This is a genomic window from Kluyvera ascorbata, assembly GCF_023195735.1.
Lineage (GTDB): Bacteria > Pseudomonadota > Gammaproteobacteria > Enterobacterales > Enterobacteriaceae > Kluyvera > Kluyvera ascorbata.
Window position 1 is genome coordinate 4,250,063 of sequence record NZ_CP096201.1, and the last position, 115,343, is coordinate 4,365,405.

At 53.3% G+C, this 115,343-nt stretch carries 105 protein-coding genes, 3 tRNA genes, 3 pseudogenes and 1 other annotated feature (2 of these 112 running past the window's edge); of the genes and pseudogenes, 52 read left to right on the forward strand and 59 right to left on the reverse strand.

All coding sequences use genetic code 11. The features are described from left to right. The 6 genes from citS to citB all read left to right on the forward strand — a co-directional run. Window positions 1–186, forward strand: partial view of a citrate/sodium symporter CitS gene (gene citS / locus MY052_RS20300; protein WP_248537735.1) — the 3' end only. Its footprint begins 1,155 nt before the window's first position; 186 of the gene's 1,341 nt are visible here — the last part of the coding sequence; the start codon falls outside the window, past its left edge; the stop codon is at window positions 184–186. 161 nt (window positions 187–347) lie between these two features. Continuing rightward, window positions 348–581: an oxaloacetate decarboxylase subunit gamma gene (locus MY052_RS20305; RefSeq protein ID WP_248537736.1), complete on the forward strand. Its 234-nt coding sequence runs from the start codon at window positions 348–350 to the stop codon at window positions 579–581. A 15-nt stretch (window positions 582–596) separates the two neighbouring features. Then, complete coding sequence (gene oadA / locus MY052_RS20310; protein WP_248537737.1) at window positions 597–2,357, forward strand: sodium-extruding oxaloacetate decarboxylase subunit alpha; 1,761 nt, start codon at window positions 597–599, stop codon at window positions 2,355–2,357. Between the two features lie 12 nt (window positions 2,358–2,369). Beyond that, window positions 2,370–3,671, forward strand: a complete 1,302-nt coding sequence (locus MY052_RS20315) for an oxalacetate decarboxylase subunit beta (protein ID WP_248537738.1) — start codon at window positions 2,370–2,372, stop codon at window positions 3,669–3,671. A 134-nt stretch (window positions 3,672–3,805) separates the two neighbouring features. Then, the gene (citA, locus tag MY052_RS20320; RefSeq protein ID WP_248538975.1) at window positions 3,806–5,434 is read left to right on the forward strand and encodes a citrate sensor histidine kinase CitA; all 1,629 of its coding nucleotides are present in this window, start codon (window positions 3,806–3,808) and stop codon (window positions 5,432–5,434) included. Continuing rightward, window positions 5,427–6,122, forward strand: a complete 696-nt coding sequence (gene citB / locus MY052_RS20325; RefSeq protein WP_248537739.1) for a citrate response regulator transcription factor CitB — start codon at window positions 5,427–5,429, stop codon at window positions 6,120–6,122. Before citA ends, citB begins: the two co-directional genes overlap by 8 nt. Here the strand turns inward: citB and MY052_RS20330 are convergent. Further along, window positions 6,117–6,749, reverse strand: coding sequence for an alanyl-tRNA editing protein (locus MY052_RS20330; RefSeq protein ID WP_248537740.1), 633 nt, complete (start codon window positions 6,747–6,749; stop codon window positions 6,117–6,119). The two genes, citB and MY052_RS20330, sit on opposite strands and share 6 nt — an antisense overlap. Window positions 6,750–6,841: 92 nt before the next feature. On the opposite strand from MY052_RS20330, the gene MY052_RS20335 reads away from it, so the two are divergent. After that, on the forward strand, window positions 6,842–7,750 hold the full coding sequence (locus MY052_RS20335; protein ID WP_248537741.1) for a LysR family transcriptional regulator: 909 nt from the start codon (window positions 6,842–6,844) through the stop codon (window positions 7,748–7,750). 6 nt (window positions 7,751–7,756) lie between these two features. Here MY052_RS20335 and rihC read toward each other — a convergent pair whose 3' ends face one another. The 6 genes from rihC to ribF form a co-directional block, all read right to left on the reverse strand. After that, window positions 7,757–8,671, reverse strand: a complete 915-nt coding sequence (gene rihC, locus MY052_RS20340; RefSeq protein WP_248537742.1) for a ribonucleoside hydrolase RihC — start codon at window positions 8,669–8,671, stop codon at window positions 7,757–7,759. 65 nt (window positions 8,672–8,736) lie between these two features. After that, window positions 8,737–9,687 (reverse strand): 4-hydroxy-3-methylbut-2-enyl diphosphate reductase, encoded by a 951-nt coding sequence (gene ispH, locus MY052_RS20345; protein WP_248537743.1) that lies wholly within the window; start codon window positions 9,685–9,687, stop codon window positions 8,737–8,739. 1 nt (window position 9,688) lies between these two features. After that, on the reverse strand, window positions 9,689–10,138 hold the full coding sequence (fkpB, locus tag MY052_RS20350) for an FKBP-type peptidyl-prolyl cis-trans isomerase (RefSeq protein WP_035894914.1): 450 nt from the start codon (window positions 10,136–10,138) through the stop codon (window positions 9,689–9,691). A gap of 117 nt (window positions 10,139–10,255) precedes the next feature. After that, the gene (gene lspA, locus MY052_RS20355) at window positions 10,256–10,744 is read right to left on the reverse strand and encodes a signal peptidase II (RefSeq protein ID WP_035894915.1); all 489 of its coding nucleotides are present in this window, start codon (window positions 10,742–10,744) and stop codon (window positions 10,256–10,258) included. Then, window positions 10,744–13,593 carry an isoleucine--tRNA ligase gene (gene ileS, locus MY052_RS20360; protein WP_248537744.1) on the reverse strand — a complete coding sequence of 950 codons (2,850 nt, stop codon included), beginning with the start codon at window positions 13,591–13,593 and terminating at the stop codon, window positions 10,744–10,746. Before ileS ends, lspA begins: the two co-directional genes overlap by 1 nt. 33 nt (window positions 13,594–13,626) lie before the next feature. Continuing rightward, the gene (gene ribF, locus MY052_RS20365) at window positions 13,627–14,565 is read right to left on the reverse strand and encodes a bifunctional riboflavin kinase/FAD synthetase (RefSeq protein WP_035894917.1); all 939 of its coding nucleotides are present in this window, start codon (window positions 14,563–14,565) and stop codon (window positions 13,627–13,629) included. Window positions 14,566–14,893: 328 nt separating this feature from the next. Between ribF and rpsT the strand changes: the two genes are divergently transcribed. After that, window positions 14,894–15,157: a 30S ribosomal protein S20 gene (rpsT, locus tag MY052_RS20375; protein ID WP_003018940.1), complete on the forward strand. Its 264-nt coding sequence runs from the start codon at window positions 14,894–14,896 to the stop codon at window positions 15,155–15,157. A gap of 285 nt (window positions 15,158–15,442) precedes the next feature. Here the strand turns inward: rpsT and MY052_RS20380 are convergent, their stop codons facing one another. The 8 genes and pseudogenes from MY052_RS20380 to MY052_RS20415 all read right to left on the reverse strand — a co-directional run bounded on the left by MY052_RS20380 (window position 15,443) and on the right by MY052_RS20415 (window position 27,693). Continuing rightward, the gene (locus tag MY052_RS20380) at window positions 15,443–16,429 is read right to left on the reverse strand and encodes a hypothetical protein (RefSeq protein WP_248537745.1); all 987 of its coding nucleotides are present in this window, start codon (window positions 16,427–16,429) and stop codon (window positions 15,443–15,445) included. Window positions 16,430–16,443: 14 nt separating this feature from the next. Continuing rightward, window positions 16,444–17,361, reverse strand: coding sequence for a hypothetical protein (locus MY052_RS20385; RefSeq protein WP_202216521.1), 918 nt, complete (start codon window positions 17,359–17,361; stop codon window positions 16,444–16,446). Between the two features lie 155 nt (window positions 17,362–17,516). Beyond that, window positions 17,517–22,379 carry an RHS repeat domain-containing protein gene (locus tag MY052_RS20390; RefSeq protein ID WP_248537746.1) on the reverse strand — a complete coding sequence of 1,621 codons (4,863 nt, stop codon included), beginning with the start codon at window positions 22,377–22,379 and terminating at the stop codon, window positions 17,517–17,519. A 138-nt stretch (window positions 22,380–22,517) separates the two neighbouring features. Next, window positions 22,518–22,628, reverse strand: a pseudogene (nhaR, locus tag MY052_RS20395) (transcriptional activator NhaR); the annotation flags it as partial. Window positions 22,629–22,634: 6 nt separating this feature from the next. After that, window positions 22,635–23,332 (reverse strand): IS1 family transposase gene (locus MY052_RS20400; protein ID WP_248537139.1). Its coding sequence is split into 2 segments (ribosomal slippage): window positions 22,635–23,083 and window positions 23,083–23,332, totalling 699 coding nucleotides; the frame shifts between segments, so codons are not numbered across the junction. A gap of 48 nt (window positions 23,333–23,380) precedes the next feature. Then, a pseudogene (gene nhaR / locus MY052_RS20405) lies at window positions 23,381–24,193 on the reverse strand (transcriptional activator NhaR); the annotation flags it as partial. 38 nt (window positions 24,194–24,231) lie between these two features. Next, a complete protein-coding gene (nhaA, locus tag MY052_RS20410) occupies window positions 24,232–25,401 on the reverse strand; it encodes a Na+/H+ antiporter NhaA (RefSeq protein ID WP_202216523.1) in 1,170 nt (389 codons plus the stop codon). Between the two features lie 216 nt (window positions 25,402–25,617). Next, window positions 25,618–27,693, reverse strand: coding sequence for a glycoside hydrolase family 18 protein (locus MY052_RS20415; protein WP_035894923.1), 2,076 nt, complete (start codon window positions 27,691–27,693; stop codon window positions 25,618–25,620). Window positions 27,694–28,084: 391 nt separating this feature from the next. Between MY052_RS20415 and MY052_RS20420 the strand changes: the two genes are divergently transcribed. Both MY052_RS20420 and MY052_RS20425 read left to right on the forward strand, forming a co-directional pair. Further along, a complete protein-coding gene (locus MY052_RS20420; protein WP_202216524.1) occupies window positions 28,085–28,501 on the forward strand; it encodes a winged helix-turn-helix domain-containing protein in 417 nt (138 codons plus the stop codon). A 30-nt stretch (window positions 28,502–28,531) separates the two neighbouring features. Then, window positions 28,532–29,065, forward strand: coding sequence for a glycoside hydrolase family 108 protein (locus MY052_RS20425; protein ID WP_202216525.1), 534 nt, complete (start codon window positions 28,532–28,534; stop codon window positions 29,063–29,065). 114 nt (window positions 29,066–29,179) lie between these two features. Here MY052_RS20425 and MY052_RS20430 read toward each other — a convergent pair whose 3' ends face one another. The 4 genes from MY052_RS20430 to dnaK form a co-directional block, all read right to left on the reverse strand. Beyond that, window positions 29,180–29,518 (reverse strand): phage holin family protein, encoded by a 339-nt coding sequence (locus MY052_RS20430; RefSeq protein ID WP_202209146.1) that lies wholly within the window; start codon window positions 29,516–29,518, stop codon window positions 29,180–29,182. Between the two features lie 113 nt (window positions 29,519–29,631). Continuing rightward, entirely contained in the window at window positions 29,632–30,564 is a 933-nt protein-coding gene (locus MY052_RS20435; RefSeq protein ID WP_248537747.1) for a LysR family transcriptional regulator, read from the reverse strand. A gap of 261 nt (window positions 30,565–30,825) precedes the next feature. Further along, entirely contained in the window at window positions 30,826–31,962 is a 1,137-nt protein-coding gene (dnaJ, locus tag MY052_RS20440; protein ID WP_115074844.1) for a molecular chaperone DnaJ, read from the reverse strand. 88 nt (window positions 31,963–32,050) lie between these two features. Beyond that, window positions 32,051–33,973, reverse strand: coding sequence for a molecular chaperone DnaK (gene dnaK, locus MY052_RS20445; protein ID WP_035896220.1), 1,923 nt, complete (start codon window positions 33,971–33,973; stop codon window positions 32,051–32,053). A 369-nt stretch (window positions 33,974–34,342) separates the two neighbouring features. Between dnaK and MY052_RS20450 the strand changes: the two genes are divergently transcribed. From MY052_RS20450 to MY052_RS20465, 4 genes are all read left to right on the forward strand, one after another. Then, the gene (locus MY052_RS20450) at window positions 34,343–34,747 is read left to right on the forward strand and encodes a DUF2541 family protein (protein WP_035896219.1); all 405 of its coding nucleotides are present in this window, start codon (window positions 34,343–34,345) and stop codon (window positions 34,745–34,747) included. A 26-nt stretch (window positions 34,748–34,773) separates the two neighbouring features. After that, window positions 34,774–35,499, forward strand: a complete 726-nt coding sequence (gene msyB, locus MY052_RS20455) for an acidic protein MsyB (protein WP_035896218.1) — start codon at window positions 34,774–34,776, stop codon at window positions 35,497–35,499. A gap of 132 nt (window positions 35,500–35,631) precedes the next feature. Beyond that, complete coding sequence (gene satP / locus MY052_RS20460; protein WP_248537748.1) at window positions 35,632–36,198, forward strand: acetate uptake transporter; 567 nt, start codon at window positions 35,632–35,634, stop codon at window positions 36,196–36,198. Between the two features lie 131 nt (window positions 36,199–36,329). Beyond that, the gene (locus tag MY052_RS20465) at window positions 36,330–37,766 is read left to right on the forward strand and encodes a hypothetical protein (protein ID WP_248537749.1); all 1,437 of its coding nucleotides are present in this window, start codon (window positions 36,330–36,332) and stop codon (window positions 37,764–37,766) included. Between the two features lie 44 nt (window positions 37,767–37,810). On the opposite strand, the gene MY052_RS20470 is transcribed toward MY052_RS20465, so the two are convergent. Beyond that, window positions 37,811–39,106 (reverse strand): MFS transporter, encoded by a 1,296-nt coding sequence (locus MY052_RS20470; RefSeq protein WP_123651512.1) that lies wholly within the window; start codon window positions 39,104–39,106, stop codon window positions 37,811–37,813. 125 nt (window positions 39,107–39,231) lie between these two features. Continuing rightward, on the reverse strand, window positions 39,232–39,819 hold the full coding sequence (gene mog / locus MY052_RS20475; protein ID WP_035896213.1) for a molybdopterin adenylyltransferase: 588 nt from the start codon (window positions 39,817–39,819) through the stop codon (window positions 39,232–39,234). A 78-nt stretch (window positions 39,820–39,897) separates the two neighbouring features. On the opposite strand from mog, the gene MY052_RS20480 reads away from it, so the two are divergent. Continuing rightward, a complete protein-coding gene (locus tag MY052_RS20480) occupies window positions 39,898–40,278 on the forward strand; it encodes an Rpn family recombination-promoting nuclease/putative transposase (RefSeq protein WP_248538976.1) in 381 nt (126 codons plus the stop codon). 58 nt (window positions 40,279–40,336) lie between these two features. On the opposite strand, the gene tal is transcribed toward MY052_RS20480, so the two are convergent. Next, complete coding sequence (gene tal / locus MY052_RS20485; RefSeq protein ID WP_035896212.1) at window positions 40,337–41,290, reverse strand: transaldolase; 954 nt, start codon at window positions 41,288–41,290, stop codon at window positions 40,337–40,339. 252 nt (window positions 41,291–41,542) lie between these two features. On the opposite strand from tal, the gene MY052_RS20490 reads away from it, so the two are divergent. Continuing rightward, window positions 41,543–42,973 (forward strand): alanine/glycine:cation symporter family protein, encoded by a 1,431-nt coding sequence (locus MY052_RS20490; RefSeq protein WP_202216529.1) that lies wholly within the window; start codon window positions 41,543–41,545, stop codon window positions 42,971–42,973. 66 nt (window positions 42,974–43,039) lie between these two features. Continuing rightward, window positions 43,040–43,813: a peroxide stress protein YaaA gene (gene yaaA, locus MY052_RS20495; RefSeq protein WP_202216530.1), complete on the forward strand. Its 774-nt coding sequence runs from the start codon at window positions 43,040–43,042 to the stop codon at window positions 43,811–43,813. 84 nt (window positions 43,814–43,897) lie between these two features. On the opposite strand, the gene MY052_RS20500 is transcribed toward yaaA, so the two are convergent. The 7 genes and pseudogenes from MY052_RS20500 to yjjY all read right to left on the reverse strand — a co-directional run bounded on the left by MY052_RS20500 (window position 43,898) and on the right by yjjY (window position 50,716). Continuing rightward, window positions 43,898–44,254, reverse strand: a complete 357-nt coding sequence (locus tag MY052_RS20500; RefSeq protein ID WP_035896208.1) for a DUF2502 domain-containing protein — start codon at window positions 44,252–44,254, stop codon at window positions 43,898–43,900. Between the two features lie 195 nt (window positions 44,255–44,449). After that, window positions 44,450–45,736, reverse strand: a complete 1,287-nt coding sequence (gene thrC, locus MY052_RS20505; protein WP_248537750.1) for a threonine synthase — start codon at window positions 45,734–45,736, stop codon at window positions 44,450–44,452. 3 nt (window positions 45,737–45,739) lie between these two features. Next, entirely contained in the window at window positions 45,740–46,669 is a 930-nt protein-coding gene (thrB, locus tag MY052_RS20510; RefSeq protein ID WP_035896205.1) for a homoserine kinase, read from the reverse strand. Window position 46,670: 1 nt separating this feature from the next. Further along, complete coding sequence (gene thrA / locus MY052_RS20515; RefSeq protein WP_035896203.1) at window positions 46,671–49,133, reverse strand: bifunctional aspartate kinase/homoserine dehydrogenase I; 2,463 nt, start codon at window positions 49,131–49,133, stop codon at window positions 46,671–46,673. 24 nt (window positions 49,134–49,157) lie between these two features. Beyond that, window positions 49,158–49,275, reverse strand: a sequence feature (Thr leader region). Continuing rightward, a complete protein-coding gene (gene thrL, locus MY052_RS24345) occupies window positions 49,214–49,345 on the reverse strand; it encodes a thr operon leader peptide (protein WP_072011395.1) in 132 nt (43 codons plus the stop codon). Its footprint overlaps the feature before it by 62 nt. A gap of 142 nt (window positions 49,346–49,487) precedes the next feature. Further along, entirely contained in the window at window positions 49,488–50,174 is a 687-nt protein-coding gene (locus tag MY052_RS20520) for a tRNA/rRNA methyltransferase (RefSeq protein WP_248537751.1), read from the reverse strand. A 400-nt stretch (window positions 50,175–50,574) separates the two neighbouring features. Next, window positions 50,575–50,716: pseudogene (gene yjjY, locus MY052_RS20525) on the reverse strand (YjjY family protein). 96 nt (window positions 50,717–50,812) lie between these two features. Here yjjY and arcA point away from each other — a divergent pair. Continuing rightward, window positions 50,813–51,529 (forward strand): two-component system response regulator ArcA, encoded by a 717-nt coding sequence (gene arcA, locus MY052_RS20530; protein ID WP_015966004.1) that lies wholly within the window; start codon window positions 50,813–50,815, stop codon window positions 51,527–51,529. Window positions 51,530–51,568: 39 nt separating this feature from the next. On the opposite strand, the gene creA is transcribed toward arcA, so the two are convergent. Continuing rightward, complete coding sequence (gene creA / locus MY052_RS20535) at window positions 51,569–52,060, reverse strand: protein CreA (RefSeq protein WP_035894578.1); 492 nt, start codon at window positions 52,058–52,060, stop codon at window positions 51,569–51,571. A gap of 212 nt (window positions 52,061–52,272) precedes the next feature. On the opposite strand from creA, the gene robA reads away from it, so the two are divergent. Beyond that, window positions 52,273–53,142, forward strand: a complete 870-nt coding sequence (gene robA / locus MY052_RS20540; RefSeq protein WP_035894577.1) for an MDR efflux pump AcrAB transcriptional activator RobA — start codon at window positions 52,273–52,275, stop codon at window positions 53,140–53,142. Here robA and gpmB read toward each other — a convergent pair. Continuing rightward, window positions 53,139–53,786 (reverse strand): 2,3-diphosphoglycerate-dependent phosphoglycerate mutase GpmB, encoded by a 648-nt coding sequence (gene gpmB / locus MY052_RS20545; RefSeq protein WP_035894576.1) that lies wholly within the window; start codon window positions 53,784–53,786, stop codon window positions 53,139–53,141. The genes robA and gpmB overlap by 4 nt on opposite strands. A gap of 53 nt (window positions 53,787–53,839) precedes the next feature. On the opposite strand from gpmB, the gene yjjX reads away from it, so the two are divergent. Continuing rightward, window positions 53,840–54,358, forward strand: coding sequence for an inosine/xanthosine triphosphatase (yjjX, locus tag MY052_RS20550; protein WP_248537752.1), 519 nt, complete (start codon window positions 53,840–53,842; stop codon window positions 54,356–54,358). 25 nt (window positions 54,359–54,383) lie between these two features. Here yjjX and trpR read toward each other — a convergent pair whose 3' ends face one another. Next, the gene (trpR, locus tag MY052_RS20555; protein WP_035894574.1) at window positions 54,384–54,707 is read right to left on the reverse strand and encodes a trp operon repressor; all 324 of its coding nucleotides are present in this window, start codon (window positions 54,705–54,707) and stop codon (window positions 54,384–54,386) included. A 63-nt stretch (window positions 54,708–54,770) separates the two neighbouring features. Continuing rightward, entirely contained in the window at window positions 54,771–56,708 is a 1,938-nt protein-coding gene (gene sltY / locus MY052_RS20560; protein ID WP_248537753.1) for a murein transglycosylase, read from the reverse strand. 220 nt (window positions 56,709–56,928) lie between these two features. Between sltY and ettA the strand changes: the two genes are divergently transcribed. Beyond that, on the forward strand, window positions 56,929–58,596 hold the full coding sequence (ettA, locus tag MY052_RS20565) for an energy-dependent translational throttle protein EttA (RefSeq protein ID WP_248537754.1): 1,668 nt from the start codon (window positions 56,929–56,931) through the stop codon (window positions 58,594–58,596). Between the two features lie 52 nt (window positions 58,597–58,648). Here the strand turns inward: ettA and nadR are convergent, their stop codons facing one another. The 3 genes from nadR to serB all read right to left on the reverse strand — a co-directional run bounded on the left by nadR (window position 58,649) and on the right by serB (window position 62,359). Continuing rightward, window positions 58,649–59,875 (reverse strand): multifunctional transcriptional regulator/nicotinamide-nucleotide adenylyltransferase/ribosylnicotinamide kinase NadR, encoded by a 1,227-nt coding sequence (gene nadR, locus MY052_RS20570; protein WP_248537755.1) that lies wholly within the window; start codon window positions 59,873–59,875, stop codon window positions 58,649–58,651. Window positions 59,876–59,994: 119 nt separating this feature from the next. Further along, a complete protein-coding gene (gene radA, locus MY052_RS20575; RefSeq protein WP_035894570.1) occupies window positions 59,995–61,377 on the reverse strand; it encodes a DNA repair protein RadA in 1,383 nt (460 codons plus the stop codon). Between the two features lie 10 nt (window positions 61,378–61,387). Then, window positions 61,388–62,359, reverse strand: a complete 972-nt coding sequence (gene serB / locus MY052_RS20580) for a phosphoserine phosphatase (protein WP_035894569.1) — start codon at window positions 62,357–62,359, stop codon at window positions 61,388–61,390. 106 nt (window positions 62,360–62,465) lie between these two features. Here serB and MY052_RS20585 point away from each other — a divergent pair, with 106 nt between their 5' ends. Together MY052_RS20585 and lplA are read left to right on the forward strand one after the other, a co-directional pair. Beyond that, window positions 62,466–63,098 carry a YtjB family periplasmic protein gene (locus MY052_RS20585; RefSeq protein WP_035894567.1) on the forward strand — a complete coding sequence of 211 codons (633 nt, stop codon included), beginning with the start codon at window positions 62,466–62,468 and terminating at the stop codon, window positions 63,096–63,098. Window positions 63,099–63,116: 18 nt separating this feature from the next. Then, on the forward strand, window positions 63,117–64,133 hold the full coding sequence (lplA, locus tag MY052_RS20590) for a lipoate--protein ligase (protein WP_248537756.1): 1,017 nt from the start codon (window positions 63,117–63,119) through the stop codon (window positions 64,131–64,133). Window positions 64,134–64,220: 87 nt separating this feature from the next. Here lplA and deoD read toward each other — a convergent pair whose 3' ends face one another. The 4 genes from deoD to deoC all read right to left on the reverse strand — a co-directional run bounded on the left by deoD (window position 64,221) and on the right by deoC (window position 68,513). Next, the gene (gene deoD, locus MY052_RS20595) at window positions 64,221–64,940 is read right to left on the reverse strand and encodes a purine-nucleoside phosphorylase (protein WP_035894565.1); all 720 of its coding nucleotides are present in this window, start codon (window positions 64,938–64,940) and stop codon (window positions 64,221–64,223) included. Between the two features lie 57 nt (window positions 64,941–64,997). After that, the gene (deoB, locus tag MY052_RS20600) at window positions 64,998–66,221 is read right to left on the reverse strand and encodes a phosphopentomutase (RefSeq protein ID WP_035894564.1); all 1,224 of its coding nucleotides are present in this window, start codon (window positions 66,219–66,221) and stop codon (window positions 64,998–65,000) included. Between the two features lie 52 nt (window positions 66,222–66,273). Beyond that, complete coding sequence (deoA, locus tag MY052_RS20605) at window positions 66,274–67,596, reverse strand: thymidine phosphorylase (protein ID WP_248537757.1); 1,323 nt, start codon at window positions 67,594–67,596, stop codon at window positions 66,274–66,276. A 137-nt stretch (window positions 67,597–67,733) separates the two neighbouring features. Then, window positions 67,734–68,513: a deoxyribose-phosphate aldolase gene (deoC, locus tag MY052_RS20610; RefSeq protein WP_035894562.1), complete on the reverse strand. Its 780-nt coding sequence runs from the start codon at window positions 68,511–68,513 to the stop codon at window positions 67,734–67,736. A 258-nt stretch (window positions 68,514–68,771) separates the two neighbouring features. On the opposite strand from deoC, the gene MY052_RS20615 reads away from it, so the two are divergent. Both MY052_RS20615 and MY052_RS20620 read left to right on the forward strand, forming a co-directional pair. Next, a complete protein-coding gene (locus MY052_RS20615) occupies window positions 68,772–70,322 on the forward strand; it encodes a YjjI family glycine radical enzyme (RefSeq protein ID WP_248537758.1) in 1,551 nt (516 codons plus the stop codon). Further along, entirely contained in the window at window positions 70,294–71,157 is an 864-nt protein-coding gene (locus MY052_RS20620; protein WP_248537759.1) for a YjjW family glycine radical enzyme activase, read from the forward strand. Before MY052_RS20615 ends, MY052_RS20620 begins: the two co-directional genes overlap by 29 nt. Here MY052_RS20620 and MY052_RS20625 read toward each other — a convergent pair. The 9 genes from MY052_RS20625 to MY052_RS20665 form a co-directional block, all read right to left on the reverse strand. Beyond that, window positions 71,152–72,429 (reverse strand): NupC/NupG family nucleoside CNT transporter, encoded by a 1,278-nt coding sequence (locus MY052_RS20625; protein ID WP_123651533.1) that lies wholly within the window; start codon window positions 72,427–72,429, stop codon window positions 71,152–71,154. The genes MY052_RS20620 and MY052_RS20625 overlap by 6 nt on opposite strands. Before the next feature lie 147 nt (window positions 72,430–72,576). After that, window positions 72,577–73,356 (reverse strand): metal-dependent hydrolase, encoded by a 780-nt coding sequence (locus tag MY052_RS20630; protein WP_202216555.1) that lies wholly within the window; start codon window positions 73,354–73,356, stop codon window positions 72,577–72,579. Then, a complete protein-coding gene (locus MY052_RS20635) occupies window positions 73,353–74,411 on the reverse strand; it encodes a patatin-like phospholipase family protein (protein ID WP_035894556.1) in 1,059 nt (352 codons plus the stop codon). Before MY052_RS20635 ends, MY052_RS20630 begins: the two co-directional genes overlap by 4 nt. Before the next feature lie 121 nt (window positions 74,412–74,532). After that, window positions 74,533–74,694 carry a DUF1328 domain-containing protein gene (locus MY052_RS20640; RefSeq protein WP_064547200.1) on the reverse strand — a complete coding sequence of 54 codons (162 nt, stop codon included), beginning with the start codon at window positions 74,692–74,694 and terminating at the stop codon, window positions 74,533–74,535. 128 nt (window positions 74,695–74,822) lie between these two features. After that, window positions 74,823–75,419 (reverse strand): molecular chaperone OsmY, encoded by a 597-nt coding sequence (osmY, locus tag MY052_RS20645; protein WP_202216556.1) that lies wholly within the window; start codon window positions 75,417–75,419, stop codon window positions 74,823–74,825. A gap of 403 nt (window positions 75,420–75,822) precedes the next feature. After that, window positions 75,823–77,412: a peptide chain release factor 3 gene (gene prfC, locus MY052_RS20650; RefSeq protein WP_035894554.1), complete on the reverse strand. Its 1,590-nt coding sequence runs from the start codon at window positions 77,410–77,412 to the stop codon at window positions 75,823–75,825. Window positions 77,413–77,505: 93 nt separating this feature from the next. Further along, window positions 77,506–78,186 (reverse strand): pyrimidine 5'-nucleotidase, encoded by a 681-nt coding sequence (gene yjjG, locus MY052_RS20655; protein ID WP_248537760.1) that lies wholly within the window; start codon window positions 78,184–78,186, stop codon window positions 77,506–77,508. 14 nt (window positions 78,187–78,200) lie between these two features. Then, the gene (gene rimI / locus MY052_RS20660; RefSeq protein ID WP_035894552.1) at window positions 78,201–78,647 is read right to left on the reverse strand and encodes a ribosomal protein S18-alanine N-acetyltransferase; all 447 of its coding nucleotides are present in this window, start codon (window positions 78,645–78,647) and stop codon (window positions 78,201–78,203) included. After that, a complete protein-coding gene (locus MY052_RS20665; protein ID WP_248537761.1) occupies window positions 78,616–79,029 on the reverse strand; it encodes a DNA polymerase III subunit psi in 414 nt (137 codons plus the stop codon). The genes rimI and MY052_RS20665 overlap by 32 nt, the downstream gene beginning before the upstream one ends. A gap of 102 nt (window positions 79,030–79,131) precedes the next feature. Here MY052_RS20665 and rsmC point away from each other — a divergent pair, with 102 nt between their 5' ends. The 4 genes from rsmC to MY052_RS20685 all read left to right on the forward strand — a co-directional run bounded on the left by rsmC (window position 79,132) and on the right by MY052_RS20685 (window position 80,708). Continuing rightward, complete coding sequence (rsmC, locus tag MY052_RS20670; RefSeq protein ID WP_248537762.1) at window positions 79,132–80,163, forward strand: 16S rRNA (guanine(1207)-N(2))-methyltransferase RsmC; 1,032 nt, start codon at window positions 79,132–79,134, stop codon at window positions 80,161–80,163. A gap of 224 nt (window positions 80,164–80,387) precedes the next feature. Next, window positions 80,388–80,473: transfer RNA gene (locus MY052_RS20675), tRNA-Leu, on the forward strand. 27 nt (window positions 80,474–80,500) lie between these two features. Then, window positions 80,501–80,586 (forward strand) — tRNA-Leu (locus MY052_RS20680). A gap of 36 nt (window positions 80,587–80,622) precedes the next feature. Next, a tRNA-Leu gene (locus MY052_RS20685) sits at window positions 80,623–80,708 on the forward strand. 38 nt (window positions 80,709–80,746) lie between these two features. Here the strand turns inward: MY052_RS20685 and MY052_RS20690 are convergent. Then, window positions 80,747–80,986, reverse strand: a complete 240-nt coding sequence (locus MY052_RS20690) for a DUF1435 domain-containing protein (RefSeq protein ID WP_202216559.1) — start codon at window positions 80,984–80,986, stop codon at window positions 80,747–80,749. 230 nt (window positions 80,987–81,216) lie between these two features. On the opposite strand from MY052_RS20690, the gene MY052_RS20695 reads away from it, so the two are divergent. Continuing rightward, window positions 81,217–82,281 (forward strand): GGDEF domain-containing protein, encoded by a 1,065-nt coding sequence (locus MY052_RS20695; protein ID WP_123651540.1) that lies wholly within the window; start codon window positions 81,217–81,219, stop codon window positions 82,279–82,281. Window positions 82,282–82,382: 101 nt separating this feature from the next. Beyond that, window positions 82,383–83,171, forward strand: coding sequence for a siderophore-iron reductase FhuF (gene fhuF / locus MY052_RS20700; RefSeq protein ID WP_035893335.1), 789 nt, complete (start codon window positions 82,383–82,385; stop codon window positions 83,169–83,171). 36 nt (window positions 83,172–83,207) lie between these two features. On the opposite strand, the gene MY052_RS20705 is transcribed toward fhuF, so the two are convergent. Next, a complete protein-coding gene (locus tag MY052_RS20705) occupies window positions 83,208–84,551 on the reverse strand; it encodes a PTS sugar transporter subunit IIC (protein ID WP_035893337.1) in 1,344 nt (447 codons plus the stop codon). A 340-nt stretch (window positions 84,552–84,891) separates the two neighbouring features. On the opposite strand from MY052_RS20705, the gene MY052_RS20710 reads away from it, so the two are divergent. After that, window positions 84,892–85,350, forward strand: a complete 459-nt coding sequence (locus MY052_RS20710; RefSeq protein WP_035893338.1) for a YbaK/EbsC family protein — start codon at window positions 84,892–84,894, stop codon at window positions 85,348–85,350. Here MY052_RS20710 and bglJ read toward each other — a convergent pair. The 4 genes from bglJ to pobA form a co-directional block, all read right to left on the reverse strand. Then, window positions 85,347–86,021, reverse strand: a complete 675-nt coding sequence (gene bglJ, locus MY052_RS20715) for a DNA-binding transcriptional activator BglJ (RefSeq protein WP_072011370.1) — start codon at window positions 86,019–86,021, stop codon at window positions 85,347–85,349. The two genes, MY052_RS20710 and bglJ, sit on opposite strands and share 4 nt — an antisense overlap. Further along, the gene (locus MY052_RS20720; RefSeq protein ID WP_202216562.1) at window positions 85,982–86,710 is read right to left on the reverse strand and encodes a helix-turn-helix transcriptional regulator; all 729 of its coding nucleotides are present in this window, start codon (window positions 86,708–86,710) and stop codon (window positions 85,982–85,984) included. Before MY052_RS20720 ends, bglJ begins: the two co-directional genes overlap by 40 nt. A 286-nt stretch (window positions 86,711–86,996) precedes the next feature. Next, window positions 86,997–87,896: a helix-turn-helix domain-containing protein gene (locus MY052_RS20725; RefSeq protein WP_051910736.1), complete on the reverse strand. Its 900-nt coding sequence runs from the start codon at window positions 87,894–87,896 to the stop codon at window positions 86,997–86,999. 3 nt (window positions 87,897–87,899) lie between these two features. Beyond that, window positions 87,900–89,084: a 4-hydroxybenzoate 3-monooxygenase gene (gene pobA, locus MY052_RS20730; protein ID WP_248537763.1), complete on the reverse strand. Its 1,185-nt coding sequence runs from the start codon at window positions 89,082–89,084 to the stop codon at window positions 87,900–87,902. Between the two features lie 278 nt (window positions 89,085–89,362). On the opposite strand from pobA, the gene MY052_RS20735 reads away from it, so the two are divergent. The 15 genes from MY052_RS20735 to MY052_RS20805 all read left to right on the forward strand — a co-directional run bounded on the left by MY052_RS20735 (window position 89,363) and on the right by MY052_RS20805 (window position 102,897). Next, the gene (locus MY052_RS20735) at window positions 89,363–90,139 is read left to right on the forward strand and encodes a threonine/serine exporter family protein (RefSeq protein ID WP_035893344.1); all 777 of its coding nucleotides are present in this window, start codon (window positions 89,363–89,365) and stop codon (window positions 90,137–90,139) included. Continuing rightward, on the forward strand, window positions 90,130–90,603 hold the full coding sequence (locus tag MY052_RS20740; RefSeq protein ID WP_035893345.1) for a threonine/serine exporter: 474 nt from the start codon (window positions 90,130–90,132) through the stop codon (window positions 90,601–90,603). The genes MY052_RS20735 and MY052_RS20740 overlap by 10 nt, the downstream gene beginning before the upstream one ends. Before the next feature lie 114 nt (window positions 90,604–90,717). After that, complete coding sequence (gene dnaT / locus MY052_RS20745) at window positions 90,718–91,257, forward strand: primosomal protein DnaT (protein WP_035893347.1); 540 nt, start codon at window positions 90,718–90,720, stop codon at window positions 91,255–91,257. Window positions 91,258–91,259: 2 nt separating this feature from the next. Beyond that, window positions 91,260–91,997 (forward strand): replicative helicase loader DnaC, encoded by a 738-nt coding sequence (gene dnaC / locus MY052_RS20750; RefSeq protein WP_035893348.1) that lies wholly within the window; start codon window positions 91,260–91,262, stop codon window positions 91,995–91,997. 68 nt (window positions 91,998–92,065) lie between these two features. Next, a complete protein-coding gene (locus MY052_RS20755) occupies window positions 92,066–92,557 on the forward strand; it encodes a YjjA family protein (RefSeq protein ID WP_035893349.1) in 492 nt (163 codons plus the stop codon). A gap of 185 nt (window positions 92,558–92,742) precedes the next feature. Further along, on the forward strand, window positions 92,743–95,037 hold the full coding sequence (gene opgB, locus MY052_RS20760; protein WP_248537764.1) for a phosphatidylglycerol--membrane-oligosaccharide glycerophosphotransferase: 2,295 nt from the start codon (window positions 92,743–92,745) through the stop codon (window positions 95,035–95,037). A gap of 181 nt (window positions 95,038–95,218) precedes the next feature. Next, window positions 95,219–95,860 (forward strand): EAL domain-containing protein, encoded by a 642-nt coding sequence (locus tag MY052_RS20765; RefSeq protein WP_248537765.1) that lies wholly within the window; start codon window positions 95,219–95,221, stop codon window positions 95,858–95,860. After that, the gene (locus MY052_RS20770; protein ID WP_035893355.1) at window positions 95,857–96,393 is read left to right on the forward strand and encodes a helix-turn-helix transcriptional regulator; all 537 of its coding nucleotides are present in this window, start codon (window positions 95,857–95,859) and stop codon (window positions 96,391–96,393) included. The genes MY052_RS20765 and MY052_RS20770 overlap by 4 nt, the downstream gene beginning before the upstream one ends. A gap of 228 nt (window positions 96,394–96,621) precedes the next feature. After that, window positions 96,622–97,116, forward strand: a complete 495-nt coding sequence (locus MY052_RS20775; protein WP_227675111.1) for a Csu type fimbrial protein — start codon at window positions 96,622–96,624, stop codon at window positions 97,114–97,116. A gap of 2 nt (window positions 97,117–97,118) precedes the next feature. Continuing rightward, window positions 97,119–97,874, forward strand: coding sequence for a fimbrial biogenesis chaperone (locus MY052_RS20780; RefSeq protein ID WP_202216566.1), 756 nt, complete (start codon window positions 97,119–97,121; stop codon window positions 97,872–97,874). Next, window positions 97,858–100,071, forward strand: coding sequence for a fimbria/pilus outer membrane usher protein (locus MY052_RS20785; RefSeq protein WP_248537766.1), 2,214 nt, complete (start codon window positions 97,858–97,860; stop codon window positions 100,069–100,071). The genes MY052_RS20780 and MY052_RS20785 overlap by 17 nt, the downstream gene beginning before the upstream one ends. Continuing rightward, a complete protein-coding gene (locus MY052_RS20790) occupies window positions 100,062–101,030 on the forward strand; it encodes a Csu type fimbrial protein (protein ID WP_248537767.1) in 969 nt (322 codons plus the stop codon). The genes MY052_RS20785 and MY052_RS20790 overlap by 10 nt, the downstream gene beginning before the upstream one ends. Window positions 101,031–101,137: 107 nt before the next feature. Beyond that, complete coding sequence (locus tag MY052_RS20795) at window positions 101,138–101,887, forward strand: winged helix-turn-helix domain-containing protein (protein WP_248537768.1); 750 nt, start codon at window positions 101,138–101,140, stop codon at window positions 101,885–101,887. Further along, on the forward strand, window positions 101,884–102,360 hold the full coding sequence (locus MY052_RS20800; protein ID WP_202216570.1) for a hypothetical protein: 477 nt from the start codon (window positions 101,884–101,886) through the stop codon (window positions 102,358–102,360). Before MY052_RS20795 ends, MY052_RS20800 begins: the two co-directional genes overlap by 4 nt. A gap of 21 nt (window positions 102,361–102,381) precedes the next feature. Continuing rightward, on the forward strand, window positions 102,382–102,897 hold the full coding sequence (locus MY052_RS20805) for a GNAT family N-acetyltransferase (protein ID WP_248537769.1): 516 nt from the start codon (window positions 102,382–102,384) through the stop codon (window positions 102,895–102,897). A 27-nt stretch (window positions 102,898–102,924) separates the two neighbouring features. On the opposite strand, the gene tsr is transcribed toward MY052_RS20805, so the two are convergent. After that, on the reverse strand, window positions 102,925–104,592 hold the full coding sequence (gene tsr / locus MY052_RS20810; protein ID WP_035893368.1) for a methyl-accepting chemotaxis protein: 1,668 nt from the start codon (window positions 104,590–104,592) through the stop codon (window positions 102,925–102,927). A gap of 195 nt (window positions 104,593–104,787) precedes the next feature. Beyond that, complete coding sequence (locus MY052_RS20815) at window positions 104,788–105,798, reverse strand: Ldh family oxidoreductase (RefSeq protein WP_248537770.1); 1,011 nt, start codon at window positions 105,796–105,798, stop codon at window positions 104,788–104,790. Window positions 105,799–106,095: 297 nt separating this feature from the next. On the opposite strand from MY052_RS20815, the gene btsT reads away from it, so the two are divergent. From btsT to MY052_RS20835, 4 genes are all read left to right on the forward strand, one after another. Beyond that, on the forward strand, window positions 106,096–108,246 hold the full coding sequence (btsT, locus tag MY052_RS20820) for a pyruvate/proton symporter BtsT (protein WP_035893371.1): 2,151 nt from the start codon (window positions 106,096–106,098) through the stop codon (window positions 108,244–108,246). Window positions 108,247–108,354: 108 nt separating this feature from the next. Beyond that, entirely contained in the window at window positions 108,355–108,558 is a 204-nt protein-coding gene (locus MY052_RS20825; protein WP_035893372.1) for a YbdD/YjiX family protein, read from the forward strand. A 10-nt stretch (window positions 108,559–108,568) separates the two neighbouring features. Continuing rightward, window positions 108,569–109,522 carry a GTPase gene (yjiA, locus tag MY052_RS20830; RefSeq protein WP_248537771.1) on the forward strand — a complete coding sequence of 318 codons (954 nt, stop codon included), beginning with the start codon at window positions 108,569–108,571 and terminating at the stop codon, window positions 109,520–109,522. 362 nt (window positions 109,523–109,884) lie between these two features. Further along, entirely contained in the window at window positions 109,885–110,430 is a 546-nt protein-coding gene (locus MY052_RS20835; RefSeq protein ID WP_248537772.1) for a YfaZ family outer membrane protein, read from the forward strand. Between the two features lie 55 nt (window positions 110,431–110,485). Here the strand turns inward: MY052_RS20835 and MY052_RS20840 are convergent, their stop codons facing one another. Further along, window positions 110,486–111,856, reverse strand: a complete 1,371-nt coding sequence (locus tag MY052_RS20840) for an NAD-dependent succinate-semialdehyde dehydrogenase (RefSeq protein WP_248537773.1) — start codon at window positions 111,854–111,856, stop codon at window positions 110,486–110,488. A 137-nt stretch (window positions 111,857–111,993) separates the two neighbouring features. Further along, complete coding sequence (locus MY052_RS20845; protein ID WP_248537774.1) at window positions 111,994–114,534, reverse strand: penicillin G acylase; 2,541 nt, start codon at window positions 114,532–114,534, stop codon at window positions 111,994–111,996. A 222-nt stretch (window positions 114,535–114,756) separates the two neighbouring features. Between MY052_RS20845 and MY052_RS20850 the strand changes: the two genes are divergently transcribed. Continuing rightward, a protein-coding gene (locus MY052_RS20850; protein ID WP_248537775.1) for a helix-turn-helix transcriptional regulator crosses the window boundary here: on the forward strand, window positions 114,757–115,343 show its 5' portion. Its footprint extends 157 nt past the window's final position; the window shows 587 of its 744 coding nt (coding positions 1–587); its start codon is at window positions 114,757–114,759; its stop codon lies off the right edge, out of view.

The window sequence follows — 115,343 nt, forward strand, 5'->3', positions numbered from 1 at the left end:
TTCTACCCAATTGAGTCGTCTATCACCGCGGGCCTGTGTATGGCGAACCGCGGTGGTTCCGGCGACCTGGAAGTCCTTTCCGCCTGTAACCGTATGAATCTTATCTCCTATGCACAAATCTCCTCCCGTCTGGGCGGCGGTATTGTGCTGGTCATCGCCAGCATCGTGTTCAGCATGATGGTGTAAGCAATACGCACGGCGGTGTCCGTGTTGCCAATGCTTAAAGTGAATGTAGAGGCCAGAGCCGGGGGCGGCCGAGGGAAATCCACTCTACAACTCCTTAGCCGGATTCACTGAGACATTGGTCAACACCAGCACCGCCGTGCTCCTGTTCTGGATAATCATTTATGACTGATGCCGTACTGCTGGGTGAAGGTTTCACCCTGATGTTTCTGGGGATGGGGTTCGTCCTGATGTTTCTGTTCCTGCTGATATTCGCGATTCGCGTGATGTCCGCCGCGATTAATCGCTTTTTCCCGGAGCCGGCTGCCGCGCCGCGCGCCGTTCCCGTCGTGGACGATTTCACCCGCTTAAAGCCGGTGATTGCCGCAGCCATTCACCACCACCGCCTTAACGCCTGATTCCCGGAGGGATCCATGACTATTGCTATTACCGATGTCGTCCTGCGCGACGCCCACCAGTCTCTGTTTGCCACCCGCCTGCGCCTTGATGACATGCTACCCATTGCCGCCGCGCTCGACGACGTTGGCTACGGCTCGCTGGAATGCTGGGGCGGTGCCACCTTTGACGCCTGTATCCGCTTTCTGGGTGAAGACCCGTGGGTTCGCCTGCGCGAGTTGAAAAAAGCGATGCCGAAAACCCCGCTACAGATGCTGCTGCGCGGGCAGAACCTGCTCGGCTACCGCCACTATGCCGACGATGTGGTGGAACGCTTTGTCGAGCGGGCGGTGAAAAACGGTATGGACGTGTTCCGCGTCTTTGATGCCATGAACGACCCGCGCAATATGCAAGCCGCCCTGCAGGCGGTGCGCAGCCACGGCGCCCATGCTCAAGGCACGCTCTCCTACACCACCAGCCCGGTGCACACCCTGCAAACCTGGCTGGATTTAACCGAACAGCTGCTGGAAACCGGCGTCGACTCCATCGCCATTAAAGATATGTCCGGCATCCTGACCCCGATGGCGGCGTATGAGCTGGTCAGCGAAATCAAAAAACGCTATGACGTGCGGCTGCACCTGCACTGCCACGCCACCACCGGGATGGCGGAGATGGCGCTGCTTAAAGCCATTGAAGCGGGCGTTGACGGCGTGGATACCGCCATCTCCTCAATGAGTGCTACCTACGGTCACCCGGCCACCGAGGCACTGGTGGCGACGCTCGCCGGTACCGCCCACGACACCGGCCTCGACATCAACAAGCTGGAAAATATCGCCGCCGATTTCCGTGAGGTGCGCAAAAAATACCACGCCTTTGAAGGCCAGTTGAAAGGCTATGACAGCCGCATACTGGTGGCACAAGTGCCAGGCGGCATGCTGACCAACCTGGAAAGCCAGCTGAAACAGCAGAACGCCGCCCATCGTCTCGACGAAGTGCTGGCAGAAATCCCCCGCGTGCGTGAAGACCTCGGTTTTATCCCGCTGGTGACGCCGACCTCGCAGATTGTCGGCACCCAGGCGGTGCTGAACGTACTGACCGGCGAGCGCTACAAAACCATCGCCAGAGAGACGTCAGGCATTCTGAAAGGCGAATACGGCCGCTCCCCGGCTCCGGTGAACGCCGCGCTGCAGGCGAAGGTGCTTGAGGGTGCACAGGCTATCACCTGCCGCCCGGCTGACCTGCTGAAGCCGGAGCTGGCGGCGCTGGAAGCCGACATCACGCGTCAGGCGCAGGAGAAAGGCATCCGGCTGGCGGATAACGCCATCGACGACGTACTGACCGTGGCGCTGTTCCCGCAGCCAGGCATGAAGTTCCTTGAGAACCGCCACAACCCTGCGGCGTTCGAACCGCTGCCGCAGATGAAAAGCGTGCAGCCTGCCCCGACGGCGGCAAAACCCGCCACCTCTGGCATCTACACCGTGGAAGTGGAAGGCAAAGCGTTTGTGGTGAAGGTCAGCGACGGCGGCGATATCAGCCAGGTGGCGACAACCACCTCTGCGCCGGTTGCGGCGGCTCCGGCTGGCGCGGGTACCCCGGTTGCTGCGCCGCTGGCGGGCAATATCTGGAAAGTTATCGCGACCGAAGGCCAGACCGTGGCGGAAGGTGACGTGCTGCTGATTCTGGAAGCGATGAAGATGGAAACCGAAATCCGTGCTGCGCAGGCCGGGACGGTACGCGGCATCGCGGTGAAAGCCGGAGATGCCGTCGCGGTGGGCGATACCCTGATGACGCTGGCGTAACGGAGAGGACGAATGGAAAGTCTGAACGCCCTGTTCCAGGGCATGGGGCTGATGCACCTTGGCGCGGGCCAGGCCATCATGCTGCTGGTCAGCCTGCTGCTGCTGTGGCTGGCGATTGCGAAAAAGTTTGAGCCGTTACTGCTGCTGCCGATTGGCTTCGGCGGCCTGCTCTCCAATATCCCGGAAGCAGGCATGGCGCTGACCGCGCTGGAAAGCCTGCTGGCGCATCACGATGCCGGGCAGCTGGCGGTGATTGCCGAGAAGCTCAACTGCGCGGCGGACGTGCACGCGATTAAAGAGGCGTTAGCGCTGGCGCTGCCGTCGGTGCAGAGCCAGATGGAGAATCTGGCGGTAGACATGGGCTACACGCCGGGCGTGCTGGCACTGTTCTACAAAGTGGCGATTGGCTCCGGCGTGGCGCCGCTGGTCATCTTTATGGGCGTCGGCGCGATGACCGACTTCGGCCCGCTGCTGGCGAACCCGCGCACCCTACTGCTCGGCGCGGCGGCGCAGTTCGGCATCTTTGCCACCGTGCTGGGGGCGCTGACGCTGAATTACTTTGGCGTCATCCCCTTCACCCTGCCGCAGGCGGCGGCGATTGGCATCATCGGCGGCGCGGATGGCCCGACAGCAATTTACCTCTCCAGCAAGCTGGCCCCGGAACTGCTAGGAGCGATTGCGGTGGCGGCCTATTCGTATATGGCGCTGGTGCCGCTGATTCAGCCGCCGATTATGAAGCTGCTCACCAGCGAGAAGGAGCGGAAAATCCGCATGGTGCAGCTACGTACGGTCAGTAAGCGGGAGAAAATCCTCTTCCCGGTGGTGCTGTTGCTGCTGGTAGCATTGCTGCTGCCAGACGCCGCGCCGCTGTTGGGGATGTTCTGCTTCGGTAACCTGATGCGCGAAAGCGGCGTGGTAGAGCGTCTGTCCGACACGGTGCAGAACGGGCTGATTAATATCGTGACGATATTCCTCGGGCTGTCGGTGGGTGCGAAGCTGGTGGCGGATAAGTTCCTGCAGCCGCAGACGCTGGGCATTCTGCTGCTGGGGGTAATTGCGTTTGGCATCGGGACGGCGGCTGGCGTGTTGATGGCGAAGCTAATGAACTTGTTTAGCGCGAACAAAATCAATCCGCTTATCGGTTCGGCGGGTGTCTCGGCGGTGCCGATGGCGGCGCGCGTATCGAACAAGGTAGGCCTGGAGTCGGACGCGCAGAACTTCCTGCTGATGCACGCCATGGGGCCGAACGTGGCAGGGGTGATTGGTTCAGCGATAGCCGCAGGCGTGATGTTGAAGTACGTGATGGCGATGTAATTTGCGATGGGATACGCGCGGCGTATCCCATTTTCATCCCAATGTAATCTGAAAAAAAAGCAAATATGAACTGGCTCAGGAACCACATTTCCCGAATGTCGGAATATCTCTTTTTTAAATATATTCGCTGCCCTATGTTTATCCGAAAAATGGTCCTGTGGTTTTCCCGATGCTCCTTTCAAAACCGCATCTTTCTATTGATCTTATTTACCTCCACGGTAGTGATGTTGGCGATGTCCTGGTACCTCACCAACATCACCAAGGACCGACTGCACTATCAGGTCGGTCAGCGTGCACTCATTCAGGCAATGCAGATCTCGGCAATGCCTGAACTGGTTGAAGCCGTGCAGCACCACGATCTTGCACGCATCAAGGCATTAATCGACCCGATGAGATCGTTTTCCGACGCCACCTACATCACGGTTGGAGACGAAAAAGGCCAGCGCCTGTACCACGTGAATCCAGATGAAATAGGTAAATATATGGAGGGAGGAGACAGCAGTGAAGCGCTGTTTAACGCAAGAAGCTACGTCTCTGTACGTGAAGGATCTTTAGGGTCATCGCTGCGCGGGAAATCGCCTATTCAGGATCATACCGGCAAGGTCATTGGCATCGTTTCTGTCGGCTATACCATCGATCAGCTGGAAAATTGGCTCAATCTGCAGATTGGATCGTTTCTGTTTCCCATGGCTGTCCTACTCGTCCTCCTCCTCTACTGCGCGCGGCGGTTTTCTCTGCACATTAAAAAGCAGATGCTGAATATGGAGCCACAGCAGCTTTCACAGCTGCTCATCCAGCAAAGCGTATTGTTTGAGTCGGTTTTTGAGGGACTTATAGCCATCGACTCGTTTCATCGCATTACCGCCATTAACCAAACGGCCCGGCGGATGCTTAACCTTAGCCATCCGGAGGCTGAGCTGATTGGGCAAGCAATAGATAGCGTGGTGACACCTGAATCCTTTTTCTATGATGTTCAACAAAAGAACAAAAAAGATGAGATAGTGACGTTTAATGATGTCAAAGTGATTGCCAGCCGTATGGCCGTTATCTTAGACAGCCAGCCGCAAGGATGGGTAATTAGCTTTCGCAGCAAGGATGATATCAACACCCTCAGCCTGCAGTTAAGCCAGATTCAGCAATACGCCGACAACCTGCGCGCCGTTCAGCACGAGCACCGCAACCTGATTTCCACCATCGCCGGGCTGCTTTTCCTGAAACGCTACGATAACGCTCTGTCGCTCATTCAACAGCAGTCTGAAAGCCACCAGAAGGTGCTCGATTTTATTGCCCACAACTTTAAAGATCATCACCTTGCCGGTTTGCTGATTGGTAAATATTACCGTGCGAAAGAGTTGGGTCTGGAGCTGGTTTTCGATCCTGCCTGTTATGTCGAGCACCTGCCGCTATCGCTTTCACATAACGAATGGATCTCCATTGTCGGCAACTTGTTGGATAACGCCTACAACGCCACCCTGCTCAACCACGCGGGATCGCGACAGATCGAATGTTTGATCAACAGTGAAGGCAGTGAGGTGATCATCGAAGTTGCCGATCAGGGCATCGGCATTGATGAAGATATCCGCCAGCATATTTTTGAACGCGGCGTGACCAGCCGCGACAGCGGCGATCATGGCATCGGTTTATGGCTCGTTCGCAGCTACGTCGAGCAAGCTAACGGCAACATTATTATTGATAACAATAGCCCTTACGGCACCATTTTTACCCTCTACCTACCCTTTACCAGAGATGAACATCATGGATAGCATTACGACGCTGATTATTGAAGATGAGCCGATGCTGGCGGAAATACTGGTGGATACCATCAAGCAGTCACCGCAATTTCAGGTCATCGGCGTGGCCGATAAAGTGGAGAGCGCCAAAAAGCAAATTCGCCTGTACCAACCTGAGCTTATCCTTCTGGATAATTTTCTTCCCGATGGGAAAGGCATTGATTTAATTCGCCATACGATCAACACACAGTACGCCGGACGGATTATATTTCTCACCGCCGATAACCATATGGACACCATCAGCGAAGCACTGCGAATGGGCGTGTTTGATTATCTGATTAAGCCGGTGCATTACCAGCGATTACAGCATACGCTGGAGCGCTTTGCCCGCTATCGCGGCTCGTTGCGTTCCAGCGAGCAAGCCAATCAAAACCACGTTGATGCGCTTTTTAATATCCAGGCCAAAGAGCAGATACCGGAGCCTACCTCAGGTCTACGCGGTATTGATGAAAACACTTTCAACCGCGTATTGCAGATATTTTCCGACCCGCAAATGGTGCACACCGCCGACTCGTTAGCGCGGATCCTCGGCAGCAGTAAGACCACAGCCAGGCGCTATCTGGAGCAAGGTGTGAAGAACGATCAGCTGGAAGCAGAAATCAGCTACGGCAAAGTTGGCAGACCCGAGCGCATCTATCGCGGCAAGATTCCGGAACTATGAGCCCAGCGTATAGTTGACAATCATCTGCCCCTTTTTCAACTTCACCTGGGTAATCGTCACCGGCCCGATGTCCGAAAGATGAGCAACGTGCGTTCCTCCGCATGGGTAAGCCGGGAGATGACCAAACCCAACCTGCCGCAATCCGTCGGCGAAGGTCACCTGTCGGGCAAGATTTTCCGCCTGCCAGGCGCTGATTTTCGCCAGCAGCGACGGCGCATCCGGCAGCGTGCCGTTTCCACCGGCAGCGAAAGTAATACGCCCCTCATTGGGCCAATGGTGTGCTTTCACCGGATGCCAGCCGTATTCCGTTCCCGCCAGACCAATCAGATGCCCCGCAGAATGCAGCCGGGCATGCAGTTGCCGCAGCGCAGCGTCCACACGAAGATTCACGGCACCGACGGATAGCGGTTTTGCCACAATATGCAGCACTTCGTCACCACGTGACTGCACCGTTTCAACCGGTTCATCATCAATCCAGCCCGCGTCCGCAGGCTGCCCACCGCCCTGCGGGTGAAAAAGGGTGCTATCCAGCGCCACCGCGTAGCGCCCGTCCGGCTCTGGCGTACAGCTCAGCACGTTAGCTCTGCCTTCAGTGTTATCGCTGGTGTAATAAAGACGTTCAGTCATAAGTGTTCTCCTCTTGGTGAGAAGAGTATATTCACTTTATCTGCGTCGATAATCCTGCGCTCACTCAATGCATCTTTGCCTGGTACGCACAAATGAATCCTAATCTTCTACCTGACCTTGCCACCTTCGTGTTGATTATCGACCAGGGCAGCTTTACCGCTGCGGCCAAAGCAACCGGGGCAACGCCTTCAGCGATAAGCCGTAGCGTGTCCCGTCTTGAGCGGGTGCTTGGCAGCAAGTTGCTGCACCGCACCACCCGTAAGCTGGCGCTGAGTGATACCGGCAAGATGGTGTACGAACATGCTCAGGAGATGCTGAATGCGGCCCAAATGGCGATGGATTCCGGCAGTAGCCGCCAGCAAGTGGCACAGGGTAAATTGACCGTTAGCGTACCGAAAGCGGTGGGACGTTTTGTGATTCACCCGCTGATGGCCGAATTTTTTGAGCGCTATCCGGACGTAGACGTGTGCCTGCGTCTTGAGGACCGCTATATGGATTTGATTGACGACGGCGTCGACCTGGCGCTACGCATCAGCCAGTCCCCCTCCCCCGGTCTGTATGGCAAAGCGTTGATGCCGGTAAGCCACGTGATTTGCGCAACCCCGGCCTATTTGCGCCGATACGGCACGCCCGATTCCCCTCAGGCGCTGCGCGAACATTGCTGTATCAGCCTTGGTGAAACGCCCGCCGATTCACGCTGGAAATTCCGCCTCGGTGAGAAAAGCGAGACGATTCAAACCCACGGACGCTACGCCGCCAACCATACCGGCGTGCGGCTGGATGCGGTGAAAAACCATCTCGGTATCGGCAGCCTGCCGCTGTTTACCGCACGGGAATCGCTGTCTAACGGCGAGATAGTGCAAGTGCTACCAGAGTGGGAGTTTATCAGCGACTACAGCGGCGATCTCTGGCTCTTATGGACGCGTAACCAACATATGCCCGCCAGAATGCGGGCGATGATTGATTATTTGAGCGAGAAGCTACCGCAGCATCATCGCTAAACACCATTACGGCGCTAGTGCAAAGACCTCAGCAACCCACTGGCGGAAGCCTTCGACATCCAGCCCCAATGCCACCTGCGCATTCGCGGGCTGCCCAAGCTTCCCTTCAATGTCTACCACCGTTGTCCCGGCGGTATATTGCCCCTGCGTTTCTACGGCGACGTAGCAGCTTTGCAGGGTAAACAACGCCGGGCGCGCCAGCCAGGCAATCGCGCACAGGTCGTGCATGCGCAGGCCGCTCTGCATACTGCCGCTGCGGTAGTGGCTGAACAGCGCGTGGAGCATGCCGCCGGTTTTATTCAGCGCGGGCAGCGAGGCCAGATATTCTGGTGAGAGCGTCGCCTGGTTGGTGACGTCCAGCCCGCACATCACAATCTCCAGGCCGCTGCGGAACACCAGCGCCGCCGCTTCCGGGTCGATAGCGATATTAAACTCGGCATTCGGCGTGAAGTTACCGCGCCCGGCAGAACCGCCCATAATCACCAGTCGACGAATATTGAAGCGGCATTCAGGGTACTGCGTCAGCAGTAGCGCGATATTGGTCAGCGGGCCAATGGCGACCAGCGTGACCGGTTCCGGTGCCAGCATCAGCGCATCGCGAATGGCCTGAAACGCCGGTTTTGCCAGCGGCTGGCGGTTATGCTCGACAAAATCATACCCCTCCATGCCGGATTCGCCGTGCACCGACGCCGCGTCGCGCAGCGGGCGAACCAGCGGCGCGGCCGCCCCCTGCGCCAGCGGCACATCTGCATTCCAGAAATGCAGCAGCTGCAGGCCGTTACGGGTCGTTTTCTCGACGGAGACGTTGCCGGCGACGGTGGTCATCAGCTGGAGATCCAGCTCGGGGGCAAAGAGCGCGGCGGCAATCGCCGCGGCATCGTCGATACCGGGATCGGTATCCAGGAAGATAGGCAGACGCATGATTTCTCCATAAAAAATGCCAGACGTTAAGCCTGGCATTTTTTCACATCTGCGGGAGAATTAATTTACTCGACTTCACGAACATCCACACGCAGCTCGCGCGGCACCTCAAAGACGATATTCTCTTCGCGGCCTTCAAGGGTGATCGCTTCGCCGCCACCCAATGATTGCAGGCGGGCAATAACGTTCTGCACCAGAATATCCGGCGCGGATGCCCCGGCGGTGACGCCAACGCAGGTGGCTTCTTTTACCCAGGCTTCCTGGATGTCGGACGCATCGTCAATCAGATAGGCCGCTTTGCCCATCCGCTGCGCCAGTTCGGCCAGACGGTTGGAGTTGGAAGAGTTCTTCGAACCGACAACCAGCACTACGTCCGCCTGCTGGGCGAGCGATCGCACGGCTTCCTGACGGTTGGTGGTGGCGTAGCAGATATCATCTTTTCGCGGGCCGACGATCTTCGGGAAACGGTCACGCAGCGCGTCAATAACGTCGGAGGTGTCATCCACCGAGAGCGTGGTCTGGGTCATAAACGACAGCTTGCTCTCGTCTTTCACCGCCAGCTTCAGTACGTCTTCCGGCGATTCAACGAGGTACATGCCCCCTTTCGGGTTGCTGTACTGGCCCATAGTGCCTTCGACTTCCGGGTGACCGGCGTGACCGATAAGAATCGACTCTTCGCCGCGACGGCTGGCGCGCGCCACTTCCATATGTACTTTGGTGACCAGCGGACAGGTCGCGTCAAAGACCGTCAGGTCGCGACTTTTCGCTTCGTTACGCACGGCCTGAGAAACGCCGTGGGCGGAGAAGATCAGGATAGCGCCGTCCGGCACTTCGCTAATCTGCTCGATAAAGATGGCGCCGCGTGCGCGCAGGCTTTCCACCACGTAGCGGTTATGCACCACTTCGTGACGAACGTAGATTGGCGCACCATAAATGGCGAGCGCATTTTCAACAATGCTGATAGCGCGGTCAACGCCTGCACAAAAGCCGCGTGGGTTGGCCAACAGGATCTGCATGTTACGCCTCCAGTACCGGATCGACTTCCAGTACTTCAATATCAAAATGAACGGTATGGCCCGCCAGCGGGTGGTTGAAATCAACCGTGATGGAGTCACCGTTAATCTCGCGGATCACGCCCGGCATCTCACTGCCGTCCATTGCGGTGAACAGCATGATAGCGCCGATTTCCGGTTCGCCCGCATCCATAAATTCGCGGCGGGAGAAATACTGGATAAGATCTGGCGTCGAAATACCAAACGCCGCGTCAGGCTCCAGGGAGAAGGATTTTTTGTCCCCGGCCTTCAGGCCGAGAAGATGCTGCTCCAGCCCTTCAGACAGGGAGGCATCGCCCAGACGAAACAGCGCCGGTTTGCCGTTGTTACGGGTCGACTCAGCGGTAGAGCCATCGTCCAGTTTCAGCGTGAAGTGCACCAGCACTGCGCTATTGCTTTGAATCGAATCAGACATGCAGGGACAGCCTTTTATCTTACGACATTGGAATGACGATTATTGTTATTAGATAGCGTAGCCTGTAATTCCCCGGCGTCGCTACGCTCGGCCGGGCTACAGACTGCGCTTATTTGATTACGCCTGCTTTTTCGGCAGGAAACCTTCCAGCACGATCAGCGCAGCACCAATACAGATTGCGGTATCGGCCAGGTTGAAGGTGGCAAAGTGCCAGTCGCCGACGTAGAAATCGATCATGTCGACAACGAAGCCGTGCCACAGACGGTCGAACAGGTTACCCAGCGCGCCGCCAATAATCAGCGCGTAGGCAATGTTGTTCAGCTTTTGCGTGGCCTTAGAGCGATACATCAGCACCGCCAGCGCAATACAGATACCGATAGCGATACCCGCAAAGAACCAGCGCTGCCAACCGCCGCTGTCGGCCAGGAAGCTAAACGCCGCGCCATAGTTACGCGCATAATGCAGATTAAGCGACGGGAACAGCGAAACCGTCTCCCCCAGAGCAAAGTTCTGGAGGATCAGGTATTTGCTGCCCAGATCGATAATCAGCACGGCTACAACCAGCCACAGCCAGCGTAGCCCTGTTGAACAAATCGATTTACTCATCAGGCAAACTTACGTTTTTCGCCGTCACCGGCCACGTTGCTCACACAGCGTCCGCAGATTTCTGCGTGTTCCGCCACCTTACCGACGTCCTGAGTGTAGTGCCAGCAACGCGGGCACTTCTCGCCTTCGGCTTTATTCAGCGCCACTTTCAGCCCTTTCAGCAGTTCGCTCTGCTGGGCATCAGCGGTTGCCGCTTCATAATCCGCAACGGTCGCCCCGGAGGTCAACAGGACAAATCGTAATTCGTCGCCGAGCGCGTTCAGCTTAGCCGCCAGTTCCGGCTGGGCGTACAGGGTCACTGCCGCTTCCAGAGAACCACCGACTTTCTTATCAGCACGCGCCTGCTCGATGACCTTGTTCACTTCGCCACGAACCTGCAGCAGTTCTTCCCAGAACGCATCGTTCATCGCTTCGCTGTCGGCCAGGCCAAACAGACCTTCGTACCACTCGCCGGTGAAGACATACTTCTCGCGGTTACCTGGCAGGTAGCCCCAGATTTCGTCAGCGGTGAAGGACATGATTGGCGCCATCCAGCGAACCAGCGCTTCTGCGATATGGTACAGCGCAGTCTGGCAGCTACGACGCGCCACGCTGTCCGCTTTCGCGGTGTACTGGCGGTCTTTGATGATGTCGAGGTAGAACGAGCCCATTTCGACGGAGCAGAAGCGCATCAGGCGCTGTACCACTTCGTGGAAGTCATAGGATTCGTAGGCTTTCATGATGTCAGCCTGCGCTTCCTGAGCGCAACCTACGGCCCAACGATCCAGCACCACCATATCTTCCGGTTTCACCATGTCTTTCAGCGGATCGAAACCGTTAAGGTTCGCCAGCAGGAAGCGCGCGGTGTTACGGATACGACGATAGCTGTCGGCAGCACGTTTCAGGATTTCATCCGATACCGCCATTTCACCGGTGTAGTCGGTTGATGCCACCCACAGACGCAGGATATCCGCGCCCAGTTTGTTCATCACGTCCTGCGGAGAAACGGTGTTACCGATAGATTTAGACATCTTACGGCCCTGACCATCGACGGTGAAGCCGTGGGTCAGTACCTGGCGATACGGCGCTTTGCCTTTCATGGCAACGCTAATCATCAGGGAGGACATGAACCAGCCACGGTGCTGGTCAGAACCTTCCAGATACATGTCCGCAGAATGACCGCCGAACTCAGGGCGCGCATCCACAACGGAGTAGCTGGTTGAACCGGAATCGAACCACACGTCCAGGGTATCTGGCACTTTTACGTAGTTGTCTGCGTCGTCGCCGAGGATTTCACGCGGGTCGAGATCCCACCACGCCTGAATACCGTCTTTCTCAACGTACTTGGCTACCGCTTCCATCAGCTCGGTGGTGCGCGGGTGCAGCTCTTCGGTGTCTTTATGCACGAACAGCGCCATTGGTACGCCCCAGGTACGCTGACGGGAGATACACCAGTCAGGACGGTTTGCGACCATGGATTCGATACGTGCTTTACCCCAGGCCGGGATCCAGCCACTCAGATCTTCTTTCGCCAGGCCTTCCTGCTCAATGCGGTCGATCTCTTTGAGAGACTGAATACGCAGGCCTTTTTTATCCATGCTGACGAACCACTGCGGGGTCGCACGGAAGATGATCGGTGACTTGTGACGCCAGCAGCATGGGTAGCTGTGCTGCATTTTTTCAACGTGCAGCAGCGCGCCTTTTTCAGCCAGCAGCGCAACGATTTTATCGTTAGCTTTGAAGACGTTCACACCGTCCAGCTCTGGGTAGGTACCCGCCAGGTAAGCGCCATCAGGGCCAACCGGGTTAGCAATTTCCAGACCGTATTTCTGGCTGATCACATAGTCGTCAGGGCCGTGGCCACCGGCGGTATGTACCGCACCGGTACCGGCATCCAGCGTCACGTGGTCGCCCAGAATAGCTGGAACGTCGAAGCCCATGAACGGATGGGTGAAGCGCAGCAGTTCCAGCTCGGCACCTTTGACGGTGCCCAGAATGGTGTAGTCGCTCACGCCGATGCGCTTCATTACGCTCTCAACGAGGTCGCTTGCCAGAATCAGCGCCTGGCCGTCTACCTGCACCAGCGCATAGTCGAAATCAGGCGCCAGAGAGATAGCGCGGTTCGCTGGCAGGGTCCACGGAGTGGTGGTCCAAATAACCAGCGAGATTGGGCCGGTCACGTTGGCGGCACCAAATTTCGCTTTTACCGCATCCTGATCGACAGCGTGGAACGCCACGTCGATAGACGGGGAGGTTTTGTCGTAATACTCAACTTCCGCTTCCGCCAGCGCAGAACGGCAGTCAACGCACCAGTGCACTGGCTTCGCGCCTTTGTGCAAGTGGCCGTTAGCAACGATTTTGCCCAGCGCACGAATGATGTTGGCTTCGGTTTTGAAGTCCATAGTCAGGTATGGCTTCTGCCAATCGCCCAGCACGCCCAGACGGATGAAGTCGGTACGTTGACCATCAACCTGCGTTGCGGCGTATTCACGGCACTTCGCGCGGAATTCGGCAGCGGTAAATTTCTCGCCCGGCTTGCCAAATTCCTGCTCAACTTTCAGCTCGATAGGCAGGCCGTGACAGTCCCAACCCGGCACGTACGGAGAGTCATAACCGGAAAGTCCTTTGGACTTCACGATAATGTCTTTCAGAATCTTGTTAACCGAGTGACCAATATGAATGTTGCCATTCGCATATGGAGGGCCATCATGCAGAATGAACGTCTTTTTGCCTTTTTTGGCTGCACGAATGATGCCGTACAGGTCATCATCAGTCCAACGCGCCAGCATTCCCGGTTCACGCTTGGCGAGATCGCCGCGCATCGGGAACCCTGTTTCCGGCAAATTCAGGGTTGATTTATAGTCACTCATCAGATTCTCGGTTCCGTATATTTACGTAGGCATTTAAGCCGGGTTTGAAAGCCCAAAAAACTCGCGGGCCGTTAATTCATCACGCGCAATCTGCGCTTTTAGTTCATCCAGCGAGGCGAATCGCTGTTCGTTGCGTATTTTTTTACGCAGCACTACATCTATATGGCGACCGTAAAGGTCCATTACAACGTCGAGCAAATGCACTTCTAGCTGCTGGCGAACGCCAGCAACGGTCGGGCGCGTACCAATGTTTGCCACGCCCGGCAGGGGCTTATCACCCAGCCCCATCACTTCCACCGCATAGACCCCTTTTACCGGGGACACCTGACGACGCAGCGGTAAATTCGCCGTCGGGAAACCGATGGTTCGGCCCAGTTCATCGCCGTGCACCACGCGCCCGGAGATGATAAACGGATGGCCCAGAAGGCTTTCGGCCTGTTCGAGGTTATCCTCAGCCAGCGCCTGACGCACCGCGGTGCTGCTGATGCGCACGCCACCGTGGCAGAAGGTTTCGGTACTGGTGATATCGAAACCAAACTCTGCGCCAGCCTTCTGTAATAACAAGAAATCGCCCTGACGACCAGCGCCGAAGCGGAAATCATCGCCGACGGCGAGGAACTGCACCCCCAGGCGCTTAACCAGCAGTTCGCTGATAAAGTCCTGCGCGGTCAGCGCCGCAAAGCGACGGTCAAAGCGCACGCAGAGGACGTAGTCCACTCCACTCTCGGCCAGATAACGCAGTTTTTCACGCAGCCGCGTCAAGCGGGCCGGGGCCTTGTCAGCCGCGAAAAGCTCCAGCGGCTGCGGTTCGAAAATCATCACCACCACAGGCAAACCGCGCGCTCTGCCCTCGGCACGTAAGCCTTGCAGCAACGCCTGATGCCCGCGATGCACACCGTCGAAATTACCAATGGTCAGTACGCACCCATGTGGTGCCTGACTGAGATTATGTATGCCGCGTATCAGCTTCATGTCTGGCTCAAAAGAGTGAAAATCGTCAGAGTATACCTTGTACAACCCGCCACGTTAACCCGCGATTACGCCTGACGGCGGAAAGAAGGAATGTTTTCATCAGCATCCGCTGGAAAGGTAAGAAAATATGGCCGACATGCGTGATTTTTGTGCCAGAAAGACTGTATTCGTTGCCCACAAGCTGGTAGAATCCTGCGCCATCAATACGTAATGCAGCGTTGTCAAATTAACGGCGCTTATTTGCACAAATCCATTGACAAAAGAAGGCTAAACGGGCATATTCCTCGGCCTTTGAATTGTCCATATAGAACACATTTGGGAGTTGGCCTTGGCTAATATCAAATCAGCTAAGAAGCGCGCCGTTCAGTCTGAAAAGGCTCGCAAACACAACGCTAGCCGTCGCTCTATGATGCGTACTTTCATCAAGAAAGTATACGCAGCTATCGAAGCTGGCGACAAAGCTACTGCACTGAAAGCATTTAACGAAATGCAACCAATCGTGGACCGTCAGGCTGCTAAAGGTCTGATCCACAAAAACAAAGCTGCACGTCATAAAGCAAACCTGACTGCACAGATCAACAAACTGGCTTAATCGCCTGCTTGTTATCAGCTTTGTGAAAAAACCCGCATAAAGCGGGTTTTTTTATGCCTGTATAAAAACAGCGGACAAAGAAATCGATCGGTAGCTGCTAGATCCACCAGTGAAGCGACTCTGACTCGCCTTGCCTCATGGCGAAACCACTCCAGCTGTCCGACATACGATGTAACGTAAAAAAGCACACCATACCAGGCGTGCTTTACTTAGGGGATTAACGAAAAGAAAAAATATTGTGCAGGCAGCTAATATCAAAAGGCTCTTTTGATATGCCCGTCAATGTCAGACATCTTTAATAACAATTTTCATGACTTCAGCTGAGGGACTGTTAACATCGACATTAAAATGCCCTTTGTTTCCATATTGGTCATAAACAGTAATATCGACTGGGTTATGAGTCACAGGAACCTCACTTTGATGTTCTAAATCAACCAAGCTGAAGCACAAATATCCTTTACGCTCATTTCTAGAATATGTATGTTTCGTACCATCTGCAGTAAAGATATAAAGATTATTGCCACTCCGATACCCATCAAGATAGGCATATCTCAATGTCGCATTCCATAGGGAAAAACTAGAACAAATAAGTGTCTCGTAGTATGGATCCACATCCTCAGTCATGCCCTCAACTTTTTTAATAAGTAACTTAGGATTTTTAAAAGAGAAAAAGTTACTGCGTTTCTGAACCGTACCATCAGAATTATATTCAATATATGCATCCGGTGATAAAAACATATCGTCCATCACATATGATTTTTCGGCAATAGGTTCAAGGAGAATAAACGATTCAAAGTTGCCATTAATCGCAGTATCATAGGTGGTTCCAGCATTATCACTCATGGCCACTGCAAAAGATTTTGCAGTGGTAACGTTGTTTTCTGCAGAAACCCAGAAACAATAGCTTTGTGGTAAAAGATAACCGTCAAGGCCCGATTTTAATGCAGATAAAGGTTCCTTCTTTTGCTCTTTAGCAATAGCGGTATAGCTTGATGCGTGATCTAATAAAATACCATCCGAAAGAAAATCACCGTAGTTCTCAGTGGCAACCCAGCCATTGGCAATAGGAGCCCGAGAGTAATAGTCACATAACGACAAACTAGTCATCATTTGATCATAATCCAGAAAAACCTGTTCCCCTTTATCATCCAGGGCAATAAAATTAACCATCACCTGAACCTGGTTACGGCCATTAGCATAAATCAGGCCTACGTCAGAGTTGGAACGAAGTGACACATTCAAATAGGAAAGATATGAAAAATAAGCAGCCATGATAAATCCCTTAATTAAGCATTAGACATAGAAATAGTGTTGTTATTATCTTTTGGTGAAAACGCTAAATACGCCACATTCTGATATGGGTCATAAGCCGTCACTTTAATTTCATCTGAGAATGGACTGCTGACTGTACAATTCTCAATAGATACTCGAGTAAGGCATAGTTGACCATAACGTTGATTGTAAGGAAGAGGGATAATATCTCCATTATCCAGTTTTAAATTATATGTCCCTTCCGCTCCCACTTTAAAAACAATTTGATAGATTGGTGGGTTTACATCCGCTTTAGCTTTAACAAATATATCCGCATTCCCGGATGATGAAGAGCTGTCAGAAATCGTACCATTAGGAATCGAAACATAATAATTATCTTGATCGACCACATAATTCCCAACGGTCTTATTCTGTGTATCAACGCGGGTATAATCAAGATCAGAATAGTCATACCATATAGCTGGCAGCGGCGTTACCGTGACGCCACTATCAAACTGGGTGCCTTTACAGCTTGTCACGATAGACTCACCACCATCTGGTGTAAGCACGGCAGCGCAGGTATGTGAAATTGTATGATAGCCTCTAGAACGAAGATTATAGGTAATAGATTGATAAACTACACCAGCGTTTACAGCCGCCTGAGTATTAACAACCACCGAATCAACATCTACTGCCCACCGATCCCAATACACGGCAGTAGTCGGTTGGAAAATTTCCCCCGTGTGATAATCGCCAAGAAAAACACACTCTTTAATTTCTTTTTCAGTTAAAATAACTTGCTCATAGTTTCTATTTGTTACCACGAAAATAATAGTAACCTGCGCTGCATCACCGACACGCTCATCATCCCAGCTATTTGCATATACTGTTGACTGGCCTTTTCCAGTAGGCAGGTTAACATCAACATAACTAACATATTCAAATTTTTTCATTGCTATGGTTCCTTAATATTTAGTTTGCGAAATCATTTATAAGAATGTGGAAAATGCTAACCTCCACTAACTAAAGAATAATTTAATATCAATAATATAAACCTCCATTAATATTAAAGGCTAATGACTAATATCATTAGCCTTAGTATTATGATTTAAATCTTAGTGGATACTGTTGAAGCCCACGGCATCAGGCTATTTTCATTAACCAGTCTGACCCCAGTATTTTTTAACTGAGTGTTCAGCGGTGTCAGTGAATCCGTCAGGGTATTTTTTTGGGCGGAATACAACGCCCCCAAACCAGAATCTTCACCCGCCTGCATCCCATTACTGGATGCGTAAAAGTTTTCAACGGTAGATGATTTCAGATCGCTGGTACTGGTCAGCGTATTATTGGTGATATCCGTGGTCGGCGTATCAGTACCGGCCTGCCCTGATGTCGTATCCTCTTTCTTCTGACTGACGTAATCATAAATTTTGATACCGGTTTTGGTGCCGCCAGTTAACGCATGATAGCCAATACTGAAGGCGGTTGAATCCGTCACTTTCATATAGCGATCGGCGGTTCTGACCATCAGACTCCGGGCATCATGAATCTTTGTTACCGAATAGGACCCGGTTCTCCCGCGAACCTTAGACCATGTATCAAGAACCGTTTCAGGTGCTTGTTTAATATAGCCAAGCACTTTTGGCACGACGCTACCAAAACTAATAACAGAACAGGTTTTGGACACCCATGAAAACGCGTTCGCCACATCAGGATTCGTTTCTTCAAGCGCTTTAGAGGTAATGGACGCTACATCTCCCACTACGCTTACAGCGCCGAATATTAGACTTGCCGCTCGGGCTGAAGCGATTGCCGCCATAATCCCGCCCTCAACAATAATTGACGCCCCTGCGGTAAATATGGTGAGAAGCAGGCTTAAGATACTAAAGCCAATGCTAACGCCCGCCTGCCAGCTGATATGACCCGTTGGGTCGATAAAGTTAATCGGATCGTTACGGCAATAGGCATAAGGGTTGATCCCACCTTCGCCAAACGGTGACCAACTGTCCGGCGTATTAAAGCGCATTAATTCCGGGTTGTAGGCACGATAGCCGCTGCCTAAATGATAGTATCCGGTGACAGGGTCCCTGACCTGGCCATTAAATGCCGGGCTCCACGCTGGTAACGTATTATTAGCGCTCGCGCCAAAGGCGGTAAAACCGGTATCCGCAATCGACTTGCTTTGCGAATCAACCTGACTTAGTGGCGTACCTTTAAAATCGCTCAGATAAAGCTGAGAATTTGTATTGTCTTTTCTGGCAAGCATCGTATTGGCCACTTTGACAAATTCGGTGCTAACGGCATTATCCTCGTTATACTGAGAAACAACGCTACCTTCACGATAATACAGTTGGGTATTGCCACCATCCTGTGCGAGCTGGCGTACCATACGATCCATGGCATCATAATGGTACGTGGCAATAATTTTCACACCGCTCAAAATCTGCTGCAGACGTCCTAAAGCATCATACGTTAACGTGTTGCCCACTTCATTGGTGGTCAGGCGACCGGCTAAATCATATTCCAGCAACGTTTCTTTCGGATACGCATCATGGCTATTAGCAACACGTTTAAGCTGGCACGGGTCATTAAGGTCATAATGATATTCGGTAAAGTTTTCGCCATCAGCAAAGGTGGTGGTAATATCTTTAATATTCCCTAAACCGTCATAGGTATAGACCTGGTTGGTAATCTTATTGCCAAATTTATCGACCGGTAATTGCTCACCCGTTGCCGAATAGGTATAAAGCTGATTACGGCTGGTATAGGCATACTCTTCCCGGAGCAGCACCGTTTCGCCCTTAAGGGTGATACGCGTTTTCAGGCTGTCGTCAGGGTAATAAAGCTGTTCAACGCTGCGATTTTGTCCGCCGCAGCTAAAGCTTCGCATCCATTCACGAGAGAATTCATCGTAATGAATTTCCATCGTAGAAACAGAGGAGAACTGGCTGTCGGTGGTGGTAATTTTTTTGATGCGGCCTAGCGTATCAAACTCATTATCGAGCTTAATATTACCTTCGGTAATACTCAGACACTGTCCAAGTGCGTTAAACGCTGAATGACGGTTATTGTTATCAACGCCAACATAATCCAGCAGAATACCATTCCCTGAGAATGTATAGTTGGTGGAAACTGTTCGACCATTATCGGTAAAGGTTTCCGTCGCCAGCGTTGAGTCATTATTATAGGTGTTAACGAATTTAATGCCTTCCGCATTCACCCCGGTAAGCAGGTCGCCGCTGACCGGATCATAGGTCATTTCCTGAAGAATCAGCGAGTCTTTATCTTTCACGCTTCTGACCACATTACCCAGCTCGGTAATGTATTCATACTGGAGTTCCTGGCCATCCTGTGTCAGCGTCCAGTATGGGCAGGATTTATCGAGTTCGTATGCAAACTGCTGGGTACGGTTTGCCACCGTCGATGTTTTCAGACGGCCAAGACCATCAAATGTTTGTTCTCCTAACAGGCGATCGTCGGCATAAATATGCGTAATCAATTTTTCATTAGTATGCCCAGCATAAACTTTACGAACGGTGGTACCGTCGGCAAGGGTAGTGTGGGTAACGCGGCCATAGCTGTCATAGTCATAGGTAAGAAATACGCCGGCATCATCGACAATGCTTCTCAGCTGCGCTAAACCATCATAGTGATAGTTTTTAACGCCGATATTTTGACCCAGCGAATTAATTTTCCACTGCGAAGTGACAACACCGTTAACGTCATACTGCGTGACGGTACTGGCCGTTGCCTCGGTGTCAGATTCCTGCCAAAGCGTTGACTGCATGGTGATCGGGTCATAGTCATTATATTCAAAGTGACCGTCATTATATTGAATAGATTTGACCATACCCCAGTCGTTGAACACCATATTTTGTGAAACCAGTGCATCAACATCATTCAATCGATCACGACGTTCATTATAATATTCACGGCCAAAAGAATCATATTTCCGCTCAAGAATAACGGTCCAGACATCATTAAGCAGCTTGTCCTGACGGATAATATTACCCAAACCATCATAGATATTTTTAGAGATATTTCCCTTTTCATCCTGAATAGTCATTACCGGAACAAAAACACCTGATTCAGGCTCAACCTCTTCCATCTGATAAGTATAATCAAGATTTGTCTCGTAGATCGAAAGTCTATTTTTGATACTTTTCGTCAGGCGATCCTGTACGTCATAATAATATTCAGTGGTATTTCCTTCCGTATCGGTGACAATATACTCTTTAAGCGACAGAGGATAATATTTGACGGTCATTGAAGTATGATTTGTACCATCATAGTCATAATCAAAAGGCTTGTAGGTTACCTTCCGGGTAGCGTAGATACCGTCAGTTCCCCATGTTGTTTCTTCCGCTGACACATAATCCAGCTCGCCACCTTCAACACCGGCCTTACTGATGATGCTGCGGATCACCTGTCCATAATAAGGAGAGCCGCTGTCAGCTAAATACTCCTGAGACACCTGTAACAGTACTTTTTTATCAGCAGTAGAGAGCACAGTATTTTGTACTACGGCGTGTGCCAACACTTCCTGGGCACCTGCTGCGGTCGGGATACTGATATAGGTGTAATGCTTCGCTTTGACCGGCGTATCGAACTCGGTCTCTGCCGGCGTTACCGTTTCGGATTTGATATAACGACAAAAGCCGTGTGGATCCGCAGGACATTCGGCTCCGCCAATGGCAGGAAAATATTCCCACGTGGTGGTTTTTCCATCAGGTTCTATTTGGCTTAACAGGTTGCCATCAAGGCTGTACTCATAGGTAGTCGTTTCTGAGCGTGCTTCATTCGTTACGGCATTGCTATAGGTAACAACCTTACTTTTCTGGCACAAAAAGTTATCTGGCTGATTATCATAAGTGGCGCCAGAAATCGCGTAGTAGTCTGCGGTAGTCAGCTTTTGACTGTCATTCTGAGTCGTTTTTTCTTCGCGCAGCAGGTGGAAATTATCAAACGTCCTGCGGGTAACGATCAACTCTTCACCGTCGGTCAGACGCTCTTCGCCCCAGTAAAGGTAATTTGTCGTATTATTGTAGAGGTAATCTGAACTATTGGACCACGGCGCGGATAACCCATAGCCTAAGTAGTTATTTGTAGAATACTGATAGGTACGGCGAATAGCGGGCTGTTGAGCACCGGGGAATCGCGTATGTATGGTTACGCGCGGAAGCGAGGTTTGTCCTGCGGCGCTGGGGAATTTAATCTGATTAGCAACGTAGGTGACAGATTCCGACATGCCAGAAGGCGTGGTGATGCCATGAAGCAGATTGTTGCCACCAACGGTATGATACTCAAGACTCCAGACCGGGCTATCGCTATCCTGGATAATACTGAATGAGGTCAGCTGCTGGTTGCTTTGCATAACATGAATGACCTTTTCTTCAATAGAAGAAGGCCATACGGTGATAGTAGTAAAACCGCTGTAGCTAATGTTGAGCAGCGTATTTTCTTCGTCCTGAATGCTCAGCACCCGTGGGAATTCGCCGCTTAAATCCCACTGAAGCTGCAATGCTCGCCCCAGTGGAGAGTAAATCGTCACCGGAACCTTAACGTTATTCACGCTAGTCGGTGAGCTTAGGATTTCCACTACCCCACTTTTATAAATTAATTTGTAGTGATCGGTGAATTTCTCAAATTTAATGTTTTCAAGCTTGTTTTGCTGAATCATTACCGACGTCGTATTTTCAACAACCTTATACTGGTCGCCATTCGCGGTAACTAGCAAACTGTTACTTTTATCGTAATAACTAAGCCCTAACCCCCACCCCTGGCCAAATCCGCGATTGAGCGTATCTAAAGGAGAATAGCTTAGCGTAATATTCTGAACCGGACCAATACCGTGATTTCCGGTAACATTCAGAATGGGGAAATTACATTTATACAACCCTGTACGAACGTCAACTTCTGCTTGCAGGCTGCTGGTAAAGTTACCCGCCTGTGAATAATAGCTCTGTGCCATAATGTTCCCTTACAATGAGTTAGTGATTAGAACCATTTCACGTTAACCACTGCAAAGGAAAATCAGAAATCACATTACGCTAAATTGACATCATTAATTCTCACTGAGAAATAATGATGTCAATTTTAGCTTTTTATCTTACCGGATAGGATTTGAAAATAACTCTGTATAATCTTTCTTGCAAATACGCTGCACCGCCGGATGCTGGATCATTCTTTCCGCGAATATGGCGTGATATTCGGTAATGACTCCAACTTACTGATAGTGTTTTATGTTCAGATAATGCCCGATGACCTTGTCATGCAGCTCCAGCGATTTTGAGAACGACAGTGACTTCCGTCCCAGCCTTGCCAGATGTTGTCTCAGATTCAGGTTATGTCGCTCAATGCGCTGAGTGTAACGCTTGCTGATAACGTGCAGCTTTCCCTTCAGGCGTGATTCATAAAGCGGCCAGCCATCCGTCATCCATACCACCACATCAAAGACCGACAGCAGCTCCAGAAGACGCTCCAGTGTGGCCAGAGTACGCTCACCAAAGACGTGTGCCACCACCGTCCTGCGCATCCTGTCATAGGCGTAAAATAACCAGCGCTGACATGATTTAGCCCCGACGTAGCCCCACTGTTCGTCCATTTCCGCGCAGACAATGACGTCACTGCCCGGTTGTATGCGCGATGTTACCGGCTCCGGCCTGAGTTTTTTAAGTGCCGTAAAATCGTGTTGAGGCCAACGCCCATAATGCGGGCACTGGCACGGCACCCAACCCCATTCATAGCCATATCAATGATTTTCTGATGTGTACCGGGTTGAGAGGCGGTGTAAGTGAAGCTGATTTGCCATGTTTTACGGCAGTGAGAGCAGAGATAGCGCTGATGTCCGGCAGTGCTTTTACCGTTACGCACGACGCCTTCGGTAGCTGAACAAGTGGGACATCTGATGGAAATGGAAGCCACGCAAGCACCTTAAAATCACCATCATACACTAAATCAGTAAGTTGGCAGCATTACCTGATATTCCTCCATCACATTCTCTACACGTCCAATTTCAACGATAGAATCATCGGCATAGAAATGATGTGAATACAGAGTAGGGGCAACAAAAATAGCGTTATGTGTTGCCCCAAACGCTTTCATCAATGCGGCATCATCAAACTCACCAAGGATTTCAACGTTCAATCCTTGTGAGTTGATCCAGTTCAGCAGCTTACGCCCGAGCATCGAGCGACGCCCTGGGATTAGTAATCGACGTTCTTCCAGGCAGGCAGGAAAGGGTTTCTCCGGCAATGGCTGAGTACACCAAAAACTCACGCAGCATTCGCCAATTCGCACCGAAAACAACCCCTCCTGCTGGGTAGAATCGATCGGGCAGTCGGAGATAATCATATCCAACTTATGCTGGCTGAGCTGCTCAAGCAGCATTTCGTGCGTTGACTCAAAACAGCGCAGATGGATTGGCTCATCTTCCACCACGGCGGCATCCAGCACGCTGCTAACCAGCTGTTTGGATAGCGCATCTGCCACGCCAACATCAAACAGCAGGTTCGACTCTTTGCGGTAGTTCACGATATCCAGCATCTCCTGGCTTAGGGTGAACATTTTGTCGGCATAGCGGAAGACCAGCTCACCCAACTCGCTCGGTTCAATACCGCGCCCTTTACGTTTAAACAGTTTGCCCTGTAACCGTTCTTCCAGCGCCTTGATTTGCCCCGTGATGGTTTGCGGTGTCAGGAACAGCGCCTCTGCCGCCCCCACGACCGAGCCTTCCTTATAGACATGCCAGAAGTAGTAAAGGTGATTGTAATTAATATGCGACATGCCCTGTGCACTCCTCTCCTTTAATTCTCATCTTGCGCTTAGGCCATCTGCGGCTTCAAATGCGCACGTAATAAACTGTATCCCACCACCGCCGACATCACTGAGCCAATCAGGATGCCGAGCTTCGCCCAGTTAATCAGCGACGGGTCGACGCTGCCGAAGGCAAGGCTAGCGATAAAAATAGACATGGTGAAGCCAATCCCGCACAGCAGGCCGACGGCCATAATCTGCGAGAAGTTTGCCCCTTCCGGCAGTTTTGCCAACTTGAGCTTCAGCGCCAGCCAGCAGAACAAGCTGATGCCGAGCGGCTTACCGAGAAACAGACCCGCGATGATACCCAGCGGCAGCAGCGAGGTCAGCCCGTCGAGCGTGACGCCCTGAAGGGAAACGCCGGCATTGGCAAAGGCAAACAGCGGCAGGATCATAAAGGCCACCCACGGATGCAGCACATGCTCAAGTTGTTTCGCTGGCGACTTACCGTTCTGCTCGCGCAGCGGGATAAAGAAGCCGACAATCACCCCAGCCAGGGTGGCATGAACGCCGGACTTCAGCACCGCCGTCCACAGGATCACACCCACCAGAATATAGATACCGGTCCGACGTACGCCGCTGACGTTCAGCAACGCCAACACCGCAATGGCGGCCGCAGCGATGGCCAGCGACAGCAGTGACAAATCATGAGTGTAGAACAGCGCGATAATCACAATGGCACCCAGATCGTCGATGATGGCCAACGCCATCAGGAAGATCTTGAGTGAGGCCGGTACGCGGCTGCCCAGCAGTGCCAGCACGCCAAGTGCAAAGGCGATGTCGGTCGCCGCAGGAATCGCCCAGCCGCTGCTCGCAATCGGATCCTGAGCGTTAAACGCCAGGTAAACCAGCGCTGGCACGACCATGCCGCCCAGTGCTGCAATTACCGGGAAAATAGCCTGACGACGCGTAGCCAGCGAGCCTTGCATCATCTCGCGTTTAACCTCAAGGCCAATCAGCAGGAAAAACACCGCCATCAGGGCATCGTTAATCCACAGCAGCATGTTCTTGTTAATTTCTAATGCGCCCACGCGCAGCTGCACCGGCGTTTCCAGGAAGGCATGATACAGGCCGCTGGTTGCGCCCATATTGGCCATCAGCATGGCCAGAACGGCAGCAATAATCAGAATGATGCCACCAGAGGCATCATTGCTGAAAAAACGATGCAGATGTTTCATCTATTTATTCTCTCATTCAGTTAACTACTTGATAGAGACAATCATACCCTTCACAAATGCTCGTTAAAATTAGATTATTTAGTAAATATAATTCGTATTTTCCGATCTAACTAGATTATTGCCAGGGTCGGTAAGCGCCCTCCCCAGAAAGACATTCCGCGTCACAATGGAAATGCCCCGGATTTTCCGGGGCTTCTTTTAAGAACAACCTATCACTCAGTATGCGCCGAGGTCAGTCCATGCCTGGCCCTGGCTGCAGTTCAGGTCTGGCTGCATACCTTCACACCACCAGTTGACCTGGTAGTTGTGACCTTTCCAGCTTACGATCTCGAACTCGCCCCAGTTGACGCCGTATACCGTAGCCGCATCCCATTGTGGGTAAACAGAAGCGGAATCATCCGGAGTAGATTCAGAGTCATCAGAAGGTACTGGAGTCGGAGTGACCTCTTCTTCATCATCAGCCGGAGTCGGTTCAACTGCGCTTGCCGCTGGCACCACAATCAGAACAAAACGCTGCTGGGTTGAAGGTTCGCCTTGAGCATCACGGACAAACAGTGTGAACTGAAGTTCGGTAGCGGCTTCAACAACCGGTACCACGAACTCGATAACCGAAGCAGTTTTATCAGCAACGTCGATAGCGGTTGGTACGCCCCAGCTAAAGCTCAGAGCATCGTCATCTTCATCACTAGAGCCTTCGCCAGAAAGCTGAACGCGGGAACCGCCGACAACGCGCAGTTCAATAGTCGCTTTAGGCGCATGGTTGGCCTTTTCACCGTCATCCTTGTCTTCATCAACAGGTTCAATATTGATGCCTTCGAAGTAGAACGGTTCCATATCAACCACTTCCTTGCTCATTTCATAACCTAGGCCTTCACGCGCCGCGTTGACCAGCACGCCGTTATCCTGGTCGATAGTCCAGGTGAACATCCCACCCAGGCCGAGCTTAGCCGCGTACTCCGCTTTCACTTTTACGCTTCGTGGTGTATCAAGCGACATGAACAGTTTAGATTGCGGGTTGTAGAGGTAGTCTGCATTTGCAACCTGGTCGGTATACACATTGAAGCCATTACGACCTTTCTGGTTTTCCAGATCCAGGTAGTTATAAATGGTGTCATACCATTCGGTGCAGCCAGATTCGAAGGTACCGGTAGTGGTCCCCTCACCTGCGCTGTAAGAACCTTTCAGCGGGGAGAAGCTTTCAATTTCGGCGTTACGACCATTACGGGTGTAACCTGCATAACCGATGTTGATGCGATCGGCAGGGAAACCTTCAGCAATCAGATAATCAACAATAACTTCAATACTCCAGCCACCCGCAGACAGTGGGGACAGGTTAGTATGATGCGTCAGAGTTTCCGCCCATGGTGTACCGAAGAAGTCATAGGTCATGACGTTGATGCCGTAGAGACCCGCATCCATCAGCGCGTTAACGTTAGAGTAACCCAGAGTTTCTACGACAGCAGAGCTAGCGATAGAGATTTTAACATCGCTACGACCAGCAGCATCCAGCTGAGTTTTCAGCTCTTTGATGACCAGAGCATAGTTCGCGCCGTCTTCTGGGCCGTAAGGGTTATTGTTACCGACAGCATTCGGGTATTCCCAGTCAATGTCCACTTCGCTAAACATTGGGAACTGTTTGAATAATTTCACCACACCTGCCGCGAATACTTTGCGTGCTGCTTCAGTTTTTGCCATTTCATGGAAGCCGTTACTCATTGTCCAGCCGCCGATACTCATTGAAAGCGCCAGAGTATGACCCAGCTGCTTCGCTTTTGCCTGCAGGTCACGTAGACCGCCCAGCATGCCGTGAGTAGTCTGTTGCGTCACCGTCATTGGATCGAGGTCCCAGGCACTGGTCTCCTGGTTACAGTTAACATAAGACTGGAAGTCACCCCATGGGTCGAGGAAGGTGGGTTCGTTAGTCGTTTTGCCTGTGAGAGCTGCCGCTTTTTCAATGGTGGATTGCTTCTCGCCCTTGTCACCCACAATACCAATGAAACCAAAGATAATTTTGTCATAAGCCAGTGGATCGACATTAGCCAGATCGTAGCCACGTCCACGGTCATCAGCAATATCACCACCTTGCAGGCGGTCATCATATTGAGACCAGTCGGTGTAGTAGCCGAATACTTTTGGCTTATTCGCGTTTGCTTTATAAACGTTATATACCGAATTAGCGACGCGAGCAGAAGTGTAGCTGTATTTACTCACTTCAGTTGCAGGAATAAAACCGTCAGCTGCATTACTGGTTTCAGTCAGGGTGTCACCCTTAATTAATTTACTAGTCGTCATAATATGTTCCTATAATTTAGATGATTGTGTTTTCGTAGGCCATCCTACCGGGTGAATAATTCATTAGCTGATTGAATAAGGCTAATCACGAAACATCATCTATGACGATGACTTTTAATTTATGCATAGCAACGATAACAATTAATTAAATTAATATTATACCGCAACACCCCGTTCACTTTATCAGCAATACAAATGCAACCCTAAAGTGTTTAATGGTATTTAATAGGTTTTTAAATCTCACTTAAAAACAAATCAAAGCTGTGATGCACATTTGAAAATCAAACATAAAATGGAGTTATTGATTTTTACAATATGGATTCAGCTAGTTCTCGTAACTAGTATTCGGATAAACAAGGAATCAAGAACAACATCATTCAAAGAGGGAACAATGAAAACATATATCATAAACCATGACTGCATATTTAATGAGCGTAAATATGAACTACGGAATATCACTAATTCGATGGTAGTCCGTATGACGGCGATGAGAGCAAGATGCCTCAGTTTCATCATCGAGCATGCAGAAAATGAAGTCATCGAACGCCAGGAACTCACTACCGCACTCTGGGGAAGTAGAGGGAACTATGTGAATGATGCAAATTTAACGCAAATACTTTATTTGATTCGCAAGGATTTAAAATCACTCGGGATCCATGACCTCCTCATTACTATCCCTCGCCAGGGAATTCAGGTAAATGATTTGATTCCCATTGAGTCAACAGATACCAACCAACCAGTTCCCCATTCTCTTTTTAATCCATCCAAACTCAAACAACGTTTTATCTCATTATTTAAACGCCAATAGTTTTAATAAATCATTATCAAGGAGGGTATAATGAATCCAGTTATCGATGGTATTCTTTCAATAGAAGGTGGTTATTCCAACAACCCCGCCGATCGTGGTGGTGAAACCAACTGGGGAATAACCAAAGCCACAGCAAGAGCAAATGGTTATCAGGGAGAAATGAAAGCATTAACCCGCGAAGAGGCATATGCGATACTGGAGAATATTTACTGGGTTAAACCTGGGTTCGAAGACATCTCACAGCTGTCCTGGCCTTTATCATTTGAACTCTGTGATGCCGCGGTCAATGTCGGCCCAAAATACCCCGGTATCTGGCTACAGCGCTGGCTAAACGTCTTCAACAAAGAACAAAATCTGTATCATGATTTAAGCACCGACGGCCTTATCGGTTCAAGAACGCTAACCGCACTGGAACGTTTTCTGACAACGCGAGGAAGCGAAGGTGAGGAGGTCTTACTCAGAGCGTTAAATTGCAGCCAAGGGGCTTATTATTTGACTATCACCGAAGAAAGACAACAGAACGAGCAGTTTATCTACGGCTGGCTAAAAAACCGTGTCGTATAAGCTGAATAATGGGACAATGTAATCTTTACAATGTCCCATCTGTTTATCACTCCATTGTTGATTATCGGTAATTAGCCCCCGATAAGATCTATGTTGTAATTTTTCTATGCATGCTTACTCTTTGCCAGATACAATGCGCTTAACTCGCGCACCTAATATTTTAATAATGGGAATAGAAAATACACCTCCCACTCCTGCAAAAAGCAATATCATGTTAAAACTTAGCCCCTTTTCAACCGCTACCACACTTAAAATAAAACTAGTGAAGCATGAGATAATAATCTGGTTAATACATCTCATTAAGCGACCATGAAAGCTACCGGCTTTGAACCCCTCTGACTTTAATAAAAAACTCACAACCCCCCCCCATGCTCCGACCGCGATGACCATTGCAATAACTTCTACTTCGAGGAGAATCGCCCTTGGCGTTTCTAATTGAGCAGGTAATAACATTTATGATTCCTTTTGGATATAATGGAACTACAAATCTAAACCTTTCAGAGCGAAGAAAAGAGTCACAAAGAATCACTAAATATAGGTAATAAAAAAATATCTTATTAATGAAGTTAATGACGAAATGAAGATAAAGTATGAAGCATGTCAACAATGTCTTCAATATGCTGGCTCTTAGCATTCCTTTTATACCAGGAAGCGTATACATTCATTTGTCTTATTTTAATTTCACGTGGCAACTGCAGGATATTGATATTATATTTACGTTGATTTTTAAAGAAAATAGCAAGTTTCAAGGGAACCAATGCAATTAATTGTGTGCGTTCTACAATACTCATGATCCCTGTAATTGAATCACTTTTATAGCCAATATCTCTTCGTTCTTTAACATCGATATTACTATCATAGAGGTTTTCATCTTGTATGGTCACAATCGGACAATCATTAGCTTTAAAAATGGCATGTTGTGATGATAAAAAATGATGGAGTGATAGCTGTGATAGTTCGCTTAACATATTATCCTTACCACAAATCATGCAAAAGTGTTTGAAGCTATCAATGGGTCTGCATTCAAAATCATTATCATTGTTATAATTACGGCTGATGGCTATATCGCACTCCTCCGTGATTAACAATTTTCTCATCTCATCTTTATCCCGGTTACGCATAGAGAAATGATGAAAAGAATAACGCTCGAAAAATTTATCGTCGTAAACCTGTGATAAATAGTAGTTTTCAGTAATATCACCGCCCAACAGGGTGATTTTACTTTTCTCCGAATCTTTTCCTTCCGGTTTTAATGCGACTTTAATGAGATCAATCGCTTGGCAGAAGTAGCTATGAACTTCGAGCGCTTTTACTGTTGGAATGAGACCACTTCGGCCTCTGACAAAAAGAGCTTCGTGGTAAAAACCCTGTAATCGGTTCAATGCAATCGAGACAGCCGCAGGCGTTACAGCCAATCGCTGAGATGCTTTCGTGACATTTCCGGCGGAAATAACTGCATCCAGCACCTTAATTAAATTATAATCGAACTCACTCTTCAAAGAAATAACTCCAGATCCATTAAAACTTCTACAGTATCACAAATGGAATTATTACTTCATAAGCGAAACAATCAAAATAAATTAATATAAATTAATATCAATAATTTATAATCATGATGTTTTAAAGAAATTTTAATGCAGAAAAACTCTGATTCACCCACAAGAAGTCTTTCTTTATTCGTTGATATTTAAGAGAAGTTTTTAAATAGATAAGATAAAAAAAAGCCCGGAATAAATTCCGGGCTTTTTTTGTGTTTCAAATCAGCGGGTCAAATCATCAAAGAATTTCTTCACGCCGTCGAAAAAGCTTTTCGAACGCGGGCTGTTGTTCTCGCCGGTTGGACCGCCGAAGCTTTCCTGCAGATCTTTCAGCAGCTGTTTCTGCTTCTCATTCAGGCCGACCGGGGTTTCAACCACCACGCGGCAAAGCAGATCACCCTGCACGCCGCCGCGAACGGATTTCACGCCCTTACCACGCATGCGGAACAGTTTACCGGTTTGCGTTTCGCCTGGAATTTTCAGCTTCACGCGACCGTCAAGCGTCGGTACTTCAATCTCGCCGCCCAGAGCAGCCATAGAGAAGTTGATCGGCACTTCGCAGTACAGGTTATTGCCTTCACGCTCAAAGATGGCGTGCTGCTTCACCTGGACCTGTACGTACAGGTCGCCTGCCGGTGCACCGTGCTCGCCCGCTTCGCCTTCGCCGGTCAGACGAATGCGATCGCCGGTATCCACGCCTGCCGGAATTTTAACGGACAGGGTTTTGGTCTTCTCGACGCGGCCGTGGCCGTGACATTTATTGCACGGATCTTTAATCAGCGTACCGCGGCCCTGACAGTGTGGACAGGTCTGCTGTACGGCGAAGAAGCCCTGACGCATCTGCACCTGACCGGAGCCGTGACAGGTTGGACAGGTTTGTGGCTGTGAGCCCGCTTTGGCGCCGCTGCCGTGGCAGATGTCGCACTCTTCCAGCGTCGGGATGCGGATCTCTTTGGTCACACCACGAACCGCTTCTTCCAGCGTCAGATCCATGTTGTAGCGCAGGTCTGCGCCACGGGACGCGCGCTGACGACCGCGACCGCCGCCAAAAATATCGCCGAATACGTCACCAAAGATATCGCTGAAGTCCGCGCCGCCGCCGAAACCACCGGCACCGCCGCCCATGCCGCCCTGTTCAAAGGCTGCATGACCGTACTGATCGTAGGCCGCACGTTTCTGCGCGTCGGTCAGGACTTCGTACGCTTCTTTGATCTCTTTAAACTTGGCTTCGGCCTCTTTATCACCCTGGTTGCGGTCCGGGTGGAATTTCATGGCCAGGCGCTTGTACGCCTTTTTGATTTCACGCTCTTCCGCTGTTTTGGAAACGCCCAAAATCTCGTAATAGTCTTGCTTTGCCATTGGTTTTTTTCAGCCCCTTAACATGCGAGCACGGGCGGAGAGGAAACCCTCTTCGCCCGTGCTGATTAATTACCCTGCATCAGGGCGATTATTTTTTGTCTTTCACTTCTTCGAACTCAGCGTCAACAACGTCGTCGTCTTTCGCATTGTTCGCGGAAGCGTCAGCGCCTGCGGCACCCGCCTGCTGCTGTGCGTGCTGCTGCTGAGCGATTTCCATCAGTTTCTGGGAAACCTGTGCCAGCGCCTGCATTTTCGCTTCGATGTCCGCTTTGTCTTCGCCTTTCAGAGACGCTTCCAGTGCGGTCAGCGCAGACTCGATGGCAGTTTTGTCGTCAGCTGGCAGCTGTTCGCCTGCTTCTTCAACCTGCTTACGGGTGCTGTGCAGCAGATGGTCGCCCTGGTTACGGGTCTGAACCAGCTCTTCAAACTTACGGTCAGCTTCGGCGTTAGCTTCGGCTTCACGAACCATTTTCTGAATTTCTTCTTCATTCAGACCGGAAGAAGCCTTAATGGTGATCTTCTGCTCTTTACCGCTGTTTTTGTCTTTCGCGGAAACGTGCAGGATACCATCAGCATCGATATCGAAGGTGACTTCGATCTGCGGCATGCCGCGCGGTGCTGGGCTGATACCGTCCAGGTTGAACTGACCCAGTGATTTGTTATCGGATGCACGTTTACGCTCACCCTGAATCACGTGGATGGTTACCGCAGACTGGTTGTCTTCAGCGGTAGAGAACACCTGGCTGTGCTTAGTTGGGATGGTGGTGTTTTTGTTGATGAGCGCAGTCATCACACCGCCCATGGTTTCGATACCCAGAGACAGCGGGGTAACGTCCAGCAGCAGCACGTCTTTTACTTCACCGGTCAGAACGCCGCCCTGAACCGCTGCACCGATAGCAACAGCTTCGTCCGGGTTAACGTCTTTACGCGGTTCTTTACCGAAGAACTCAGCAACTTTCTTCTGCACCATTGGCATACGAGTCTGACCACCGACCAGGATAACGTCCTGGATATCGGATACGGACAGGCCAGCATCCTGCAGCGCAACTTTCAGCGGCTCGATGGAACGGTTAACCAGGTCTTCTACCAGGCTTTCCAGTTTCGCACGGGTCACTTTGATGTTCATGTGTTTAGGACCGGTCGCGTCTGCGGTGATGTACGGCAGGTTCACGTCGGTCTGCTGAGCGGAAGACAGTTCAATCTTCGCTTTCTCAGCGGCTTCTTTCAGGCGCTGCATCGCCAGCGGGTCGTTACGCAGGTCGATGCCCTGATCTTTCTTAAACTCGTCAACGAGGTAGTTGATCAGACGAGTATCGAAGTCTTCACCACCCAGGTGGGTATCACCGTTGGTTGCCAGAACTTCAAAGGTTTTTTCGCCATCAACTTCGTCGATTTCGATAACGGAAATATCGAAGGTACCACCACCGAGGTCGTATACCGCGATAGTACGGTTGCCGACTTCTTTATCCAGACCGTAAGCCAGTGCAGCTGCGGTTGGTTCGTTGATGATACGTTTGACTTCCAGACCTGCGATACGGCCAGCATCTTTAGTTGCCTGACGCTGAGCATCGTTGAAGTATGCAGGTACGGTGATAACAGCTTCAGTTACCGGCTCACCCAGGTAATCTTCAGCAGTTTTCTTCATTTTCTTCAGCACTTCAGCAGAGATCTGCGGTGGTGCAGTTTTGGTGCCTTTCACATCAAGCCATGCGTCGCCATTGTCTGCGGCAACAATTTTGTAAGGCATGATAGAAACGTCACGCTGAACTTCTTCGTCCTGGAAGCGGCGGCCGATCAGGCGTTTAATCGCAAACAGGGTGTTTTGCGGGTTTGTCACTGCCTGACGTTTAGCCGGCTGACCAACCAGAGTTTCACCATCCTGGGTATAAGCAATGATAGAAGGCGTGGTGCGGTCGCCTTCGGCGTTCTCCAGAACGCGAGCGGTAGTGCCATCCATAATCGCTACACAAGAGTTGGTAGTACCCAGGTCGATACCAATAATTTTACCCATCTAAACGTCTCCACTAAAAATTCAGTCAACATGTGGTTGTGAATCTGTAATAAGGGCGAAACCTTCGGTTTCAACTGCCCTGAATCGTTTTTTTTCAGACTCACTCACTGCGGTTGACTACAAGATGGGGTCGCAACGTCATCCATCAAGGGGCAGAAGTAAAATTTTTTCATTCAGTGCGGTTTTCGCCCGAGCGCATTTCCCGTTTTCGCATTCAAATCATTCAAGTTAAATATATAAAAACATCAATATATTCAGCGAATTATTGTCATAAGTTGAAATTATTAAGCGCAGAAAGCCATATCGGAGATGGATAAAATCCGTCTTTGCCTTTGATGTTGTCAAAGGGTCAATCCGGTAAGGAATAAAATGAAAACATTATTAAACGTCTCTGCGAGCCTGGCTTTCGGCCTGATGCTGGCCTCTTCCGCCTACGCGAACGATCATAAAACGCTGGGCGTCATTGCTTTACCCCGTAATGAAACCAACGATCTGACGCTCAAGCTGCCGGTTTGCCGTGTCGTCAAGCGCATCAAGCTGACCGTGGATCGCGGTGATGCCGAACTTAGCGGCGCATCCGTCTACTTCAAAGCCGCACGCAGCAGCAGCCAGAGCCTGAATGTGCCTTCCTCCCTGAAAGAAGGAAGCACGACCGATTGGATCAATATCAACAGCGATAACGACAATAAACGCTGCGTCGCCAAAATCACCTTTTCTGGGCATACCGTGAACTCTTCCGATATGGCCTCTTTAAAAATCATCGGCGACGACTAACCCCCCCCTGCGAAGCGATAACCTCAATGAAAGTTTCATACCTGAATGACGAAGACCTCGTTTTTCTTCAGCACTGCAGTGAAGAGCAGTTGGCTAATCTTGCACAGCTGCTGACGCACAATGAAAAAGGTAAACGTCGCCTGTCCAGCACCCTGCTGCATAACGAACTCTATATGTCGATGGACGGCCACCCGGAACAGCATCGTCGCAACTGGCAGCTGATTGCCGGTGAATTCCAGCATTTCGGCGGCGACAGCATCGCCAACCAGATTCGCGGTCACGGCAAGCTGTACCGCGAAATTCTGCGCGATGTGGCCAAACGCCTGGGCCTTAAAACCGACAAAGCCATGCCGACGCCAGCCATCGAAAAACTACTGCTGGAACAGTTTGTTCGCAACGCCTGGAAGCGCATGAACGATGAGCAGAAAGCACGTTTTCATGCTGCCGTTGAGCTAAAGGTCATGGAGCTCGAAGCTCTGCTTTCGCACCTTATCGACCATCATCGTCTGGATCACGGTATTGAACATCTGCTGGGTGAACAGCTGAGTCATATCCTGCACAAACATGCGGCCGTCAGCGTGATTGGCCACGGCCTGATGCGCGGCGCAGGTCTTGGCGGCCCGGTGGGTGCTGCGGTAAACGGCGTGAAGGCCGTCAGCGGAAGCGCTTATCGTGTCACGATTCCAGCGGTATTGCGTATCGCCTGCCTGCGTCGAGTTATTGCTAAAGCTGCTCTGCAACGCGCCGGTTAATCGACCTCTGCGGGAGAAAATATTTCATTTTCCCCCGTTCAGATCATAGACAGCCGGTTTGCCCATGATTATCATGCCGCGCCCCCGAATATGGGGAAAGAACTTCACCATTCAATGATGATTTGAGGAATTATGGGCAACACTAAGTTGGCTAACCCGGCACCGCTGGGCCTGATGGGCTTCGGCATGACCACCATTCTGTTAAACCTGCATAATGCGGGTTTCTTTGCTTTCGACGGTATTATTCTCGCAATGGGTATTTTTTACGGTGGTATCGCGCAGATTTTCGCGGGCCTGCTGGAATACAAAAAAGGGAATACTTTCGGTCTGACCGCATTCACCTCTTACGGCTCTTTCTGGCTGACGCTGGTTGCCATTCTGCTGCTGCCGAAGATGGGTCTGGCCGACGCGCCTAACGCGCAGTTCCTCGGCGCCTACCTGGGCCTGTGGGGCGTGTTCACGCTGTTCATGTTCTTCGGTACGCTGAAAGCCGCACGCATGCTGCAGTTCGTGTTCCTGAGCCTGACAGTTCTGTTCGCCCTGCTGGCAATTGGCAACATCAACGGCAACGAAGCGATTATCCACGTTGCTGGCTGGGTTGGCCTGATCTGTGGCGCAAGCGCCATTTACCTGGCAATGGGTGAAGTACTGAACGAGCAGTTCGGTCGCACCGTACTGCCGATTGGTGAAAAGCACTAATCCTCGCGTCATCCTGAAAAGCGCCGGTCTGTCCGGCGTTTTTTTTATCTGCAAACTACCGATCCTGGGGTTATCGTTTCCTCACTATTTGCGCTATTTTCAATAACTTCTAATGATAAAAAGGATTATTGATGATGCGCCTCGCCTCTGTTTCCCCCCTGATTCTGGCCAGTGGAGTCCTGCTGTCTGCTAGCGCCCATGCGCTGTCGACGCCTGAAGTCAGAAGCGTTGATTGGGACAAGGCAAACACCGTACGCGTCGGTGACAGCATCAATACCGTTTATCGCATTACGATGTCAGAGGGATCGCAAAATAATCTTTGGCTGAACGTTGATTGCCAGACCCAGACAAAAACGCTGCTGTATATGAATTTGCACACCCTGACCGGAAGTCATCTCCGCGCCTACGGCGGTAACTCGTTCGCCCGCTATATTCCCGGCGTGCCTTTCGAGCCCGACGCCGATAGCCTGATGAGTACCGATCCGGCTCTGAACGTCTGCAAGCAGAACGTCGCCAAGCCTCGCTGGGTAGGGCTCGCCGCGGCGGATAAGAACGGCGATCAGATGTTTATCGATCTCAGTAACAGTCATCGTCAGGGCAATATGCTTAACCTGCGCGTCGGCACGGATTACGCGCAGATCCATCGCGAAAAGCAATACGATGCCCCCTATGACTTTAAAATCAGCCAGATGCAGGTTAATTGCGATAACCAACAGGCACGCGTTGAGCGCACATTCTCGCTGAATTCCGCCGTCGTTACCGACAACGCCATCCCGGCAGAGGCGCCCTTCTCGTCGCTCCCCTCTTCGCTTATCGCGCCGATGACAAAACTGTGCGCCTTACAGGATCTCAACCAGTTTACCGGCAGCGGCGCATTGGTTGCCCGGCAGAAAACCGAGGCCGATGCCCCGCGGGCAATTCCCGATTTCGAGCACAACGATCCGAGCGTCTTAGCCCGCTACCCGCTGCCGGAAACGGTGAGCAAGACCGTGAAGGGGATATTGAATAACGGCAGTAATGCACCGGCGTTTTCCCGCCTCACCTTTACGCCAGTATGGCCGGGCGATGCCGATATCAACGGTAAGACTCGCATCGACAGGCTGCCAGACGGCAGCACCTTAATGCTCGACACGCTGGTGCTCAAAGGGGTGACCTTCTACAGCCAGTACCATCGGTTATTCAATATCGTCGACCTGAAGCAGTGGGATTCGATGAAAAACAGCCCGCTTATCGCCCAGAAGCTGGAAACCAACTTTAGCGCGATGCCGAAGGTAGGCCAGCCGTACCGCTGGCATGCCGTGCTGCGCGATGACGCCAACCCGGAGAACAGCAAATCCAAAAGCCAGGATTGTCGCGTAGAGGGCCCGTGGCGCGATGCCTCAACGCTGAACGAGGCTTTCAAGGGACGTTATATTGAGCTTATCTGCACCGATGATCGGGGCGATGGCAGAGCCATGAGCAGCGATTACGCCTGGCTGGAAGATTTGCGTGTCTTTATTCGTATCGGCTATCAGGAGGCGGGGCAGAAAAAACGGTTTACGTTTAAAGACGTGACGATTATTCGCTAGCGCACGCGACGCCGGGGTTGGCGTCGCGTGACCCCGGCGTTGGTTTACGCCTCGGCCGGGCTACGGCTTGCAGCAGGAATCTCTTTACGCAGCCAGATGCCAAGCCCAAGACCCATCAACGACAACGCCAGTACGTACCAGGCCGGAGCCATCGGCGATACGCCCATCAGCATGGTGACGGCAATCGGCGTCAGGCCACCGAAGATGGCGTAGGAGACGTTGTAGGAGAAGGAAATCCCGGTAAAACGCACTTCCGCCGGGAAGGCACGCACCATCACGTACGGTACCGCCCCGACCACGCCCACGCAAAGCCCAACCAGCCCGTAGAGCAGGAACAGCTGTTCAGGATGCGTTCCCGCAAGATGATAGAAGAACCAGCTTGAGCAGGCGAGCAGGATGCTGCCAACGATAAAGGTTTTGCTGGCTCCGACGCGGTCAACAATCAACCCTGCCAGCAGGCAGCCAACGCAGAGCATAATCGTCGCCACGCTATTGGCCTGTAAGGTCAGCGCGGGGGCAAAACCATACTGCTTTTGCAGCCAGACCGGCGACATCAGAATAACCACCACGATGCCCGCCGACAGCAGCCAGGTCAGCAGCATCGAGACCACCACCGCCTGCTTGTGCTTGAGGACAACGGATTTAATCGGCAGCTCTTGCGCCAGCGCTTTACGCTGCTGCATCTCAAGGAAGATAGGCGTTTCCTGCAACCAGCGGCGCAGGTACATCGCCACCAGGCCGAAAATACCGCCCAGCAGGAACGGAATACGCCAGCCGCCGTCATGAATGGCCTGCGCGGAGAGCTGGGTGTTAATCAGCGTTGCCACCACCGAGCCCAGCAGGATCCCGACCGTCAGCCCGGCCGTCAGCGTGCCACAGGCAATACCGATGCGACGTGCGGGCACATGTTCTGCGACAAATACCCACGCCCCCGGCACTTCCCCACCGATTGCCGCGCCCTGCAAAATACGCATCAACAACAGCAGCAGCGGTGCGGCCAGCCCTGCGGTGGCAAAGGTTGGCAGCAGGCCAATCGCCAGCGTCGGCACCGCCATCAGCAAAATGCTAAGGGTAAACATCTTTTTGCGCCCGACCAGATCGCCGAAATGCGCCATGATGATGCCACCCAGCGGGCGAGCCAGGTAGCCTGCGGCAAAGATGCCAAAAGTCTGCACCTGGCGCAGCCACTCAGGGATGTCGGCTGGGAAGAAAAGCTCTCCAACGACGGCGGCGAAGAAGACGAAAATGATGAAATCATAAAACTCCAGCGCGCCACCTAAGGCCGCCAGCGTCAGCGTTTTATAATCTTGTCGATTCAGAGGTCGCGTGTAATGTGACATAACAAACCATTCGCAAAGTGAAGCTGTTGATATAAGTTTACGATTTGTGTAAAGCAAAAATGACTATACCGTAAACCCTATCGCACTCCAGAGGAATGATAGGTTATGTCAGAAAAGCATCACATTCAGGATAAAGTCTCGCGTCGTGCGCTCTTAGGGCGAAATGCTGCTACGACATCGCTGTTCGTCTCAATATAAGGCCCTTCCAGCAACTGTACACAATACGGTACACTTGCAAAGATACCGTTCACCAGCACCTTACCGTCAGCGTCTTTCACCCCTTCCAGCGTCTCCTGAATCGCTTTTGGCTGGCCCGGCAGGTTGAGGATCAGCGCCTGCTTGCGAATCACGCCTACCTGACGGGAAAGAATCGCGGTTGGAACAAAGTGCAGGCTCACCTGGCGCATCTGCTCACCAAAGCCCGGCATCACGCGGTCGGCAATCGCCAGCGTCGCGTCAGGGGTAACATCGCGCCGCGCCGGGCCAGTACCGCCGGTGGTCAGCACCAGATGGCAGCTCATCTCATCCACCAGCTCACACAGGGTTTGCTCAATGATGGTTTGCTCATCAGGGATCAGGCGAGTTTCCACTTTAAAAGGGGTCGTCAGCGCGGACGCCAGCCACTCTTCCAGTGCTGGAATGCCTTTGTCCTGATAAACGCCGCTGGAAGCGCGGTCAGAGATAGAAACTAAGCCAATGCGTAAAGTGTTCATGATTATTCCGTTAAAACCGTAGCGTTAAGCAGAATAATACACGCGAATGGGTGGCAATACTAAGACCCCAAACGGGTTATCCGTCAGCGCGACCTCACACTATTTCTCGACAAACTTGCCGGGTTATTAACCCGAAACCACATCAGCGGACAACAGGTCATTGCGCTGGTAAATTACATGCTTCAGGCGGGAGAAGCACAGGATGCCCGCACATTGCTGTACGAAATGGCGCAACACGCACCACAGTATGGAGACGAACTCATGACATTAGCAGAGCAGCTAAAGCAGGAAGGACGCATCGAAGGGATACAACAGGGTCTACAGCAAAGTATCCAGACCGGAGAGCGCGAAACGTCGCGTAAAATTGCGCGGGCAATGCTCGAAAAAGGGATTCCAGCGGCCGATATTACCGACATGACCGGCGTAAGCGCAGAAGAACTCACCGCCCTTCAACATTAATAAAAAAACAGCCCGCTCTCTTTAGAGAAGCGGGCTGTTGTCAAGCAGACAGGCTGAATTACAGCAGGTCGCCGATCATTTTTTCCAGTTTTTCCTGGTCGATTGCAAACTTACGGATACCTTCCGCCAGTTTATCTACCGCCATTGGATCCTGGTTATGCTGCCACAGGAACTCGGACTCAGTGATGCGGCTTGGGCGCGCTTTCACTTCGCCGGTGTAGGAGAGTTTACGCTCCAGAGCACCTTCGCTTTCTGCCAGTTCTTTGAGCAGCGCAGGAGCGATGGTCAGGCGGTCACAGCCAGCCAGTTCCAGGATCTCGCCGATGTTACGGAAGCTTGCGCCCATAACGACAGTCTCGTAACCGTGCTGTTTGTAGTACTGGTAGATTTCGCTAACGGAAACCACGCCTGGATCTTCCGCTGGTGCGTACTCTTTCTTATCGGTATTGGCTTTGTACCAATCCAGAATACGGCCCACGAACGGGGAGATCAGGAACACGCCAGCTTCAGCACAAGCACGAGCCTGGGCGAAGGAGAAGAGCAGCGTCAGGTTACAGTTGATGCCTTCTTTTTCCAGCTGCTCCGCCGCGCGGATACCCTGCCAGGTAGAAGCCAGTTTGATCAGGATACGATCGTTGCTGATACCAGCATCGTTATACATCTTGATCAGACGTTTCGCTTTCGCGATGGACGCATCGGTGTCGTAAGAAAGACGCGCATCAACTTCAGTAGAGATACGGCCCGGGACCAGTTTCAGAATTTCCAGACCGATATTTACGGCCAGTTTGTCCGTTGCATCTACAACCTGCTGAGCACGGTCGCTGCTCTGGCTACGCGCCCACTCAACCGCATCGTCAATCAGTTTGCGGTATTCAGGGATCTGTGCGGCGCCCAGAATCAGGGAAGGGTTGGTTGTCGCATCCTGAGGCTGATACAGCTTCATTGCTGCGATGTCTCCGGTGTCAGCCACTACGGTTGTGTACTGACGCAGAGATGTCAATTTATCCGTCATGATAGTGTTTCTCTTTAAACAGCTGTTAGGGGGATGTAACCGGTCTGCCTCGATAATATCACGCCCCGACCTCAGCGCAACCGCCGACATCACCAGACCGCAGAGTATGATAAACTGAAGCATCAAACTTTACGGGTTGAGATTCTTCGCCCAAAAATTGGTAACGCTTACATTGGCTGAATCGAATCGTGCGAAGGAACGTGTTCTTCCCGTAAACAGCCACCAATTTCGGCATAGACAAGAGGACGTTTAATGCCTGATTTCCTGTCTTTTATTAGCGAGATACTGTGGGGTTCGGTAATGATTTACCTACTCCTCGGGTGCGGCATATGGTTCACCTGGAGAACCGGCTACATCCAGTTTCGCTACATCCGTCAGTTTAGCAAAAGTCTGAAAAGAAGCCTGACACCGCGCGCAGGTGGACTCACCTCTTTCCAGGTACTCTGTATCAGTCTCGCGGCTCGTGTCGGCAGCGGCAACCTGGCAGGCGTCGCGTTGGCGATAACCGTCGGCGGCCCCGGCGCAGTGTTCTGGATGTGGATTGCGGCTATTATCGGTATGGCCAGCAGCTTTGCGGAGTGCTCGCTTGCCCAGCTCTACAAAGAGCGCGATGCCAAAGGTCAGTTCCGCGGCGGTCCAGCGTGGTATATGTCTCGAGGGCTGGGAATGCGCTGGATGGGCGTGCTCTTCTCGCTCTTTCTACTGGCGGCCTACGGATTAATCTTTAATACCGTCCAGGCTAACTCCACGGCGCACGCGTTGCAGTATGCCTTCAACGTGTCCGGCGGTGTGACCGGTGTGGTCATGGCGCTCCTCGCGTTGCTGGTGATTACGCGCGGGCTGAAAGGGGCCGCACGTTTAAGCCAGTGGCTGGTGCCCTTTATGGCAATGCTGTGGGTGCTGACGTGCCTGCTGATTACCCTCTGGCACATTGTCGAACTACCTTCCATTATCAATCTGATTATCCGCAGCGCTTTTGGCTGGCAGGAAGCGGCGGCTGGCGCGGCTGGCTACACCGTGAGCCAGGCCATCACCAGCGGCTTTCAGCGCAGCATGTTCTCTAACGAAGCCGGTATGGGCTCAACGCCGAATGCCGCCGCAGCCGCCGCATCATTTCCACCTCATCCGGCGGCACAAGGGATTGTGCAGATGATTGGCGTGCTGATTGATACCATCGTTATCTGTAGCGCCAGCGCCATGGTGGTCCTGCTGGCCGGCCATGGCACCAAAACCACCAGCTATGGCGGCATACAACTCATCCAGCACGCCATGAGTGTGCTGGTTGGGGACTGGGGTGCCAGCTTTGTCGCCGTTGTGATAATGTTGTTCGCTTTTACCTCCATCGTGGCAAACTACATTTACGCCGAGAACAACCTAATCTTTTTACGCTGGGATAAACCGTGGGCAATCTGGCTACTGCGCATCGCGACGCTATCGATGGTGGTGTTGGGCAGCCTGCTGAAGCTACCAGTGGTCTGGCAAATGGCAGACGTGATTATGGCTCTAATGGCCATCACCAATCTGACGGCGATTCTGTTGCTCTCACCGGTGGTGCGCATTATCGCGCTGGACTATCTACGCCAGCGTAAGCTCGGCGTCACGCCGGTATTTGACCCCGATTATTACCCGGAAATCGCTCAGCAGCTGGCACCAGATAGCTGGGATCACCCCCCGCGCCAATGACAGCAATCGATCGCTTTGCGCCGTTTTTTTGTTAAAGTTGAGTGAAATTTTCTGCAAGGACTGGATATGCTGATTCTGATTTCCCCGGCCAAAACGCTCGATTACCAAAGCGAGCTGACCACCAAACGCTTTACCCAGCCCGCGCTGCTGGAGCACTCCCAGCAGCTTATCCGCGAAGCGCGTAAGCTCTCCGCACCGCAGATAAAGGCGCTGATGGGCATTAGCGACAAACTCGCTGACCTCAACGCGACGCGCTTCCACGATTGGCATCCGGACTTCACGCCCGATAACGCGCGTCAGGCCATTCTGGCGTTTAAGGGCGATGTCTATACCGGGCTGCAAGCGGAAACCTTCAGCGAAGCGGACTTCGATTTTGCGCAGCAACACCTGCGGATGCTCTCAGGCCTGTACGGCGTACTGCGCCCGCTGGATCTGATGCAGCCTTATCGTCTGGAAATGGGCATTCGCCTCGAAAACCCACGCGGCAAAGATCTCTACCAGTTCTGGGGGGATGAAATCACCAACACGCTGAACGCGGCGCTGGAAGCACAGGGCGACGACGTGGTGATTAATCTGGCCTCGGATGAATACTTCCGCTCGGTGAAACCGAAGGCGCTTGCAGGCCGCATTATTAAGCCAGTATTCCTCGACGAGAAGAATGGCAAATTCAAGGTCATCAGCTTCTACGCCAAAAAAGCGCGCGGGCTGATGAGCCGATACATCATTGAAAACCGTCTGAGCAAGCCGGAGCAGCTGACCGGGTTCAATAGCGAAGGGTATTTCTTCGATGCGGAAAACTCGAGCGCCGAAGAACTGGTCTTCAAACGCCACGAACAGTAATCAAGTAGCCCGGCCAAGCGTAGCGACACCGGGACTGCTGCGATATAAAAAACCCGGCGTCGCTTCGCTCGGCCGGGCTACAGGTTAGTGATGGTTATTCTGCGGTGGCGGGCGATGATCGTCCCCGTGACCGCGATCGTCGCCATGCCCACGATCGTTGTGATCCCAACCGTCATGGCGATCGCCGTGATGATCGTCGTGGCCGCGGTTATCATAGTGTGGCGGCGGTGGCGTGTGAGCATGCCAGCGGTTGTCGCGCCATTCATAGTGATCCTTCCACCAGCTATGGTCACGCCAGTGTCCGCCATCCCAATAGTTGCCGTGATTATCCTGGTCGCCAATTTGCAGCGTCACAGCAGGCAGCAGCGTAATCTCTGCGGCCTGTGTCATAACCGGAGCTGCCAATAGCATTGCCAGTGCTAACATCGCAGGTTTTAACATAGGTAACTCCTTTATTCATCATTCGCCAATATGGCTGATGAATAAAGATTACTGTGGTAAATACCAGCTTGTTATTCTCCGCAATCCTATATTCTGAACGCCCGCATTTATTGGGAATTTCTCCTTTTTCCCTACCACATCTCTGCATAATTTCTCCCTATTTCCCCCTTCGCTTAGAAAGGGGAAACGGAGACATTACGCCTTGCTCATCATCAGCTTACGCAATTCTGCATAGTCAGCCGGCAGATTATGCGATAACAGCGGCAGGTCGGCGCGGTCCGCCAGCGCTTTTGGCAGCGGCAGCGTTTCACCCAGAATCTCTTCAACGCTCTCTTTAAACTTCGCCGGATGCGCGGTGCCAAGGAACAGGCCGTACTCGCCAGGCTGTAGCTGGTCACGCAGTGCGCGATAGGCAATGGCCGCATGCGGCTCAGAGGTATAGCCCAGCCCCTGCAATTCGCGCATGGTCGCTTTGGTGGTTTCATCATCCACCGCCGCATAGCCCAGCTCGTTCAGACGCCAGATTTTGCGACGGAAGAGCTCTTCTACGCGCGGCCAGTTGTTCGGTTGGCTCACGTCCATGGCGTTCGACAGCGTGGCCTGAGTGGCCTTCGGCGCCCATTTGCCGTCCTGCAGGAAGCGTGGCACGGTGTCGTTGGCATTGGTCGCCGCAATAAAGCGCTTCACCGGCAGGCCCAGCGACTTCGCCAGCAGACCTGCAGTCAGGTCGCCAAAGTTGCCGCTTGGAACGGAAATCACCAGCTGGTTGCGCGCTTCCTGCGGCAGCTGCGCTACCGCTTCGAAGTAGTAACAAATCTGCGCCAGCAGACGACTGATGTTGATGGAGTTGGCGGAGTTCAGACCCAGCGCAGCTTTCAGTTCTTCGTCATCGAAGGCCTGTTTAACCAGCGCCTGACAGGCATCGAAGTCACCGTCAATGGCGACGGTTTCAATGTTGCCACCCAGGGTACAGAACAGTTTTTCCTGCAATGGGCTGATTTTGCCGCGCGGATACAGGATAACCACTTTAACGTTCGGCAAGCCGTAGAAAGCGTGTGCCACGGCTGCGCCGGTATCACCTGAGGTGGCGGTCAGGATGGTCACCGGCTTTTCGCCCGCGATAAGGGTCAACATCTGCGCCATAAAGCGGCCGCCGAAGTCTTTAAACGCCAGAGTCGGGCCGTGGAACAGCTCCAGACAACCTACGTCTTCCTGTACCTGGTTTACCGGTGCCGGGAAGGTGAACGCTTTCCCGATACGCGCAGCCAGCTCGGCCTGTGGGATTTCATCGCCGATGAACGCGGAGAGGATCTTCGCGCTACGGGTGACGAAGTCCTGGGTCAGCAGGTCATCAATGTCGGTCAGGTTGAATTCCGGCAGATCATGCGGGAAAAACAGCCCCTGGTGTTTGCCAAGCCCTTGAGTCACAGCCTGCGCAAAGCTGACCTGCTCATTGTGATCTTTTAAGTTATAGAGTTTCATCGGTTATCCCACTACTCGTGCGCCCGCTGTGTCCAGCCGGCAAATATGAACGAAGCCTTCTTGATTCTGCAGATAATGCTGTCCAAGCCAGTCCGCCACGCGCTGCGCCGTCTCGGTTTTATCGCACAGGGCAAACAGCGTTGGCCCGGAACCGGAGATACCGCAGGAAATAGCGCCAATACCGGCAACCGCCTGACGCGCTTCGTTAAAGCCCGGCAGCAGTTTGGTACGGTACGGCTCAGCAATCACGTCTTTCATCAGTTTCGCCGCCAGTTGAGGCTGACGGGAGTAGCAGGCGTGAATAAAGCCTGCCAGATGGCGGCCATGCGCAATACAGTCCTGACGACGATACTGAGCAGGCAAAATGGCCCGCGCTTCCGCCGTCGAGACTTTAATACCCGGATAGGCCAACACCCAAAGCCAATCATCGAAGCACGGTACCTGCTGGCTGATGATGTCGTTCTCTTCAATCATCAGTTGCATACCGCCCAGATAGCACGGTGCAACGTTATCGTAGTGCACGCTGCCGGAGATACGCCCTTCCAGCTCGCCCATCAGCGCCAGCATGCGGGTTTCATCCAGCGGCTTACCGCAGAATTCGTTCATCGCCACCAGCGCGGCGACCACGGAACAGGCGCTGGAACCCAGACCCGAGCCGATCGGCATATTTTTTTCCAGCGTCATCGCCACCGGCACGCTCTTGCCAATTTCCTGGCAGTAGCGTTCCCAGCATTGATAGACGATGTTTTCATGCGGGTCGCTCGGCAGTTTATCCGCAAAGCGCCCCAGATTTTGCAGGCTGAAGCGGTCTGCCGCCTCAACCGATACGTTATCGCCCAGCAGACTGCCGTCAATCGGCGTCACAGCGGCACCCAGTACATCAAACCCGACGCTCATATTGGCACTGGAAGCCGGGGCATAAACCTTAACCATGTTAAACTCCTAACTTCCATGACAGCGTACGCAGAAGGTCAGCAAATACCCCTGCTGCCGTCACATCGTTGCCTGCGCCATAGCCGCGCAGCACCAGCGGAAGCGGTTGATAGTAGCGGCTGTAGAACGCCAGCGCGTTCTCGCCATTTTTGATTTTATACAGCGGGTCGTTGCCGTCTACGGCGGCCACTTTCACCCGGCAAACGCCGTCTTCTTCGATGTTGCCAACATAGCGCAGCACTTTGCCTTCATCACGCGCTTTCGCCACGCGAGCGGAATATTCATCGTCCAGCTGCGGCAGACGTGCCATAAAGCTTTCGGCATCGCCGGAAGCATCAAAGCTCTCTGGCAGTACGGATTCAACCACAATATCACTGAGTTCCAGATGACGCCCAGTTTCACGCGCCAGAATGAGCAGCTTGCGCGCCACGTCCATCCCGGACAGATCGTCACGTGGGTCCGGTTCGGTATAACCCATTCCTCGCGCCATCGCCGTGGCTTCGGACAGGCTCATGCCTTCATCCAGCTTGCCGAAAATAAACGACAGTGAACCAGAAAGGATCCCGGAGAAGTGCTGCAGTTCGTCACCCGCGTTCAGCAGGTTTTGCAGGTTTTCAATAACCGGCAGGCCTGCACCGACGTTGGTGTCGTAGAGGAATTTACGGCGTGAAAGCCCGGCAGCATGACGCAGCTGATGGTAGTAATCCATCGACGAGGTGTTGGCCTTTTTATTCGGCGTCACCACGTGGAACCCTTCGCGCAGGAAGTCAGCGTATTGATCCGCCACCGCCTGGCTTGAGGTACAGTCGACAATAACCGGGTTCAGCAGGTGATACTCTTTCACCAGGCGAATCAGACGGCCAAGGTTGAACGGCTCTTTGGCTTCCGCCAGTTCGGCTTCCCAGTTTTCAAGATTCAGGCCATGCACGCTGGTGAGCAGCGCACGGGAGTTCGCCACGCCGCACACGCGCAGGTCGATATGTTTTTTCTTCAACCACGCCTGCTGGCGTTTGATCTGCTCCAGCAGCGCGCCACCGACGCCACCCACGCCCACCAGGAACACTTCAATCACCTGGTCGGTGTTAAACAGCATCTGATGAGTGACTCGCACGCCGGTAGTCGCGTCGTCGTTATTCACCACAACCGAGATAGAACGCTCGGACGAGCCCTGAGCAATCGCTACGATATTGATATTAGCGCGAGCCAGTGCGGCAAAGAATTTTGCCGAGATGCCGCGCAGCGTACGCATACCGTCGCCGACGACGGAGATGATCGCCAAACGCTCCATGATGGCCAGCGGTTCCAGCAGCTCTTCTTTCAGCTCCAGATAGAACTCATCTTCCATCGCCTTCTTCGCCCGCGCGCAGTCGCTCTGCGGCACGCAGAAGCTGATGCTGTATTCGGAAGAAGATTGGGTAATCAGCACCACCGAGATCCCGGCGCGAGACATAGTCGCAAACACACGCGCCGCCATGCCAACCATGCCCTTCATGCCAGGACCAGAGACGTTAAACATCGCCATGTTATTGAGGTTAGAGATCCCCTTCACTGGCAATGAATCATCGTCGCTGCTGGCGCCGATAAGCGTACCGGGTGCTTGAGGATTACCGGTATTTTTAATCAGGCAAGGGATCTGGAACTGGGCGATAGGGGCAATGGTGCGAGGGTGAAGAACTTTGGCACCGAAGTAGGAAAGCTCCATCGCTTCCTGATAAGACATGCTCTTCAGTAAACGCGCGTCCGGTACCTGGCGCGGGTCACAGGTGTAGACACCGTCGACGTCGGTCCAGATTTCGCAACAGTCGGCACGCAAACAGGCGGCCAGCACGGCAGCGGAGTAGTCGGAGCCGTTACGCCCCAGCACCACCAGTTCGCCCTTCTCGTTGCCGGCGGTAAAGCCTGCCATCAGCACCATGTGATCGGATGGGATCTGGCTTGCCACGATACGACGGGTAGATTCAGTAATATCGACAGTAGATTCAAGGTAGTGGCCAACGGCCAGCAGTTTTTCGACCGGATTAATCACGGTCACCTTATGGCCGCGGGCACTCAGCAGGCCAGCCATGATAGCAATCGACAGCTTTTCACCGCGGCAGATAAGCCCCGCGTTGACGCTGTCCGGGCACTGACCCAGCAGGCTGATGCCGTGCAGGATGTGCTTAATCTGGGAGAACTCCAGCTCAACGGCAGCTTTCAGGTCGGCGAGCGGAAAACCGGGCTGGGCATTAGCGAGTCCCTGAAGCAGTTCAGCAAAGATTCGTTCGGCATCGGCGATATTGGTCAGCGCATCCTGGCCACCAATGGTTTTTTCAATCATCGCCACGAGGTGGTTGGTGATTTTTGCCGGGGCAGAGAGCACGGTTGCTACCTGCCCCTGCCTGGCGTTGCTTTCCAGGATATCGGCAACGCGCAGGAATCGCTCCGCATTTGCCACTGATGTACCGCCGAACTTCAAGACTCGCATGGTTTTACCCCTTGATCACTAGTCGAAAAAAAAGCCCGCACTGTTTAGGTGCGGGCTTTTTTTTGTGTTTCCTGTACGCGTCAGCCCGCACCGTTACCTGTGGTAATAGTGGTGGTGGTAATGGTCATAATGCTGCTGATGCGAATCATGGATGTTGTGTGCTCTGTTATTTCTCTGTCTGTATACCTATATTGGTTAAAGTATCTGTCCATCTAAGTCAATGAATTTTTAACTTCGTCACGTTCCGCAACCACTTCACATCAGCCCAGACAACTACCGATAAACCACCACAACAGCCATAAGTTAAGCAAAATGTTGGGGTATAACACCATACGTAAACACGATAACAGAATTTTACTCTGGCATATTTTTTTCAATATCATGCAGCAAACGATGCAACATTGCCGTATCGCGATGCGTTAGTAAGCCAATACGCTGTTGCAGCCAGTCAGCCATTTTTACATCTCCGGCGACATCCAGGCGTGCAAGCAAAGCGGTGACACGGGCCCTTAACGCAATCAGCTGATTCTCATCACCTTCCGTTGCCGTCGGGTTCGTGGTTTGTAACAGCGAGGAGAGCTGATAACAATAAACCATCACCGCCTGCCCCAGATTTAACGAAGGGTAATCTGCCACCATCGGTACGCCGGTCAGCACATCGGCCAGCGCCAGCTCTTCGTTGGTTAGCCCGGAATCTTCGCGGCCAAACACCAGCGCGGCGTGCCCCATCCACTGTGCTTTTTCTTCAAGCATCGGCAGCAGTTCCTGCGGCGTCGCGTAGTAGTGAAAGCGTGCGCGGCTGCGGGCGGTGGTGGCGACGGTGAAGTCCACGTCGTGCAGCGCTTCCGCCAGCGTCGGGTAACACGTGATGCCATCAATGATATCGGTCGAACCGTGAGCCACCCATCGGGTTGCGGGCTCAAGATGTGCCACGCTGTCTACGATGCGTAACTCATGGAATCCCATCGTCTTCATTGCTCGGGCGGCAGCACCGATGTTTTCGGCTCTTGCTGGAGAAACCAGCACAATAGATAAGCGCATTTAAAGTTCTCTTAATTTCCTGTTATCGGGCAATAATGTGATGTACTTCAACATATTGCGCAGCGCGAATTTACAAAATTGCAACAAAAATCACTGAAATGATGTTTCATAACACATAAAAGAAGCTAAACTATTCAGGGTGAAATTATCAATTTAGAATGTTAACAGAAGCAGCATATCTCTATGTTTATACGAACTATTTAGATTATCGTAAAACAATAACAATTGGATTCACCAAATTTATCAGTTAACCTGTGCAACTACTTGAGTTGTGGAAAAAATGTGATAGCCGTTATCATTCCGGAGCGATGATTTCACCAAACTGTTAACGTGCTACAATTGAACTTGATATATGTCAACGAAGCGTAGGTTTATTGGCGGTCTGGTGCCTCTTTACCTGTTATGTTGCTGTTAAAATGGTTAGGATGACAACCGTTTTTGACACTGTCGGGTCCAGAGGGAAGAGTACCCACGACCAAGCTAATGATGTTGTTGACGTTGATGGAAAGTGCATCAAGAACGCAATTACGTACTTTAGTCATGTTACGCCGATCATGTTAATTTTCGACATGCATCAGGCAGGTCAGGGACTATTGGTACTTCCTGTTTCGATTTAGTTGGCAATTTAGGTAGCAAACATGCAGACCCCGCACATTCTTATCGTTGAAGACGAGTTGGTAACACGCAACACGTTAAAAAGTATTTTCGAAGCAGAAGGCTACGATGTGTTCGAAGCGACCGATGGCGCGGAAATGCATCAGATCCTGTCTGAAAATGATATCAACCTGGTGATCATGGATATCAACCTGCCAGGTAAAAACGGCCTTCTGCTGGCGCGCGAACTGCGTGAACAAGCGAACGTCGCCCTGATGTTCCTGACCGGTCGCGACAATGAAGTCGACAAGATCCTCGGTCTGGAAATTGGTGCAGATGATTACATCACCAAACCGTTCAACCCACGCGAACTGACCATCCGTGCGCGTAACCTGCTGTCCCGTACCATGAACCTGGGTACCGTCAGCGAAGAACGTCGTAGCGTTGAAAGCTACAAGTTCAACGGTTGGGAACTGGACATCAACAGTCGCTCTCTGGTGAGCCCGAACGGTGAGCAGTACAAGCTGCCGCGTAGCGAATTCCGCGCGATGCTGCACTTCTGCGAAAATCCAGGCAAAATTCAGTCTCGTGCTGAACTGCTGAAGAAAATGACCGGCCGTGAGCTTAAGCCACACGACCGTACGGTTGACGTCACCATTCGTCGCATCCGTAAGCATTTCGAGTCTACGCCGGACACCCCGGAAATCATCGCCACTATCCACGGCGAAGGTTACCGCTTCTGCGGCGAGCTGCAGGAATAAGACAACAAAACGGCGCATTCAGCGCCGTTTTTTTTACCCTTATTTTGCCGCCGCCGGCACTTCAGCCCACGGCATGATAGGTACGGCACTAATCGCATTTTTCGGCGACCCATCAACCACCTTGTCGGAATAGGCAAGGTAGGCCAGCGTGTTACGTTTTGCATCGTAAAAACGAACGACCTGCAGTGATTTAAACACCAGCGACGTGCGCTTCTTAAAGACCACCTCACCTTCCGCTTTGCCGTTCTTAATTTTATCGCTCAGCTCCACCGGCCCAACCTGCTGGCAGGAGATGGCGGCATCGGAAGTATCTTCCGCCAGACCTAACCCGCCTTTGATGCCACCGGTCTTGGCACGGCTGACATAGCAGGTCACGTTTTTGACATCCGGATCGTCAAAAGCTTCCACCACGATTTTATGATCGGGGCCAAACATTTTGAAAACCGTATCAACAGAACCAATCTGCTCAGCGTGAGCGCCCAGGCTGGAGACGCCCAGCAACAGGCCAGCCATTAATTTCTTGTATTTCATATTGTTACCATTTTCGTTAATTGCGTTGATGAATTATTCAACATCCACCAGGAAAGTGTTTTAAGATCACAGCATTACAAAAATAAGCGCTATTTCTAATGTAAAAACGCACTTATGCACAAAAAAAAACACTCAATGCTAAAACAGCAAAAGATGCTATTATCCGCTACTTTGGTAACAGGCACCTAAGAAATTAAGGATGAGGGCATTTTATGGATCAAGCTGGGATTATTCGCGACCTCCTCGTTTGGCTGGAAGGACATTTAGATCAGCCTTTATCGCTTGATAATGTGGCAGCAAAAGCGGGTTATTCCAAATGGCACCTGCAACGTATGTTCAAAGACGTTACCGGCCATGCCATTGGTGCATATATTCGCGCTCGCCGCCTCTCTAAATCAGCCGTTGCGCTGCGCCTGACTGCGCGCCCTATCCTTGATATCGCTTTGCAGTATCGCTTCGATTCACAGCAAACTTTCACCCGTGCGTTCAAAAAGCAGTTCTCGTTGACGCCAGCGCTGTATCGCCGTTCTCCAGACTGGAGTTCGTTCGGCATGCGTCCGCCGCTGCGCCTGGGTGAGTTTACGATGCCGAAGTACGAGTTTGTGACGTTGCCGACCACGCATCTGATGGGTGTCACCCAGAGCTATACCTGCAAGCTGGAAGAGATTTCCGATTTCCGCCAGCAAATGCGCATACAGTTCTGGACCGATTTCCTCGGCAACTCCCCGTCTCTGCCGCCGATTTTATACGGCATGCATGAGCCGCGCCCAAGCCTGGAAAAAGATGATGAACAAGAGGTGTTCTACACCACGGCGTTGACGCCAGAGTTGGCGAATGGCCATATCCACAACGCGCATCCGGTGACCCTTGAAGGCGGCGAATACGTGATGTTCACCTATGAAGGGCTAGGAACGGGTCTGCAGGAGTTTATTCTGACCCTGTACGGCACCTGTATGCCGATGCTGAATCTGACGCGTCGCAAAGGCCAGGATATTGAGCGCTTCTTCCCGCAGGATGAAGCCCGGAACCAGGAACCGCCGATTATGCTACGCTGCGAGTACCTGATTCCGATCCGTCGCTAACGCTGTAACTCATCCAACGCAGGGGCGTCCAGATGTGAGATGTCCCCTGCCGTTTCAACTATCCAGCCCGGCGCCAGCCACAAACTTTCCTGATAATCCACTCGTGAGATAGAGCAGTTACGCAGACGTAAGCGGCGTTCCGCATGGGCAGGCAGACCCAGGATAGTGCTGACCAGGCAACCCAGCGCAATACCATGGCTCACCAGCAGCGGTCGACTACCTGCCGGCAAGTCGAGGCAGGCATTTAACCCAGCACGCATGCGCTCGCTCAGCTCCTGCATTGACTCACCTTCAGGAATACGTCCGTCCGGCGTACCGTTGACCACCAACCGACGCCACGCTTCTTCTTCCGCGCTGAGCGAGTCGAGATGACGCTGCTCCAGTACGCCCATATCAAGCTCGCGCAGACGCGCATCGAACGTCACGCCGCAGCCGCAGGCATCCGCAATGATCTCGGCGGTACGACGCGTACGGCCCAGATCGCTGGCAATGACATGAGTGATACCGTAGGTGCGTACACGCTCACCGACCTGGACGGCCTGCTGTTCTCCTTTAGCCGTCAGGGGGCTATCGGACTGGCCTTGAATACGCCTTTCGGCGTTCCACTGCGTTTCGCCATGGCGAACAAGATATACCTGTAACATGTTTTTTATCCGTTATACTGCGATGACATTTTATTAGCTGAGTTGTGTAGATTATGCATCAAGTTGTCGCTGCTACCACCAATCCTGCCAAAATTCAGGCTATTCTTGCCGCATTTGACCAGATTTTTGGTGAAGGATCCTGCCAAATAACGCCGATTTCCGTCGATACCGGCGTACCCGAGCAGCCGTTCGGTAGCCCTGAGACGCGCGCAGGCGCACGCAACCGCGTGGCTAACGCACGTGAAGCCCATCCTAACGCAGATTTTTGGGTCGCCATTGAGGCGGGAATCGACGAAGGCGCGACCTTCAGCTGGGTGGTGATTGAGAGTGGTGAACAGCGTGGGGAAGCCCGCTCCGCCACCCTGCCGCTGCCGGAGGCTATCCTTGAGCAGGTACGCGCTGGAGAAGCGTTAGGACCGGTCATGTCGAAGTACACCGGCATTGATAAGATTGGCAACAAAGAAGGCGCGATTGGCGTGTTCACCGCGGGCGTGCTCACCCGCTGCAGCGTGTATCATCAGGCGGTGGTGCTGGCGCTCAGCCCCTTCCATAACGACCTGTATCGTCGGTAATTGCCGCACTATTACCGGATGCGGCTTAGGTTTTTGGCAGGGTTTGTTCCAGCCACTGACGCAGCTCTACCGGCGCTGATTTCAGGCTGTTGGATCCACGCGTGATCGTCGCGATCCCCGCACCGAGCTCGTTTTTCAACTCGCGCTGGCTCATCTCTCCGCGCAGCAGCTCTTCAATAATACGCACGCGAGTTCCCAGCGCTTCACGTTCGTCTGGGGTCATTATCAGATTGAGTAGCGGCAGCGCGAGTTCATCGGTATACGCCAGACGCAGAAGCTCCACAAAGCGAAGCCACTCCTGGTTGCGCTGCTCAGCCACCGTGGCTGAATAAGGGGATTGTTGGGTCATCTCGGGCCACCATGTTATGCATGTACTCTTAAACGAGTACAAGCATAACACAGGTCTTACGCATCAGTAACGTCGTTGCCACTCATTGCTGCTAAGCACATCCTCTTTCTGCCCCATAAAGTGACGATAATAAGCGTCATAGGCCAGCACGTTCTTCACGTAGCCACGGGTTTCGGAGAACGGGATGCTTTCGATAAACGCCACCGCATCAATACGCCCCGCGCTGTTGCCAAGCCAGGTGCGTACGCGTCCAGGCCCGGCGTTATAGGCTGCCGAAGCAAAGATACGGTTGTTCTCGAACTGCTGATAAACGTACTGCAGGTAGCTGGTACCAATATTAATATTGGTTTCCGGGTCCAGCAGCTGTGCAGGGTTGCTGTAGCCCGACAGATTAAACATCTTCACCGTGTGGGTCGCGGTGCCCGGCATAATCTGCATCAGACCGCTTGCCCCGACCGGCGATTTCACCTTCGGATTCCACGCGCTCTCCTGGCGAGCAATCGCCATCGCATAGCTTTGAGGGACATCTTTACCCGACGTGTAGCGCACAAACAGGTCGTTATAGGCTAACGGGAAACGCTCCTGCAGGTTATCCCACAGCTTACCGGCAATGGTCGCCTGCACGCTGAGATCCCACCAATGCTGGTCAAAGGCGTAGCGCGCCAGTTGAGCCTGCTCGGTCTGGCTGCGACTGCTCACCAGGTTCGCCCATTCGCTGCGTGCAGTGTTGTCCTGGTTCCAGTACATCAGCTCGCGCACGCGCGCCATTTCCGCGCCGCCGGTTAGCGTGGAGGAGATAGCCCCCGGAGCTTTATCGATACGCAACGCATACGGCTCACCAAGACGCTGCGCGGCGACCATCGGATAAAAACCGCGTTGCTGCATTAAAGAGAGCAGAATGGTACGAGCTTCATCATCACGGCCCCGCTCCATCAGCAGGTCGGCCTGCCAGTAGCGCCACTCGTCTTTCTCTTTGGCTTCCATCGGTAAACGCGCCAGCCAGGTGTTAAGTCCGCTGCGATCGCCCGTGCCTAACGCCATGCGTACGCGGCGTTCAACCAGCGACGTTGACTGCGAACGCATGATGGCGTCATCACGCCAGCGCGCCTGCTCATCGGTCACGTCATTGCCCATCAAGCGCCAGGCGACGATATCGCGCAGCGCCTGCGTTTGTTCCTCGTTAAGCTGCTGCGCCTGTACCAGCGTCGGGATCATCAGGCGCGCATTTTCGACGTCCTGACGCGCCACGCTGCTGAAAGCGACCGCTGCCAGTTGGCGAGTAAATTCCGTCGCACCCGTTGAGCGAGCGAAGGTCAGTACGTTGTTAGGGTTGTTCGCGAGATCGGTAATGGCCGAGGCGATGGTCTGGTATTCCGGCGGCATCTGCGAGGCAAGCGCCTTCACCAGCCCGGTATTACCTGCCTGCATCGCCAGACGAATACGTTCAAGATAGGCCAGCGGGTCCTGAGTGCCAGAAGCCCGCCAGGCGCCAAACAGCTTATCGCAGGCGTTCGGACGGTTCTGCCCCGTCAGCCACAGCGTTTTCGCGCCATCCCAGGCGCCCTGAGTATCCCCCACGGAATACCTGGCGTAGTAGTAGTTACACTGCGCTTCCACCGTTCCCGGCTTCTCCGGACTGAAGGCCAGCAGTCCGCGCCAGTCTTCCCGGCGGGCCAGCTCGTTCACGAAGCGGTTTCTTAAAGTGCGCGCAGGCGGAAGCGTAGGGTTCGCCTGCACGAAGTTGGTCACCGACAGCGCCGGTGTATTCATCAAATCGCCCGACAGCTGGCGATACTCCAGATAGGGGTACAGCGGGTAATCACGCAGAGTCGGCATCAGTTGGTCGACGACATCCATCTGGCCATTATCCCAGGCCTGTTTAATTTGCGCATAGCGATTGCGCTGTTCATCCAGCGAATCGGCGCGGGCAACGCTGCTGATAGTCAGCAGACAGAAACCGGCGGCCAGCAGACGCCACGTCAATTGTTGGGCTTTTTGCACAAGCTCTTCCTCGTTGTCACGTTACGTCAGTACAGCATCATGCCGCGTAATCAATTGATGCTAACCATTGAATAAGAAATGTTCCACGCAATGCACACTTTTTTACGTTTTATTGGGACATCGACACAGCAGAATTTGCCTGCTGGGATTGGACGGGGAAAACAGCTACACTTCGCCTTTGAAAAACTCTATTCATCACTATAAAAGAGGCGAAGTCCACGTGGCTCAATTCGTTTATACCATGCATCGTGTCGGCAAAGTGGTTCCGCCGAAACGTCATATTCTTAAAAACATCTCGCTGAGCTTCTTCCCTGGCGCAAAAATCGGTGTTCTGGGCCTGAACGGCGCGGGTAAATCTACCCTGCTGAAAATTATGGCCGGTATCGATACCGATATCGAAGGTGAAGCTCGCCCACAGCCGGGCCTCAAAATTGGTTACCTGCCGCAGGAACCAAAGCTGAACCCTGAACATACCGTACGTGAATCCGTTGAAGAAGCCGTTGCCGAAGTGGTTAACGCGCTGAAAGGCCTGGACGAAGTGTACGCCAAGTACGCTGAACCAGACGCCGACTTCGACAAGCTGGCTGCCCAGCAGGGTAAGTTCGAAGAAATTATCCAGGCGCACGACGGTCATAACCTGAACGTGCAGCTTGAGCGCGCCGCTGATGCGCTGCGTCTGCCGGACTGGGACGCTAAAATCGAAAAACTCTCCGGTGGTGAACGCCGCCGCGTCGCGCTGTGCCGTCTGCTGCTTGAAAAGCCAGACATGCTGCTGCTCGACGAACCTACTAACCACCTGGATGCGGAATCCGTCGCCTGGCTGGAACGCTTCCTGCACGACTTCGAAGGCACCGTTGTGGCGATTACCCACGACCGTTACTTCCTCGATAACGTTGCCGGTTGGATCCTCGAACTCGACCGCGGTGAAGGTATTCCGTGGGAAGGTAACTACTCCTCCTGGCTGGAGCAGAAAGATCAGCGTCTGGCTCAGGAAGCTTCTCAGGAAGCGGCTCGCCGTAAGTCCATTGAGAAAGAGCTGGAGTGGGTTCGTCAGGGCGCGAAAGGCCGTCAGTCTAAGGGTAAAGCCCGTCTGGCACGCTTTGAAGAGCTGAACAATACCGAATACCAGAAGCGTAACGAAACCAACGAACTGTTTATCCCACCTGGCGCACGTCTGGGCGATAAAGTCGTTGAAGTAAGCAACCTGCGTAAATCCTACGGCGATCGCGTACTGATTGACGACCTTAGCTTCTCCGTACCGAAAGGCGCTATCGTTGGTATCATCGGCCCGAACGGCGCGGGTAAATCCACCCTGTTCCGTATGATGTCCGGCCAAGAACAGCCTGACAGCGGCACCATCACGCTGGGCGAAACCGTGAAGCTGGCCTCCGTTGACCAGTTCCGTGATGCGATGGATAACAGCAAAACCGTATGGGAAGAAGTTTCCGGCGGGCTGGATATCATGAAGATTGGCAACACCGAGATGCCAAGCCGTGCGTACGTAGGCCGCTTTAACTTCAAAGGCGTCGACCAGGGCAAACGCGTAGGCGAGCTGTCCGGCGGTGAGCGCGGTCGTCTGCATCTGGCGAAGCTGCTGCAGGTTGGCGGCAACATGCTGCTGCTCGATGAACCAACAAACGACCTGGATATCGAAACCCTGCGCGCGCTGGAAAACGCCCTGCTGGAGTTCCCGGGCTGCGCGATGGTTATCTCGCACGACCGTTGGTTCCTTGACCGTATCGCTACCCACATTCTGGACTACCAGGATGAAGGTAAGGTTGAGTTCTTCGAAGGTAACTTTACCGAATACGAAGAGTATAAGAAACGCACGCTGGGCGCAGATGCGCTGGAGCCGAAGCGTATCAAGTACAAGCGTATTTCGAAGTAATACCCTTAAGGCGAATGATGAAAATCATTCGCCTTACTTCTTTCCGCCTCGCTTAATCCCCCATCAGCTCTTTCACCAACTCCACGCAGCGCAGGAACCGGGAGTCGTAGTCTGATTCTTCGACATGCACAAATTCGATGTTGTTCTTTTCAAGCAGAGAGACCAGCAAAGCCTGGAACTCCTTGCGGTCAACCGAGCTACCAAGGCTGCGCAACCCATCCGCCACCCACGGAGTATTGTTTTCCAGCAGGATAACCAGGTCGAAGCGGTACTCGTCAATCAGCGCCTGAACAAACGGGTGTTCACGCCCCTCATACTTCTTACAGAACGCCTGAGTGCTGACAAAATCGGTATCGATAAACGCCACTTTGTTAGCGTACTTCACTGCAAAATCGATGTACTGTGCATGTCCCAGCGCGATTTTGTCGTAGTCGGAATACTGTAACGCCATCTCGTCGCCGCCCAGGTGCGAGAAAACGTAGTCTCGCCCATATTCCCAGGCACTGGTGGTATTAAAGATATTCGCCAGCTTGTTCACCAGCGTCGATTTCCCGCTGGACTCACCGCCAAGAATCGCCACCGTACGCACGAAGAACGGTTTCACTTCGGTTGGAATGTAATCCCAGTAGCGGAATGGGTTCTCACGAATCTGCGACCCGCTGATGTTCATGAACGTACGTTTCGGGTCAATCAGCACCGTTTCAATACCGAGATGCTCAAGGTACTGCGGCGCATCGGCTTCTTCTGAGGAGTAAATCCAGTTGGGCGCGATACCCTTCTCTTCCATAAACGTTTTTATACCCGCGCTCCACACATCCCAACCGTGCGGATAGGGCTCCATGCCCTCTTCATTGAAGGCGTGAATACGGATGTTCTTCTGGTACTTGAAGGTTTGCAGCAGCCAGCGCAGGCGGTCTGACACCGTCGGCTGCTGCGACATGGCGCTATCTTCAAACAGCGCTCGGTCGCGCGTGTCGTCATAGCCCATGATGATATGCAGCTCATCAACCTGGCTACAGGCGCGCTGGATCAGGTAGATATGCCCCGTATGCAGTGGGTAAAACTTACCGAATACCACGCCAATATTTTTCTGCTGACGCGGGAACTCCAGTCCAAGAAAGCGGTGCAGCGCTTCAAGCTTTTGCGCGCTCGGGCTTTTAATTTTGGCGTTGAGAAGCTGGCTTAAATAGCCCTTGGTCATGCCGCTGGCGTCAGCGACCTGCTGTAACGTACAGCCTTTCTGACGGATTGCGGTTTTGAGATAGTCGAACGACGACACAAGAGCCTCCTGCTAAATTGGGGTAAACCATCTACCCATTATACAAAAAACCCGGATGTACTCACGGTACTCTCCGGGGAAAAAGACCGGCGACACAGTACGTCGCCGGTGGTCAAACATTAAAGTTCGTCAAAAACGTCCAGCGCGTCGGCGAGTTTTTTCACGCCAAAGACCTTCATGCCTTCCGGAATCTTCTTCGGTACGTTAGCCGCAGGAACAATCGCGCGGCGGAAACCATGCTTAGCGGCTTCTGAAATGCGTTCCTGTCCGCTAGGGACGGGACGAATCTCACCGGCCAGCCCGACTTCGCCGAAGACCACCAGATCCTGCGGTAACGGTCTGTCCCGTAGGCTGGAAACCATCGCCATCAGCAGAGCTAAGTCTGCGCTGGTTTCGGTCACCTTCACGCCGCCCACCACGTTAACAAACACATCCTGGTCTGCCATCTGTAGCCCGCCGTGACGGTGCAATACCGCCAGCAGAATCGCCAGTCGGTTCTGTTCAAGACCCACAGCAACGCGGCGAGGGTTGCCCATCATGGAGTGATCCACCAGCGCCTGAATCTCGACCAGCAGCGGGCGCGTACCTTCCCATACCACCATCACCGAACTGCCAGAGGTCACTTCATCACCGCGGCTCAGGAAGATGGCGGAAGGGTTACTCACCTCGCGCAGACCTTGTTCGGTCATGGCGAATACGCCCAGTTCGTTCACCGCACCAAAACGGTTCTTATGGCTGCGCAACGTACGGAAGCGCGAGTCCGCATCGCCGTCGAGCAATACCGAGCAGTCGATACAGTGTTCGAGTACTTTTGGCCCCGCCAGCGAGCCATCTTTCGTCACGTGGCCGACCATAACAATCGCCACACCGCGCGTTTTCGCAAAGCGCGTGAGATAGGCTGCGGTTTCGCGCACCTGCGCCACGCTGCCCGGCGAGGACTGAATATCCGCCATGTGCATCACCTGGATGGAATCGATAACCATCAGCTTCGGCTGCTCTTCTTCCGCAATCTGGCAAATCTGCTCGATGCTGGTTTCGGAAAGCATATTCAGGTTCGCAGTTGGCAGCCCAAGACGGTGCGCGCGCATGGCGACCTGCTGCAACGACTCTTCGCCGGTGACGTACAGGGTTTTCATCTGCTCGGCGAGCTTGCACAGCGTTTGCAACAGCAGGGTCGATTTACCGGCCCCGGGATTACCACCAATCAAAATAGCGCTACCCGGCACAACACCGCCGCCCAGCACGCGGTCAAACTCTTTAAAGCCGGTGGAAAAGCGCGGCAGCTCTTCCAGACTGATGTCCGACAGTTTTTGCACCTTTGCGACGCCGGCATTACCCGCGTAGCCGCTCAGGCGCTCGTTACGTGCGACCGTAGGGGAAGCCGCAACACGCACCTCGGTGATGGTATTCCAGGCATGGCAGGCGCTACATTGCCCCTGCCAGCGCGGATAATCCGCACCGCACTCATTACAAACAAATGCGCGTTTAGGAGCTTTCGCCACGTTAACCTCTTTATTTCTGATTCATGCTGCCGGAGAGAATGCAGAACACCCCCATCAAATCGGCATGACGAATAGTGACTTCCGTCTGTTCGTTCACTTTTGGTTTGGCATGATACGCAATCCCCAGCCCGGCTTTTTTGATCATCGGCAGGTCGTTGGCACCATCGCCAATCGCCACCGTCTGAGCATGGGGAATTTCATGTTTCTCAGCCAGTTGCAGCAAAGTTTTCGCCTTATACTGCGCGTCGACGATATCACCCACCACTTCGCCCGTCAGCTTACCGTCGCGAATGCCCAACTCATTGGCCACCGCCGCGGTTAAACGTAGTTTATCGCGCAGGTGATCGGCAAAGAAGGTGAAGCCGCCGGAGGCAATCGCCACCTTCCAGCCCAGCGTTTCAAGCTTCAGTACCAGTTGAGTCAGCCCCGGCATCAGCGGCAGGGTTTCACGCACCTGACGCAGAATGTCAGCATCTGCATCTTTGAGCGTGGCAACGCGTTGGCGCAGGCTGGCGCTGAAATCCAACTCACCGCGCATCGCGCGCTCGGTCACTTCCGACACCAGCTCACCGGTACCCGCCAGCTTGGCGATTTCATCGATGCACTCAATCTGAATCGCCGTGGAGTCCATATCCATCACCAGCAGACCCGGCGTACGCAGATGTGGGATTTTGCCCAGCGGGGCAACGTCCAGCCCGGCATCGTGTGCCAGGCGCGTTGCGCGCGGCGTTAACGACCCCGCCAGGCGAATAACCTGATAGTCTTCAACACACCAGGCCGCGACAATCACCATCGCCGCCCCCAGCTTGCGCTGATAGGTGGTGAGGCTCGCTTTATCCAACCCGCGGCCATAGAGCAGCCAACCGCTGCGACCGGCGTGGTAATCCAGCGGCATCACCTCATCACCGCTCAGGGAAAGCGGCAATCCAGGCCACAGGGAGACATCTTCAGGCAAGTCGCACCAGGTCAAACTGTTTGGCATTACAGCTCCAATCTTCTCTATATTAAGCCCAGGAAAATAACGCATGAGGCTACCTTGTAACCAGCGCTTCTGGCAACATTAAGCTGTAAATTTTCAAAGGTGGAATATGGTTCGCGCAAAACTGAAATTTCGACTGCATCGCACCGCGATTGTCCTGATCTGTCTCGCTCTGCTGGTGGCATTGATGCAGGGCGCCTCCTGGTTCAGTCAACAAAGCCAGAAACAACGAAATCCGCAGCTTGAAGAACTGGCCAGAACGCTGGCGTTTCAGGTGTCGCTCAATCTTGCGCCGCTGATGAAAAGCGAAACGCCGGATGAAAAAAAGATAGGCCAGTTGCTTAATCAACTCACGACCAAAAGCCGAATCCTGGACGCTGGCGTGTATGATGAACAGGGTGATTTGATTGTCCGCACCGGTGAACAGGTCGATCTGCGTGACCGCCTGGCGCTGGACGGTAAAAAAGCGGGCAGCTACTTCAACCAGCAAATCGTCGAACCTATTCAGGGGAAAAATGGCCCTCTGGGCTATCTGCGCCTGACGCTGGATACTCACACCATTGCCACTGAATCCCGTCAGGTGGATAACACCACCAACATTCTCCGCCTGATGCTGCTGCTGTCGCTCGCTATCGGCGTGGTACTTGCCCGCACGCTGCTGCGCGGCAAGCGCACCCGCTGGCAGCAGTCGCCGTTCCTGCTCACCGCCAACAAGCCGGTGCAGGACGAAGATAAAGATTAATCAGAAAAGGAAATCGCTATGTCAACGCTACGCCTGCTGCTTTCAGACTCTCACGACCCGTGGTTTAACCTCGCCGTGGAGGAGTGTATTTTTCGCCAGATGCCCGCCACCCAGCGGGTTTTGTTCCTGTGGCGTAACGCAGACACGGTGGTGATTGGCCGGGCGCAAAACCCGTGGAAAGAGTGCAACACTCGCCGCATGGAAGAAGACAACGTCCGCCTGGCGCGCCGCAGCAGCGGCGGCGGCGCGGTATTCCATGACCTCGGTAATACCTGTTTCACCTTTATGGCCGGTAAGCCGGAGTACGATAAAACCATCTCGACTTCCATTGTGCTCGAGGCGCTGAATTCGCTGGGCATTACGGCGGAAGCTTCCGGTCGTAACGACCTGATCGTGAAAACCGAAGAAGGCGACCGTAAAGTCTCCGGCTCTGCCTACCGGGAAACTAAAGACCGCGGCTTCCACCACGGCACGTTACTGCTTAACGCCGATCTTAGCCGTCTGGCTAACTACCTGAACCCGGACAAGAAAAAACTTCAGGCTAAAGGCATTACGTCGGTGCGCGGGCGCGTGGCGAATCTGGTTGAGCTGCTCCCAGACATTACCCACGAGCAGATTTGCGAAGCCGTCACTGAAGCTTTTTTCCGTCACTACGGCGAGCGCGTAGACGCCGAAATTATCTCTCCGGATAAAACGCCAGACCTGCCGAACTTTGCCGAGACGTTTGCGCGTCAAAGCAGCTGGGAGTGGAATTTTGGTCAGGCTCCGGCCTTCTCTCATCTGCTGGACGAACGTTTTACCTGGGGCGGCGTAGAGCTACACTTCGACGTCGAGAAAGGCGTTATCACCCGCACACAGGTGTTTACCGATAGCCTCAATCCCGCGCCATTAGAAGCGCTCGCCAAGCGTTTACAGGGCTGTCAGTATCGTGCAGACGTGCTGCAGCAAACCTGCGAGGCGCTGGTTGCGGAGTTTCCGGAACAAGAGAGTGAGCTGCGGGAGCTCGCAAATTGGGTGGCAGGAGCAGTACGCTAAAAAAATTGCCGGATGGCGGCTACGCCTTATCCGGCCTGCAACCGTTGTAGGCCCGGTAAGCGTAGCGCCACCGGGCACAACACGGTCTTATGCTTTATCGCCCAGCAGAACAGATTCCAGCGCGATTTTAATCATGTCGTTGAAGGTCGTCTGACGTTCAGCGGCAGTGGTCTGCTCGTGAGTACGGATATGGTCGGACACGGTGCAGATGGTCAGCGCTTTCGCACCGAATTCTGCGGCTACGCCGTAGATGCCCGCCGCTTCCATTTCCACGCCCAGGATGCCGTATTTTTCCATCACGTCGAACATGGTTGGATCTGGGGTGTAGAACAGGTCAGCGGAGAAGATGTTACCCACACGAGCGTCAACGCCCAGCGCTTTGGCCGCATCAACCGCGTCACGCACCATGCCGAAGTCAGCGATAGCCGCAAAGTCGTGGTCTTTGAAGCGCAGACGGTTCACTTTAGAGTCGGTGCACGCACCCATGCCGATAACCACGTCACGCAGTTTCACATCAGCACGAACCGCGCCGCAGGAGCCCACGCGAATGATTTTCTTCACGCCGAAGTCGGTGATCAGCTCTTTGGTGTAGATGGAGCAGGATGGGATGCCCATACCGTGACCCATAACGGAGATCTTACGGCCTTTGTAAGTCCCGGTGAAACCTAACATGCCGCGAACATTGTTCACTTCACGGACATCTTCGAGGAAAGTCTCAGCAATGTGCTTCGCACGCAGCGGGTCGCCCGGCATCAGCACAACATCAGCGAAATCGCCCATTTCAGCGTTAATATGTGGGGTAGCCATCGTAATTTCCTTTATTTTTCAAATAGACGAAGGGCGGGAATCCTCCCGCCCAAATAATCACAGCATATTTTTGCCGTATTCCATTGGGGACGTACCGAAGTAGGTCGCCAGCGTCTGGCCGATATCCGCGAAGGTTTCACGGTGACCCAGCGAACCCGGTTTGACTTTCGGGCCGTAGATCAGCACCGGAATGTGCTCACGGGTATGGTCAGTACCGGTCCAGCTTGGATCGCAGCCGTGGTCAGCGGTGAGGATCAGAATGTCATCTTCACCCACCAGCTCCATCAGCTCCGGCAGACGGCGGTCGAACAGTTCCAGACCAGCAGCGTAGCCAGCGATATCGCGACGGTGACCCCATGAAGAGTCGAAGTCAACGAAGTTGGTGAAGACGATAGTCTCATCACCCGCTTCCTTCATCTCTTTGATGGTGGCGTCGAACAGTGCATCCAGACCGGTCGCTTTCACTTTTTTAGTGATACCGCAGTTGGCATAGATGTCCGCAATCTTACCGACGGAAACCACGTGACCGTGTTTTTCATCAACCAGTTTCTGCAAAACGGTCGCGGCCGGTGGCTCAACGGCCAGGTCGTGGCGGTTACCGGTACGCTGGAAGTTACCCGCTTTGTCGCCTACAAACGGACGCGCGATAACGCGGCCAATGTTATAGCCGCCTTCGGTCAGCTCTTCGCGCGCGATTTCGCACAGCTCGTAGAGTTTATCCAGGCCATAGGTCTCTTCGTGACAGGCAATCTGGAACACTGAGTCAGCAGAGGTATAGAAAATCGGCTTACCGGTTTTCATATGCTCTTCGCCCAGTTGATCGAGGATCACGGTACCGGAAGAGTGGCAGTTACCGAGGTAGCCCGGCAGGTTGGCACGCTTAACCAGTTTATCCAGCAGTTCCTGCGGGAAGCTGTTTTCGTGGTCGCTGAAGTAGCCCCAGTCGAACAGTACCGGCACACCCGCGATTTCCCAGTGACCGGACGGCGTATCTTTACCGGAAGAGAGCTCATGCGCCCAGGCGTATGCGCCTACCACTTCCGCGTTACCGTCCATGCCAGCAGCGATTTTGCCGGTGGAACCTTCATGCGCTTTCACCAGACCCAGGCGGGTCAGGTTAGGCAAATTCAGCGGGCCCTTACGGCCATTGTCAGCTTCGCCTTTGGCACAGGCTTCTGCAATGTGACCCATGGTATCTGCGCCAACATCGCCAAAGCGGTCAGCATCTTCCGTTGCACCAATCCCAAAGGAGTCCAGCACCATAATAAATGCACGTTTCATCTTGTTCTCCATACATCTTGCGCTGCAAAAAAGCGATCAGATCAGTATATAACTATTCGGTGATGCGACGATAGACGGTTGGCGTAATTTCAGGCGCTTTATCGTCCAGTTTAATTGCCGCTTTCACGGCCTTCGCCGCGTCCTGCCAGCTTGTTTCATCTTTCGCGTGGATCACCGCCAGCGGACGTTGTCCGTCAACGCTGTCGCCCAGACGAGCCATGTCGGTGAAGCCAACGCTGTAATCGATGGTGTCAGAAGCCTGGCGACGACCGCCGCCCATAGAAACCACCGCCATGCCCAGCGCGCGGGTGTCCATCGCGCTGACAAAACCTTCGGTATCAGCATAGACGGCTTTGCTCAGCATCGCTGTTGGCAGATATTTCGCGTAGTTTTCAACGAAATCGGTTGGACCTTTCTGTGCTGCCACCATGCGACCAAAGATCTCCGCGGCTTTGCCGTTGTCGAGCACGGCCTGCAGTTTGGCGCGCGCTTCGGCGTCGTCTTTGGCGAGCCTGCCGGAGATCAGCATCTCAACGCACAGCGCCATGGTAACGTCGAACAGACGCGGGTTGCGGTATTCACCGGTCAGGAACTGCACGGCTTCGCGCACTTCTACAGCGTTACCTGCGCTGGAGGCCAGCACCTGGTTCATGTCGGTGAGCAGCGCCGTCGTTTTCACGCCGGCACCGTTGGATACGCCCACGATCGCTTCCGCCAGTGCAGCAGAGAGTTCGTAGGTTGGCATAAACGCGCCGCTGCCGACTTTCACGTCCATCACCAGCGCATCGAGACCTTCTGCCAGCTTTTTGGCGAGAATGGAGGCGGTGATAAGCGGGATGGAGTCCACCGTCGCGGTAATGTCGCGGGTGGCGTAAAAACGTTTGTCCGCCGGTGCGAGCGAGCTGGTCTGCCCAATAATCGCCACACCCACGTCTTTAATAATTTCACGGAAACGGTTGTCGTCCGGGAAGATGTCGAAGCCTGGAATGGCTTCAAGCTTGTCGAGCGTACCGCCGGTATGGCCGAGACCGCGACCGGAGATCATCGGAATATAGCCACCGCAGGCTGCGACCATTGGGCCAAGCATCAGCGAAGTGACGTCACCTACGCCGCCGGTAGAGTGCTTGTCGACAATCGGGCCGTTGAGGTTGAGGCTCTTCCAGTCCAGGACGGTGCCTGAATCTCGCATCGCCATGGTCAGCGAGACACGCTCCGGCATGCTCATATCATGGAAGAAAATGGTCATCGCCAGCGCGGCAATCTGCCCTTCAGAGATGGTGTTGTCACGAATCCCGTTGATAAAGAAACGAATTTCTTCATCACTCAGCGCGTGGCCATCACGTTTTTTGCGAATAATTTCTTGAGCGAGAAACAAGGTACCCTCCTGATTAATCAGGTTAAATGCAGCGAGCTTGCGCCCGCGCTACGTTCCTGTAGCCCGGCCAAGCGTAGCGCCGCCAGGGAGATCCCGGAGTCGGCGCGCATGCGCCTCGTCCGGGCTACGATAATGCATTAATAGCTGCTAGCGCTCTTACCGTCGCCGTGGCCCAGCGCCTTCAGCAGGCTAGCCAGCAGAGAGGAAGCGCCGAAGCGGTAGTGACGGGAGTCAGCCCAGTCCGCACCGAACAGTTCGTCAGCGATAGACAGGAACAGTTGTGCGTCTTCTGCAGTACGAACGCCGCCCGCTGGCTTGAAGCCCACGGTTTTCTGTACGCCCATATCACGGATAACTTCCATCATGATGCGCGCGCTTTCTGGGGTCGCGTTCACCGGCACTTTACCGGTAGAGGTTTTGATGAAATCAGCGCCGGCTTTGATGGAGATTTCAGAGGCCTTACGAATCAGGGCTTCTTCTTTCAGTTCACCGGTTTCGATGATCACTTTCAGCAGCACGTTTGCCGCGGCACAAGCGTCTTTACAGGCTTTCACCAGATCAAAACCAACCTGCTCGTTACCGGCGATCAGCGCGCGGTATGGGAAGACCACGTCAACTTCGTCAGCGCCGTAAGCGATGGCTGCGCGGGTTTCCGCCAGCGCAATCTCAATGTCGTCGTTACCGTGCGGGAAGTTGGTGACGGTGGCGATGCGGATGTCCGGGGTTCCCTGCTCTTTCAGCGTTTTACGCGCAATCGGAATGAAACGCGGATAGATGCAGACAGCGGCGGTGTTGCCCACCGGCGTTTTCGCCTGATGACACAGCGCGATCACTTTCGCGTCAGTATCGTCTTCATTCAGGGTAGTTAAGTCCATCAACTGCAGCGCACGCAGGCTGCTTGCCTTTAAATCAGTCATTTTTCTCTCCGACGGCGTATTGCCGTGTAAATCGTTACCTTGCGGGTCTGTGACTATTGTAACACCGCCCCGCGTTCACACTTCGACTTTCATCACACTTAGTGAAAACTTCGTACAAAATTGCATAACAATAACGAGACACGCATCAAATTTTTACACCAGAAATGGAAGCTAAAACGCCACTTCAACCGCTGGGATCAAAAGACGGTCTCATCATTTTTCATACACTCCGCCTATCACTCGTCTGAGGAACCGAACATGCCAACATCGAATGATTCATCGCTGCTGCAACACTGCCAGCAAATTGTGACAAGCTCCGTGTTAACCCCGGAACAGAAACGTCATTTTCTGGCCCTGGAGGCCGAAAACGCCCTGCCGTACCCAGAGCTCTCTGAGGAAGCGCGGGCGGCGATGGCCGACGGCGTTATTTGCGATATGTATGAAGGGCATGCGCCGTATAAACCGCGTTACGTGCTACCGGACTACGCGCGTTTTCTGGCTAACGGTTCCGAATGGCTGGAGCTTGAGGGCGCCGAAGATCTGGACGATGCCCTTTCACTGCTGACCATTCTCTACCATCACGTCCCTTCGGTGACGGCGATGCCGGTTTACCTCGGTCATCTTGATACGCTGCTATCACCTTATGTTAGAATTCTAACACAAGATGAAATTGATATTCGAATAAAACGTTTCTGGCGCTATCTCGACCGCACGCTGCCAGATGCCTTCACCCACGTGAACATCGGCCCGCACGATACGCCTATCACGCGCGCCATTTTACGCGCAGATGCAGAGCTAAAGCAGGTTGCGCCAAATCTGACTTTTATCTACGACCCGGAAATTACGCCGGATGATTTACTGTTACAGGTGGCACAAAATATCTGTGAGTGCAGTAAGCCACACATCGCCAACGGGCCGGTAAATGATAAAATATTCACAAATGGTCAATATGGCATCGTAAGCTGTTACAACTCGCTGCCGCTTGCCGGCGGCGGCAGCACGCTGGTACGCCTGAACCTCCAGCAGGTGGCTCAGCGCAGCGAATCAGTCGATGACTTCTTCACGAACGTGCTGCCACGCTACTGCCAGCTGCAAATCGATATCATCGATGCCCGCTGTCGCTTCCTCTACGAGCAGTCGCACTTCTTTGAGAATAGCTTCCTGGTGAGCGAAGGGTTGATCGACCCGGATCGTTTTGTACCCATGTTTGGTATCTACTCGCTCGCCGAGGCGGTTAACCTGCTGTGCGAACGCGAGGGGATTGCCGGACGCTACGGCAAGGATGAGCAGGCCAATCAGTTGGCCTACCGCATTAGCGCCGAGCTTGCCAACTTCGTCGCCCGTACGCCAGTACAGTACGGCTGGCAGCAGCGCGCACTGCTGCACGCTCAGTCAGGTATCAGCTCAGATATTGGCACCACGCCGGGCGCTCGTCTGCCTTATGGCGATGAGCCGGATCCTATTAGTCATTTATTGGCCGTCGCGCCGCATCACGCCCACTACACCGCGGGGATCAGCGATATTCTGACCCTGGATGAAACCGTGAAACGTAACCCGCAGGCGGTAATGCAACTCTGCCTCGGCGCGTTCAAAGTGGGAATGCGAGAATTCAGCGCCAACGTCAGCGGCAACGATCTGGTGCGCGTCACCGGCTACATGGTGCGCCTGTCCGACCTGCAAAAATACCGTGATGAAGGCTCCCGCACCAACACCACGTGGCTGGGCGAAGAAGCGGCCCGCAACACGCGTATCCTGGAACGTCAACCTCGTGTCGTGAGTCATGAACAGCAGATGCGCTTTAGTCAGTAAAATCATCCCGTTCTCCTGCGTCGATGGGCCCGGCAGCCGCCTGGCCCTGTTCCTGCAAGGGTGCAATCTGCGCTGCAAGAACTGCCATAACCCGTGGACGATGGGGCGCTGCAACGACTGCGGTGAGTGCGTGCCGCAGTGCCCGCACCAGGCATTAAGTGTGAATGGCGGGAAAATCATCTGGCGCGCGGACATATGCCAGCAGTGCGATACCTGTCTGCATATCTGCCCGCAGCAGGCCACGCCGATGGCGCAGACCATGAGCGTTGAGCAGGTGCTTCGGCAGGTCACGCAGGTCGCACCGTTTATTGAGGGCATAACCGTCAGCGGTGGCGAAGCGACCACGCAGTTACCGTTCGTCATCGCCCTCTTCCAGGCGCTGAAATCCACGCCTGCCCTTTCGCACCTGACCTGTCTGGTCGACAGCAACGGTGAGCTACCGATAAGCGGTTGGGAGAAGCTACAGCCCGTGTGCGACGGGGTGATGGTCGATTTAAAATCCTGGGATAGCGACCGCCACCAGGCACTGACCGGGCGCGGCAACGCGCGAATTAAACAGAGCATTCAGTGGCTGGCTCAGCACGGCATGCTGTCGGAGCTACGGCTGCTGGTCATCCCTGAGCACAGTGATTATCTGGAGGAGGCGGAGTCGCTGAGTGCCTTTATTACCGAACTCGGAGATGTGCCCATTCGTCTGAACGCCTTTCACGCGCATGGCGTTTACGGTGAGGCAAAATTGTGGGGTAGCGCCGGGCCAACGGACGTTGAGGCCGTCAGCCAGGCGCTACAGGCCAGAGGAATAACGAGGCTTATCCCTCCGGCGCTGTACTTATAGGGCGAGGAACAGGCCCGCGATGGTGGCGCTCATCAGGTTGGAGAGCGTCCCGGCGGCAACCGCTTTCAGGCCAAGCTGCGCGATTTCTTGTCGACGATTTGGCGCCATGCTGCCCAGGCCACCAATCAGAATCGCAATTGAGGAGAGGTTCGCAAAGCCGCACAAGGCGAAGGAGATAATCGCTTTGGTGTGGTTGGAGATAACCTGCAGACCAGCCGCTGCCACTTCAGCGTCCGCCTTCAGGTATTCGCCGAAGTTCATATAGGCCACGAATTCGTTGATAACCAGCTTCTGGCCGATAAAGGAACCCGCCACCGTCGCTTCGCTCCACGGCACGCCTATCACCCATGCCAGCGGTGAGAAGATCCAGCCGAGAATCAACTGCAGCGACAGTTCCGGATAATCAAACCAGCCGCCGATACCAGAAAGCATACCGTTCAGCAGCGCAATCAGCGCAATAAACGCCAGCAGCATGGCCCCCACGTTCAGCGCGAGCTGCATACCGGATGCTGCACCTGATGCCGCGGCATCCAGCACGTTCGCAGGCGCATCCGGGTTTTTCGCATCTTTCTCAAGCGTTGGTGAGTCATGGGGAGTTTCCGTTTCCGGAATGATGATTTTGGCAAACAGCAGGCCGCCCGGCGCCGCCATAAACGAGGCCGCAATCAGGTACTCCAGCGGCACGCCCATCTGCGCGTAGCCCGCCAGTACGGAGCCCGCCACCGAAGCCAGGCCACCACACATCACCGCAAACAGTTCAGAACGGGTCATAGTGGCGATATATGGACGCACTACCAGCGGCGCTTCGGTCTGGCCGACAAAGATATTCGCCGTGGCAGAAAGTGATTCGGTACGTGAGGTTTTCAGCACCTTACGCAGCGCACCGCCCAGAATACGAATCACAAACTGCATGATGCCGATGTAGTACAGCACTGCAATCAGCGAGGAGAAGAAGACGATAACCGGCAGCACCCGCAGCGCAAACACGAAGCCGCCACCGCCGAAGACTTCAAACATCTTGTCAGAGACCAGCCCGCCAAACAGGAAGCCGATACCTTCGTTACCGTAGGCAATCACGTTGGCCACGCCTTCGGACATCGCCAGCAGGACTTTGCGCCCGGCAGGAACATAGAGGATTAATGCACCGATGCCCACCTGTAACAACCAGGCACCCAGTACGGTTCGGAGGTTAATCGCTTTACGATTACTGGAGAGAAGTAAGGCAATGGCGAGCAACACCACCATGCCGATGAGTCCCATGAGGATTTGCATACAGATTCCCTGTGTATTGAAAAATATAATAATTACGGCAAACCAATCGCGGCGATTATAACGTTCCGTAATTATCTTTTTTGCTAAATGTCACAGGTTTTACGCAACAGTAACGACTGAATGATGATTAATGAGATCTACGTCACTTCATGACAATCCAAAGAGTGCATGGGTATTTTCCAGCAGCGCTGTGACAATTTCCTCAGGAGATTCATGTCGTAGCGAGCAGAGATGAGTAAATACCTCAGCAACCCGCTCCGGGCGGTTGGGCTGCCCCTGATAGCCATTGAGCGGCATATCCGGCGCATCGGTTTCAAGAACCAGCGAGGACAGCGGCAGTTGCGCCATCACATCGCGGGTTTTACTGGCGCGAGGATAGGAGATAGTTCCCCCCACACCGATTTTATAGCCTAACTGGACGAAGCGTTCCGCCTGCTGGAAACTACCGGCAAAGCCGTGTACCACGCCGGTTCGCGGCAGATTATGTCGCTTCAGGTGCAGCGCCAGCTTGTCATGGGTGCGCCGCGAATGCAGGATAACCGGCAAATCGTAACGCTTCGCCAAGCGCAGCTGCTCGTCCAGCAGGGACTGCTGACGTTCAAACTGTGGGTTCTCCCGGTAGAGATCGAGACCAATTTCCCCCACCGCCACCAATTTTGCTGGCTTCAGGGCGATAGCGGCTTCCAGCTGCGCCAGACTCTCATCGCTGTGCCGTTCTACCACAATCGGATGCAGCCCAACGGCGGCATACAGCGGAGGAAACCGTTCGGCCAGCGCCAGCACGCGAGGGAAGTTGTCGGCTTCGGTAGCGGGAATAATTATCTTGTTCACGCCAACGGCAGCCGCACGCTGAATACTCGCCTCTTCGTCACCGGTAAAGGGAGGGAAATCGAAGTGGCAATGGGTATCAATAAAACGGCCGTTCACGCCAGATCCTTATCATCAAAGAGTGTATCGTTTACTGGCGGCACGTCGTTCATCGCAACGTCGGGCATATCCTCCACCACGGGAACCGGAGGAATAGCACGGCCTTGTTTGAGGTGGCGCACTAGCGGTGGTTTCTCCGCTAACAGTTTACCAATGGTCGCCAGAAAGTAACGTCCGCATAAACGCCCTGTTTTGTAGTCCTGACGCAGTGCCGGGATGCGGCTGCCTAGCGCCATACTCAGCAACGGTTTCGGCGGGTAGATTTCAATAATACGCAGCTTACCCGGCGGGTTCTCAATAAACTGTTGGGTTTCACTGTAGGTCGTTTCATGGTGCTGCACCAGGTTCACCAGCGGCTGTAGGCTACTTTCACCCAGCCAGCGCTCCATACGTTTAAACCACTGCGGTGTGTAATACATTTGCGATGGAACAGTACGAATCACTACCAGCGTTTTGGCCCCCTGTTTTGCCGCCTCGCGCACCGGAATTGCATCGCTCACGCCGCCATCAAGGTAGCTGACGCCATCCAGCGCAACGCCGGGGCGATAGAAACCAGGAATCGCGCTGGACGCCCGAATAATATCGAGCCAGTTCTGCCTGGTGGGCGAAAAGTAGCTGGGGGTATAGTCATCGCTTCGACAGGCGCAGATATAAAAGGATTTTCCCGACTCAAACAGGCGTTCGGCGGTTTCCATGGCGAGCGGCATCTGCCCAGCGGTCGACCCGACCAGCCAGTCAAGATCGATAAGGTTGCCGCCGCGGACAAAACGTACCGGGTCGAAAAACTCCCGCCGAGTGGTGTAGCGCATGATGACTTTGCGCCCGTACCCCGGTTGGTTACACAGATAGGCGGAAAGATTTTGTGCGCCCGCAGAGGTGCCATAATAGAGATCGAAGGGATTGAACTGTGCCCGCATAAACTCATCAAGCACTCCAGCGGTGAAAATTCCCCGCTGTCCTCCCCCTTCACAAACCAGTGCCGTACGGCCGGGTTTGAAACGACTCAGCGATAATGGTGCAATATTGCCAAGCGTGACGGGTATACGCTGCCCCACCTCTGCCTACCTGTTTTTTATTCACCAGACTTACAAAGTAGCCTAATTTCAGGTCGGCTAAAACTAATAAAGCCAGTCCGCTGGACTGGCTTTGATGTCATGCTAGTTGACGCGTAACGTTCTAGGGGCGTTTACGCCCGGTAAACAGACTCACCAGGAAGATGATAATCCCCACAACGAACACGATTTTTGCTGCCCACGCAGCCGTACCTGCCAGTCCACCAAATCCTAATGCGGCGGCAATTAACGCGATAACCAGAAATATAATGCCCCAACGAAACATAAGCTTCTCCTTTACCATAGTTAATGTCGACCGCTTGCTATGAGGGCTCGTGCCACTCATATGCACTATTTTTAGTGTGGTGCACATTTTGTCTGCTGCCAAATGTCAGCAGACAAAATCACCACTTATTACTGCGTTTTCAGATCATTTTTGACGCTTTTCACGCCTTCAACGGCTTTGGCAATGCTTTCAGCACGATCGCTCTGCGCCTGAGATTTCACGGTACCTGAAAGCTGTACCACGCCATCTGTCGTCTCAACTTTCACGTTACGTGAAGGGACGATGTTATCGGCCAGCAGTTTGGCTTTCACTTCGCTGGTCGTTGCGGTATCACCGGCATACCCTTTCAACGAACTTTCTTTACTGTCGCGAACGTGGAGCTTATCGCTGACAGAGGCGACGCCCTCAACCGCTTTCGCCGCCGCAACGGCCGCTTCGGCCTGAGCCTGGCTCTGGACAAAGCCGCTCAAGGTCACGACTTTTTTGTCTGTTTTCACCGAGATATCGGTACTCTTGATGCTCTCGTTATCCACCAGCGCGGCTTTTACCTTCGCGGTGATGGTGCTGTCATCCATAAAGCTACCCACTTTATTCCCTGCGCTTTCCGCACTCGCCTGAGCCTTATCCATGGTCGAGGTTTCGGCATAGGCAGCACCGGTGGCAACAGCGGAGGTCAGCATCACGGCAAGCAGCGTTTTAGCGATTGTCAGTTTTTTCATCGTCATCAATATATTCCTGTATGTATTGCTCATCATCCGAGCACTAGCAACACGCAGGTTGCATTGCTGAATAGGGTAAAAACTCCCTGCTCGCATACTTCTCACGGCTTCCCTGAATCCACCAGGGTCATCAAACACCGCGAGATTGCGCTCTGAGCCAGTTATTAATATTGCGATAGAAATAAACGTTAGCTTTAAGCGCTTAACCAAGGCGAATTATCAGCATTTAAAGCCAACGTAGATGTCATCGCTTTGTTAAATATAGATCACAATTTTGAAACCGCCCGCTTCGCTGAGCAAAAAACAGACAGTTAGCGCAAAAAGAGAAGGAATTAAGAACTTTCCGTAAGCGGCTAATTAGGAAGGAAAAGTGTCAGGGTGCAGCGGATGCCGCACCCTGCAGGGGATTTTAGTGCTCGCGAGTTTTGCGGAACTCAACTTCAGGATAACGTTCCTGAGTCAGGTTCAGGTTCACCATGGTTGGGGCGATATAGGTCAGGTTATCGCCGCCATCCAGCGCCAGCTGAACTTCGTTTTTACGTTTGAATTCTTCGAATTTCTTCACGTCTTTGCTCTCAACCCAGCGGGCCGTCGCGACGTTAACCGATTCGTAGATAGCTTCCACGTTGTATTCGCTTTTCAGACGCGCAACCACCACGTCAAACTGCAGCACGCCCACCGCACCAACGATCAGATCGTTGTTAGAGATAGGACGGAATACCTGCACCGCACCCTCTTCGGAAAGCTGAACCAGGCCTTTCAGCAGCTGTTTCTGCTTGAGCGGATCTTTCAGGCGAATACGACGGAACAGTTCTGGTGCGAAGTTCGGGATACCGGTGAACTTCATCATTTCACCCTGGGTGAAGGTGTCACCAATCTGGATGGTGCCGTGGTTGTGCAAGCCGATGATGTCGCCCGGGTAGGCTTCTTCAACGTGCGAACGGTCACCTGCCATAAAGGTCAGCGCGTCGGAAATCACCACGTCTTTACCGATACGTACCTGACGCAGTTTCATGCCCTTTTCATATTTTCCGGACACAACGCGCATGAACGCTACGCGGTCACGGTGTTTCGGGTCCATGTTGGCCTGAATTTTAAAGACAAAACCGGTGAACTTCTCGTCCTGCGCTTCCACCAGACGGGTGTCGGTTTTACGCGGCATCGGCGCAGGCGCCCACTCCACCAGACCGTCGAGCATATGGTCAACGCCGAAGTTACCCAGCGCGGTACCGAAGAAGACCGGGGTGATTTCACCGGCCAGGAACAGCTCTTTATCAAACTCGTTAGAAGCGCCCTGCACCAGCTCCAGCTCGTCGCGCAGCTGCTGCGCCAGCTCTTCACCAACGGCGGCATCCAGTTCCGGGCTGTTCAGACCTTTCACAATACGCACTTCCTGAATGGTGTGGCCTTTACCGGTTTGATACAGGTAGGTTTCGTCTTTATAGAGGTGATAAACGCCCTTGAACAGCTTGCCGCAGCCAATTGGCCAGGTGATCGGCGCACAGCCGATTTTCAGCTCGCGCTCAACTTCATCCAGCACTTCCATCGGATCGCGGATATCACGGTCGAGTTTGTTCATGAAGGTCAGGATCGGCGTATCGCGCAGACGGGTAACTTCCATCAGCTTACGAGTCCTGTCCTCGACGCCTTTTGCGGCATCGATAACCATCAGACAGCAGTCCACCGCCGTCAGGGTACGGTAGGTATCTTCGGAGAAGTCTTCGTGCCCCGGGGTGTCCAGCAGGTTCACCAGGCAGTCGTGATACGGGAACTGCATCACGGAGGTGGTAATGGAGATACCACGCTGCTTTTCCATTTCCATCCAGTCAGATTTTGCATGCTGGCTGGAGCCACGGCCTTTTACCGTACCGGCAGTCTGAATAGCCTGTCCGAATAACAGCACCTTTTCGGTGATTGTCGTTTTACCGGCATCCGGGTGGGAAATAATGGCAAAAGTGCGGCGCTTGGCCACCTCTTGCAAATAAGGAGACAACGTCATAATTCAATCTTCTTGAGTAAGCACGGTTTCGCACCGCGCATGTTGAATACGAAAAAATTGCGGCTATTTTACCCATCAAAGGGGGGCTGGCAATCACTGTTTACACAGGAGTAACTCCAGTTCATGCAATGAGGTCACCGTCCAGTCAGGCGTAATGCCTTCCGGCAGCGGACGCTGGTGCGCGTTCAGCCAGCAGGTTGCCCACTCGGCGTTCATACCACCGCTAATATCGGACTCGGCGGTATCGCCGACCATCAGCACGCGGGAACGGTCCGGATTACCGGCTTGTTCCAGGGCATAGTCAAAGATCCGGCGATCCGGTTTTGCCACGCCCACTTCTTCAGAAATAATCAGCAGATCAAAGTGTTCGCGAAGCCCGGTACGCTCCAGACGAATTTGCTGAAGTGACGTAAAGCCGTTGGTGATGATGCCCATCTTCACCTTGCCTTTCAGGGCGTTCAGCAGCGAAACCGCACCCGGCAGCGGGGCGCAGATTTCAGCCATCGCGTTCATAAAGGCATCGTTCAGGTCGCCGGGATGAACGTTCAGACGCTCCGCCCAGCTGGTAAAACGCTGATGCTGAAGCTGAAGCGAGGTAATCGCGCCATTCTGATAGTCAACCCACAGCGGCTTGTTGACCGCCTGGTAGTCCTGGAAATCTTCCGCGGTAAAGGTCACGCTGTAGTCGAGAAACATCCGCTGTAAGCCGCTAAACGAGTCAAACGTAAACAGCGTTTCGTCGGCATCGAAGAAAATCCAGTCCCACTTCTTCATCTTTTCACCTTGTCTTACATACTAATGGGCAGCGCCATAATGATGGCGTCCTCACGGCCTTCCGCCGTGGGGTAATAGTTGCGACGAATGGTCGCTTCATTGAAGCCTAAGCTTTCATACAGCGCGATGGCCGCGTGATTCGAAGCGCGAACTTCCAGCCACAGCGTCACCACGCCAGCCGCTTCCAGGGCATCAATAAGATGTTCCAGCAGCTCACGCCCCAGACCGCGACGCTGATACGCGGGATCTACGGCAATATTGAACAACGTCGCTTCATCCAGCACCACCTGAGTAATGGCGAACGCGGCCATCTCACCGTCGACTGACATCTGGAGGTTCAGATAGCGCTCACCCTGATTGCTGGCGAAGGTTTTTTCACTCCAGGGAAAGGCATGCGCGCGCGTTTCAATTTGAAAGGCGCGGGGTAAATCAGTCGTGCTGAGGGTAGAAATCGTGTTCATGGGTGCAAATTTGTTGCCAAAGTGCAGCACGCGCTGGCGCGCTGGCTTGCAGTTCATTAAATGGCGGTGTCGAAATCACCGCGCCTTCTAGCGTGACAGGCGTGTCGTTCCCAAGGCGCCAACAGTGACAGCGACTGTCCTGAGGCAGCATCGCGACACGGTCCGGCGTCAGCGGTAAAACCTGATCCGGCGTCAGACACAGCGCGCGGAGAATATCGCTAATCAGCGGCTCGGTGAGCGAAGGTAACGTCTCGGCCACCATCACCAGTTTTACATGCGGCGGAAGCGTAATCGCAATTTCACCCTGCAGTGCCTCAGGGCGACGTAATGCCCATTGGGTGATACCCAACTGTTGTAATTGCCAGTCTCGCCGGGATGTCATGTGAAACGCTCCTGTCTATCAAGGGCGCAAATATAGCAAATTCATCGAAACTGCGCCAATTACACACTATAATCCCCGCCTAAGTTTATTGAGGATTAATTCATGTCTGCTTTTACCCCGGCAAGTGAAGTCTTGCTGCGCCACAGTGATGATTTCGAACAGAGCCGTATTTTCTTTGCCGGCGATCTGCAGGATGACCTGCCCGCACGTCTGGATACCGCGGCAAGCCGTGCACATACCCAACAGTTTCACCACTGGCAGGTACTGAGCCGCCAGATGGGCAACAACGTACGTTTTAGCCTGGTCGCTCAAGCTGAGGACGTTGCGGATTGCGACACCCTGATTTACTACTGGCCGAAAAATAAGCCGGAAGCGCAGTTCCAGCTGATGAACATTCTGTCTCTGATGCCGGTCGGTACCGATATTTTCGTTGTCGGCGAAAACCGCAGCGGCGTGCGTAGCGCCGAGCAGATACTGGCCGAATACGCACCACTGAATAAAGTCGACAGCGCGCGTCGCTGCGGCCTGTATCACGGTCGCCTGGAAAAACAGCCATCCTTCGATGCCGAAAGCTTCTGGGGCGAATACCAGCTGGATAACCTGACCATCAAAACCCTGCCTGGCGTATTCAGCCGCGACGGTCTTGATGTGGGGAGCCAGTTGCTGCTTTCTACCCTCACCCCACATACCAAAGGCAAAGTGCTGGACGTTGGCTGTGGCGCTGGTGTACTGGCGGCAACCCTTGCCAGCCATTCACCAAAAGTACGCCTGACGCTGTGTGACGTGGGCGCTTCAGCCGTTGAAGCCAGCCGTGCAACGCTCGCGGCAAACGGCTTTGAAGGCGAAGTCATCGCCAGTAACGTCTTCTCTGAGATTAACGGTCGCTTCGACATGATTATCTCCAACCCGCCGTTCCATGATGGGATGCAAACCAGCCTGGATGCCGCGCAAACGCTGATCCGCGGCGCCGTTCGTCACCTGAACAGCGGCGGTGAGCTGCGTATTGTTGCGAACGCCTTCCTGCCGTATCCGGCTGTGCTGGACGAAATGTTTGGTTTCCACGAAGTGATTGCCCAGACTGGCCGTTTTAAAGTGTACCGTACCGTTTTGACTCGTCAGGCTAAAAAAGCCTAACTCATGTAGGCCGGATAAGGCGTTTACGCCGCCATCCGGCGTGACACCGAGCAGCGCCGGGTGGCGCTATCGCTTATCCGGCCTACATAAACTCCCCATAACCGAAGAAACGCCTTTTTTTTCGGCAATCGCGCCGAGTTCGATAATTAACTGTTGACGCCCAGCGTAAAATCTCTAGAATTCGGCCCCGTGGTAATGATTCTTTCATAAAGAGTCAATGGTATGCGAAGGTGGCGGAATTGGTAGACGCGCTAGCTTCAGGTGTTAGTGTCCTTTGGATGTGGGGGTTCGAGTCCCCCCCCTCGCACCATAAACCACGTTATATCGTTCGCAGTGTGCGAAGGTGGCGGAATTGGTAGACGCGCTAGCTTCAGGTGTTAGTGTCCTTAGGATGTGGGGGTTCGAGTCCCCCCCCTCGCACCAACGAAGCGATATAACAAAAGAAACGAGATAATCTGTGCGAAGGTGGCGGAATTGGTAGACGCGCTAGCTTCAGGTGTTAGTGTCCTTAGGATGTGGGGGTTCGAGTCCCCCCCCTCGCACCAGACTCCTCGTTCCCTCTCTGATTTTCCCTTTCCTGCATTCATCCCATTAGCTTTAAATTCATCGTAATCAATACAAGACCGCTAACAAATGCAATGCATGATGGCAGTAGTACAAAATGTCGCAAACGACGATGCCAGATCATCGCTCCGCTCAGCAGCAGCCCACACACGATCATCCCACGCCATACATCGACGGATAGCCCCATCGTACTGAGAATGGCGATAGCTCCCCCAGAAATCAGTCCTCCCCAGCCACTGCCTAGCGTTCTTTGCCACATGATTGCGCCCATCTAAATGATAATGATTACCAATATCATATGACATTTTTTGTTATTTGTCTGCTTATAAGCTAAGGTTTCATAATCATTAATGACATGTATATTGTATGGTGATAACGTGTACAAAAATATCATGTCTAATATAAAGAATTTGCGCGCTTTTACTCATGCTTTATTCTTGTTTTTGATGCACTTACTTATATATTAAAGGCTGACTACAACATTCAACAATGACTGTACAATCCTGGCGCACCCTGCGTGCGCAAAAATATCAGCTAACGTTCCGGCTATTTTTGTTTTTGAATCTGGTCTCGTCGACGCTCTCTGTCTTCAGCCCGATTTATGACGTTAATATTTTTCCTCTACCCGCAATGCTGATAGCGGTGGGCAGCTGCGTGCTGCTAGTGTGGAACTGGCGATATGCCAGTATCCGGCCGAATCTACCAATAATTTCGGCTGTATTCGGCTGCCTGTGGGGCTGGCATATTTTAAGTAAAACTTTGGTACTCGCTTTACCAAATGACAATTTTCAAATGATTGCGCTATTTAGCGTGATATTTGTCGGAACAATTGCGTTTTCAAATAATATCGTTGCCTTCTCTCTACATTCGTTGCCAACATTTATTGTTTGCCTGATAACAAGTCCAACAAATGAGTGGTGGAGGATGGCTTACTGTATGGCGCTACCATTAATAGGTATTGCTATTCAGCACGTCATTCAGCGACGAAACGATAAGTTTGCTCAAGGATTGATGTATAAACTGCTGGAAGAGCGGGAGACCCTGAATGGTCTGAGCATGCTCGACCCGCTTACTGGGCTCTATAACCGTCGTGGGTTTCAGTTCCGCCTGGACTCGCTGATGTCTATAGGGGAGGCACGGCACTCCGTCCTGCTGCTAGATATCGACCATTTCAAGGCCTATAACGATCACTACGGCCATATGATGGGTGACCAGGCTCTGATGCGCGTTTCAGCGGCTATTCGTAACGCCGTTCGCTCACGCGATATTGTGACGCGCTTTGGTGGCGAAGAGTTTATGGTGGTTCTACCGCATTGTGATGTTGATACCGCCATGCAAACCGCTGAGCGCATTCGCCAGCAGGTGTACGACCTCCGTATTCCACATATGTTTAACGCAAGCGTCGCCACACACGTCACCATCAGCATAGGGGTCGCGCCACTGGAAGATAGCAATATCGAACTGGCCATGCAGAGAGCGGATAAAGCGCTGTATGAGGCGAAGAACATGGGCCGCAACAACATCCTGACCTACGAGCAGGCTCCTGCCGTTTAAGTTCACAAAAAGCCAGCGCAAGAGACAAACTTCTTGCGCTAACTTTTATCTATAGCTAGGATTGCTAATCATTATCATTTAGATTTATAACTAGCTTATCTATGGCCTATCGCTCCGCACCGATTGCTGATGACCTTATCTGGCGCACACCGCTTCCTGCAAAGGAAAGCACGTTCGCTGAGTCGGTGCGTGCCAAGATAACTGAACTGCGCCCGCATTTGCTGGAACTGTTCCGCCTGGATGAAACGGCGCCTGATTGCGCCAAAACGCTCAATGAATGGGCTAAGCCAACGGAGTTAAGTTCGTTGCTGGCGGTGTATTCCGACCATATTTATCGCAATCAGCCCACTCAGCCACGAGAAAATAAACCGCTGATTTCCCTCTGGGCGCAGTGGTATATCGGCCTGCTGGTCCCCCCTTTAATGCTCGCGCTGCTGACGGAAAAATCAGCCCTGTCGCTTAGCTCTGATAACTTCCACGTTGAGTTTCACGAAACGGGCCGTGCAGCCTGCTTCTGGATTGACGTTGAACCCGACCTGCGCATCAGCCAGAAGCCCGCCATCGACCGCATGGATGACCTGGTCATTCAGGCATTAATGCCGGTGGTCCAGGCGCTGGAAGCCACGGGGGACATCAACGGCAAGCTCATCTGGAGCAATACCGGGTATCTGATTAACTGGTATCTCGGTGAAATGAAAACGTTGTTGGGTGAAGAGCAGGTTAACGAGCTACGCCAACGCTGCTTCTTCGCCAAAACGTTGGGTGATGGTCAGGACAACCCTTTATGGCGCACCGTCGTATTACGTGACGGGCTTCTGGTACGTCGTACCTGCTGTCAGCGTTACCGCCTCCCGGACGTTCAACAGTGCGGTGACTGCACGCTGAAATAAATAACGGGGCTTTCGCCCCGTTATTTATTTACTGTCTTAAGCAGCCTGCTCGCTCTCTTCAGCCGCACGCTGTGCTTCTTCATTCTCCTGTTCTAACAACTGTTTTTCATACACTTTGAAGAACGGATAGTAGATAACCGCGGAAACGCAGGCCAACAGCACAACCAGAATCGCTGCACGGAAGTCCCAGCCTAATGCCCATGCACCACCAATCGGTGCAGGAGCAGTCCACGGTACAACGGAAATCACACGACCAATCAGATCCAGCTTCATCGCCGCCCAGGCCAGAATGGCGTTGACCATCGGCGCCAGCAGGAACGGAATAAAGAACACCGGGTTCATCACGATTGGGGTACCAAAAATAACCGGTTCGTTAATGTTAAACAGGCTTGGCACCACGCTCAGACGGCCAATTGAACGCAGGTGTGCTGAACGGCTACGCAGATAGCAGAACACCAGCCCCATCGTTGCACCGGAGCCCCCGACCACGATAAAGAAGGTCCAGAATGCTTCCATGAAGATGTGCGGCAGCGGAGCTCCCTGTGCCAGCGCAGTCTGGTTCAGACCAAGGTTGGTCAGCCAGAACATTTGCAGCATACCAGAGACAATTGCCGCCCCGTGGATCCCTGCAAACCACAGCAGGTGACCAATCAGTACAGCCAGCAGAATGGCCGGTAAGGAGTCCGCAGCAGAAACCAGTGGTTTGAATACGGACATGATGGCCTGTGGAATCAGCATATCGAACTGGCTCTGGATAAACAGGCTCAGCGGATACAGCGTCAGTACCACGACCAGTACCGGAATCAAGAGATCGAAAGAGTTTTTGATCATCGGCGGCACCTGATCCGGCAGACGGATCCCGATGTTGCGAACTTTCAGAAAACGCATCATCTCCACGCAGTAGACAGCAACCAGGATCGCAGTAAAGATCCCCGTTCCGCCCAGGCTGTCGACCGGCAGATGGCCGCTAGTTTTTGGTGCCGCAACCAACAGGAATGCCATGATAGACAGCATTGAACACATGAACGGATCGAGCTGGTTGCTCTTTTCGTAGTGTTTGCCGAGGTTATAGGAGATAGCCGCACAGATATAGATAGACATAATGCCCATCGTCATGTCGAACGGCGTCAAAATACGGCCTTCAAACTCTTTAGCAAGATCTAACCACGCCCGGGCAAAGCCCCAGGTGGTGTCGGGAGAAAACGGCGGATAGGCGAAAACCAGCAAAAATGATCCTACAATCATGAATGGCATCGCAGAAATAAAGCCATCACGAATCGCCATAACGTGGCGCTGAGAGGAAATGCGTCCCGCAACCGGACTAACGTAATTTTCTACAAAGCGAAATATCAGATTAAATGCAGCGTGATTAGCAGACATAGCAGCCCTCCTGACAGGCTTTAGACGTAAGCACAGCAACAACGATTTTGCCGAAATACAACTGGGCATACTGTGAAGCATCAGGAGTTACGGGTCTGCGACCAGCAATGATGATGTTCGTATAGATACAGTTCATACACGGCTCTTATTATAGATACAAAGGAAGTTACCTCTGCAGTATCAATCGCCTGATGAAGAACAGCAACCGGTTACAGTAACCGGTTGCATTGATTGTGAAGGAGATCCAAAAAACAAACAATTTTTGCACAACTTCGTCCGTTTATTTACAACCAAGGTAGCTTTATGACAGAGTGACTCGCCGAATTTTGAGGAGAGCACCATGAGCCTGCAGTCTGTCAGAGATTTCTTTGCCGAGCATGCGCCCGACATCAACATCATCGAGCTTGAGCAAAGTACAGCGACCGTTGCGCTTGCCGCTGCTGCTCATCGCGTTGAGCCAGGACAAATTGCCAAAACGCTTTCTCTGAAGGTGAAAGATCGTGTGATTCTGGTCGTTGCTAAAGGTGATGCCCGCCTGGACAACAAGAAACTCAAAGAGACCTTTGGCGCAAAAGCACGCATGTTGAGCAGTGATGAGGTGGTTATCCTGACGGGTCACCCCGTCGGTGGCGTGTGCCCATTTGGTCTCGAAAACCCGCTGGATGTTTACTGCGATGTTTCCCTGCAACAATACGACGAGGTCCTCCCTGCCGCAGGTGCCATTCATAGCGCGGTACGTATCTCACCGGAAAGAATGGCCAGCCTTACCGCAGCAACATGGGTTGATGTGTGTCTTTAGCAAGCCGATGGCGTAACGGCAGTGTTGATATCGTGAAGAGAGACCAACAGATCGGCGGCGCTCAGTAGCTCAATATCAGAATTCACCCCCAGCTTACTCATCGCATTAAATTTATGCGCGCGGATAGTTTTGATATTCCGACCCAGCTGCTGAGAAATGTCCATCAACGAGTATCCATAGGTCATGTAACGCAGAATCAAATTCTCGGTTGGGCTAAGAACATGATTTCTGCGTATGGAAAAGTGCAGCTCGATGTCGTCAGAGGACTCTTCTTTTTCCATCAGTACTGCCAATATGCGTTGTTGCAGTTCACTCAACGTATCAGACTTGCTCAAAATACCGTGCATATAGGTTGGCGACAGGAGCTGAATAAGCGAGGCCTCCTCATTATCATCAGCCAGAATCAAGCGCTTCATTGCCGGATAATTCTGAGCAATATCCCCCATGGCCTGCAAACCTTCAATACGAAGCTCACGGGTTCCAGAAAGACAGCACATCACGGCATCAAACCTGTTTTGCTCTGCCGCCTGCTTAAATTCGGTAATAGTGCGAAAAAAATGGAAAATAATATGCTGTCTATGAGAAGACATTAATAGATGACGTAATCCGACTGCTGTCATAATGCACGGTTCTATGATAGCAATGCACTGCTTCCCGGCGCGCTTTTCCATTCGATTTGTTCCCCATACGCTGAATAGAGGTTGAGTTCCTTCATACCCTGATTGCTGTTGAGCCAGGCATACATTTCTGCGTTACTCCGTAAAGAAAGGCGGCGCATCGCACTATTCTTTTGCGCACTCACTGTCTTATTACTCTTTTTCAGCAAAGTGGCGATCTGATTAATACCCCATCCCTTTGCGAGTAGACGCAGAACCTTTCGCTCAGAAAGCGTTAGCATGGCTAATCGGTTGCTATCGTCTTCGATATCGGCATCGTCCTGGCTTAGGATCAGCAGGGACTCACTCACGCCACCGGCATACACACTGCCCTGCTGAATAGCTTTAATCACGCGCTCAACGGACTCTGAATCAGAAAGCAGCGTACTTTCCGGTCGCATTAAGAACTCAACGGCCAACGCGTAGTGTTGCCGGCTGATCATAAATATCCAATGAATATCACGGTATTGTGAGAGCAGCGTATAATATTGCTCATAGAGACTACGCGGATTGCCGATGTCTCCGGAGAAATCAACAATAACAACATCGGTACGACGAAGCTGAAGCAGCGTTAACTGCTCTAGTGAGAGGCAAAAATTGAGTTCGTAATCAGGAAAATTCATTTGCATGATGCTTTTCAGCCCGGATTGCATAACCGGTATTTTGCTGATAATCACCGCAAACTTGCAGTACTCTGGCAACATATAACCTCCGTATCCTTTCGAAGATTCATTTCCTGAATATATTTTAATTTAAAACAAAAGATGTATTCATAGGAAATGAACGAATCCATTTCGATTTCCTGTAAATAGCGGCATACTGCTGATGGTAACGATCCGATGAATCATACCGCTGCATGATATTACTGATGTGAGATGTTTTGCTAACTAACATGATTAGCTATATGAGTATAATCCTGCAATTCTAAACAAGTAACTTAGAAAATATTAACGTGCCTATAAGAAAAATTAAATAATCACGAGTATATGCCTATTTCGGTTGTACCATTCTCGTCTTAAATTCTTTAGGCGTCATCCCACCTCGTTTGCGGAAGAAACGAGAAAAATAAGTAACATCAGTAAAGCCTAAATAATCAGATACTTGAGTGATTGTCATGCTGGTGTACTGCAGGCTTCGTTTTGCTTCAAGCAGTAGGCGTTGGTGTAAAACACTCAATGCGCTGGCTCCATGAAACTCGCGACATAAGCAGTTCAAATGCGTCGTGGAAATACGCAGCTTTTGCGCATATTCAGCTAACGATAAGTGCTCCCGATAGTGGCTCTCAATCAATCGACTGAACTGACGTAACACCTGTCGCTTTCGCTCGCTTTTATCCTCTGCCATTACGCCCAGCGTTCCCTGCCGATTAAGCCAGACCAGCAGAGCGCTTAAAAGCGAGTAGAGCATCATCTCACGTGCATCATGGTCCTGAATGTATTCATCTAAAAGCGTGGAGAACACGGAGCGAATATGATGGCTGGAGCGCTTAACGGGAACGCAGTCAGGTCGGCTCAGAATGTCCAGTTGTCGACCAAACTGTGCCTCCAGGCGGTTTAACAGCGGCAGTGCCAGAGAAAGTACGTAGCCTTGTGTTCCCGGCGAAAAACGAAAACCGTGCACACAAAGTGCGGGGATAACCTGGATAGAAGACTCATTAACCACTCGGCGAACACCCTCTATCTCAATTTCAGCCTGTCCTTTATGTAGATAAAGCAGTTGCACCAGCTCAGCATGCTGATGCACGCGGATATGCCATTCATAAAGACTGCTACGTTTAAGAATTGACTCACAATGCAACAAATCAGGTGTCGGCCAGCCAATATGCTCACCATAAAGCTTAAAAACCGGCACTGCATCCGGCAGCTTTGCATCGACACCCGTTCGTTTCATTCTTTACTCCACCCGCTCATAAGGTAGACCGACATAATTTTCGGCAATGGTCGTCAGGCCGGCTCGCGAACCCAGGTAGTACTGACGATCGGCTTCCTGCATTTTTCTATCAAACGCACTCTTATCCTGAAAATCGTGCAGCAAATGCGTCATAAACCAGCTAAAACGCTCGCCTTTCCATACCCGGTTCAACGCCAGTTGAGAGTAGCAGCTGAGCAGATCGGTACGCCCATGTTGATAGTACTGGCGCAAAATTCGCCACAGGTAATTGACATCTGAAACGGCAAGATTCAGCCCTTTTGCCCCGGTTGGCGGTACGATATGCGCCGCGTCGCCCACGAGGAACATTCGCCCATACTGCATAGGCTCCACAACATAGCTGCGCAGCGGGGCAATGCTTTTCTCAAGTGAGTGACCAGTCACTAACTTTTTCCCCAGATCCTCCGGCAGGCGCCGCTTTAACTCCTCCCAGAAACGTTCATCAGACCATTGGTCAACGCTCTCGGTTAGCGGCACCTGCAGATAATAACGGCTTCTAGTTAGTGAGCGCTGACTACACAATACAAACCCGCGTTCGTGGTGCGCATAAATCAGCTCAGAATTAACCGGTGGGGTATCGGATAACAACCCCAACCAGCCAAACGGCCAGATGCTTTCGTATTCACGCAGGATGTCTCGCGGAATGCTTTGACGAGAAACACCGTGGAAACCATCGCAACCCGCCACAAAATCACAATCCAGACGGCAAAGCTCACCGTTTTTCACAAAGGTGACAAATGGCTTATCACTTTTAAGGTCATGTAATTCCACCTGCTCAACGCCATAAATCGTCTGCGCTCCGCTGGCCTGTCGCGCTTCCATCAAATCGCGCGTGACCTCCGTCTGCCCATAAACCATCACGCTCTTGCCGCCGGTCAGCTCACTCAGCGGTACCGGAATACGCTGTCCCGCAAACAGGAACTCGACGCCATGATGGACCAACCCTTCGGTATCCATACGGCGGGAAACGCCCGCTTCACGCAGTAGCTCAACAGTACCGTTCTCCAGAATCCCGGCACGAATGCGACCCAATACGTATTCAGGCGTCTGACGTTCCAGGATAACGGTTTTTATACCGGCGTTATGTAACAGTTGACCTAACAGCAGCCCTGAAGGCCCAGCACCGATAATGGCAACTTGCGTGTTCATGGGAGACCTCACATTCTGGTTAATTATTTGTTTATTTTGTGTATCAATAAAGTTTCAGAATGCATTTTTGATAAGTCAGTGCGGAAAAAGAAGGCCATAATCCGTTCAAAAATTGCACTTTTGAACAGTTTTACGAAAGTGTGGGCAATATCAACTCTCAGACAAAAGCGGTGTGCCGCTGAATTTTTGCACATTACTTGATCCTGACCGGATAGCCCTCCCGCACTCTTCGGGTAAAAGTAGGTCATGACACAGGCGTACTCGATACCAGGGCCATTATGGAAGTAGATCAGTCAGAACAACGCATCGTTACGCGGCTATGCATTCAATGCGGTCTTTTTTTATTGCAGCATGGGGCGGAAAGCGCCCTGGTCGAAGAGCTATCAACGCGCCTGGGACGCGCACTTGGTATGGACAGCGTCGAAAGCGCAATCTCGTCGAACGCCATCGTGCTGACGACGATTAAAGACGGGCTATGTCTGACCTCTACGCGCAAAAATAGCGACCGCGGCATCAACATGCACGTGGTAACCGAAGTGCAGCACATCGTTATCATGGCCGAGCACAAATTGCTGGACCATAAAGATGTCGGCAAGCGCTTTGCGCAGATTAAGCCGCTGCGCTACCCGCGCTGGCTGGTTGTACTGATGGTTGGCCTCTCCTGCGCCTGCTTCTGCAAGCTCAACAACGGCGGCTGGGACGGCGCGTTCATCACCTTCTGCGCCAGCACCATCGCCATGTATATTCGCCAGCTACTCACGCACCGTTCGATGCATCCCCAGATTAACTTTGGCCTGACCGCCTTTGTGGCCACCACGGTATCGGGGCTTATGCTGCAACTCCCCGCATTCCACCAGACCTCAACGGTTGCCATGGCGGCGAGCGTGCTGCTGCTGGTGCCGGGTTTTCCGTTGATTAACGCCGTCGCCGACATGTTCAAAGGCCACATCAACACCGGTCTGGCCCGCTGGGCGATTGCGAGCTTACTCACGCTCGCCACCTGCGTTGGCGTGGTGATGGCCATGACCTTATGGGGGCTTCGCGGATGGGTGTGATTCATTTTATTTACTTGCTGGCGCAGGATGCGTTGCTGTCAGCCATTCCTGCCGTCGGGTTTGCGATGGTCTTTAACGTCCCGCAGCGCGCTCTGCGCTGGTGTGCGCTACTTGGGGCTATCGGCCATACCTCGAGATTTGCCATGATGACCGCCGGGTTTAATATCGAATGGGCCACCTTCCTGGCGGCGATGCTGGTAGGCAGCATCGGCATTCAGTGGTCACGCTGGTATCTGGCGCATCCGAAAATCTTTACCGTCGCTGCCGTCATCCCCATGTTCCCGGGGATATCGGCCTATACCGCGATGATTTCTGCTGTAAAAATCAGCCACTTTGGCTATTCCGAAGATCTGATGATCATGCTGCTGAGCAACTTCCTTAAGGCATCATCCATCGTCGGCGCGCTCTCCATCGGGCTATCCATTCCAGGGCTGTGGCTCTACCGCAAGCGTCCGCGGGTGTAAGGAAAACGGCGGTACGGGAAGTGCCGCCCATCGCGTACCTTGTGCTACTATGTGCAGTATTACGGCGGTTATCCCGCCCCCTTCCCGTTGTTTTTTCAGTATTGAGATTGTGTTATGTCTTCTCGTATTTTAACGCCTAACGTGATCGGAATTGACGCTTTCGTCGCCGATCCTGCAGCGATTCTTGCGCAAACACAGGGCGGCGCGCTCGCCGTGTTTGCCAATAATCAGCCTGCGTTCTATGCCATTACGCAGGAACGTCTGGCGCAACTCCTGGCGCTGGAAGAAAAGCTATCCCGACCGGGTAGCGACGTGACGCTGGACGCACAATTTTTTGAAGAGCCGACGCCAACCCCGATTGCGGTTCCAATGGGGAAATTTGCGATGTACGCAGGCTGGCAGCCCGATGCCGAGTTCCTGCGCCTTTCCGCGCTGTGGGGTATCGCTTTAAGCGAACCCGTTACGCCGGAAGAGCTGGCCGCTTTCGTCGCCTACTGGCAGGCTGAAGGGAAAGTGTTCCATCATGTACAATGGCAGCAAAAGCTGGCGCGCAGCGTACAGATGGGCCGAGCCAATAATAACGGTCAGACGCGCCGTGATATCAACACCGTCAGCGAGCCTGACAGTCATATTCCACCGGGTTTCAGAGGTTGAGCATGAAAGACGTTGGTGAATTAATGAAGCGCCTGCAGAAAATGATGCCGGCGCATATCGAACCGGCATTTAAAACCGGCGAAGAACTATTGGCCTGGCAAAAAGAGCAGGGCGAAATCCGCGCCGCAGCGCTGGCGCGTGAGAACCGCGCCATGAAAATGCAGCGCACTTTTAACCGCTCTGGTATTCGTCCGCTGCATCAGAACTGTTCATTTGATAACTACCGTGTTGAAAATGAAGGCCAGATGAACGCGCTGGCAAAAGCGCGACAGTACGTGGAGGAGTTCGACGGTAATATCGCGAGCTTTATCTTCTCTGGCAAACCGGGAACCGGAAAAAACCATCTTGCCGCAGCCATCTGTAATGAGCTGCTGCTGCGCGGAAAATCGGTACTGATCATCACCGTTGCCGACATTATGTCGGCGATGAAAGAAACCTTCGGCAATCGGGAAACCAGCGAAGAGCAGCTGCTAAGCGATCTCAGCAATGTCGATCTGTTGGTGATCGATGAGATCGGCATGCAAACCGAATCGCGGTATGAAAAAGTGATCATCAATCAGATTGTCGATCGACGCTCTTCGTCTAAACGCCCGACCGGCATGCTGACGAACAGCAACCTTGATGAAATGAATAAGATGCTGGGCGAGCGTGTGATGGACCGCATGCGTCTTGGTAACAGCCTGTGGGTCATTTTCAACTGGGACAGTTATCGCAGCCGCGTCACTGGCAAAGAGTATTAAGATAAATCCGGCGAATGATAGGCGTATACTCATCACGCCAACTTTTAATAGCACACACGAGTACACCCATGAAATCAGTAAAATCGATGCTTTGCCGAGTTATTATTGCCAGCGCGTTTGTTTCTACCGCTGCGGGCGCCGTATCGTTAAATGATCTGAGCAGCGCGGCTACCCAGCTTACCGGCGGTAGCAGCACGTCGCAGACTGGCGGCACGTCTCTCTCTTCGCTCACCAGCCTGCTTAACGGCGGTAGCCAGTCTCTGAGCTCCAGCAGCATGAACAATGCCGCCGGGATCATGGGCTACTGCGCGAAAGAAAAACTGGCTTCCGTGACCAACGTGGACAACGTGAAAAACCAGGTACTGGATAAACTGGGCCTCAACACGCAGGCAGAACAGAAACAGGATACCGGCTATATGGACGGTATTCAGGGTCTGCTCAACGCGAAAGATGGCCAGAAACTGGACCTTGATAGCCTGGGCAACACCGAACTGGGCAAAAAAGTGAAAGCAAAAGCCTGTGATTTTGTACTGAAACAAGGCGTTAGCTTCATTTCTTAATATTATCTCTGCGGCGAGCGCCCGCTCGCCGCAAAATTACCCGCACAAAAAACGCTCATTTCTAAACCAATTCCGAATAACAGCACACTTTCGCTACGATAGAATTGCAGACAGATGACGGCACAATTACATTGTGAAGTTAATTTCTGTTCAGCCAGCACATCTGGCGCAGTTGAGGACGTGTAGTGTCAGAGTTGTTATCCCTCGTACTTTTTCTTGCTTCCATTGCAATCTATGCGTGGAAAGCGGGACGAAATAAATGGTGGTTTGCCGCTACCTTAACGGTACTGGGCCTGTTTGTGGTCCTGAATATCACCCTGTACGCCAGTGACTACTTCACAGGTGACGGGATTAATGACGCCGTTCTCTACACATTAACAAACAGCCTGACGGGCGCTGGCGTTGGGAAATATATCCTGCCGGGTGTTGGCCTTGTGGTTGGGCTTGTCGCCGTCTTCAGCGCGCTCGGTTGGGTGCTTCGCCGCCGTCGACATCATCCTCACCATTTTGGCTACAGCCTGATAGCGCTGGTTCTGGCCGTCGGCTCGGTGGATGCCAGCCCGGCGTTTCGTCAGATTAGCGAACTGGTGAAATCCCAGTCCCGCGACGGTGACCCTGACTTCTCGGCCTACTACAAAGAGCCATCGAAAACGATTCCTAAGCCGAAGCTGAATCTGGTTTATATCTACGGCGAAAGCCTGGAGCGAACCTACTTCGACGATGAAGCCTTCCCCAACCTGACGCCTGAGCTGGGTGCGCTAAAAAATGCGAGCCTCGATTTTAGCCACACCATGCAGCTGCCCGGAACCGACTACACCATCGCCGGTATGGTCGCTTCACAGTGTGGCATTCCGCTGTTTGCACCGTTCGAAGGCAACGCCTCCGCCTCGCTGTCGAGCTTCTTTCCGCAGAATATCTGCCTTGGCGATATCCTGAAAAACTCCGGCTACGAAAACTACTTCGTGCAAGGTGCCAACCTGCGCTTTGCCGGGAAAGATGTGTTCCTGAAGTCGCACGGCTTTGACTATCTGTATGGCGCAGAAGAGCTGAAAACGACCGTCGACGACCCGAACTATAAGAACGACTGGGGCTATTACGATGACACCGTGCTGGATGAAGCATGGAAGAAATTCGAATCGCTCTCCCGTGAAGGCAAGCGCTTCTCGCTGTTTACCCTGACCGTGGATACCCACCACCCGGACGGCTTTATCTCGCACACCTGCAACCGTAAAAAATATGAGATTGGCGGCAAAACTAACCAGTCGTTCAGCGCAGTGACCTGTAGCCAGGAAAACATCGCGGAATTCATCAATAAGATCAAAGCGTCGCCGTATTTTAAGAACACCATTATCGTCGTCTCTTCTGACCATCTGGCGATGAAAAATACCGCCTGGGATTACCTCAACAAGCAGGACCGTAGCAACCTGTTCTTTGTAATTCGCGGCGACCAGCCGGACGAGCAGGACGTGCTGGCAATGAAGCGCAATACCATGGATAACGGCGCGACGGTGCTGGATCTGCTCGGCGGCGATAACTTTATCGGCCTTGGCCGCAGCAGCCTTTCTGGGCAGTCGCTCTCGGAAGTATTCCTCAATATGAAAGAAAAGGTACTGGCCTGGAAGCCGGACGTTATTCGCCTGTGGAACTTCCCGAAAGAGATCAAAAATTTCTCTATCGATTCCCAGAAAAACATGATTGCTTTCTCCGGCAGCCATTTCCGTCTGCCGCTGCTGCTACGCGTTTCGGATAACCGCGTTGAGCCGTTGCCGGAAAGTGAGTATTCCGCACCGCTGCGCTATCAGTTGGCAGATTTCGCCCCGCGCGATAACTTCGTCTGGGTCGACCGTTGCTACAAAATGGGCCAACTGTGGTCGCAAAACCTGTCGCTCTCTACCGACTGGTGCGTATCTCAGGGTCAGCTTGGCGGCGAGCAGAAAGTGCAGCACGTTGATAAAGCGCAGTGGAAAGGCAAAACCGAGTTTAAAGACACGGTGATCGACATGGTGCGCTACAAAGGTAACGTCGACTCGCTCAAAACCGTCGATAACGATATTCGCTATAAAGCGGACAGCTTTATCTTCAACGTCGCGGGCGCACCGGAAGAGGTGAAAACCTTCAGCGGGATTTCTCGCCCTGAATCATGGGGGCGCTGGTCTAACGCCCAGCTTGGCCAGGAAGTGAAGATTGAATACCAGCACCCGCTGCCGAAGCGTTTCGACCTGGTTATTACCGCCAAAGCTTTCGGGCCAAATGCCGATAAGCCTATCCCGGTCCGCGTCGGTAACAGCGAGCAAACGCTGACGCTGGGCCACGACGTCACCACCACCACCCTGCACTTTGATAACCCTGCTGACGCCAACACGCTGGTGATTGTGCCGCCTGACCCGCAGTCAACCAATGAGGGGAATATCCTCGGCCATTCGCCACGTCAGTTGGGGATTGGCATGGTCGAGATTAAGGTGATTAACGCCGAAGGGTAAAATCAGTGCACTTTCATAGGGGGCACACCGCCCCTTATGAAAGCATATAAAGCTTTATATCATTTATAAACCAGTTAAAATAACCATATAAATTCAATTTATATTTATAAATATACCAACAAAATAAGATTATCTAGCATTTACCAACACACAAATTATTGGTAAACATTGCTGCGTAATCATGCTCACAGGGTATAAATTCGAATCCATTCGCTTCTTAGATGATGAAAATATCGTCGCCTGGGAAGTCCTTTCCACCGCACCGTCGCAAATTAACCTTGAGCATTTTTTCAGCACAATGGCACTGGAAGCCAGGATCACGCTTTTCTTTGCCCAACTGAAGTACGTGCTCAGCACTCCTGCTTCTGGCAAGTACTACCTGAACGCCAACGCCGATGTTCTACTTACACCCGATTTTTTACAGCGCCTCAGCGAACAGCGCGGCACGCTCGAGAAGATTGCAATTGAGCTGACTGACCTGGAGCAACTGCCCCAGCTTTCACCGGCTGAAAGCCAGCAGCTCCGCATGCGTATTGCCGCACTGCGGGAGATGGGTATCGCGGTCTGGGCTGATGATGTTCATGACGACATTCTGCCCTGCCTGGTCGAACAGGATTATCGCTTCTCTGGGGCCAAAATCGATAAACATGCGTTCTGGACAAGCCGCGAATGCAAAGAGCCGTTTCTCAAACTTGCCCGGTTATGCAAAAACATAGCCGATGAAGTCCTTGTCGAGGGAATTGAAACCCTTGCCGACTATCAATTAGCTCGAGATTCACACGCTAATTATGGCCAGGGATTTTTATGGAATAAATCGTCATGATGTACCCACCGTATCAACTGGTTATCTTGAGCAACAACTATTTCCTCTGGCTTGGTTTAAAGCATGCCCTGCCTTTTATGATTAACCCAGCTCCAACGCCCCAATGGTTTAATCTGGAGAACGATGACAGCGTATTTAAATTACGCGAGAAGATCCTCAACGATAATAGCGAATCAAAATGGCTGATCGTGACCGAGCACAATCGGGTAGAGGAAGTTCAACAATGTCTACCGCCGGAACGGGCCTGTGTCTTCAGCGACAAGCTCTCGCTAAAAATGATGAGCCAGCAGCTTAAAAAACCGGAGTTTCGCCGAACGCTACGCAGAGAAGCACCGCTAACGCACGCTGAAATCCACGTTTGCTTGTTGATAATCATGGGATATTCACCCTCAGACATTGCCAATATGCTGCATAAATCACCGAAGACAATTTATACCCATCGCCGCAATGCAATGACGAAATTTCACTGTAATTCGCTGGCTGAATTACATCGAAAAATTCGCATAATGAATAACAGTTCACTGCATCAGTAATGACTTAAAGAAATCATAAGCAATGAGAAGTAAAGATTACCACGGCGTTTCTCGACGGAAATAAACCGGAAACGCGCAATGAACATTTTAATTACATTATTCGGAATAGGCTGAGATTTGACGGATAAAAGTATCCTTCTGTAGGGGCTGATTTTAGTATCTGCGCGAATACCACTCAGAAATATGCTTATTCCATGACTGCATCAATTTATCTATTGGAGCTTATCTATGAAAAAGATGCCTATCGTCATTTTCAGCTTGTTTTGCATTATTCCGCACGCCGCTCTGGCAGACAGCCCTGCTACCGCAACCATGCATGTTTCGCTGGAAGTATTGAAGTCCTGTACGCTGCAGACCAACGATCTGAATTTCGCCAGTCACGGTTCTGACGAATCCAGTGAAATCAATACCTCCACCCAGCTTAGCGTGCTGTGCACCAACGGCACGCCGTTTACCCTTTCAGCGGCAAGCAGCGATAGCGAAAGCGACGGTACCTTCTGGCTGAAACCTGAAGACAGCAGCGTTGGGGCACAAAACATCGCCTATAAACTGTATGCTGACGAAGGTAAAAAAACGCCGGTGAACGCCAGCGGAGGAATTGAAGGCACCGGCACTGGGCAAACACAATCCGAAACCATTGTCGGCGTTATTGAGGCGGGCGCACTGACCAACGCCAAAGCCGGGTTGTACAGCGATGATGTCACCCTGAATCTGGTGTATTAAACATGCGCCGTTTCTCTCTTTTTGCCCTATTCTGGCTAGCCATTCTTTCCTTGTTCACCCACTACGCGCACTGCGCCACCCTACAGGTAGCGCCGGTGATGCTGAATCTTACTGCCTCCCAACGCGCCGGCGCGCTGTATCTCACCAATACCGGGGACCAGGCTATTCATGCGCAAATTCGTGTCTACGACTGGACGCAGTCCTCAGGAAAAGATGTCCTGACGCTGACCAATGAAATCGTCAGTAGCCCAGCGGTGACGTCGTTAGCGCCTGGGCAGCGCCAGTTGGTACGCATTGTGGTTCTCAATCCCGTTGCCCATCCTCAAGAGCAGAGCTTTCGCCTGCTGGTTGATGAGCTTCCCCGCGACCACCTCAACGCCCTCAGTCAAAACGGCGTCCATTTCCTTTTGCGTTACTCCATACCGCTCTTTATCGCTCCACAGGAACCCACCAAAGTAGACGAAACGGCGCAACTCTCCTGCCAACAGGAAAACCAGGACGTGTGGTGTCAGAACACGGGCAATAGCCATATCCGTATGAGCAACGTCCAGGCCATTGCCGATAACGGGCAGGTCGTCGATACGCTCTCAGGTCTGGCAGGGTATGTGCTTCCAGGAAAACAGTTTGCGCTGCCGTTCAAACGCAGCCACCGCGATTCGCTCTCCTCTCTGCGCGCTTATCTGAATGAACATACTCAAGCCAGTCAGCTCAGCGTGCATCCTGCTGCTGTGGTTAATCGCAATGCCGCTCCACGCTGAGCCGCCCGCTGAATCCACGCAGTATCTCTCCATTACCGTTAACCGCTATCTTTACGACGGGCTATGGCCCATACGCGTAGACAACGGCGCGTTGTGGATGAGCGCTGAGGATGCCGTCAGGCTGGGAATATCAGCGCCGAAAGCGAACGCGTCGTGGATTAATCTTTCGACGGCAAAGCACATTCAGGTCAACTACGATAGCCTACAACAACAGCTAGCCCTGACGCTTCCCGAAAGCGAACTCACCCATGTCCAGCATCTGGACGCACAGCCAAATCATGCCCGCGATGCGCTCCCTCAGGCCGAGGAGATGGGCAATCTCACGTTGGATTACTCGCTCTATTCCAGTGAAACCGCCACGCTCAAGCAAACCAGCTTACAAAGCCAGCTCCAGACCTCCGGTTGGCTTCCGGGTCAGCTCAGCAACAGCACAAACAGCCGTTTTCAACGCGGAGACAATGCAGAAGCGGCCACGCATACCCGGCTCATGACAACCTGGCAGTATGATTTCCCTACCTGGCTCGCCAGCATAGCCATTGGCGATAGCGTGACGACAGGGGTGAGCTGGAGTCGTCAGGTGCGATTTGGCGGGCTGCATCTGGCACGAAATTTTCAACTCGATCCGCAGCTGAATACCGCGCCACGCACGGCGTTCAGCGATAGCGTCGCGCTACCGTCTACGGTCGATTTGTATATTGATGGGCTGCAACAAAGCCATCAACAGGTGACGCCTGGGAATTACATACTCAATACGCTCCCTACCTTCTCAGGTAGCAGTCAGGCTCAGGTGGTGATCACCGATATAAACGGTCAGCGCCGGGAAGTTACGCTCGATTTATATGGTGCGCCAAATATGCTGGCACAGGGTATCAGCAGCAGTTCGCTGGATATCGGTTGGCTGCGTCAACGCTATGCCGAGCGTTCAAACGACTATGCCGCCTCACCCATGCTGGATGCGGGCTGGCGCTACGGCTTCAACAACAGTCTGACCCTCAGCGCCCACACCGAACAACACCACGACGTACATAATCTGGGCGCGTCGGGAGACTGGCTGCTCTCTCCACTCGCGGGCATTGTCAGCAGTCATCTTGCGGGCAGCCAAAGCCCGCAGGGAGAAGGCGTAAAGTGGGGGTTCGGCTACCAGTGGAACGGACAAGGGCTAGGGCTTGCCGCCAGCACCAGCCGCAGCAGCGAGCAATGGACGGATATTGCGCGTCTTTCCGGTAGCCTCCCGGTGAGGCGCACTGACAACATTTGGCTCAGCCAGACGCTGTCAGGTTGGGGAACGCTAGGAGCAGGATGGGTGCGACAGGATAGCGCACGTTACCTGAATGCCAGTTGGTCAAAATCCTTTAACAACCGCGTCTCCACTACGTTCGCTTTTACGCATGCGCTGAGCTCTGGCGACAAAACGATTCAACTGATGCTGTCGGTTCCGCTTGGCCGTAAAGACACGGTTTCACTGCAGATGAGCAATCAATCAACGCGCGCGGACTATCGCCATCAGCCGGATTATCAGTCAGGTGGCTGGTCATGGCAGGTCAGCCAGAATAACGCCAGTACCCGACAGCAGCACGCTGACCTTGGCTATCTGAGCCAATACGGCGAGTGGCATATGGGTATGGACCGTGATAATCAAAGCAATAATCGCTACCTCAGCGGAGAAGGTTCCTTCATATTGCTGGACTCACACCCCTACGCCTTACGCTACAACCGCCAGGGAATTGCGCTCATCACCACCGATGGCATCAGCGGTGTCCCCATTGCGGTCGAAAACCGTCCAGCAGGCAAAACGGATGACAACGGCTTCTTACTGCTGACGGATTTGCCCCGTTATCAAAAGAGTAAAATTTCGCTCGACCCGCTGGATTTGCCGCCTGAAGTCGTCACGCCGCTGACGGAAATGCGGGCAACGCCCGGGCAGAGTGAAGCCGTAAAAGTCGATTTTCAGGTTCATCGCTCATCTCTGGTCAGTGCCCAGGTTGTGGATCAACAGCACAGGCCACTGCCCGTCGGCAGCCTCGTAACCTTTGGCGATAACCAATCCATCGTCGGGCGCGACGGCTTTATCTGGCTGGAAAGCCCACCGATGCCCGGCGCACTGCAAATCCAAACCCCGTCAGGGCGCTGTGAAGTCGCCCTCCCCGCGGCAGAGGGCAGAACAACAATCAATCTGGGAACCTTGCTGTGTCATTAAAAATCCCCCTCGCCTTAGTCCTTCTCCTTTGCGCGGGTTTTCTGTGCCGCCCCGCTCACGCCTCAAATTGCTGGATAACCCAGGGGGAAACCTCCGCATTTGGCACGCTGGTCACCGGCAGCGGCAGCACGACGCACGCGAACGTTAAATTCAGCTGTTATGCCGATTATGGCGAAACGCGTTACTTTAAGGTCTGCCTGAGCAGCCTGGATACCTCGCCGTTTAAAATGACCTCAAACGGCGATGAAGAAGGTAAGCAATACACGATGCTGTTTCGCCTCTACAGCGCGCTTGATACCAGCCAGGAACTGACCTCACAGGCATCGGGACGCGCGCTACAAACCTCGCTGACGGCGGAGGGAAACCAGGTCGTCAGCGGGACGTTCCCACTTCAGGCATCCATACCGGCCGGGCAGAGCAACCTGCCGGTACGCAGCTATTTTAACTATACGATGGGCTTGAGACTGACCTGGAACAGCGCAACGAGCACAGCTTCGCTGCCCGGCTGTCAGGATGGCGAGAATGAAGGGGAAGCCATCGACAACTCGTCCAGCGCCAGTGCTACGCTGTCTGACAGCTGTTTTATCCAGAGCGTGACGCCGCTCGATTTCGGTACAGTCAACAGCACCTCACTGATGTCACGCATCTCCTCAACGGCCACCATTCGCTCCCGCTGCCCGGTCGGCACGCATTACTCATTGGGGATAAGCGCAGGTGAACACGCTTCAGGGAGCCAGCGGCAGCTCTGTAACGATAGTCATCAGTGCCTACAGTACGCGCTGTGGCAGGATGCTGGCACAACCATACCGTGGGGAGAGCAGACGGGCAGCAACACGCTGGAGGTCACGCACGAGGACGGAAACGTGCAGAACTTCACCGTCTACGGCACCGTGCCTCCACAAACGCTGAGTGGCACTGGCCTGTTCAGTGACGACGTCGTGATTACGCTTACTTATTAATCAAAAATGGGGCGAGCCGGATCAATGTTACCGATAACAAATCAAGCTAAAATGTCTATACCTACGTTAACGTCGTTTTTTTACCCGATCCGGATCGCCTGAAAACCATGAAATATCTGCTCGCGAACGTCCTCGTTTATGACAACGAGGATGGTTCACTGACATTACAAAACGATCCCGACCCGGAAAGCCAGGTGTTAACCTGTACGGCGCAAACTATCCTCAATCTGCTGATTGCCCACCACGGCATGGTGGTCGAACGCGAAACGTTCCTTGAACAAGTCTGGGACGAGCGCGGGCTGCGTGGTTCCAGCAACTCGCTCAATCAGTACATCAGTATTTTGCGTAAGATTTTCGCCACGCTGGTGCCCGACAGCCTGTTTATTGTCACCGTGCCAAAAGTCGGATTTATGCTCAGCGCGGATGTTACTCTCACGCCGCTCACTCCCCTTCCGCCGCCACCGGTGTTAACGAGTGAAAAAGCCTCCCGTCCGAGAAAATGCACCGCCGTATACGCGATAGTCACCCTCATCGTACTGGCGCTTTGCAGCACCGCGATCGTCTGGAAAAACCGGCAACAGCAGGCCGATCTCTATTTGTTAGAGCATATCGGCAACTGCCCAGTCTATACCCTCGCGCCGCTGGCGGATGTCTTCAGGGAGCAGGCTAAAAAGCTTATCGCGCAGATTCAAAAAGACGGGGCCTTTTCATGTCTGAATCACTCCATTTTTTATGCCCATATTCAGGCTCCTTTACTGTATGGCGATGAAGGTCGCCTGGTGCTCTCCCAATGCTCCCAGTTTCTCGGCAAAGCCAGCGCCTGCCAGACGCTCTATTACTACGAGTGGCAAAAGTGAAAAAGCACAAACGACTCATCGGCTTTATCTTACTTAACCTGCTGATTATCCTTGCGGCTTCACTGTGGGTAGGTAGCACCACGCGCCTCTCTATGACCTGTCAGGGCAGCCTGACCTATAAAGACAGCCATCAGGACAACCATTTTTCATTTGAAGGAATGGTGGTCATGCACTTCGCGCCGGATGGCACCGGCTATATCAACATGAACGGCGAAGTATTTAACGATGGGCAACATGCTAAAGTTTCGCGCCAGGAGAGCTTTGACTGGCACTACGTACATGAAACGTTTTACGAACTGCACATCAAGCAGCTTGAAAAGCTTGGTCACGACAACGTGCCAGCGGGAGTCTTTGAAAAATACGCGCTGGGTATTACCCCGGGCCAGAAACGGCTGTTGAGCATCCGCAAAACACCGGATAATGCGATGATTATCAGTAATTTTTATTCGCCGATTCTCGTTTGTGCAGGTTAACGGCGGGCTATACTTCCTTCCATGATAAATACCGTTCGCCCGACAACCTCTGCGGATATTCCCGCACTACCTGTAATTGAACGCGCCGCCGGGCAGCGCTTTCAGCAGGCGCCCGGACTACAATGGATTGCACAAGGTCCCGTCATTTCTGTGGATTGCCATCAGCATTACGCGCAGCAAAAGATGAGCTGGGTGGTAGAGCACAACGATCAACCCTGTGGTTTTCTGCTAGCACAAGCGCAGAGTTCAACGCTCTTTATTGTCGAAATATCCGTGCATCAGGCCTGTCAGGGATTGGGGTTAGGCCGCCAGCTTATAAGCTATGTCGCCGCACAGGCCAAGGCACAAGGTTTCACGTCGCTGACGCTGACGACCTTCCGGGATGTGCCCTGGAACGCGCCGTGGTATGCCCGAATGGGGTTTGAGATACTGCCGGAAGACTCGCTGAGTACCGCGCTTCGGCAGAAACTGATGCAGGAAGTGGCGCACGGCATGGCGTATGAATCACGCTGCGCCATGCGCCTGATGCTGAACTAATGCGCCCGGACAGAGGCGCATGTTATATCAGAAGGTTTCCCAGTTTTCCCCGGTATCGGTCGCTGCGGCTTTACGCAGGCTGCCAGCTACCGGCGCATTCACCGCGCTGACGGGTTCGCGTGCGGCGCTTGCCTGGCTTTGCTGGATACGGAATACGGCAACCGCCTGAGTCAGTCGGCTGGCCTGTTCTTCCAGCGCGGCGGCGGCGGCGGCAGACTCTTCCACCAGCGAGGCGTTCTGCTGAGTCACACGATCCATTTCCGATACGGCCAGACCCACCTGGTCGATACCGCGGCTCTGTTCATCCGATGCGGAAGCAATTTCGCCCATAATATCGGTCACGCGGGTCACCGCGTTAACGATTTCATCCATGGTTTCGCCCGCGCTTTCTACCAGCGTAGAACCGAGGTCGACGCGGTTTACCGAGTCTTCAATCAGACTCTTAATTTCCCGCGCTGCCTGGGCGCTGCGCTGCGCCAGGTTACGGACTTCACCTGCGACCACCGCAAAACCGCGACCCTGCTCACCGGCGCGTGCGGCTTCCACCGCGGCGTTCAGCGCCAGAATGTTAGTCTGGAAGGCAATGCCGTCAATCACGCTGATAATATCGGCAATTTTCTGCGAACTGGCGGTGATATCACGCATGGTTTGCACCACGTTATCCACTACTTTTCCGCCCTTCTGCGCGGTTTCCGACGCGCTAAGCGCCAGATGACTCGCCTGACGGGCGTTTTCGGCGTTCTGCTTCACGGTAGCGGTCAGCTCTTCCATACTCGCTGCCGTTTCCTCCAGAGAAGCCGCCTGCTGCTCGGTACGTGAAGAAAGGTCGTTGTTACCCATGGCGATCTCGCTCGCGCCGCTGTAAATCGCGTCGGCCCCCTGACGAACTTCGCCCACGGTACGTGCCAGCTCGCCCTGCATATGGCGCAGAGAATGTGCCAGCTCGCCCATTTCGTTGTCGCTTTCCACGTCGATGCGTTTGACCAGGTCACCGCCCGCAATGTGGCGAATGCTGTCGATTAAACGATTCAGTGGTGCGATAAGCGTTTTACGTACGCCAAGCCAGACGGAGATAATCACCGCCAGCACGGCGATCATCACGCTGAACAGGATCCACATGGCCTGAGTGTAAGAGGCGTTGCTGTCGTTGACCGCCAGATCGTACAGGCTGTCGTTCTGCTGCAGGTAGTTGACGTAAGCCTTCTCAAAACCGTCCTGATACCCCTGGGTCGGCTGGTCGAAGAAGTCGTTGATTTTACCGGCGCCCAGCAGTTTGATGAGCTCGGCCAGCGCGCCGTGGTAAATATCGTAGTTACGCTGAATTTCCAGCGCCGCCGCTTCGCTTTGACGCGGGTCACGCGGCATCGCTTCGTACTCAGCCCAGCGTTTTTCCGCTTCTGACAGCGATTTCGTGGCAATCTGCATCAGTTCAGCAACGGTGGAACCGCTGCCGATATTGTTCTGATCCATCATGTATCGGATCCCGGCGCGGTTCAGGGTGTTACGGGTTTGCAGCAAAGCCACCCAGCTCCCATTCAGCCCTGACTGCTGCTGACGCACGGTTTGCAAAATGGTGAAGTTCTCTTTGTCGTGCTTTAAAGAGTTAAAGAACAGGCCCCCTGATGCCAGCTGTAACAGGCCAAACAACACCAAAACCAGCACAAGGCTAGTGACGATTTTTATACGTTTTAACATGTTTCTCTTTCCTCCGGACGAATAACGAGTTTTCGGCGTGGAAAAGAAAAACTTTATAGAAATTGTGACTATTAATACGGGTAGTGGCACGATTTTGCATCAGTGGTCGGTATTCCCCGGGGTCGGCGTAAACGCCTCGCCCGGGCTACAGAAACATGGTAGCCCGGCCAAGCGGAGCGCCGCCGGGGAAACTCGTTATCTGCGCAGCGCGCAAATCTCATCGTACAGGCCGCGGGACACTTCCAGCCCCTGCTTCTCACTTTGCTCACGCGCCAGATAGCGTCGCTCGCCCGGCAATCGTGCGCCCTGTGATTGCATGCCGCTAAACAGCGTCTCGGCGCGCGCCAGATGCGCCTGGGCCTCACCGCCCAGAAAACGCTGCGGGTCCAGCGCCAGAATCAGCTCACCGCCATACGGCAGGCCGCCCGCGCCGTTATCCCACGCCAGCGATTCGGCGCTGGTCATATCGCCAATCAGCGGACCGGCAAACAGCTCCACCATCGCCGCCAGCGCCGAGCCCTTATGGCCGCCGAAGGTCAACATCGCCCCATCCAGCACCGCCTGTGGATCGGTGGTCGGCTGACCGTCGCTATCAATTCCCCACCCTTGCGGAATCGCTTTTCCCGCCCGCTGATGCAGCTGAATCTCACCGCGCGCCGCCGCGCTGGTCGCCATATCAAAAATAAACGGCGGCTTCTCGCCGCGCGGCCAGCCGAACGCAATCGGGTTGGTGCCAAACAGCGGCTGGGTGCCGCCCGCCGGGGCCACCCACGCGTGGCTTGGCGTGCAGGCATAACCCACCAGCCCTACGTCGGTCAGCGGTTCCACGTCGGCAAACAGCGCGGAGAAGTGCACGCAGCGGTTAATCGCCAGCGCCGCAATCCCGCACTGGCGGGCTTTTTCAATCAGGAGAGGCAGCGCCTTTTCATAGGCACAAAGCGAATACGCCCCGTTGGCATCCGCCTTCACGATTGCAGGTGCCTGGTCAACGACCGTTGGCTCCGCATCCGGCGACACCTTACCTTTACGCAGGGTTTCCACAATGCCCAGCAGGCGCCACAGGCCGTGCGAAGCGCAGCCGTCGCGCTCGCCCGCGGTCACGTTGCGCGCAATGGCATCGGCATGAGGGGCTGAAAACCCGTTTGAAATGAGGACGTCGAAAGCCAGTTGGTAGGCATCCTTGAGCGCGATGTTGATAGTTGTCATTGTTGTTCTCCATATTGTAGGGCTGGCGTATAGGGTAGACGGATGCGAGAAATTTAATCAGCTTAACATAGTGATATACATCACATTTTCACCGTTATCCCGTCATGATAGAAACCACTCACCGTCATTTCTGACCGCTTAGCCATCGCTTTCAACCGCTCACCCATTTACCCAACTTTACGCGCGCGTATCTCTGGCAAGCTTGTCATCAGCATAACGGTCAATACCTCCTCAAACCAAACTCAAAACAACGGCAGCTTCGGCTGATTATTCATCCTATTAGAACCAGGTTTTACTATGGATACGAAAAAGCTATTCAAGCACATACCCTGGGTGATTCTCGGAATCATCGGTGCATTTTGCCTCTCGGTCGTCGCCCTGCGCCGCGGTGAGCACGTCAGTGCCCTGTGGATCGTCGTCGCGTCGGTTTCTGTTTATCTGGTGGCGTACCGCTACTACAGTCTGTACATCGCCCAAAAGGTGATGAAGCTCGACCCCACGCGCGCGACGCCAGCGGTCATTAACAACGATGGCCTGAACTACGTGCCGACCAACCGCTACGTGCTGTTCGGCCACCACTTCGCCGCTATCGCCGGTGCAGGCCCGCTGGTTGGGCCGGTACTCGCCGCGCAGATGGGCTACCTGCCGGGTACCCTCTGGCTGCTGGCAGGCGTGGTGCTCGCGGGTGCCGTACAGGACTTTATGGTGCTGTTTATCTCCACGCGCCGTAACGGTTCGTCACTGGGCGAAATGGTCAAAGAAGAGATGGGCCGCGTGCCGGGCTCCATTGCCCTGTTCGGCTGCTTCCTGATTATGATAATCATCCTGGCGGTGCTGGCGCTGATCGTGGTGAAAGCCCTGGCAGAAAGCCCGTGGGGCGTGTTTACCGTCTGCTCCACCGTGCCGATTGCGCTGTTTATGGGTATCTACATGCGCTTTATCCGCCCGGGCCGCGTCGGCGAAGTGTCGGTGATGGGTATCGTGCTGCTGGTCGCCTCTATCTACTTCGGCGGCGTGATTGCCCACGACCCGTACTGGGGCCCGGCGCTGACCTTTAAAGACACCACCATCACCTTCGCGCTGATTGGCTACGCCTTTATCTCTGCTCTGCTGCCGGTATGGCTGATTCTGGCACCACGCGACTACCTCGCGACCTTCCTGAAAATCGGCGTTATCGTTGGCCTGGCGCTCGGCATCGTGATCCTCAACCCGGATCTGAAAATGCCAGCCGTGACCCAGTACATCGACGGTACCGGTCCACTGTGGAAAGGCGCGCTGTTCCCGTTCCTGTTTATCACCATCGCCTGTGGCGCCGTTTCTGGCTTCCACGCGCTGATCTCCTCCGGCACCACGCCGAAGCTGCTGGCGAACGAAAACGATGCGCGCCTGATTGGTTATGGCGCGATGCTGATGGAGTCCTTCGTGGCGATTATGGCGCTGGTTGCGGCGTCCATCATCGAACCGGGCCTCTACTTCGCGATGAACACGCCTCCGGCGGGCCTCGGCATCACCATGCCAAACCTGCATGAGATGGGCGGCGAGAACGCGGCGCTGATTGCCGCACAGCTAAAAGATGTGACCATTCACGCTGCCGCCACCGTCAGCTCCTGGGGCTTCGTGATTTCGCCAGAGCAGATCCTGCAAACCGCAAAAGACATCGGCGAGCCTTCCGTATTGAACCGCGCAGGCGGCGCGCCAACCCTGGCGGTCGGTATTGCGCACGTGTTCCACAAAGTGCTGCCGTGGGCGGATATGGGCTTCTGGTACCACTTCGGTATTCTGTTCGAAGCGCTGTTCATCCTCACCGCGCTGGACGCCGGTACCCGTGCGGGTCGCTTTATGCTGCAAGATTTGCTCGGTAACTTCGTTCCGTTCCTGAAGAAAACCGACTCGCTGGTCGCTGGCGTGGTTGCGACGGCGGGCTGTGTCGGTCTGTGGGGTTATCTGCTGTATCAAGGCGTAGTCGACCCACTGGGCGGCGTGAAGAGCCTGTGGCCGCTGTTCGGTATCTCTAACCAGATGCTGGCCGCCGTGGCGCTGGTGCTCGGCACCGTCATCCTCGTGAAGATGAAACGCAGCAAGTACGTGTGGGTGACCATCATTCCGGCAGTATGGCTGCTGATCTGCACCACCTGGGCGCTGGGCCTGAAACTGTTCAGCACCAACCCGCAGATGGAAGGCTTCTTCTTCATGGCTAGCCAGTACAAAGAGAAGATTGCTGCTGGTGGTGAACTGACTGCACAGCAGATTGCCAACATGAACCACATCGTTATCAACAACTACACCAACGCAGGCCTGAGTATTCTGTTCCTGGTGGTGGTGTACAGCATCATCTTCTACGGTTTCAAAACCTGGATGCAGGTGCGCAATAGCGATAAACGTACCGACAAAGAAACGCCGTATGTGCCGGTACCGGAAGGCGGCGTGAAGACCTCTTCACACCACTAATCCACCAAACCCTCCCTCTCCCTCCGGGAGAGGGCCAGGGTGAGGGAAAACGAGTTCCCCAGCCCGATAGAGAGAACCTCGTCGGGCTTTGTCTTATCAGGATGGTCTATGTTTGGTAACTTAGGGCAAGCTAAAAAATATCTCGGTCAGGCGGCAAAAATGCTGATTGGCATTCCGGATTACGACAACTACGTCGAACATATGCAGACCAACCATCCGGATAAACCGTACATGACCTACGAAGAGTTCTTCCGCGAGCGCCAGCAGGCGCGCTACGGCGGCGATGGAAAAGGCGGCATGCGCTGCTGTTAAAGGAGACATCATGGCACCGATTGCAGTTACCCTACTTACCGGTTTCCTCGGCGCGGGCAAAACCACCCTGCTGCGCCACATCCTCAATGAACAGCACGGCTTTAAAATTGCCGTGATTGAAAACGAATTCGGCGAAGTCTCCGTCGACGATCAGCTAATTGGCGACCGCGCCACGCAGATTAAAACCCTGACCAACGGCTGCATCTGCTGCACCCGCTCTAACGAGCTGGAAGACGCGCTGTTAGACCTGCTCGATAACCTCGACCAGGGCAACATCAGTTTCGACCGCCTGGTGATTGAATGCACCGGTATGGCCGACCCCGGCCCCATCATCCAGACCTTTTTCTCCCACGAGGTGCTGTGTGAACGCTATCTGCTGGATGGCGTAATTGCGCTGGTCGACGCGGTGCACGCCGACGAGCAGATGAACCAGTTCACCATTGCCCAGTCGCAGGTTGGCTACGCCGACCGTATTCTGCTGACCAAAACCGACGTCGCCGGTGAGGCCGAAAAGCTGCGCGAGCGTCTGGCCCGCATCAACGCCCGCGCGCCGATTTACACCGTCACCCACGGCGATATCGACCTGAATCTGCTGTTCAACACCAACGGCTTTATGCTGGAAGAGAACGTCACCTCGAAGCCGCGTTTCCACTTTATGGCCGACCAGCAAAACGACGTGTCGTCGATTGTGGTCGAACTGGATTACCCGGTGGATATCAGCGACGTCTCCCGGGTGATGGAAAACCTGCTGCTGGACTTCGCCGACAAGCTGCTGCGCTACAAAGGGATGCTGTGGATTGACGGCGAACCGAACCGCCTGCTGTTCCAGGGCGTACAGCGTCTGTACAGCGCCGACTGGGACAGGCCGTGGGGCGATGAAGTGCCGCACAGCACGCTGGTGTTTATTGGCATTCAACTGCCGGAAGCAGAAATTCGCGCGGCATTCGCCAGCCTGAAAAAATAGCCCGTAGCCCTGCCTGAATCACGCCCCCTCCGCCCGGAAGGGGGTAATTAAATGCGTAGAAATGTAAATATCCATTTTTATTCATGACAATCGGAATGCTTTCGGAAACTATTAGAAAGACAATTAATTCACTGCCAACCAATATCCCCCGCTCCGTTCAAGGTACGTTTAGCCAAAAACTAAACGGGCGCTAAACATCAAAACGCTAATCATTGACGCTGGTAAAAACAAACATACAGGCAACAAAAAAACACCATGCCCACTACAATTCCAGTATTAAAAATCGACATGAGTCACATTTGCAGAAGTAAAATCCACTTGTTAAGGTGTCATCAGATTAATTTTATGACGAGGAATAAACCATGAAAAAGCTTAATATCCTGCTCCTATCCGCTCTGACCGCCGTATCCGGTTCCGCACTGGCGATGGGCGGTAGCCTTGAGCAGGGTAAAAACTTTACCAACCTGAATCTGGAAATGGGTAAATCCTCATCCGGCCTGTACGCAGAAAGCAACTGGCTGAAAAACACCGACGACGGCACCCAGACCGGCGGCGTGGGCGCAGGCTATAACCTGGAAGTCGGCCCAGTGATGCTGAACGCAGGCGCGAAAGCTATCTACATCGGCCCGAAAAAAGGCGATAACGGCGTGGCGTTCCCTATCGGCGGCGGCGTTAGCGTAGCCCTGACCGACAACATCCACGTCTTTGGCGAAGGCTATGCCGCGCCGGAAGGCCTGAACAACAGCGTGAAAAACTACGTTGAAGCCAACGGTGGCGTAAGCTGGTCGCCAATTTCACTGGTCACTCTGAAAGTGGGCTATCGCCACGTCAGCGTTGACGGCAAAGACGGCCGTCCAAACCACACGCTGATTGACGGCGCTTACATTGGCGGCGGCGTAAACTTCTAACGTTACCCACTTCCCAAAAAAACCTGCCAGATGGCAGGTTTTTTTATGGCTGCCGCTATTGGCGCACTACCACCAGCTTCTGGTTCACAAACTCTTTGATCCCCAGATCCGACAGCTCGCGCCCGTAGCCGGAACGCTTCACTCCGCCAAACGGCAGTTCAGCCGCGGTATCGGTGAGCCAGTTGATGTACACCATCCCGGTCTCAATGCGCGAGGCCATTTTCTTCGCCCGTTCAATATCCTGGCTAAAGACCGCGCCGCCCAGCCCGTAGTGGGAATCATTGGCCAGAGCTACCGCTTCATCATCGCTCTTCACCACGTAAATCTGCGCGACAGGGCCGAAGAACTCTTCGAAATACGCCGGGTTATCGCGGGAAATGTGGGTCAGGATGGTGGGCTCGAAGAAGCTGCCGTCACGCTGCACCGGCTTACCGCCGAGATGTAGCTTCGCGCCGTTTTTCACTGCTTCGTTGACCTGTTTGGTCAGCGTCTCCAGCGCGTCTTTTGACGACAGCGGGCCAAGCGTGGTGCTTTCATCCAGCGGGTCGCCAATTTTTGCCTGCTTAAACGCTTCGGTAAACTTGCTCAGGAAAGCATCGGCAATTTTCTCATGCAGCACAAAACGTTTTGCCGCGGTACAGACCTGCCCGGCGTTGTTAAGGCGGGCATTGACGCCGATTTTCACCGCTTTATCGAGGTTGGCATCGTCCAGCACCACGAAGACATCGTTACCGCCCAGCTCAAGGGTCGATTTCTTAATGTGCTTCGCCGCCTGTGCCGCCACCACGCTGCCCGCTTTTTCGGAGCCGGTCAGCGCTGCACCCTGCACGCGGTCGTCGGCAATAATGTTGGCCACCTGATCCTGCGAGATGTACAGATTCGCCCACGCCCCTTCCGGTGCACCCGCTTCACGCACCAGGTGCGCAAAGACCTCTGCGCAGTGCGGCACAATGCTGGCGTGCTTCGCCAGCACCGGGTTACCTGCTGCCAGGTTCGGGGCCAGCACGCGCATCAGCTGGTAATAAGGGAAATTCCACGGCTCAACGGCCATCAGCACGCCGATAGGATGATGTTCGACCCAGGCCTCGCCGAGCTCGGATTTGTACTTCACCGGCGCGAGAAACTGCTTCGCGTTGTCGGCATAGTAGCGGGCAATTTGCGCGCACAGTTTCACCTCGCCGCGACTTTGGGCGATCAGTTTGCCCATCTCCTGGCTGGCAATCTTCGCCAGCTCCTCAACGCGGGCATCTATCAAATCGGCTAATTTGTGGAGTACCGGCAGGCGCTGGTCGATATCCCCTTTTGCCCAGTCGGAATGGTAGAGCGCATCGGCCGCTTTCAGCGCCGCTTCAACGTCCGCGTCGGTATGAGAAGGGTATGCTTTGATAAGCTGGTTAGTGGCAGGATTAACTGTCTGGTAAGCCATCGTGAATCTCCTTGTTTTTACCGCTTAGGGTATTAAGGGTAGTCAATCTGGCTGGCTGCGGACGTAAAGTTGGGTATAAACGGAGGTTTCCGAATAGTCATCCCCCGCCGGACAAAACGGGGGATGACAGGAAGAAATTACCGTTTCACCTGTAACACTTCCTGCGATTCCTTATGCGACTCCACCTCTTGCGGGGTTAACCACAGCGATTTACGCCCGAAGGTTTCATACATTTTTAGCTGATCGTCATAGTGCTTATCCGCCTTGCCGTCCGGGGCAATAAACCCGCTTTGACCCGGCGCGACCACGTCCCAGGCAAGCACCGGGCTTTTGCTGGCCGACGGCGAGAACACGATCATGTCATTTTCCGTGCCGCGGTTCTGGTATTCCGCCTGATGACGCGCTTCATCCGCTGCCGCCTGCGGCACGCCGAAGAAGTTATTGGCCCGGAAGGTCAGCGCCATCGCCGGCGTTTTCCAGCCGTTCAGGTCGTTGCCGTAGCGCTTTGACAGCGTCTGCCAGGCATCGTCCAGCGCCGCCAGCACCACCTCGTGCTGCGGTTTTCCGCCAAACAGATCGACCGCCTGCGGAATCGGCGACTTCTCGCCCTGCAGCGCTTCGTAAAGGATCTTCGCCCCTACGCTGATGTTCAGCGAGCCGGTTGGCCCGTCCTGCGTCGTCTCATAGCCGCTGGCGCTGTACCAGTCACCGAACGGCTTCGGTACCGCCGTCACAACCGTGCGTTTCAGCATACTGGTCAGCCAGGCGTTGAGAATCGCCGAGCCTGGCTGCTGATAGGTTTTACCGCCTTCGTTGAGCAGGTTGCTGCCATCCCAGCCGGTTAGTTTATCCACCAGCTGGCGACGCGGGTCGCTCACCGGCAGGCCCGCCGTCGCGTCCTTGAGCGTCGGCAGGAAGAGCCGCAGGTTCAGATCCTGTCGGCTGGTTTTGCGGATCACATCCCAGGCCTGATCGGCGGTAAAGCGCGGCTGCTTATCAAGAATGCGGTCAATCTCGGTCACGCGATCCGCGCCACCCCACAGGAAGGCAAACAGATCGGATGCCGGATAATCTTTTTGCGGTGAGTTGTTCCAGTTGGCGATATAGCCCGACTGCGGGTTATACACTTTCGGGTTCAATTCAAAAGAGAGCAGCCCCTTCCAGTCCCACTTTCCGGTGCCGGGCACCGGCAGGCGCGGGTCGTGGCCCGGCTGGCGGTCAGGATACGCGCCGGTATGCACGTAGCCGATATTGCCGTTCACGTCGGCGTAGTACCAGTTGATGGTCAGCGCCTGTTTTGCCGCCTGCTGCGTCCACTCCTGCCAGTTTTTGGCTTTCATCTGGTGAGTCCACGCCAGCAGCGATGCCACCTCTTTGCCTTCCCACGCGCGCGCCTTAGCGTAGGCCGTTTGTGTGGCAGGGTCGGTTTTCATCACATTTCCGTGCAGGGTGCGCCAGACGGTAAAGGTCTCCGACTGGCCGTCTTTGACCTTAATGGTCTCTTCGCGGCTGAGCATTTTCACCCACTGGCCGTTATGCTGATAATAGTCCGGCTTATCTTTCGACAACTTTTCGGCAAAGATGTCGACATCATCGCCGAAACCAGCGGTAGAACCCCAGGAAATCGTGCCGTTGTGACCAAACACCAGGCCAGGATAAGCAAACGGCGTATTGCCAGTGACGTCGTAGCCCGCGCCGTGCAGGCCAATGCCGTAGGTATAAGCAGGCGCATACCAGCCGAACTGCGGGCCGTTAACCATAATGGCTTTTGCATCCTGCGCTTTGTTTTTACCGATCACCCACATGTTGCTGGTTGTTGGGTAGCCCGCCAGCCCGTTGGCCCCGCTCTGCGCAAACTGCGCGGCGATGGTTTCGCGGTTTTGTCCCGCCGTCAGCGCCAGCAGTGCGCCGTCTGCGCCTTTTGCCGGCCGGTCGAGCATCGGTGCCGGCAGGTCGTAGCGCGGGAGCAAGGCCGCCGTTTGCGTATTGTTAAGGTCGAACTTGAGCGGATAGTGGCTCTCCTTAGGGGAAATGGTCGTTGGCGCGGAAGGGTTCACCAGCCATTTTAACTGGTCAAAGACCGCCATCCCCTGCTGCTTACCGTATTTGTCTTTTAGCGCCGTCAGCAGCGCCAGGTTATCAATTTCGCTGGTACTGTCAGAGAATCGGTTCGCCATCGTGCCGACAAAAACCATCGCTACATCAAAAGGCTGCCAGTGCTGTGGTGCAAAACCAAAGGTGGAAAACGGTTTTGGCAGCAGCGTGCCGGGGTTGGCGTTCACTTTATCAATCCAGGCGTTCATGCCGTCGGCATAGCCTTGAAGGATGGACTTATCCTCCGGTGCTAGCGCCGCAATTTGCGCCCGGATAGAATCCGGCCAGTAGTTCTGGCGAATCCCCTTATCAAAACTGACGAACGACTTGCCGAGGACTTCAGAGACCGTGCCCTGCGTGCTGCGCCGCGCCATCTCCATCTGGAACAGGCGATCCTGCGCCACCACGTAGCCATAGCCGTAAAACAGCCGATAGGTATCATCGGCGTAAATATGCGGCATGCCGTATTCATCGCGAACAATCTTGACCTCGGTCTGGGCACCTGCCGCCAACGCGGAAAGGCTCCAGGAACACATCAGGGAAGCAGCAACACAGTTCACGATCATACGATTTGTATTTTTCATTGTATCCTCTTGCAGGTGTATGATTAGCGAGTTGATACTAGCTGTGAAGCAACACTTATCTATATGAGGCGAATGATTTCAGCGTGAACTGTGAGTCTGATACCAGTTATTTGATACATTAAATTCGTTAATGTGATCTAAAGCGAATCGTTTATTTTTCACACATCTCCACCCACCTTCCCCTAATGTGGTATAAAAATAAAAAACCGCCGGGGGAAGCGAATGACCACACCACGCGATATTCATCAGACCTTCGCCCGACTGCCGGGGCTTGAACGACGCAGCACCTGGCAGAGCACGCAGGCCTATAAGCGCCACAGTCACCCGCAGCTCTCGATAGGGGCGATTCTCGAAGGTGGAACGCGCTGCGTCTGTGACGGGCTGGAGTACCTTTTGTCACCCGGCGACCTTATCGTTATCCCCGCCAACGCGCCGCACAGCTGCAACCCGATACAAGGAAAGCCGCGCAGCTACCATATGCTCTATCTCGACACGCCGCTGCCATTAGCCCGGCAGGTCATTCGCAACGATGCGCTGTTCAGCCTGTATCTCACCGTCGTTGAGCAGATGTCCGCCGACGCGCTGACAACGCTGTTATCCGCTCTTTCCCTGCGAACTGGCGTTGATGAAAAACTGCGTTCCACCAGCCAACATCTGCAGCAGGCGCTACTGGCAAACCCCGTCTCTCCCCCCTCCCTTGATGCGTTCGCCGCACGTTTCTCGCTGCGTAAAGAGACCTTAATCCGGACGTTCAAGCAGGATACCGGCCTGACGCCCGGCAGTTTTCTTAACAACTCGCGCGTGGAGTA

Bases quoted from the DNA above. Each gene is read 5' to 3' on its own strand.
- yjjX (WP_248537752.1), top strand. From the start codon at position 53,840: ATGCATCAAGTTGTCGCTGCTACCACCAATCCTGCCAAAATTCAGGCT.
- MY052_RS20615 (WP_248537758.1), top strand. From the start codon at position 68,772: ATGCCAACATCGAATGATTCATCGCTGCTGCAACACTGCCAGCAAATT.
- MY052_RS20385 (WP_202216521.1), bottom strand. From the start codon at position 17,361: ATGAAAAAATTTGAATATGTTAGTTATGTTGATGTTAACCTGCCTACT.
- MY052_RS20755 (WP_035893349.1), top strand. From the start codon at position 92,066: ATGAAATCAGTAAAATCGATGCTTTGCCGAGTTATTATTGCCAGCGCG.
- yaaA (WP_202216530.1), top strand. From the start codon at position 43,040: ATGCTGATTCTGATTTCCCCGGCCAAAACGCTCGATTACCAAAGCGAG.
- MY052_RS20765 (WP_248537765.1), top strand. From the start codon at position 95,219: ATGCTCACAGGGTATAAATTCGAATCCATTCGCTTCTTAGATGATGAA.
- satP (WP_248537748.1), top strand. From the start codon at position 35,632: ATGGGCAACACTAAGTTGGCTAACCCGGCACCGCTGGGCCTGATGGGC.
- tsr (WP_035893368.1), bottom strand. From the start codon at position 104,592: ATGTTAAAACGTATAAAAATCGTCACTAGCCTTGTGCTGGTTTTGGTG.
- deoB (WP_035894564.1), bottom strand. From the start codon at position 66,221: ATGAAACGTGCATTTATTATGGTGCTGGACTCCTTTGGGATTGGTGCA.
- fhuF (WP_035893335.1), top strand. From the start codon at position 82,383: ATGGCCTATCGCTCCGCACCGATTGCTGATGACCTTATCTGGCGCACA.
- MY052_RS20705 (WP_035893337.1), bottom strand. From the start codon at position 84,551: ATGTCTGCTAATCACGCTGCATTTAATCTGATATTTCGCTTTGTAGAA.
- osmY (WP_202216556.1), bottom strand. From the start codon at position 75,419: ATGACGATGAAAAAACTGACAATCGCTAAAACGCTGCTTGCCGTGATG.
- serB (WP_035894569.1), bottom strand. From the start codon at position 62,359: ATGCCAAACAGTTTGACCTGGTGCGACTTGCCTGAAGATGTCTCCCTG.
- thrB (WP_035896205.1), bottom strand. From the start codon at position 46,669: ATGGTTAAGGTTTATGCCCCGGCTTCCAGTGCCAATATGAGCGTCGGG.
- deoD (WP_035894565.1), bottom strand. From the start codon at position 64,940: ATGGCTACCCCACATATTAACGCTGAAATGGGCGATTTCGCTGATGTT.
- lspA (WP_035894915.1), bottom strand. From the start codon at position 10,744: ATGAGTAAATCGATTTGTTCAACAGGGCTACGCTGGCTGTGGCTGGTT.
- MY052_RS20720 (WP_202216562.1), bottom strand. From the start codon at position 86,710: ATGTTGCCAGAGTACTGCAAGTTTGCGGTGATTATCAGCAAAATACCG.
- prfC (WP_035894554.1), bottom strand. From the start codon at position 77,412: ATGACGTTGTCTCCTTATTTGCAAGAGGTGGCCAAGCGCCGCACTTTT.
- rimI (WP_035894552.1), bottom strand. From the start codon at position 78,647: ATGAACACGATTTCTACCCTCAGCACGACTGATTTACCCCGCGCCTTT.
- lplA (WP_248537756.1), top strand. From the start codon at position 63,117: ATGTCAACGCTACGCCTGCTGCTTTCAGACTCTCACGACCCGTGGTTT.
- citB (WP_248537739.1), top strand. From the start codon at position 5,427: ATGGATAGCATTACGACGCTGATTATTGAAGATGAGCCGATGCTGGCG.
- msyB (WP_035896218.1), top strand. From the start codon at position 34,774: ATGAAAGTTTCATACCTGAATGACGAAGACCTCGTTTTTCTTCAGCAC.
- MY052_RS20805 (WP_248537769.1), top strand. From the start codon at position 102,382: ATGATAAATACCGTTCGCCCGACAACCTCTGCGGATATTCCCGCACTA.
- ispH (WP_248537743.1), bottom strand. From the start codon at position 9,687: ATGCAGATCCTGTTGGCCAACCCACGCGGCTTTTGTGCAGGCGTTGAC.
- dnaT (WP_035893347.1), top strand. From the start codon at position 90,718: ATGTCTTCTCGTATTTTAACGCCTAACGTGATCGGAATTGACGCTTTC.
- MY052_RS20430 (WP_202209146.1), bottom strand. From the start codon at position 29,518: ATGTTATTACCTGCTCAATTAGAAACGCCAAGGGCGATTCTCCTCGAA.
- dnaK (WP_035896220.1), bottom strand. From the start codon at position 33,973: ATGGGTAAAATTATTGGTATCGACCTGGGTACTACCAACTCTTGTGTA.
- MY052_RS20390 (WP_248537746.1), bottom strand. From the start codon at position 22,379: ATGGCACAGAGCTATTATTCACAGGCGGGTAACTTTACCAGCAGCCTG.
- MY052_RS20690 (WP_202216559.1), bottom strand. From the start codon at position 80,986: ATGTGGCAAAGAACGCTAGGCAGTGGCTGGGGAGGACTGATTTCTGGG.
- MY052_RS20725 (WP_051910736.1), bottom strand. From the start codon at position 87,896: ATGAAACGAACGGGTGTCGATGCAAAGCTGCCGGATGCAGTGCCGGTT.
- btsT (WP_035893371.1), top strand. From the start codon at position 106,096: ATGGATACGAAAAAGCTATTCAAGCACATACCCTGGGTGATTCTCGGA.
- MY052_RS20585 (WP_035894567.1), top strand. From the start codon at position 62,466: ATGGTTCGCGCAAAACTGAAATTTCGACTGCATCGCACCGCGATTGTC.
- ileS (WP_248537744.1), bottom strand. From the start codon at position 13,593: ATGAGTGACTATAAATCAACCCTGAATTTGCCGGAAACAGGGTTCCCG.
- gpmB (WP_035894576.1), bottom strand. From the start codon at position 53,786: ATGTTACAGGTATATCTTGTTCGCCATGGCGAAACGCAGTGGAACGCC.
- dnaC (WP_035893348.1), top strand. From the start codon at position 91,260: ATGAAAGACGTTGGTGAATTAATGAAGCGCCTGCAGAAAATGATGCCG.
- yjiA (WP_248537771.1), top strand. From the start codon at position 108,569: ATGGCACCGATTGCAGTTACCCTACTTACCGGTTTCCTCGGCGCGGGC.
- thrA (WP_035896203.1), bottom strand. From the start codon at position 49,133: ATGCGAGTCTTGAAGTTCGGCGGTACATCAGTGGCAAATGCGGAGCGA.
- trpR (WP_035894574.1), bottom strand. From the start codon at position 54,707: ATGACCCAACAATCCCCTTATTCAGCCACGGTGGCTGAGCAGCGCAAC.
- MY052_RS20625 (WP_123651533.1), bottom strand. From the start codon at position 72,429: ATGCAAATCCTCATGGGACTCATCGGCATGGTGGTGTTGCTCGCCATT.
- MY052_RS20500 (WP_035896208.1), bottom strand. From the start codon at position 44,254: ATGTTAAAACCTGCGATGTTAGCACTGGCAATGCTATTGGCAGCTCCG.
- yjjG (WP_248537760.1), bottom strand. From the start codon at position 78,186: ATGAAGAAGTGGGACTGGATTTTCTTCGATGCCGACGAAACGCTGTTT.
- MY052_RS20770 (WP_035893355.1), top strand. From the start codon at position 95,857: ATGATGTACCCACCGTATCAACTGGTTATCTTGAGCAACAACTATTTC.
- MY052_RS20465 (WP_248537749.1), top strand. From the start codon at position 36,330: ATGATGCGCCTCGCCTCTGTTTCCCCCCTGATTCTGGCCAGTGGAGTC.
- pobA (WP_248537763.1), bottom strand. From the start codon at position 89,084: ATGAACACGCAAGTTGCCATTATCGGTGCTGGGCCTTCAGGGCTGCTG.
- MY052_RS20825 (WP_035893372.1), top strand. From the start codon at position 108,355: ATGTTTGGTAACTTAGGGCAAGCTAAAAAATATCTCGGTCAGGCGGCA.
- MY052_RS20520 (WP_248537751.1), bottom strand. From the start codon at position 50,174: ATGCGCTTATCTATTGTGCTGGTTTCTCCAGCAAGAGCCGAAAACATC.
- MY052_RS20835 (WP_248537772.1), top strand. From the start codon at position 109,885: ATGAAAAAGCTTAATATCCTGCTCCTATCCGCTCTGACCGCCGTATCC.
- MY052_RS20795 (WP_248537768.1), top strand. From the start codon at position 101,138: ATGAAATATCTGCTCGCGAACGTCCTCGTTTATGACAACGAGGATGGT.
- ribF (WP_035894917.1), bottom strand. From the start codon at position 14,565: ATGAAGCTGATACGCGGCATACATAATCTCAGTCAGGCACCACATGGG.
- citA (WP_248538975.1), top strand. From the start codon at position 3,806: ATGTTTATCCGAAAAATGGTCCTGTGGTTTTCCCGATGCTCCTTTCAA.
- dnaJ (WP_115074844.1), bottom strand. From the start codon at position 31,962: ATGGCAAAGCAAGACTATTACGAGATTTTGGGCGTTTCCAAAACAGCG.
- MY052_RS20735 (WP_035893344.1), top strand. From the start codon at position 89,363: ATGGAAGTAGATCAGTCAGAACAACGCATCGTTACGCGGCTATGCATT.
- robA (WP_035894577.1), top strand. From the start codon at position 52,273: ATGGATCAAGCTGGGATTATTCGCGACCTCCTCGTTTGGCTGGAAGGA.
- MY052_RS20330 (WP_248537740.1), bottom strand. From the start codon at position 6,749: ATGACTGAACGTCTTTATTACACCAGCGATAACACTGAAGGCAGAGCT.
- arcA (WP_015966004.1), top strand. From the start codon at position 50,813: ATGCAGACCCCGCACATTCTTATCGTTGAAGACGAGTTGGTAACACGC.
- tal (WP_035896212.1), bottom strand. From the start codon at position 41,290: ATGACGGATAAATTGACATCTCTGCGTCAGTACACAACCGTAGTGGCT.
- MY052_RS20470 (WP_123651512.1), bottom strand. From the start codon at position 39,106: ATGTCACATTACACGCGACCTCTGAATCGACAAGATTATAAAACGCTG.
- creA (WP_035894578.1), bottom strand. From the start codon at position 52,060: ATGAAATACAAGAAATTAATGGCTGGCCTGTTGCTGGGCGTCTCCAGC.
- MY052_RS20695 (WP_123651540.1), top strand. From the start codon at position 81,217: ATGACTGTACAATCCTGGCGCACCCTGCGTGCGCAAAAATATCAGCTA.
- bglJ (WP_072011370.1), bottom strand. From the start codon at position 86,021: ATGGAAAAGCGCGCCGGGAAGCAGTGCATTGCTATCATAGAACCGTGC.
- MY052_RS20845 (WP_248537774.1), bottom strand. From the start codon at position 114,534: ATGAAAAATACAAATCGTATGATCGTGAACTGTGTTGCTGCTTCCCTG.
- MY052_RS20380 (WP_248537745.1), bottom strand. From the start codon at position 16,429: ATGGCTGCTTATTTTTCATATCTTTCCTATTTGAATGTGTCACTTCGT.
- MY052_RS20420 (WP_202216524.1), top strand. From the start codon at position 28,085: ATGAAAACATATATCATAAACCATGACTGCATATTTAATGAGCGTAAA.
- thrL (WP_072011395.1), bottom strand. From the start codon at position 49,345: ATGGACAGATACTTTAACCAATATAGGTATACAGACAGAGAAATAACA.
- MY052_RS20415 (WP_035894923.1), bottom strand. From the start codon at position 27,693: ATGACGACTAGTAAATTAATTAAGGGTGACACCCTGACTGAAACCAGT.
- MY052_RS20490 (WP_202216529.1), top strand. From the start codon at position 41,543: ATGCCTGATTTCCTGTCTTTTATTAGCGAGATACTGTGGGGTTCGGTA.
- MY052_RS20305 (WP_248537736.1), top strand. From the start codon at position 348: ATGACTGATGCCGTACTGCTGGGTGAAGGTTTCACCCTGATGTTTCTG.
- MY052_RS20620 (WP_248537759.1), top strand. From the start codon at position 70,294: ATGAACAGCAGATGCGCTTTAGTCAGTAAAATCATCCCGTTCTCCTGC.
- MY052_RS20665 (WP_248537761.1), bottom strand. From the start codon at position 79,029: ATGACATCCCGGCGAGACTGGCAATTACAACAGTTGGGTATCACCCAA.
- MY052_RS20335 (WP_248537741.1), top strand. From the start codon at position 6,842: ATGAATCCTAATCTTCTACCTGACCTTGCCACCTTCGTGTTGATTATC.
- MY052_RS20640 (WP_064547200.1), bottom strand. From the start codon at position 74,694: ATGTTTCGTTGGGGCATTATATTTCTGGTTATCGCGTTAATTGCCGCC.
- MY052_RS20710 (WP_035893338.1), top strand. From the start codon at position 84,892: ATGAGCCTGCAGTCTGTCAGAGATTTCTTTGCCGAGCATGCGCCCGAC.
- MY052_RS20315 (WP_248537738.1), top strand. From the start codon at position 2,370: ATGGAAAGTCTGAACGCCCTGTTCCAGGGCATGGGGCTGATGCACCTT.
- MY052_RS20780 (WP_202216566.1), top strand. From the start codon at position 97,119: ATGCGCCGTTTCTCTCTTTTTGCCCTATTCTGGCTAGCCATTCTTTCC.
- MY052_RS20425 (WP_202216525.1), top strand. From the start codon at position 28,532: ATGAATCCAGTTATCGATGGTATTCTTTCAATAGAAGGTGGTTATTCC.
- MY052_RS20840 (WP_248537773.1), bottom strand. From the start codon at position 111,856: ATGGCTTACCAGACAGTTAATCCTGCCACTAACCAGCTTATCAAAGCA.
- MY052_RS20785 (WP_248537766.1), top strand. From the start codon at position 97,858: ATGCCGCTCCACGCTGAGCCGCCCGCTGAATCCACGCAGTATCTCTCC.
- thrC (WP_248537750.1), bottom strand. From the start codon at position 45,736: ATGAAACTCTATAACTTAAAAGATCACAATGAGCAGGTCAGCTTTGCG.
- oadA (WP_248537737.1), top strand. From the start codon at position 597: ATGACTATTGCTATTACCGATGTCGTCCTGCGCGACGCCCACCAGTCT.
- rihC (WP_248537742.1), bottom strand. From the start codon at position 8,671: ATGCGTCTGCCTATCTTCCTGGATACCGATCCCGGTATCGACGATGCC.
- MY052_RS20775 (WP_227675111.1), top strand. From the start codon at position 96,622: ATGAAAAAGATGCCTATCGTCATTTTCAGCTTGTTTTGCATTATTCCG.
- rsmC (WP_248537762.1), top strand. From the start codon at position 79,132: ATGTCTGCTTTTACCCCGGCAAGTGAAGTCTTGCTGCGCCACAGTGAT.
- MY052_RS20740 (WP_035893345.1), top strand. From the start codon at position 90,130: ATGGGTGTGATTCATTTTATTTACTTGCTGGCGCAGGATGCGTTGCTG.
- MY052_RS20815 (WP_248537770.1), bottom strand. From the start codon at position 105,798: ATGACAACTATCAACATCGCGCTCAAGGATGCCTACCAACTGGCTTTC.
- fkpB (WP_035894914.1), bottom strand. From the start codon at position 10,138: ATGTCTGATTCGATTCAAAGCAATAGCGCAGTGCTGGTGCACTTCACG.
- nhaA (WP_202216523.1), bottom strand. From the start codon at position 25,401: ATGAAACATCTGCATCGTTTTTTCAGCAATGATGCCTCTGGTGGCATC.
- mog (WP_035896213.1), bottom strand. From the start codon at position 39,819: ATGAACACTTTACGCATTGGCTTAGTTTCTATCTCTGACCGCGCTTCC.
- deoC (WP_035894562.1), bottom strand. From the start codon at position 68,513: ATGACTGATTTAAAGGCAAGCAGCCTGCGTGCGCTGCAGTTGATGGAC.
- MY052_RS20450 (WP_035896219.1), top strand. From the start codon at position 34,343: ATGAAAACATTATTAAACGTCTCTGCGAGCCTGGCTTTCGGCCTGATG.